108 protein-coding genes (2 of these 108 cut by a window edge) are annotated in these 111711 nt (G+C 64.8%); 47 read left to right on the forward strand and 61 right to left on the reverse strand.

Annotation, left to right across the window (positions count from 1 at the left end; all coding sequences use genetic code 11):
* The 4 genes from tadA to scpC all read left to right on the forward strand — a co-directional run.
* On the forward strand, window positions 1–233 hold the 3' end of the coding sequence (gene tadA, locus ABIC76_RS20865) for a tRNA adenosine(34) deaminase TadA (RefSeq protein WP_102067165.1). The gene continues 316 nt to the left of window position 1, outside the view; the window shows 233 of its 549 coding nt (coding positions 317–549); the start codon falls outside the window, past its left edge; the stop codon is at window positions 231–233.
* A complete protein-coding gene (gene ldcA / locus ABIC76_RS20870; RefSeq protein WP_354535116.1) occupies window positions 230–1156 on the forward strand; it encodes a muramoyltetrapeptide carboxypeptidase in 927 nt (308 codons plus the stop codon). The genes tadA and ldcA overlap by 4 nt, the downstream gene beginning before the upstream one ends.
* A 112-nt stretch (window positions 1157–1268) precedes the next feature.
* Window positions 1269–2891 carry an ABC-F family ATPase gene (locus ABIC76_RS20875; RefSeq protein WP_027681497.1) on the forward strand — a complete coding sequence of 541 codons (1623 nt, stop codon included), beginning with the start codon at window positions 1269–1271 and terminating at the stop codon, window positions 2889–2891.
* A 269-nt stretch (window positions 2892–3160) separates the two neighbouring features.
* Window positions 3161–4708, forward strand: a complete 1548-nt coding sequence (gene scpC, locus ABIC76_RS20880) for a succinyl-CoA:acetate CoA-transferase ScpC (RefSeq protein ID WP_354535117.1) — start codon at window positions 3161–3163, stop codon at window positions 4706–4708.
* A gap of 17 nt (window positions 4709–4725) precedes the next feature.
* Here the strand turns inward: scpC and ABIC76_RS20885 are convergent, their stop codons facing one another.
* On the reverse strand, window positions 4726–5619 hold the full coding sequence (locus ABIC76_RS20885; protein WP_354535282.1) for a LysR family transcriptional regulator: 894 nt from the start codon (window positions 5617–5619) through the stop codon (window positions 4726–4728).
* A 124-nt stretch (window positions 5620–5743) separates the two neighbouring features.
* On the reverse strand, window positions 5744–6274 hold the full coding sequence (locus tag ABIC76_RS20890) for a hypothetical protein (RefSeq protein WP_102067168.1): 531 nt from the start codon (window positions 6272–6274) through the stop codon (window positions 5744–5746).
* A 152-nt stretch (window positions 6275–6426) separates the two neighbouring features.
* Between ABIC76_RS20890 and ABIC76_RS20895 the strand changes: the two genes are divergently transcribed.
* Window positions 6427–7863: an aldehyde dehydrogenase family protein gene (locus ABIC76_RS20895; RefSeq protein WP_354535118.1), complete on the forward strand. Its 1437-nt coding sequence runs from the start codon at window positions 6427–6429 to the stop codon at window positions 7861–7863.
* 69 nt (window positions 7864–7932) lie between these two features.
* On the opposite strand, the gene ABIC76_RS20900 is transcribed toward ABIC76_RS20895, so the two are convergent.
* The gene (locus ABIC76_RS20900) at window positions 7933–8193 is read right to left on the reverse strand and encodes a DUF1289 domain-containing protein (RefSeq protein WP_012761945.1); all 261 of its coding nucleotides are present in this window, start codon (window positions 8191–8193) and stop codon (window positions 7933–7935) included.
* A gap of 30 nt (window positions 8194–8223) precedes the next feature.
* A complete protein-coding gene (locus tag ABIC76_RS20905) occupies window positions 8224–10095 on the reverse strand; it encodes a glycoside hydrolase family 15 protein (RefSeq protein ID WP_354535119.1) in 1872 nt (623 codons plus the stop codon).
* Window positions 10096–10132: 37 nt separating this feature from the next.
* Between ABIC76_RS20905 and ABIC76_RS20910 the strand changes: the two genes are divergently transcribed.
* The 4 genes from ABIC76_RS20910 to ABIC76_RS20925 all read left to right on the forward strand — a co-directional run bounded on the left by ABIC76_RS20910 (window position 10133) and on the right by ABIC76_RS20925 (window position 14974).
* Window positions 10133–11359, forward strand: coding sequence for a DUF2252 domain-containing protein (locus ABIC76_RS20910; RefSeq protein WP_354535120.1), 1227 nt, complete (start codon window positions 10133–10135; stop codon window positions 11357–11359).
* Window positions 11360–11437: 78 nt separating this feature from the next.
* Window positions 11438–12568 carry a 3-deoxy-7-phosphoheptulonate synthase gene (locus ABIC76_RS20915; RefSeq protein WP_354535121.1) on the forward strand — a complete coding sequence of 377 codons (1131 nt, stop codon included), beginning with the start codon at window positions 11438–11440 and terminating at the stop codon, window positions 12566–12568.
* 297 nt (window positions 12569–12865) lie between these two features.
* A complete protein-coding gene (locus ABIC76_RS20920; RefSeq protein ID WP_354535123.1) occupies window positions 12866–14407 on the forward strand; it encodes a methyl-accepting chemotaxis protein in 1542 nt (513 codons plus the stop codon).
* Window positions 14408–14506: 99 nt separating this feature from the next.
* Window positions 14507–14974: a hypothetical protein gene (locus tag ABIC76_RS20925; protein ID WP_354535124.1), complete on the forward strand. Its 468-nt coding sequence runs from the start codon at window positions 14507–14509 to the stop codon at window positions 14972–14974.
* Between the two features lie 18 nt (window positions 14975–14992).
* Here the strand turns inward: ABIC76_RS20925 and ABIC76_RS20930 are convergent, their stop codons facing one another.
* From ABIC76_RS20930 to ABIC76_RS20985, 12 genes are all read right to left on the reverse strand, one after another.
* Entirely contained in the window at window positions 14993–15715 is a 723-nt protein-coding gene (locus ABIC76_RS20930; RefSeq protein WP_081785425.1) for an MgtC/SapB family protein, read from the reverse strand.
* Between the two features lie 99 nt (window positions 15716–15814).
* A complete protein-coding gene (locus tag ABIC76_RS20935) occupies window positions 15815–16918 on the reverse strand; it encodes an SDR family oxidoreductase (RefSeq protein ID WP_354535125.1) in 1104 nt (367 codons plus the stop codon).
* 251 nt (window positions 16919–17169) lie between these two features.
* Window positions 17170–18201 carry an XdhC family protein gene (locus ABIC76_RS20940; RefSeq protein ID WP_316876104.1) on the reverse strand — a complete coding sequence of 344 codons (1032 nt, stop codon included), beginning with the start codon at window positions 18199–18201 and terminating at the stop codon, window positions 17170–17172.
* Between the two features lie 56 nt (window positions 18202–18257).
* On the reverse strand, window positions 18258–18911 hold the full coding sequence (locus tag ABIC76_RS20945) for an SRPBCC family protein (protein ID WP_354535126.1): 654 nt from the start codon (window positions 18909–18911) through the stop codon (window positions 18258–18260).
* A complete protein-coding gene (locus ABIC76_RS20950) occupies window positions 18902–20134 on the reverse strand; it encodes a vWA domain-containing protein (RefSeq protein ID WP_354535127.1) in 1233 nt (410 codons plus the stop codon). Before ABIC76_RS20950 ends, ABIC76_RS20945 begins: the two co-directional genes overlap by 10 nt.
* 3 nt (window positions 20135–20137) lie before the next feature.
* Entirely contained in the window at window positions 20138–21034 is an 897-nt protein-coding gene (locus ABIC76_RS20955; protein ID WP_354535128.1) for an AAA family ATPase, read from the reverse strand.
* A gap of 20 nt (window positions 21035–21054) precedes the next feature.
* Window positions 21055–21861: an FAD binding domain-containing protein gene (locus ABIC76_RS20960; protein ID WP_316901822.1), complete on the reverse strand. Its 807-nt coding sequence runs from the start codon at window positions 21859–21861 to the stop codon at window positions 21055–21057.
* Window positions 21862–21876: 15 nt separating this feature from the next.
* Complete coding sequence (locus tag ABIC76_RS20965; protein ID WP_102067180.1) at window positions 21877–24255, reverse strand: xanthine dehydrogenase family protein molybdopterin-binding subunit; 2379 nt, start codon at window positions 24253–24255, stop codon at window positions 21877–21879.
* Between the two features lie 19 nt (window positions 24256–24274).
* Window positions 24275–24802, reverse strand: coding sequence for a (2Fe-2S)-binding protein (locus ABIC76_RS20970; protein WP_012761956.1), 528 nt, complete (start codon window positions 24800–24802; stop codon window positions 24275–24277).
* 369 nt (window positions 24803–25171) lie between these two features.
* On the reverse strand, window positions 25172–25348 hold the full coding sequence (locus ABIC76_RS20975; protein WP_180815273.1) for a hypothetical protein: 177 nt from the start codon (window positions 25346–25348) through the stop codon (window positions 25172–25174).
* 161 nt (window positions 25349–25509) lie between these two features.
* On the reverse strand, window positions 25510–25989 hold the full coding sequence (locus ABIC76_RS20980) for a CreA family protein (protein WP_102067181.1): 480 nt from the start codon (window positions 25987–25989) through the stop codon (window positions 25510–25512).
* Between the two features lie 31 nt (window positions 25990–26020).
* Window positions 26021–26986, reverse strand: coding sequence for a LysR family transcriptional regulator (locus ABIC76_RS20985; protein ID WP_027681477.1), 966 nt, complete (start codon window positions 26984–26986; stop codon window positions 26021–26023).
* Window positions 26987–27050: 64 nt separating this feature from the next.
* On the opposite strand from ABIC76_RS20985, the gene ABIC76_RS20990 reads away from it, so the two are divergent.
* Window positions 27051–28604 (forward strand): MFS transporter, encoded by a 1554-nt coding sequence (locus ABIC76_RS20990; protein ID WP_354535129.1) that lies wholly within the window; start codon window positions 27051–27053, stop codon window positions 28602–28604.
* Window positions 28605–28874: 270 nt separating this feature from the next.
* Here the strand turns inward: ABIC76_RS20990 and ABIC76_RS20995 are convergent, their stop codons facing one another.
* Both ABIC76_RS20995 and ABIC76_RS21000 read right to left on the reverse strand, forming a co-directional pair.
* Window positions 28875–31910, reverse strand: a complete 3036-nt coding sequence (locus ABIC76_RS20995) for a transglycosylase domain-containing protein (RefSeq protein ID WP_354535130.1) — start codon at window positions 31908–31910, stop codon at window positions 28875–28877.
* A 103-nt stretch (window positions 31911–32013) separates the two neighbouring features.
* The gene (locus ABIC76_RS21000) at window positions 32014–32925 is read right to left on the reverse strand and encodes a LysR family transcriptional regulator (RefSeq protein WP_354535131.1); all 912 of its coding nucleotides are present in this window, start codon (window positions 32923–32925) and stop codon (window positions 32014–32016) included.
* 111 nt (window positions 32926–33036) lie between these two features.
* Here ABIC76_RS21000 and ABIC76_RS21005 point away from each other — a divergent pair, with 111 nt between their 5' ends.
* The 7 genes from ABIC76_RS21005 to ABIC76_RS21035 are packed head-to-tail and all read left to right on the forward strand — an operon-like array spanning window position 33037 to window position 39177.
* Window positions 33037–34146: a muconate/chloromuconate family cycloisomerase gene (locus ABIC76_RS21005; RefSeq protein ID WP_354535132.1), complete on the forward strand. Its 1110-nt coding sequence runs from the start codon at window positions 33037–33039 to the stop codon at window positions 34144–34146.
* A gap of 34 nt (window positions 34147–34180) precedes the next feature.
* On the forward strand, window positions 34181–34471 hold the full coding sequence (gene catC / locus ABIC76_RS21010; RefSeq protein ID WP_102067185.1) for a muconolactone Delta-isomerase: 291 nt from the start codon (window positions 34181–34183) through the stop codon (window positions 34469–34471).
* Between the two features lie 44 nt (window positions 34472–34515).
* Entirely contained in the window at window positions 34516–35451 is a 936-nt protein-coding gene (gene catA, locus ABIC76_RS21015) for a catechol 1,2-dioxygenase (RefSeq protein ID WP_354535133.1), read from the forward strand.
* Window positions 35452–35479: 28 nt separating this feature from the next.
* Window positions 35480–36838 carry an SRPBCC family protein gene (locus ABIC76_RS21020; protein WP_316901829.1) on the forward strand — a complete coding sequence of 453 codons (1359 nt, stop codon included), beginning with the start codon at window positions 35480–35482 and terminating at the stop codon, window positions 36836–36838.
* Entirely contained in the window at window positions 36835–37323 is a 489-nt protein-coding gene (gene benB / locus ABIC76_RS21025; RefSeq protein WP_316901830.1) for a benzoate 1,2-dioxygenase small subunit, read from the forward strand. The genes ABIC76_RS21020 and benB overlap by 4 nt, the downstream gene beginning before the upstream one ends.
* 46 nt (window positions 37324–37369) lie before the next feature.
* Window positions 37370–38398, forward strand: a complete 1029-nt coding sequence (gene benC, locus ABIC76_RS21030; RefSeq protein WP_354535134.1) for a benzoate 1,2-dioxygenase electron transfer component BenC — start codon at window positions 37370–37372, stop codon at window positions 38396–38398.
* Complete coding sequence (locus tag ABIC76_RS21035) at window positions 38395–39177, forward strand: 1,6-dihydroxycyclohexa-2,4-diene-1-carboxylate dehydrogenase (protein WP_354535135.1); 783 nt, start codon at window positions 38395–38397, stop codon at window positions 39175–39177. Before benC ends, ABIC76_RS21035 begins: the two co-directional genes overlap by 4 nt.
* Before the next feature lie 88 nt (window positions 39178–39265).
* Here the strand turns inward: ABIC76_RS21035 and ABIC76_RS21040 are convergent, their stop codons facing one another.
* Both ABIC76_RS21040 and ABIC76_RS21045 read right to left on the reverse strand, forming a co-directional pair.
* On the reverse strand, window positions 39266–39433 hold the full coding sequence (locus tag ABIC76_RS21040) for a hypothetical protein (protein ID WP_009238159.1): 168 nt from the start codon (window positions 39431–39433) through the stop codon (window positions 39266–39268).
* Window positions 39434–39537: 104 nt separating this feature from the next.
* The gene (locus ABIC76_RS21045) at window positions 39538–39711 is read right to left on the reverse strand and encodes a hypothetical protein (RefSeq protein ID WP_354535136.1); all 174 of its coding nucleotides are present in this window, start codon (window positions 39709–39711) and stop codon (window positions 39538–39540) included.
* Between the two features lie 117 nt (window positions 39712–39828).
* Here ABIC76_RS21045 and bioA point away from each other — a divergent pair, with 117 nt between their 5' ends.
* The 5 genes from bioA (at window position 39829) to ABIC76_RS21070 (ending at window position 44424) form a co-directional block, all read left to right on the forward strand.
* Window positions 39829–41235, forward strand: coding sequence for an adenosylmethionine--8-amino-7-oxononanoate transaminase (gene bioA, locus ABIC76_RS21050; protein WP_354535137.1), 1407 nt, complete (start codon window positions 39829–39831; stop codon window positions 41233–41235).
* Window positions 41222–42469, forward strand: coding sequence for an 8-amino-7-oxononanoate synthase (gene bioF / locus ABIC76_RS21055; protein ID WP_354535138.1), 1248 nt, complete (start codon window positions 41222–41224; stop codon window positions 42467–42469). The genes bioA and bioF overlap by 14 nt, the downstream gene beginning before the upstream one ends.
* A gap of 1 nt (window position 42470) precedes the next feature.
* On the forward strand, window positions 42471–43178 hold the full coding sequence (gene bioD / locus ABIC76_RS21060; RefSeq protein WP_354535139.1) for a dethiobiotin synthase: 708 nt from the start codon (window positions 42471–42473) through the stop codon (window positions 43176–43178).
* A gap of 37 nt (window positions 43179–43215) precedes the next feature.
* Window positions 43216–43734, forward strand: a complete 519-nt coding sequence (locus ABIC76_RS21065; protein ID WP_354535140.1) for a hypothetical protein — start codon at window positions 43216–43218, stop codon at window positions 43732–43734.
* 165 nt (window positions 43735–43899) lie between these two features.
* A complete protein-coding gene (locus ABIC76_RS21070; protein ID WP_027681463.1) occupies window positions 43900–44424 on the forward strand; it encodes a hypothetical protein in 525 nt (174 codons plus the stop codon).
* Here the strand turns inward: ABIC76_RS21070 and ABIC76_RS21075 are convergent.
* From ABIC76_RS21075 to ABIC76_RS21085, 3 genes are read right to left on the reverse strand one after another with little or no spacing between them, the layout of a single operon-like run.
* The gene (locus ABIC76_RS21075; RefSeq protein ID WP_354535141.1) at window positions 44393–45265 is read right to left on the reverse strand and encodes a DUF817 domain-containing protein; all 873 of its coding nucleotides are present in this window, start codon (window positions 45263–45265) and stop codon (window positions 44393–44395) included. The genes ABIC76_RS21070 and ABIC76_RS21075 overlap by 32 nt on opposite strands.
* Window positions 45266–45475, reverse strand: coding sequence for a DUF1653 domain-containing protein (locus ABIC76_RS21080; RefSeq protein WP_027681461.1), 210 nt, complete (start codon window positions 45473–45475; stop codon window positions 45266–45268).
* Between the two features lie 7 nt (window positions 45476–45482).
* Window positions 45483–45830, reverse strand: a complete 348-nt coding sequence (locus ABIC76_RS21085) for a hypothetical protein (protein WP_027681460.1) — start codon at window positions 45828–45830, stop codon at window positions 45483–45485.
* Window positions 45831–46171: 341 nt separating this feature from the next.
* Between ABIC76_RS21085 and ABIC76_RS21090 the strand changes: the two genes are divergently transcribed.
* Window positions 46172–46510 (forward strand): zinc ribbon domain-containing protein YjdM, encoded by a 339-nt coding sequence (locus ABIC76_RS21090; RefSeq protein ID WP_354535142.1) that lies wholly within the window; start codon window positions 46172–46174, stop codon window positions 46508–46510.
* A gap of 139 nt (window positions 46511–46649) precedes the next feature.
* Here the strand turns inward: ABIC76_RS21090 and ABIC76_RS21095 are convergent, their stop codons facing one another.
* Window positions 46650–47861 (reverse strand): MFS transporter, encoded by a 1212-nt coding sequence (locus tag ABIC76_RS21095; protein ID WP_354535143.1) that lies wholly within the window; start codon window positions 47859–47861, stop codon window positions 46650–46652.
* Window positions 47862–47980: 119 nt separating this feature from the next.
* Between ABIC76_RS21095 and ABIC76_RS21100 the strand changes: the two genes are divergently transcribed.
* Complete coding sequence (locus tag ABIC76_RS21100; protein WP_102067215.1) at window positions 47981–48943, forward strand: AraC family transcriptional regulator; 963 nt, start codon at window positions 47981–47983, stop codon at window positions 48941–48943.
* A 3-nt stretch (window positions 48944–48946) separates the two neighbouring features.
* On the opposite strand, the gene ABIC76_RS21105 is transcribed toward ABIC76_RS21100, so the two are convergent.
* A complete protein-coding gene (locus tag ABIC76_RS21105) occupies window positions 48947–49864 on the reverse strand; it encodes a LysR family transcriptional regulator (RefSeq protein WP_180815285.1) in 918 nt (305 codons plus the stop codon).
* Between the two features lie 233 nt (window positions 49865–50097).
* Here ABIC76_RS21105 and ABIC76_RS21110 point away from each other — a divergent pair, with 233 nt between their 5' ends.
* The 3 genes from ABIC76_RS21110 to ABIC76_RS21120 are packed head-to-tail and all read left to right on the forward strand — an operon-like array spanning window position 50098 to window position 54141.
* Window positions 50098–51399, forward strand: a complete 1302-nt coding sequence (locus tag ABIC76_RS21110; protein WP_354535144.1) for an MFS transporter — start codon at window positions 50098–50100, stop codon at window positions 51397–51399.
* Between the two features lie 34 nt (window positions 51400–51433).
* Entirely contained in the window at window positions 51434–52645 is a 1212-nt protein-coding gene (locus ABIC76_RS21115; protein ID WP_112184854.1) for a M20 aminoacylase family protein, read from the forward strand.
* Between the two features lie 20 nt (window positions 52646–52665).
* Window positions 52666–54141 carry an amidase gene (locus tag ABIC76_RS21120; RefSeq protein ID WP_354535145.1) on the forward strand — a complete coding sequence of 492 codons (1476 nt, stop codon included), beginning with the start codon at window positions 52666–52668 and terminating at the stop codon, window positions 54139–54141.
* On the opposite strand, the gene ABIC76_RS21125 is transcribed toward ABIC76_RS21120, so the two are convergent.
* Window positions 54130–55059 (reverse strand): LysR substrate-binding domain-containing protein, encoded by a 930-nt coding sequence (locus ABIC76_RS21125; protein ID WP_102067219.1) that lies wholly within the window; start codon window positions 55057–55059, stop codon window positions 54130–54132. The two genes, ABIC76_RS21120 and ABIC76_RS21125, sit on opposite strands and share 12 nt — an antisense overlap.
* A gap of 143 nt (window positions 55060–55202) precedes the next feature.
* Here ABIC76_RS21125 and ABIC76_RS21130 point away from each other — a divergent pair, with 143 nt between their 5' ends.
* Entirely contained in the window at window positions 55203–55895 is a 693-nt protein-coding gene (locus ABIC76_RS21130; protein WP_102067220.1) for an FMN-dependent NADH-azoreductase, read from the forward strand.
* Here ABIC76_RS21130 and ABIC76_RS21135 read toward each other — a convergent pair.
* From ABIC76_RS21135 to ABIC76_RS21160, 6 genes are read right to left on the reverse strand one after another with little or no spacing between them, the layout of a single operon-like run.
* Complete coding sequence (locus tag ABIC76_RS21135; protein WP_354535283.1) at window positions 55892–56740, reverse strand: phosphodiesterase; 849 nt, start codon at window positions 56738–56740, stop codon at window positions 55892–55894. The genes ABIC76_RS21130 and ABIC76_RS21135 overlap by 4 nt on opposite strands.
* A gap of 5 nt (window positions 56741–56745) precedes the next feature.
* On the reverse strand, window positions 56746–57807 hold the full coding sequence (locus ABIC76_RS21140; RefSeq protein ID WP_354535146.1) for an ABC transporter ATP-binding protein: 1062 nt from the start codon (window positions 57805–57807) through the stop codon (window positions 56746–56748).
* On the reverse strand, window positions 57804–58601 hold the full coding sequence (locus tag ABIC76_RS21145; protein WP_232042826.1) for an ABC transporter permease: 798 nt from the start codon (window positions 58599–58601) through the stop codon (window positions 57804–57806). The genes ABIC76_RS21140 and ABIC76_RS21145 overlap by 4 nt, the downstream gene beginning before the upstream one ends.
* Window positions 58598–59449 (reverse strand): ABC transporter permease, encoded by an 852-nt coding sequence (locus tag ABIC76_RS21150; protein WP_322016700.1) that lies wholly within the window; start codon window positions 59447–59449, stop codon window positions 58598–58600. The genes ABIC76_RS21145 and ABIC76_RS21150 overlap by 4 nt, the downstream gene beginning before the upstream one ends.
* A 2-nt stretch (window positions 59450–59451) precedes the next feature.
* A complete protein-coding gene (locus ABIC76_RS21155) occupies window positions 59452–60483 on the reverse strand; it encodes an ABC transporter substrate-binding protein (protein ID WP_354535147.1) in 1032 nt (343 codons plus the stop codon).
* Window positions 60480–61550: a LacI family DNA-binding transcriptional regulator gene (locus tag ABIC76_RS21160; protein ID WP_354535148.1), complete on the reverse strand. Its 1071-nt coding sequence runs from the start codon at window positions 61548–61550 to the stop codon at window positions 60480–60482. The genes ABIC76_RS21155 and ABIC76_RS21160 overlap by 4 nt, the downstream gene beginning before the upstream one ends.
* A gap of 240 nt (window positions 61551–61790) precedes the next feature.
* Between ABIC76_RS21160 and egtB the strand changes: the two genes are divergently transcribed.
* The gene (gene egtB / locus ABIC76_RS21165; RefSeq protein WP_354535149.1) at window positions 61791–63095 is read left to right on the forward strand and encodes an ergothioneine biosynthesis protein EgtB; all 1305 of its coding nucleotides are present in this window, start codon (window positions 61791–61793) and stop codon (window positions 63093–63095) included.
* Between the two features lie 52 nt (window positions 63096–63147).
* Here the strand turns inward: egtB and ABIC76_RS21170 are convergent, their stop codons facing one another.
* The 6 genes from ABIC76_RS21170 to mltG form a co-directional block, all read right to left on the reverse strand.
* Window positions 63148–64002 (reverse strand): ankyrin repeat domain-containing protein, encoded by an 855-nt coding sequence (locus ABIC76_RS21170; protein WP_354535150.1) that lies wholly within the window; start codon window positions 64000–64002, stop codon window positions 63148–63150.
* The gene (locus tag ABIC76_RS21175) at window positions 63986–64789 is read right to left on the reverse strand and encodes a TatD family hydrolase (protein ID WP_354535151.1); all 804 of its coding nucleotides are present in this window, start codon (window positions 64787–64789) and stop codon (window positions 63986–63988) included. The genes ABIC76_RS21170 and ABIC76_RS21175 overlap by 17 nt, the downstream gene beginning before the upstream one ends.
* Window positions 64790–64841: 52 nt before the next feature.
* Window positions 64842–65261, reverse strand: coding sequence for a PilZ domain-containing protein (locus ABIC76_RS21180; RefSeq protein ID WP_027681441.1), 420 nt, complete (start codon window positions 65259–65261; stop codon window positions 64842–64844).
* A gap of 42 nt (window positions 65262–65303) precedes the next feature.
* Entirely contained in the window at window positions 65304–66314 is a 1011-nt protein-coding gene (locus tag ABIC76_RS21185) for a DNA polymerase III subunit delta' (protein ID WP_206272099.1), read from the reverse strand.
* Window positions 66315–66395: 81 nt separating this feature from the next.
* Window positions 66396–67013 (reverse strand): dTMP kinase, encoded by a 618-nt coding sequence (gene tmk / locus ABIC76_RS21190; protein ID WP_354535152.1) that lies wholly within the window; start codon window positions 67011–67013, stop codon window positions 66396–66398.
* Window positions 67010–68008 carry an endolytic transglycosylase MltG gene (gene mltG / locus ABIC76_RS21195; RefSeq protein ID WP_354535153.1) on the reverse strand — a complete coding sequence of 333 codons (999 nt, stop codon included), beginning with the start codon at window positions 68006–68008 and terminating at the stop codon, window positions 67010–67012. Before mltG ends, tmk begins: the two co-directional genes overlap by 4 nt.
* Before the next feature lie 132 nt (window positions 68009–68140).
* Here mltG and ygfZ point away from each other — a divergent pair, with 132 nt between their 5' ends.
* The 3 genes from ygfZ to ABIC76_RS21210 all read left to right on the forward strand — a co-directional run bounded on the left by ygfZ (window position 68141) and on the right by ABIC76_RS21210 (window position 70429).
* Window positions 68141–69181, forward strand: a complete 1041-nt coding sequence (gene ygfZ, locus ABIC76_RS21200) for a CAF17-like 4Fe-4S cluster assembly/insertion protein YgfZ (protein WP_316887853.1) — start codon at window positions 68141–68143, stop codon at window positions 69179–69181.
* Between the two features lie 13 nt (window positions 69182–69194).
* Window positions 69195–69485, forward strand: a complete 291-nt coding sequence (locus tag ABIC76_RS21205; RefSeq protein ID WP_027681436.1) for a DUF4936 family protein — start codon at window positions 69195–69197, stop codon at window positions 69483–69485.
* Between the two features lie 128 nt (window positions 69486–69613).
* Complete coding sequence (locus tag ABIC76_RS21210; protein WP_027681435.1) at window positions 69614–70429, forward strand: NRDE family protein; 816 nt, start codon at window positions 69614–69616, stop codon at window positions 70427–70429.
* Between the two features lie 12 nt (window positions 70430–70441).
* Here the strand turns inward: ABIC76_RS21210 and ABIC76_RS21215 are convergent, their stop codons facing one another.
* Entirely contained in the window at window positions 70442–71344 is a 903-nt protein-coding gene (locus ABIC76_RS21215) for a sterol desaturase family protein (RefSeq protein WP_354535154.1), read from the reverse strand.
* 100 nt (window positions 71345–71444) lie between these two features.
* Between ABIC76_RS21215 and ABIC76_RS21220 the strand changes: the two genes are divergently transcribed.
* Entirely contained in the window at window positions 71445–72350 is a 906-nt protein-coding gene (locus tag ABIC76_RS21220; RefSeq protein ID WP_354535155.1) for a LysR family transcriptional regulator, read from the forward strand.
* Here the strand turns inward: ABIC76_RS21220 and ABIC76_RS21225 are convergent.
* From ABIC76_RS21225 to ABIC76_RS21235, 3 genes are read right to left on the reverse strand one after another with little or no spacing between them, the layout of a single operon-like run.
* Window positions 72340–72792 carry a GNAT family N-acetyltransferase gene (locus tag ABIC76_RS21225; protein ID WP_102067237.1) on the reverse strand — a complete coding sequence of 151 codons (453 nt, stop codon included), beginning with the start codon at window positions 72790–72792 and terminating at the stop codon, window positions 72340–72342. The two genes, ABIC76_RS21220 and ABIC76_RS21225, sit on opposite strands and share 11 nt — an antisense overlap.
* 9 nt (window positions 72793–72801) lie before the next feature.
* The gene (locus ABIC76_RS21230; RefSeq protein WP_102067238.1) at window positions 72802–73239 is read right to left on the reverse strand and encodes an acyl-CoA thioesterase; all 438 of its coding nucleotides are present in this window, start codon (window positions 73237–73239) and stop codon (window positions 72802–72804) included.
* 23 nt (window positions 73240–73262) lie between these two features.
* Window positions 73263–74243 (reverse strand): alpha/beta hydrolase, encoded by a 981-nt coding sequence (locus tag ABIC76_RS21235; protein ID WP_316876045.1) that lies wholly within the window; start codon window positions 74241–74243, stop codon window positions 73263–73265.
* Between the two features lie 110 nt (window positions 74244–74353).
* Here ABIC76_RS21235 and gbd point away from each other — a divergent pair, with 110 nt between their 5' ends.
* Window positions 74354–75502, forward strand: coding sequence for a 4-hydroxybutyrate dehydrogenase (gene gbd / locus ABIC76_RS21240; protein WP_024975654.1), 1149 nt, complete (start codon window positions 74354–74356; stop codon window positions 75500–75502).
* Between the two features lie 9 nt (window positions 75503–75511).
* On the opposite strand, the gene ABIC76_RS21245 is transcribed toward gbd, so the two are convergent.
* The 12 genes from ABIC76_RS21245 to ABIC76_RS21300 all read right to left on the reverse strand — a co-directional run bounded on the left by ABIC76_RS21245 (window position 75512) and on the right by ABIC76_RS21300 (window position 89416).
* Window positions 75512–76438 carry an alpha/beta fold hydrolase gene (locus ABIC76_RS21245; protein WP_354535156.1) on the reverse strand — a complete coding sequence of 309 codons (927 nt, stop codon included), beginning with the start codon at window positions 76436–76438 and terminating at the stop codon, window positions 75512–75514.
* Window positions 76439–76474: 36 nt separating this feature from the next.
* Window positions 76475–77377, reverse strand: a complete 903-nt coding sequence (locus ABIC76_RS21250; RefSeq protein ID WP_354535157.1) for an SDR family oxidoreductase — start codon at window positions 77375–77377, stop codon at window positions 76475–76477.
* Window positions 77378–77431: 54 nt separating this feature from the next.
* Entirely contained in the window at window positions 77432–78394 is a 963-nt protein-coding gene (locus ABIC76_RS21255; protein ID WP_354535158.1) for a glutathione S-transferase family protein, read from the reverse strand.
* A gap of 27 nt (window positions 78395–78421) precedes the next feature.
* The gene (locus ABIC76_RS21260) at window positions 78422–79270 is read right to left on the reverse strand and encodes a class II aldolase/adducin family protein (RefSeq protein WP_354535159.1); all 849 of its coding nucleotides are present in this window, start codon (window positions 79268–79270) and stop codon (window positions 78422–78424) included.
* A gap of 97 nt (window positions 79271–79367) precedes the next feature.
* Window positions 79368–80378 carry an NADP-dependent oxidoreductase gene (locus ABIC76_RS21265; RefSeq protein ID WP_354535160.1) on the reverse strand — a complete coding sequence of 337 codons (1011 nt, stop codon included), beginning with the start codon at window positions 80376–80378 and terminating at the stop codon, window positions 79368–79370.
* A 44-nt stretch (window positions 80379–80422) separates the two neighbouring features.
* Window positions 80423–81826 carry a serine hydrolase domain-containing protein gene (locus tag ABIC76_RS21270; RefSeq protein ID WP_354535161.1) on the reverse strand — a complete coding sequence of 468 codons (1404 nt, stop codon included), beginning with the start codon at window positions 81824–81826 and terminating at the stop codon, window positions 80423–80425.
* Between the two features lie 93 nt (window positions 81827–81919).
* Window positions 81920–82354 carry a PaaI family thioesterase gene (locus ABIC76_RS21275; protein WP_027681422.1) on the reverse strand — a complete coding sequence of 145 codons (435 nt, stop codon included), beginning with the start codon at window positions 82352–82354 and terminating at the stop codon, window positions 81920–81922.
* 32 nt (window positions 82355–82386) lie between these two features.
* Window positions 82387–83169 carry an SDR family oxidoreductase gene (locus tag ABIC76_RS21280; RefSeq protein ID WP_012762008.1) on the reverse strand — a complete coding sequence of 261 codons (783 nt, stop codon included), beginning with the start codon at window positions 83167–83169 and terminating at the stop codon, window positions 82387–82389.
* 23 nt (window positions 83170–83192) lie between these two features.
* Window positions 83193–85061 carry an acyl-CoA dehydrogenase gene (locus tag ABIC76_RS21285; RefSeq protein ID WP_354535162.1) on the reverse strand — a complete coding sequence of 623 codons (1869 nt, stop codon included), beginning with the start codon at window positions 85059–85061 and terminating at the stop codon, window positions 83193–83195.
* 355 nt (window positions 85062–85416) lie between these two features.
* Window positions 85417–86595, reverse strand: a complete 1179-nt coding sequence (locus ABIC76_RS21290; RefSeq protein WP_027681420.1) for an acetyl-CoA C-acyltransferase — start codon at window positions 86593–86595, stop codon at window positions 85417–85419.
* Window positions 86596–86653: 58 nt separating this feature from the next.
* Window positions 86654–87295 (reverse strand): bifunctional nicotinamidase/pyrazinamidase, encoded by a 642-nt coding sequence (pncA, locus tag ABIC76_RS21295; RefSeq protein WP_354535163.1) that lies wholly within the window; start codon window positions 87293–87295, stop codon window positions 86654–86656.
* 39 nt (window positions 87296–87334) lie between these two features.
* Window positions 87335–89416: a 3-hydroxyacyl-CoA dehydrogenase NAD-binding domain-containing protein gene (locus ABIC76_RS21300; RefSeq protein WP_354535164.1), complete on the reverse strand. Its 2082-nt coding sequence runs from the start codon at window positions 89414–89416 to the stop codon at window positions 87335–87337.
* 359 nt (window positions 89417–89775) lie between these two features.
* On the opposite strand from ABIC76_RS21300, the gene ABIC76_RS21305 reads away from it, so the two are divergent.
* Together ABIC76_RS21305 and ABIC76_RS21310 are read left to right on the forward strand one after the other, a co-directional pair.
* On the forward strand, window positions 89776–91311 hold the full coding sequence (locus tag ABIC76_RS21305) for an amino acid permease (protein WP_354535165.1): 1536 nt from the start codon (window positions 89776–89778) through the stop codon (window positions 91309–91311).
* A 78-nt stretch (window positions 91312–91389) separates the two neighbouring features.
* Window positions 91390–92916: an amino acid permease gene (locus tag ABIC76_RS21310; protein ID WP_343549555.1), complete on the forward strand. Its 1527-nt coding sequence runs from the start codon at window positions 91390–91392 to the stop codon at window positions 92914–92916.
* Window positions 92917–92984: 68 nt separating this feature from the next.
* Here ABIC76_RS21310 and ABIC76_RS21315 read toward each other — a convergent pair whose 3' ends face one another.
* From ABIC76_RS21315 to ABIC76_RS21340, 6 genes are all read right to left on the reverse strand, one after another.
* Window positions 92985–93704, reverse strand: a complete 720-nt coding sequence (locus ABIC76_RS21315; protein WP_012435575.1) for an ABC transporter ATP-binding protein — start codon at window positions 93702–93704, stop codon at window positions 92985–92987.
* The gene (locus ABIC76_RS21320) at window positions 93704–94492 is read right to left on the reverse strand and encodes an ABC transporter ATP-binding protein (protein ID WP_027681415.1); all 789 of its coding nucleotides are present in this window, start codon (window positions 94490–94492) and stop codon (window positions 93704–93706) included. Before ABIC76_RS21320 ends, ABIC76_RS21315 begins: the two co-directional genes overlap by 1 nt.
* The gene (locus ABIC76_RS21325) at window positions 94489–95823 is read right to left on the reverse strand and encodes a branched-chain amino acid ABC transporter permease (protein ID WP_354535166.1); all 1335 of its coding nucleotides are present in this window, start codon (window positions 95821–95823) and stop codon (window positions 94489–94491) included. Before ABIC76_RS21325 ends, ABIC76_RS21320 begins: the two co-directional genes overlap by 4 nt.
* Window positions 95824–96771: a branched-chain amino acid ABC transporter permease gene (locus ABIC76_RS21330; protein ID WP_102067403.1), complete on the reverse strand. Its 948-nt coding sequence runs from the start codon at window positions 96769–96771 to the stop codon at window positions 95824–95826. It lies immediately after the preceding gene.
* 127 nt (window positions 96772–96898) lie between these two features.
* Complete coding sequence (locus tag ABIC76_RS21335) at window positions 96899–98155, reverse strand: branched-chain amino acid ABC transporter substrate-binding protein (RefSeq protein ID WP_354535167.1); 1257 nt, start codon at window positions 98153–98155, stop codon at window positions 96899–96901.
* Window positions 98156–98373: 218 nt separating this feature from the next.
* The gene (locus tag ABIC76_RS21340) at window positions 98374–100002 is read right to left on the reverse strand and encodes a 3-(methylthio)propionyl-CoA ligase (RefSeq protein ID WP_354535168.1); all 1629 of its coding nucleotides are present in this window, start codon (window positions 100000–100002) and stop codon (window positions 98374–98376) included.
* A 343-nt stretch (window positions 100003–100345) separates the two neighbouring features.
* Here ABIC76_RS21340 and ABIC76_RS21345 point away from each other — a divergent pair, with 343 nt between their 5' ends.
* From ABIC76_RS21345 to ABIC76_RS21385, 9 genes are all read left to right on the forward strand, one after another.
* On the forward strand, window positions 100346–101935 hold the full coding sequence (locus ABIC76_RS21345) for a protein adenylyltransferase SelO (RefSeq protein ID WP_354535169.1): 1590 nt from the start codon (window positions 100346–100348) through the stop codon (window positions 101933–101935).
* A 128-nt stretch (window positions 101936–102063) separates the two neighbouring features.
* Window positions 102064–102450: a peptide-methionine (R)-S-oxide reductase MsrB gene (gene msrB / locus ABIC76_RS21350; RefSeq protein WP_027681409.1), complete on the forward strand. Its 387-nt coding sequence runs from the start codon at window positions 102064–102066 to the stop codon at window positions 102448–102450.
* Between the two features lie 43 nt (window positions 102451–102493).
* Window positions 102494–103066, forward strand: coding sequence for a septation protein A (locus tag ABIC76_RS21355; RefSeq protein WP_027681408.1), 573 nt, complete (start codon window positions 102494–102496; stop codon window positions 103064–103066).
* Window positions 103066–103338: a BolA family protein gene (locus ABIC76_RS21360; protein WP_354535170.1), complete on the forward strand. Its 273-nt coding sequence runs from the start codon at window positions 103066–103068 to the stop codon at window positions 103336–103338. Before ABIC76_RS21355 ends, ABIC76_RS21360 begins: the two co-directional genes overlap by 1 nt.
* A 42-nt stretch (window positions 103339–103380) precedes the next feature.
* On the forward strand, window positions 103381–104178 hold the full coding sequence (locus ABIC76_RS21365) for a peptidylprolyl isomerase (RefSeq protein WP_027681407.1): 798 nt from the start codon (window positions 103381–103383) through the stop codon (window positions 104176–104178).
* A 290-nt stretch (window positions 104179–104468) separates the two neighbouring features.
* Window positions 104469–105449, forward strand: coding sequence for an ABC transporter substrate-binding protein (locus ABIC76_RS21370; RefSeq protein ID WP_354535171.1), 981 nt, complete (start codon window positions 104469–104471; stop codon window positions 105447–105449).
* Window positions 105450–105624: 175 nt separating this feature from the next.
* Window positions 105625–106533 (forward strand): ABC transporter permease, encoded by a 909-nt coding sequence (locus ABIC76_RS21375; protein WP_004626972.1) that lies wholly within the window; start codon window positions 105625–105627, stop codon window positions 106531–106533.
* 1 nt (window position 106534) lies between these two features.
* Window positions 106535–107329 carry an ABC transporter ATP-binding protein gene (locus ABIC76_RS21380; RefSeq protein WP_102067261.1) on the forward strand — a complete coding sequence of 265 codons (795 nt, stop codon included), beginning with the start codon at window positions 106535–106537 and terminating at the stop codon, window positions 107327–107329.
* A 288-nt stretch (window positions 107330–107617) separates the two neighbouring features.
* Window positions 107618–108490, forward strand: a complete 873-nt coding sequence (locus ABIC76_RS21385) for a J domain-containing protein (protein ID WP_354535284.1) — start codon at window positions 107618–107620, stop codon at window positions 108488–108490.
* An 80-nt stretch (window positions 108491–108570) separates the two neighbouring features.
* On the opposite strand, the gene ABIC76_RS21390 is transcribed toward ABIC76_RS21385, so the two are convergent.
* On the reverse strand, window positions 108571–109644 hold the full coding sequence (locus ABIC76_RS21390; protein ID WP_102067263.1) for a porin: 1074 nt from the start codon (window positions 109642–109644) through the stop codon (window positions 108571–108573).
* A gap of 207 nt (window positions 109645–109851) precedes the next feature.
* Here ABIC76_RS21390 and ABIC76_RS21395 point away from each other — a divergent pair, with 207 nt between their 5' ends.
* Both ABIC76_RS21395 and ABIC76_RS21400 read left to right on the forward strand, forming a co-directional pair.
* Window positions 109852–110532, forward strand: a complete 681-nt coding sequence (locus tag ABIC76_RS21395) for a response regulator (RefSeq protein WP_027681402.1) — start codon at window positions 109852–109854, stop codon at window positions 110530–110532.
* Window positions 110529–111711, forward strand: the 5' portion of a protein-coding gene (locus ABIC76_RS21400; RefSeq protein WP_354535172.1) for a sensor histidine kinase. Its footprint extends 236 nt past the window's final position; the window shows 1183 of its 1419 coding nt (coding positions 1–1183); it begins with the start codon at window positions 110529–110531; its stop codon lies off the right edge, out of view. The genes ABIC76_RS21395 and ABIC76_RS21400 overlap by 4 nt, the downstream gene beginning before the upstream one ends.

The following is a 111711-nucleotide window of genomic DNA, read 5'->3' on the forward strand; positions in this document are numbered from 1 at the left end:
TGCATGCCCGCGTGGCGCGCGTCGTCTACGGCGCGCCGGACCCCAAGACGGGTGCCGCGGGCAGCATCCTTGACCTGTTTGCAGAAACGCGGCTCAACCACCAGACCGCCATCACCGGCAGCGTGCTCGCGCAGGAATGCGGCGACATGCTGCGCGCCTTTTTCGCCGAGCGCCGCGCGAGCCAGAAGGCCGCACGCCTGATGTCCACCGAACCCGACGAAACCGCCACATGACCACTGTCCGCCTGATTGCGCCTTCCGGTTACCCGAACGATGCGGCCATCGCCCAGCGCGGCGTGGCGGCGTTGGAAGCGCAGGGCTGCGTGGTCGTCAACCGCGAGTGCCTGAGCCGGCAGCATCAGCGCTTTGCCGGCGGCGAACTGGCGCGTCTGGCCGACCTCAATCAGATCGGCACGCGCAGCGGCCAGGAAATCGCCATGGCCATTCGCGGCGGGTATGGCCTGACGCGCTTGCTGGACCGCATCGATTTCATCGACATCGGCCGCCGCGCGCAAGCGACCGACGCCATCATCGTCGGCCACAGCGATTTCACCGTGTTTTCGCTGGCGTACCTGGCGGCCACGGGCGGCGTGACGTTTGCCGGTCCGCACGTGTGTTCGGACTTCGGGCTGGAGACGGTCGACCCGTTCATGGTCGAGCACTTCTGGGGCATCTTGCGCAGCCCGGCCTATGCGCTGCGCGTGGAGGGGCCGCAACCCAAAGGCTGCGCGCGGCCCGGGCGCTATGCCGGCACGCTGTGGGGCGGCAATCTGGCCATGCTGTGCAGTTTGGTCGGCACGCCGTATCTGCCCGACATTCGCGACGGCATCCTGTTCGTTGAGGACATCAACGAACATCCGTACCGCGTTGAGCGCATGCTGCTGCAATTGCAGCAGGCTGGCGTGCTCGATGCGCAGCAGGCGCTGGTACTGGGCGATTTTTCCGGCTACCGCACCACGCCGTACGACGCCGGTTACGATTTCGACGCCATGCGCGATTATCTGGCCGAGCATCTGTCGATTCCGGTCGTCACGGGATTGCCGTTCGGCCATTGCCCGACCAAGGCGACGCTGCCGATTGGCGCACATGCCGAGCTGGATGTCGATGCCGCGGGCTTTACGCTGCACTTGTCGGGGTATCCGACACTGAAGGCATAAGTCTTCCGGCCATCCGGGTCACGTCCGGGTGGTAAAATCTCAGGTTCTCCAAATGGCGGACGGCCGAGTGCTTGCGTCGCCAGATCACCGCTTTCCAAATCAAGGTTTCCACGTGCTTTCCACCGCCAACATCACCATGCAGTTCGGGCCCAAGCCCTTGTTCGAGAACATCTCGGTCAAGTTTGGCGAGGGCAATCGCTATGGCCTGATCGGCGCCAACGGTTGCGGCAAGTCGACCTTCATGAAGATCCTGGGCGGCGATCTGGAGCCCAGCTCCGGCAACGTGATCCTAGAACCGGGCGTGCGCCTGGGCAAACTGCGCCAGGACCAGTTCGCCTACGAAGACATGCGCGTGCTGGACGTCGTGATGATGGGCCACACCGAAATGTGGGCCGCCGCGCAGGAGCGCGATGCCATCTACGCCAACCCGGAAGCCACCGACGACGACTACATGAAGGCCGCCGACCTGGAGGCCAAGTACGCCGAATACGACGGCTACACCGCCGAAGCGCGCGCCGGTGAACTGCTGATGGGCGTGGGCATTCCGACCGACCAGCACAACGGCACGATGAGCAACGTCGCCCCCGGCTGGAAGCTGCGTGTGCTGCTGGCGCAGGCGCTGTTCTCGAACCCGGACGTGCTGCTGCTGGACGAGCCGACCAACAACCTCGACATCAACACGATCCGCTGGCTGGAATCGGTGCTCAACGAGCGCAATTCCACCATGATCATCATCTCCCACGATCGCCACTTCCTGAACTCGGTCTGCACGCACATGGCCGACATGGATTACGGCACCCTGAAGGTCTACCCGGGCAACTACGACGACTACATGGAAGCCTCCATGCAGGCGCGCGAACGTCTGCAGGCTGCCAACGCGCGGGCCAAGGAGCGCATCTCCGACCTGCAGGACTTCGTGCGCCGCTTCTCGGCCAACAAGTCCAAGGCACGCCAGGCCACGTCGCGCCTGAAGATGATCGACAAGATCAAGGTCGAAGACATCAAGCCGTCGTCGCGCCAGAACCCGTTCGTGCGTTTCGAGATGGAGAAGAAGCTGCACAACCTGGCGGTGGAAACCGAGAACGCGCGCAAGACGTACGACCGCAAGATTTTCGATGGCCTGACAATGGCCGTGCGCGCGGGCGAGCGCATTGCCATCATCGGTGAGAACGGCGCGGGCAAGACCACGCTGCTGCGTTGCCTGCTGAACGGCGCAGTCAAGACCGGTGTGCAGCGCGGTATCGAGATCGACGGTGGCACCGTCAAGTGGGCCGAGAATGCCAATGTCGGCTACATGCCGCAGGACACCTACGAAGAATTCCCCGAAGACCGCGACCTGATGGACTGGATGAGCCAGTGGATGCAGCCCGGCGATGACGACCAATCGCTGCGCGGCACCATGGGCCGCCTGCTGTTCTCTGCCGACGACATCAAGAAGAGTGTGAAGGTGCTCTCCGGTGGCGAAAAGGGCCGCATGATCTGGGGCAAGCTGATGCTCGGCCGCCACAACGTGCTGGCGCTGGACGAGCCGACCAACCACATGGACATGGAGTCGATCGAGTCGCTGCAGATCGCGCTCGACAAGTTCGAAGGCACGCTGATCTTCGTGTCGCATGACCGCGAGTTGATCAGCGCCCTGGCCACGCGTGTGATCGAAGTGCGCCCGGACGGCACGCTGACCGACTACCTCGGCACCTACGACGAATACCTGCAAAGCCAGGGCGTCGAAGTCTGAGCGCAAATCCTCTGCCGTAGCCAAGGGCCGCCGATGTGCGGCCCTTTGTTTTTGGTACTCGCCGAATGCGGCTGCCGCGCGCCGCCAAGGTGGTCGCTCTATGAAAAAACCGACTGGCTTCCATGATTTTTTGTCGCCATCGGAATGCATTGCCCTCGCTACACTGGGATCGCATATCACAGTGAACAGGCCGAGAGCTGCAGGCAAGGCGTCGCGCGTCGCACCAAGAAGCGCCAAACGCAGGCTCGGCGAAGTACCCAGGAGACGAGATGACCTCTGATATTGGCGGCCGCATTCGCCTGCAATCCCTGCTGGACAAAGTGGTGTCTGCGGACGAAGCCGCGACGCTGATCCGCGATGGCATGACGGTCGGCATGAGCGGCTTCACCCGCGCCGGCGACTGCAAGGCCGTGCCGTTTGCCCTGGCCCGGCGTGCCGCGCACGAGCCGCTTCGCATCACCCTGATGACCGGCGCCTCGTTGGGCAACGACATCGACAAGGTGTTGGCCGAAGCCGATGTGATCGCCCGTCGCCTGCCGTTCCAGGCCGATGCCACGTTGCGGCGCAAGATCAACGCAGGCGAGGTCATGTTCATCGACCAGCATTTGTCGGAAACCGTCGAGCAACTGCGTTCGGGGCAGATCGCGCCGTTGGATGTGGCGGTGGTCGAAGCCACGGCCATCACCGAGAACGGCGGCATCGTGCCGACGACGTCGGTGGGCAATTCCGCAAGTTTCGCGGTGCTGGCGAAGCAGGTGATCGTCGAGATCAACCTGAACATGCCCGCCAATCTGGAAGGGCTGCACGATATCTTCTTCCCGGTGCAGCGGCCCTACCGCCAGCCGATTCCGCTCATTGCAGCGGAGCAGCGCATCGGCTTGCCGTATATCCCGATTGATCCGCGCAAGATCGCCGCCATCGTCATCACGGGACAGGACGACAGCCCGTCCAACGTGCTGCCGCCTGATATGGAGACCAATGCCATCGCCGGGCATCTGAACGCGTTTCTGGCGCGGGAGGTGCGCACGGGGCGTCTTTCTCCCACGCTGCAACCGCTGCAGGCGGGTATCGGGACGATCTCCAACGCGGTTCTGCATGGCTTCATCGACTCGCCGTTCCATGACCTCAAGATGTACTCCGAGGTTCTGCAGGACAGCTCCATCGAGCTGCTCGACTCGGGCAAGCTGGCGTTTGCCTCGGCTTCGTCGATCACGCTGTCACGCCCGGTCTACAAGCGGTTCCTGACCGAACTGGAACGCTACAAGGCGCGGGTGGTTCTGCGGCCGCAAGAGATCAGCAACCACCCGGAGGTGATTCGCCGGCTGGGCCTGATCACCATCAATACCGCGCTGGAATGCGACATTTACGGCAACGTGAATTCAACGCATGTGGGCGGAACGCACATGATGAACGGCATCGGCGGCTCGGGCGACTTCGCGCGCAACGCGCATCTGTCGGTCTTCGTGACAAAGTCGCTGGCCAAGGACGGCGACATTTCGAGCATCGTCCCGATGGTCTCGCATGTGGACCACACCGAGCACGACGTCGACATCATCGTCACCGAGCATGGCTTGGCCGACTTGCGCGGATTGGCGCCGCGCGAGCGTGCCGTCCAGATCATCGGCAACTGCGCGGACCCGGGCTACCGCGAGCTGCTGCGCGACTACGTTGTGCGTGCGCAGCGGCGCGGCGGGCATACGCCCCACCTCCTGGAGGAGGCGCTGGCCTGGCATGTCCGGTTCCGCGATCATGGATCGATGCGCCCGGCGGGGTTCAGTGAAGAGGGTGCGCTCGCGGAACCCGCATTGAGCGCGTGAGGCGCGGGCGCCGCTGCTCAGGCGCCCAGCACTTCCTCGCATGTCGCCAGCCATGCGCGCGCGGCATGCGACAGGTACCGACCTGGCGACCACAGGTGCGCGAGCGCCCAATCCATCTCCGGCGCGGTCAGCCGTGCCACGGCCAGCTTGTCACGGTCCGGAAGGTTGGTCACCAGCGGCTGCGGCAAAAATGTCGTGCCCAGCCCCGCTGCCGCCATCGAGGCGAGGAATTCCCAGTGCCCGCTCTGCGCAACGATATGCGGTTCGATGCGGGCTTCGAGAAAGGCGTGTCGCAGCTTGCGCGTCAGCGAAAAATCCTCGGCCAGCAACAGCAGCGGTTCGTCGCGCAGCGCAGAAAGGCTGACGGTCTTGCCCTTGGCCCACTTCGCCTTGCGCGGGCCCACCACCCAAATCGGGTACTTTGCAAACTGCCGCGTGGCGAGTTCGAGGCCGCTGTCGCCGGGCAGCACGGTGGCGCCCACCTCCAGTTCGCCGCTGGCCACTTGCTGCTCCACCGTCTTGCCGCCGGACTCGGCCAGGTTCAGCACCACATTGGGATAACGCTGCCGAAACGCGCTCACGACCGGCGAAAAGAACAGGTTCACCATCGGTGGAATGCCGACCGTGAGTTCACCCCGTCCGAGCGAAGACAGGTCCGCCACTTCAAGCGTCAGCCTGTGCACCACGCCCAGCGTTTCCTGGCCGCGTGCGTACACGACCCGGCCCACGTCGGTGAGCCGCACCTGCCTCCCTTCGCGAATCAACAACGGCTGCCCGACCTCGCTTTCCAACTGACGCACCATCTTGCTGATGGTGGACTGTGTTACCGAGAGCGAACTCGCTGCCTGCGTGAAGCTCTGCAGCCGCGCGGTTTCGACGAAGTAACGAAGGGCTCGGATATCGATGGGCACGGGCAAACCTTTGCCATGAAGCATGCGAATGGGATGCGCCATGGTAATGAAGTTTTTCCATTCCACGGTGGTCAACAAAAAAAGGCGGCACAGGTGGCCGCCTTTTTTGCCCGAGCGCGTTGACTTAGCCGGTGGCCTCGTCGATCAGCAAATCAAGCTGGGCGATGACGTTGCTGGTGTCCGGCTCGCCGCGCGTCTTGGTCAGCGCCGCCTTGAGCGTGTCGCGCAGGGCGACGAGTTCCGCCACATTGCCGGCTTTCTCCACCTTCATTTCCAGCAGATAACCGCGCAGGCCGAGATACCGGCTGATGGTTTCGGTGTAAAAACGATAGAGGCGTTGATAGCCTTCGGCGGCGGGCTCTTTTGACGTGGTTGCCTGTGCAGGAGCCGTCTCCGCAGCGGTGGGTGCAGATGCCGGTTCTGCCTTCGCCGCGGTCGCCCCGGCCGCGTGCGGGCGGATATAGCCGCCGTCCTCCAGCTCGTCGAATACCGCTTGCGTCATGCCGAGCGGCTGAAGCTGCACGAGGATGTCGTCGCAGGTTTTTTCGCCGTTGATCATCAGAAGCACCGCGCGGTGACGCTGGTCGAGGTGGTTCGCGCGCGTGCGGATCTCGTCCTGACCTTTTTCGGTCTTCTGATAGATGCTGGTGGTCATGCTGGTCTCCCTCGGCCGGCGCGTCTGCAGTGTGCGCTCTGGTGGCTCTACAATAGACCGATCATAACCGCCCGGGGGCGATGTCGGCCTCAGTCGCAACCCGGATAGCACAACGCGCAAACCGCGCATCCACCAGAGCGAGACAACCAACGATGCAGCAACGCGACAAGCTTTTCATCAATGGCAAATGGGTGGCGCCGCAGGGCAAGGGCGTCATTGAAGTGATTCATTCGGCCACCGAAGAGGTGATGGGCACCATTCCCGAAGGCAGCGCGGCCGACGCCGAGGCCGCCGTGGCGGCTGCGCGCGCCGCATTTGACGACTGGGCCGCCACGCCGGTGGCCAAGCGCGCCGAGTACATCCAGAAAATTGCCGACGGCCTGCAGGCCCGCAGCGAAGAACTGGCGCAGTTGATCGCGGGCGAAGTCGGCATGCCGATCAAGCTTGCGCGTGCCATCCAGGTGAGCGGCCCCGTCTATAACTGGGGCAATTTCGCCAAGCTGCTCAGCACGTTTGAATTTGAAGAGCACGTCGGCAACTCGCTGGTGGTGCGCGAGCCCGTGGGCGTGGTGGGTGCCATCACGCCGTGGAACTACCCGCTGAACCAGATCACGCTGAAGGTTGCGCCCGCGCTGGCGGCGGGCTGCACGGTGGTGCTCAAACCGTCGGAAGTAGCGCCGCTCAACGCCTTCGTGCTGGCGGAAGTGATTGAAGAAGCCGGCCTGCCGCCGGGCGTGTTCAACCTTGTCACCGGTTATGGCCCGGTGGTGGGCGAGGTACTGGCAAGCGACCCCGAGGTCGACATGGTGTCGTTTACCGGTTCCACGCGTGCGGGCAAGCGCGTGGCCGAGCTGGCATCGCAGTCCGTCAAGCGCGTGGCGCTGGAGCTGGGCGGCAAGTCGGCATCGGTGATCCTGGATGACGCGGATCTGTCTGCGGCGGTCAAGGGCACGCTGTCGGCGTGTTTCCTGAACTCCGGTCAGACGTGTTCGGCGCACACGCGCATGCTGGTGCCGCGTGCGAAGTATGAAGAAGTGAAGGCGCTGGCCGCGCAGTTTGCCGCCGCCTACGTGCCGGGCGATCCGGCGCAGGAATCCACGCGCCTGGGGCCGCTGATTTCCGCCGTACAGCGTGACCGCGTGCTGGGCTACATCCGCAAGGGGCTGGAGGAGGGCGCAGAACTCATTACCGGCGGTGCCGACACGCCCGAAGGCCTGTCGACCGGCTTCTTCGTCAAGCCGACGGTGCTCGGCAACGTCAAGACGACCGACACGGTGGCGCGCGAAGAAATCTTCGGCCCCGTGCTGACCGTGATCTGCTACGACGACGAGGACGAGGCCGTCCGCATCGCCAACGACAGCATCTACGGCTTGGGCGGCGGTGTGTGGTCGGGCGACGAGAGCCGCGCGATTCGCGTGGCGCGGCGCATCCGCACGGGCCAGGTGAACATCAACGGCGGGCCGTTCAACATGCAGGCGCCGTTTGGCGGCTACAAGCAATCCGGCAACGGGCGCGAGAACGGCAAGTACGGTCTGGAAGAGTTCCTGGAGTACAAGGCGATGCAGCTCAATCCGGCCAAGACGGCCTGATCTGCCCGACATGCAGCACCCATGAAAAACCCGGCTTTGGCCGGGTTTTTTTCGTTTGATGCGCTGCGCTTACTTGCGGCTGCCGTCAGCGTTGTAGCCCTGGGCCGTGCCTTCGGCCAGGATGCGCGTCCAGACTGCATTGCGCTCTTCGTCCGTCATGAAGACCCAGTTGCTGACTTCCAGCTGGGTGCGCCCGCAGCCTTGGCAGACCTCGTCGAAGAGTGTCGAGCAGATGCCGATGCAGGGGCTGTCGGGGCGGCCCAGCAGGGTGCTGTCGGAAGCACTGGTTGCGTCGTCGGGCATGGGGCTGAGGGCGGTCGATTCGGTCATGGGCGGTATTTTACCGGCTTCGACGCAGCGTCAGCTGCCGGCGCCGTCCCCCGTGCGCTGGCTGACATGATCGGCGGCGGCCGAGAGCGCCAGCGCTGAATTCACCAGGGCAATGTGCGAAAACGCCTGCGGGAAGTTGCCGACCAGCCGTTGCACGCGCGGGTCGTATTCTTCGGCCAAGAGGCCCACGTCATTGCGCAGCGCCAGCAGCTTGGTGAACAGCGCGCGCGCTTCGTCATGGCGGCCTTGCATGACGAGGTTGTCGACATACCAGAAGCTGCAGGCCAGGAATACGCCTTCGCCCTCGGGCAAGCCGTCGGTCACGGCTTCGGTGCGGTAGCGGCGCACGAGGCCATCGACGAGCAGGTCTTCTTCGATAGCCTTGACCGTGCCCTGGATGCGCGGGTCGGATGCCGGCAGAAAGCCGACGAGCGGCAGCATCAGCAGCGCGGCGTCCAGTTCTTCGCTGCCGTAGCTCTGCACGAAGCAACCACGTTTGGCGTTGTAGCCGTGCGCGCAGACCTCCGCGTGGATGCGGTCGCGCACGGCGCGCCAGCGCTCTACGGGGCCGTCGACATTGAATTGCTCGATGGTTTTGACGGCGCGATCGAACGCCACCCACGCCATCACCTTGGAATGCGTGAAATGGCGCGAGGGGCCGCGGACTTCCCAGATGCCTTCGTCGGGCGTCTGCCAGATGCTTTCCAGATGCGTCATCAGCGCGACCTGCAGCCGCCACGAGGCATCGTCGCCATCCAGGCCGCCTTTGCGGGCGATGAACAGGGCATCCATCAGCTCGCCGTATACGTCGAGCTGCAGTTGCAGCGCAGCCGCATTGCCCACGCGCACGGGCTGCGAGCCTTCGTAACCCGGCAGCCACGGGACGGTCCATTCGCCCAGGCGGCGTTCGCCGGCAATGCCGTACATGATCTGCACCTGTGCGGGGCTGCCGGCGATGGCGCGTTCGAGCCATTCGCGCCAGCTGCGCGCCTCGTCGAAGAAGCCTGCGTTCATGAGCGCAAGCAGCGTGAGGGTGGCATCGCGCAGCCAGCAATAGCGGTAATCCCAGTTGCGTACGCCGCCAAGCTGTTCGGGCAGTGACGTGGTGGGCGCGGCCACGACGCCACCGGTGCGGTGATACGTCAGCGCCTTGAGCGTGATGAGCGAGCGTTCCACGGCGTCGCTCCATTCGCCCGCGCCGTGACAGCGGCCCGCCCACGCGCGCCAGCGTGCCTCGATATCGACCTGCGCTTCGAGCGCATCGATCGATGCCGGTAACGGCAAGTGCGACGGCGAATACGTGAGCACGAAGGGCACCGCCTCGCCTTCGCTCACCGTGAAATCCGCCACGGTGGAGAGGTTCTCGCCGCGGATGGGGGCAGGCGTGCGAAGTGTCGTCATGTTGGGCCCGGCCACGGCCCGCAGCACGCAATCGGGCATGTCGCACGGGCCGTCGGCCGGGGCGCCTGTGATTTCCGACACCCGGCTGACCCATGGGACCGACGCGCCGTAATCGAACCGCAGCGTCAGATCCATGCGCATGTCGACCGTGCCGGAGAGACCGCGCACGATGCGGATGAGGTCGGAGGTGTCGTCCCGGGCGCCGAGCGTGCCGGGCAGCCGGGCGGTCATCAGGTCGGTCACGCTGGCCGTGCCGGTGTCGGTTTCGAAGACGGTTTCAAGCACCAGCGTGCCGGGCAGGTAGCGGCGCCGCACAGCGCGCGCGTTCGCCTGCGGTGCGATGCGCCATCGGCCATGGTCTGGCGTGCCGAGCAGCGCGGCAAAACAGGCGCCTGAATCGAACCGCGGCCAGCACAGCCAATCGATGGAACCGTCGCGCGAAACCAGTGCCGCGGTTTCGCAATCGCCAATCAACGCGTAATCTTCGATTTTCGAGGGCATTGCACTCCACTCCAAGCACTTCAACGAGGCCGAGACCATGCACGAAAGCACCCGCATCCTGCTTGAATACAACGCCGGGCGTGATCCGGAAAGGCTCACCCGAAAGCTGGATGCCATCGCTGCCGACCCGTTTTCGTTCTTTCGCGGCACCAACAACCTGTATGCGGCTTCGCTGGCCGATGCGCCGCTGCTGCACGACGCCCCGCGCACGCTGGTCTGCGGCGACCTCCACCTTGAAAACTTCGGCAGCTTCAAGGGCGACAACGGCCTGGTCTACTTCGACATGAACGACTTTGACGAAGCCCTCGCGGCGCCGTTCACCGTCGATCTCGTGCGCGTGCTGTCGAGCCTGCAGGTTGCCTCATACAGCTGGAAGCTGGCCGACGAAGATGCCAATAACCTCTGCCGCCGCTTTCTCGATACGTATGCCGCAGCGTTGGTTGACGGCAAGCCGCGCTGGGTTGAACGGTCTACCGCAACCGGCATCGTGCGCGACCTGCTGCGTGGGCTGCGCAAGCGCAATCGCGCCGCCTACCTCGCGCAACGCACCGAGCGCGATGGCAACCACATTCACCTGCGCATCGACGGCCGACGCACGTTGCGGGCTAGCAAGGAAGAGGCCCGCCGCGCGCGCCGCATCCTGCAGGCCTATGGCGAGCAGGGCAATGGCCAGCGTTTCATTGCCATCGACGTCGCGCGGCGCATTGCCGGCACAGGCAGTCTGGGCCTTGAGCGCTATTCAGTGCTCGCTCGCCCGGAAAACGACCCCACCACGCTGCGCCTGATCGACATCAAGCTCTCCATCCCAAGTGTCTGGGACGATGTGCTGGGCGACGCCTGTAGCGTTGCGCCTTGGCGCAGCGAGGCCGGGCGCGTGGTCGACATCCAGCGCCTGTCGCAGGCCATTTCGCCCGCACTGCTGCGCGGCGTCGTCTACGGAGCCAAGGGCGAGAAGCCGAAGTCGTACGTCGTCAAAAGCCTGCAACCGACCGCGGACCGTGTTGCGCTGGGCGCCGGCAAGAACGTCGTCGCCAATCTGGACGACGCGCTGCAGACCATGGCCCGCGTGGCGGCGTGGTGCCACCTGCGCGGCTGCGGCCGGCACGGGACCGATCTGGTGGATAAGGTGCAGGACTATGCAGCGGGCACCGCGTGGCGCAAATCAGCGCTGAAGCTGGCAGCGCGGGGCCGCAAGGTGTCGCTGCAGCAATGGCGCGAGTTTGCTGAAGATTATCGTCAGGCGCGCGGTGGCAAGTCCGCTTAAGTGCGCGGTGTAAGTCCGCAATGGTGCGCCGTTGACGTCAGCTCCGTGCGTACTATTTGAAATCCCTCTGAGATCGCAATGAAAAAACTCGACAACCCCTCACATGATCGCGAGGTGGGCGTCGCCGACGCGACGCAAGACACGACGCGCATCGACGACACCCGCATCGGCGCGGTGCGTCCGCTCATTTCGCCGGCGCTGCTGCTGGACGAGCTGCCCGTGCCTACCGATACGCAGACGCTTGTCGAAGACACTCGCCGGGCCATCAGCAACATCCTGCACGGCCGCGACGATCGGCTGTTGCTCATCGTCGGCCCGTGCTCGATCCACGATCACGACCAGGCGCTCGAGTACGCACGCCGCCTCAAGGCCGCGGCCGATGCACTGAAGGACGACCTGTTGATCGTGATGCGCGTCTACTTCGAGAAGCCGCGCACGACGGTCGGTTGGAAGGGTTACATCAACGATCCGCGTCTGGACGGCAGCTTCCGCATCAATGAAGGGCTGCGCGCTGCGCGGCAGCTGCTGCTCGACGTGAACGCGCTTGGTTTGCCCGCCGCGACGGAATTCCTCGATCTGCTGAGCCCGCAATACATTGCCGACCTCATCGCGTGGGGCGCCATTGGCGCGCGCACGACAGAAAGCCAGAGCCATCGACAGCTTGCGTCGGGCCTGAGCTGCCCGATTGGCTTCAAGAACGGCACCGACGGCGGCGTGCAGGTTGCGTCAGACGCGATCATCGCGGCGCGTGCGAGCCATGCGTTCATGGGGATGACCAAGATGGGCATGGCCGCGATCTTCGAGACGCGCGGCAACGACGACGCGCACGTCATCCTGCGCGGCGGCAAGAACGGGCCGAACTACGACAGCGAGCACATCGAGGCGGCCTGCGCTGCGCTGCGCGCGGCAAAGTTGCGCGAACAGGTGATGGTCGACTGCTCGCACGCGAATTCCAACAAGTCGCATGAACGGCAGATCGACGTCGCGCAGGATCTCGCGCGGCAGTTGGCGCAGGGGGAACACCGGATCGTCGGCGTGATGGTCGAAAGCAATCTCGAAGCCGGCCGCCAAGATCTGAAACCCGGTGTGCCGCTCCGCTACGGCGTGTCGATCACCGATGCGTGCCTGAGCTGGACGCAGACCGAGCCGGTGCTCGACATACTCGCCGAGGCGGTGCGGCATCGGCGCGCCTATTCGTACGACGGGTGACGTGACGGCGGCAGGCTCAGGCTTGTCGCCTTGTGCCTATTGCGGGAGTAGCTGGGCGCTGCCCATTCGCATGCGGATCGGCCCGGTATTGTGTTTTGGCGCCGAACCGGGTGATCTGCACGTCCTCCAGCGGGCATTTGACCAGCAATCGGCCCAGTGAAGGCGGGCGCAGCGATGTATTCGCCTCTTCGCCCTTAAGTTGATCGACTCCGCGGCCGATAGTGCGTGGGTAGCCGGCCGCCCGGCGCGATGGTCGCGCCCGCGTGAAGAGCCGTGCACGCCACTCTCGCCGCGCCCATGTCCCTCCGCCTGAACATCCGCACCCGCCTGGTGCTTTCGGTCTCTGTTCTCTTCCTGCTCGCCTTGCTGATCGGCGTGGCGGGCTTGCTTGGGCTGCGCGACGCCAACCGCGCGCACGAACAGACCTTCACCAACCAGTTTCCGTCTGCCCTTGCGCTGGGCGAGTCCGATCTGAGCCTGACGCGCGCCCGCACCGCACTCGACAAGGCGATGCTGTATCCCGAAGACAAGGGCGCGATGAAGCTGCTCGACCGCACCGAAGAGCTGATTGGCGAGGCGGATGGCGCGTGGAAGAAATACCTGGCCTTGCCGCGCGACGACGAAGAAGAGCGTCTGGCCAAGGACGTCGCCACCAAGCGTGAAGCGGCTTGCGCCACCCTGCGCGACATCATCAAGGCGCTGCGTGCGGGCGATCGTGCAACGGCGGACAAGATCATGGATAAGGACGTGTCCAAGGCCTTCCGTGATTCCAACGATTCCAGCCTCGCGCTGAGCAAGAAGCAACTCGCATTCTCCCAGGCGAACTACGACGCGTCGCGCGACGCCTATGCGCGCTTCCGCCTGATCGTGGTGGCCGCCATCATCCTTGCGCTGGTGGTGGCGCTGTGGTGCGCTTGGTCGCTGCTGCGCGCGATTGTCGGGCCGCTGAACGCTGCGCTGGCGCAGTTCGACCGCATTGCCGCGGGTGACCTGACCGAGCGCGTGCGCATCGACCGCCACGACGAAATGGGCCGCCTGCTCGAAGGCCTGGCGCGCATGCAGACTGCACTGACCGATACCGTGCGCCGGGTGCGCACCGGCTCCGAGTCGATCGGCGCGGCCACCAAGCAGATTGCCGCCGGCAATGCCGACCTGTCGCAACGCACGGAGGAACAGGCCAGCTCGCTGGAAGAAACGGCGTCCAGCATGGAAGAAATGACGTCCATCGTGCGCCAGAACGCCGACAACGCGCGCCAGGCCAGCCAGCTGGCCGATAGCGCCTCGGAAGTTGCCAGCCAGGGCGGTGCCGTGGTGACGGACGTGGTGGCGACCATGCGCGAGATCAGCGCGTCGTCGCGCACCGTATCGGAAATCATCGGCGTGATTGACGGCATTGCGTTCCAGACCAACATCCTTGCACTCAACGCCGCGGTGGAAGCCGCGCGCGCCGGCGAACAAGGCCGCGGCTTTGCCGTGGTGGCCGGCGAGGTGCGCAACCTCGCACAGCGCAGCGCCGCAGCGGCCAAGGAAATCAAGGAAATGATCGAGGCGTCGCTGTCGAAGGTCGAGACCGGCAGCGCGCTGGCCGAACGCGCCGGCAGCACGATGGAAGACATCGTGTCGTCCATCCGCCGCGTGACCGACATCATGGGCGAAATCGCAGCAGCCTCGAACGAGCAAAGCTCGGGCATCGAGCAGGTCAACAAGGCCGTGACGCTCATGGACGAAGCCACGCAGCAGAACGCTGCGCTGGTCGAGCAGGCCGCAGCGGCGGCTGAATCGCTGGAAGAACAGGCCGAAGCGCTGAACGCCGCCATCGCAGCATTCCGCCTCGCCTGAGATTAGTTTCGCCACCGTTGTCGTACGGGCATGGCAATGGCTTGCCTTGAATGCCGTTTTGGTTGATATAACCGACGGGTGTATTCAAGGAGTCGCCTCATGCCGTTCATCATTGCCGCGTTCGCGCTGGTGGGTCTGCTGATCTACGGCGCAGTCCGGCTGTATGCGCTGGTTGCGGCCGCTTACGGCGCCGTGGCGGGTGGCGCGGCGGTGCTGCTGGCCGTGGCGCTGCTGGCCGGCGCGGTCGTCACCCTCGTCCGGCGTTACCGCGCGGTGCATGGCGTGAACGTGAAAGGCGAGCGGATTGTGTCGCTCAGCGGAAGCTGGGGACAGGTCGCGGTCGATGCCGAACAAAAGCGCGGGACGCTGCAGTTGCACGGGCAGGGCGCCCGTTTTCTCTTTGCCGATATTGCCGGCGCCGATGCGGTCGAACGCGAAGGCGCCTGGACGCTGGCGCTGCGCCTGAAGCATCAATCGCAAGCAGAGTGGCCGATCCCGATGCGCAATCGCCAGGAAGCGAAGCGCTGGGCGAAGATCTTCGCGCTGGCCGCCAGCCAGGAGCTTTGACCCGCCCGTCGATGGCGCTTATTCCGTCGTACTCGGGTTCCAGAACGCCTGCGCCACGTGCGGCTGCGATTGCAGCGACGTGACGATGCGGTCCAGCTCGGCCGCGTTCACCGCCGTCGACATCAGCATGGCTTCAATTTCCACGTGGTCGTCGCCAAACGGTTCGACCGAGAGATCGCTGATCGGGTAGCTGGCTTCTTCCAGCAGGCGTTCCAGGTCGGCCAGTGCTTCTTTCTGGCGCTCGCTGGTGGAGATGACGCACATCGTGTACGTGACTTCGCTGGCCTGGTTGTCGAGTGGCGTGCGGTTGATGCGATCGACCACCGGTCGCAGCAGGATGTTCGATGCCAGCACAAATAGCGTAATGAGAATGGCCTGGCCCACCAGGTCGGAGCCTGCCGCCGCGCCCACCGCCGCAGAGCCCCACAGCGTGGCGGCGGTGTTCAGCCCGCGCACGTTCAGCCCTTCCTTCATGATCGTGCCGGCACCCAGAAAGCCGACGCCCGACACCACATAGGCGATCACGCGTGTGGTGTCCGATGCGGTGCCGATCTGCGCGGCCATGTCGACGAATGCCGATGCCGCGACCGCCACCAACGCGTTGGTACGCAGCCCCGCAGTCCGCTGTCTGACCTGCCGCTCGAAGCCGATCAGCGACCCGAGCGCAAAGGCCGAGGCAAGGCTGATGAACGAATCCACCAGCGTGGCGACATTGAGATGGACGAGGGCTTGCAGCGTCATCGGCGGCTCCTTGTTGTGGTGACCGGAGTCTTGGTAAAGGGCGCCGAGGGTTATAGCACGGCGCCATGACACGCCGTGCAGGCCGGGGAGGCCGGACGGCTACTTATAGTCCCACTGCATCTGCTCGGGAATCGGCACGGTGTCCGACGTCTCGAGGCAGCGGTCGAGGTACGCGAGCAGGGAGCGCGGCTGGAAGCCGGTCTCCTGCACCAGCCGCGTGTTGTCGAACACGTAGCTCATGCTGGCGAACTTGGCATACAGGTGGATGCAGCGCGCGACCAGTCGCACGTTGCCATCGCCCGTCAGGCTCAGGAATTTACGCGCCAATGCTTTCTCGGCGATTTTTTCCTGATACACGTAGCCCGCCAGCGCCTGGGCATCTTCTTCCGGGGTCTTGCAACGCTTGAAGCGCGGGTACAGCGTTTCGATGCGCTCGGAGTTCGCATCGCCGGCGCTGATGTGATACAGGTCGTGCGCGAGCGTCGGCTTGGTCGACAGTTGCACGATGGCTTCGGCGCAGTCGTCCACGGGCAGGATGTCGACGCGGTCGGACAGGCGGCAACTGAACGTTTCGAGCATTGCCACCATGCGGAGCATCCAGAAAATGCTGCCCGAGGGCTCGCACCCGAGCGTGCTGTGGCCCACGACGATGGACGGCCGCACCACCACCAGCGGCAGCTCCGGCACGGCTTCACGCAGCTTCAGTTCGGCCATGCCCTTGGAATACGTGTACGGCACGGCGTGCTGCTCCAGCGGCGGGACATCCCAACTTTCACTGACGTGGCGATCCGCCAGCTGGCCGCACGACATGGCCGTGCCGATCTGCAGGAAGCGCTTCAGGCGTTTGCCCTGCGCTGCCAGCCGGCCCAGCGCCAGCACGCCTTCCACATTGGTTTCCCACAGCGACGGGTGGTTCGAGAACGTTGCCAGCGCCGCGCAGTTGATGATGATTTCCGGATCGCCCAGCTTGGCCGCGCCGGCCTCGCGCAGGTCGAACGGCACGATTTGCGATTCCGTAATGCCGTCCAGCGTGCCCTGTGCAAATTCAAAACGTCGCAGGTTGCTGCGCAGGCGCGCCAACCCTTCAGCAGGCGTGTCGCCGCGCACGGCAAAGCGCGTGTCGGCCAGCAAACCTTTGGCTGCCAGATTGGCGGCAATGGCGCCGCCCACGAAACCGGTGGCACCGGTCAGCAAAATACTCATGCGAGAAAACTTGAATTTCCTAGGTGGCAAAACGGGCGACCGTCCCGCTTGCAAACAACACGACCGCCGCCGCACCGCTCAGGTGCAAGGGGCAGGCAGGTCATGCAAATGAAGCCGCGCACACGAAACAAGGTTCGCGGGCCGCAGGGTTCGCGCGATGCGATGCGGCCAAAACCCGCGCACAATCAGCGATTTATAAGAATGTAACCTTTCAGCCGCCTTTCGGCATCCCATTCGATCAGAGGGTTGACTCAGGTTTGCGGCACCGCGCAGCTCGAAGCGGCGTTCGCGGCAATCTCGCGCGCCGCCTTGGCGCCTTCCACCTGCAGGATGGTCGGCAGCGACACGCCGTTCTTGGCGGCCGTCACCTCGGCCAGGATCGAGATGGCGATTTCCGGCGGCGTCCGGCTGCCGATGTAGATGCCGACCGGCCCATGCAGGCGCGCCAACTCGGCGTCGCTCAGGTCGAATTCCTTCAGGCGCTCGCGGCGGTTGGCGTTGTTGCGGCGGCTGCCGAGCGCGCCGACGTAGAACGCGGGCGTCTTGAGCGCCTCCATGAGCGCGAGGTCGTCGAGCTTCGGGTCGTGCGTCAGGGCGATGACGGCGCAGCGCTCGTCGAGCTTCATGGCCATCACCGTATCGTCGGGCATGGTGCGGACCATGGCCACGCCCGGGATCGACCATTCCTCGCTGTATTCCTCGCGCGGGTCGCAGACGGTGACCTGGTAGTCGAGCCCCACGGCGATCTGGCACAGGTAGCGCGAAAGCTGCCCCGCACCGATGACGAGCATCCGGTAGCGCGGCCCGTGAATCGTCACGAGGCGCGTTTCGTCAAACTGCAGGCCGTCGGTGACGGTGGCGTGCTGCAGCGTTGAGGCGCCGGTCGCCATGTCGAGCGTGCGCGCGACGAGCTGGCCGGCCTCCACGGCGCGCAGCAGCGCGTCGATGCCGCTGGACGCGTTCAGCGGTTCGAGCACGAGCTGCAGCGTGCCGCCGCAGGGCAGCCCAAAGCGGTGCGCTTCTTCAGCGCTGATGCCGTATTTGACGGCTTCGGGCTTGGTGTAATGCAGGCCTTCGCGGCGCACGCGGTCGATGAGGTCGTCTTCAATGCAGCCGCCCGACACCGAGCCAATGACGACGCCGTCATCGCGCAGCGCGAGCATCGCGCCTTCGGGCCGCGGCGACGAGCCCCACGTTTTGACCACCGTGACGAGCAGCACGCGGCGCCCTTGTTCCAGCCAGCGCACGCTGGTTTTCAAGACTTCAAGATCGACGCTGTCCATGATGCGTTGGCTGCGCTTTCGCGCGCTTGAGTGATGTGTTGCGGGGATTGGACCGATTATGCCCCGTGGTGCAAAAACAGGTAGGCGGCCGCCACGGCCACCACCGCCACGATGATCCACGGCCATGGATTGCGCGGCTGCAGCGCGGGGCTGACGTTGGGTGCGTGGCCGGGCGGCGCACCGTGGGCCTGCAGCTGGGCGGCGGCCAAATCGGGAATCGCCTGTGTGGCCGGCATGCCGTCGATGCCCGCCGTATCAGCGGGGCCGAATTCTGCGGCAAAGCGCTGGAAGAACTCGTCGGCCAGTTTGCGGGCGGCGCCGTCGACAAGCCGCGAGCCGATTTGTGCAAGCTTGCCGCCCACCTGCGCCGTTGCGGTGTAAGAGAGCCGCGTCACCGTGGGGCCTTCGGGCGTGAGCTGCACCTGCGCGCTGCCCTTGCCGAAGCCGGCCGCGCCGCCCTGGCCGTCGAAATGCAGCGTATAGCTGCGCGGCGGCGCCACGTCGGCCAGCTCCATGCGTCCTTTGAAGCGTGCCTTGACGGGCCCGACAGCGGCGGTCATGGCGATGTCGTAGGCGGGGTTGGCGCCGGCCTCGGCGGCGGTGACGCTCTCGCAGCCGGGAATGCAGCGTTGCAGCACGGCCGGGTCGTTCAGCGCATCCCAGGCGGTCTGCAGGGGCACGGGCAGGAGATGGGTCTGGGTCAGTTCCATGGGGCGGTCGATTGGGCGGAGGTGGGGGGACGCGGCGGACGCGTGCGGCGGGCATGCGCCAGTTCGTGCTCCAGCGCAGCCAGGCTGTCGAAATGGTGCGCCGGCACCATCACGTCGACATGCGGCAGGATGGCCCGCACGCCACGTGCCCGCGGCTCAAAGCCGGCAAAGCGCAGCAGCGGGTTGAGCCAGACGATGCGGTGGGCGAAGCGCGCCAGGCGGGCCATCTCGGCGTCGAGTACGTCGATGTGCTCGTGGTCTAGGCCGTCGGTCACCAGCAGGACGGTGGCACGGCCGGACAGCGTGCGGCGCGCCCATTGGCGATTGAACTCCGCCAGCGCCGCACCGATGCGCGTGCCGCCCGACCAGTCGGGCACCAGCTCGGCGATGGCCTGCACGGCGACATCCGGATCGCGCTCGCGCAGTTGCCGAGAGACGTTCGTCAGTCGCGTGCCGAACAGGAAGGCCTGGATGCGCTCGCGCGACTGCACCAGCGCGTGGCAGTAATACAGCACGGCGCGCGAATAGCGACTCATCGATCCGGAAATGTCGAGCAACAGCACCAGCGGCGGCGTGCGGTCGACGGGCTGGCGGTATTTCCAGCCGGTCCACTCGCCGCCGGCACGCACGGCCTGGCGGGCGGTGGCGCGCAGGTCCGGATGGCGCCCGCGCGAGGCGGCCTTCAGCCGGCGCGTCCGCTCCTGCGCCAGATGCACGCGCCGGCGGCGGATCATGTGTTGCAACGTGCGCCATTCGGCCGCGTCGAGCGTGTCGAAATCACGCGTGCGCAAGGCCTCGTTGGCAGAAAACGCCAGCGGCGCCACGATGTCATGGCGCTCCCCGTCGGGCTTGGGGCCCGGGGGCAGATTCGTCGATGGCTGCGCGCGCAAGGCATCGGCCAGTCGGTTGCTGCGCGGCGCCGGAATACCGCCACGCACCTTGGGCAGCAGCAGGGCGCGCAGCTTGCCTTCCCAATCCGGATCCCGCCAGAACACGTTGAAGGCGGCATCGAACAGCGTGCGCTCGTCGGGGTGCGAGACGAGCAGGGCAGACAGCGCGGCCTTGACGTCGTCGCGGCGGCTGATGTCGATATGGCTCAGGGCGTCGATGGCGTCCACCGCGCGCGAGGGCGCCAGCGGCACGCCGGCATTGCGCAGCAGCCGCACGAAATGCGTGACGTTGCGCGCGAGCATGGGCAACTGCGTCGGCACGATCGCTTGCATGCGTTACTCCGGCAGCGCGGGGGCGGCCAGCAGTTGTTCGATGGTCGGCCTATCCACGCGGGCCAGGTCGTCCTGGTATTTGAGCAGCACGCCCAGCGTGTCCTGCACGGACTGCGGATCCAGCTCCGTCACGTTCAGCGCCGCCAATGCGCGGCACCAGTCGATGGCCTCGGCAATGCCCGGCGCCTTGAACAGGTCGATGCCGCGCAGGCGGTGCACAACATCGACGGCGCGCTGCTGCAGGCGGGCGGCGGTTTCGGGGGCGCGCTGCGCCACGATCTGCAGCTCCCGCGCCTTGTCGGGATAGCCGATCCATTGATACAGGCAGCGCCGCTTGAGCGCGTCGTGCACCTCGCGCGTGCGATTGGACGTCATGATGACCAGCGGAATCACCTGCGCGCGCACCGTGCCGAATTCGGGAATCGACACCTGGAAGTCGGACAGCAGTTCCAGCAGAAACGCCTCGAACGGTTCGTCAGCGCGGTCGATCTCGTCGATCAGAAGAACGCGCGGCGTGTCGGGATGGAGCGGGTCGGGCAGCAGCGCCTGCAGCAGCGGCCGCTTGAGGAGGAATTCGTCGCGGTAGAGGGTGTCGGCGCGGGGCTTCTCGCCGGCGGCCTCGGCCAGGCGCAGCGCCATGATCTGGCGCGGGTAGTCCCATTCGTAGAGCGCGCTGGCGGTGTCGAGCCCCTCGTAGCACTGCAGCCGCAGCAGCGACGTGCCGAGCAGCCCCGCCGCCGCCTTCGCCAGCTCGGTCTTGCCGACGCCGGGCTCGCCCTCCAGAAACAGCGGCCGCTGCATGCGCAGCGCGAGGAACAAGGCCGTGGCCAGCTCACGGCTGGCGAAATAGCCCTGACCTTGCAGTTGCGCGATGCAGTCGTCGATGGAATCGACCGGCATGCCGTTCCTTGGGCGTGCGCTCAATGATGGTGCGCCAACGCCTGCTCGACCGCGCGCGCCGTCAATACCGGAATGAGGTGCGCCCGATATTCCGGCGAGGCATGCAGATCGCCCACCAGATCGTCGGCCGGCACCACCACCTTGCGCGCCGCTTCGGAAGTAAAGCTGGCGGCCAGCGCCTGCTCCAGCGGCGTGCAACGGAACACGCACGGCGCCGCGCCCGTCACCGCCACGCGCACGTTGTTGCCCTTGCGGCTGATGAACACGCCCACCAGCGCAAAGCGCGACGCGGGGTTGCGGAATTTCACGTAGGCCGCCTGGTCCGGCACGGGAAACTGCACCTCGGTGATGAGTTCATCTGCAGCCAGCGCGGTCTCATACATGCCAAGGAAGAAATCGTCCGCCGCGATGTTGCGCCGCTCGGTGACGACGGTGGCGTTCAGCCCGAGCACGGCGGCCGGGTAGCACGCGGCTGGGTCGTTGTTGGCGAGGGACCCGCCGAGCGTGCCCATGGCGCGCACCTGCTTGTCGCCGATGCCGCCGGCCAGTTCGCCCAGCGCGGGCAGCATGCGGGCGATCTCGGCGCTGTCGGCCACATCGGCATGGCGCGTGGCCGCGCCCACCGTAATCACGCCCGGCTGTGTGCGAATGCCCGACATGCCCGGAATGCGCGTGACATCCACCAGCGTTGACGGCTGCGCCAACCGCAGCTTCATCGCCGCCAGCAGGCTCTGGCCGCCGCCGAGGTATTTGGCGTCGGTGTGCGTCTTGAGCGCGGTGACGGCGGTCTGGGCGTCGGTGGCTTTCTGGTACTCGAAGTCGTACATGGTTCGCTCCTCTGCCTAGGCCTTGGCCGCTTGAATGGTCTGCCAGACGCGGTGCGGCGTCGCAGGCATCTGGATGTCCTTCACGCCCAGCGGCGCAAGCGCGTCGACGATGGCGTTGATCAGCGCCGGCGGCGAGCCGATCGCGCCCGCCTCACCGCAGCCTTTGACGCCGAGCGGGTTGTGCGTGCACGGCGTGCCTTTGGCGGTTTCCACCGTGAAGCTGGGCAGATCGTTGGCGCGCGGCATGGCGTAGTCCATGTACGAGCCGGTCAGCAGCTGGCCGTTTTCGTCGTACACGCAGGCTTCGAGCAGCGCCTGGCCGATGCCTTGACCAAGCCCGCCGTGCACCTGGCCCTCGACGATCATCGGGTTGATGATGTTGCCGAAGTCGTCCACCGCAACGAAACGGTCGATGTGCACCTCGCCGGTGTCGGGGTCGACTTCCACCTCGCAGATGTACGCGCCGGCCGGGTAGGTGAAGTTGGTCGGATCGTAGAAAGCGTTCTCGTCCAGCCCGGGTTCGAGTTTGTCGAGCGGATAGTTGTGCGGCACGTAGGCCGTGAGCGCGACTTCGCCAAAGGTCTTGGTGCGGTCGGTGCCGGCCACGCGGAAGACGCCATCCTTGAACTCGATGTCTTCCGCCGATGCCTCCAGCAGATGCGCGGCGATCTTCTTGGCCTTGGCCTCGATCTTGTCGAGCGCCTTCATGATGGCCGAGCCGCCCACGGCAATCGAGCGCGAGCCGTACGTGCCCATGCCGAACGGGATGCGGCCGGTATCGCCGTGCACGATCTCGATGTTGTCGATGGGCACGCCCAGGCGATCGGCCACCACTTGCGCGAACGTCGTCTCGTGGCCCTGGCCATGGCTGTGCGAGCCGGTGAAGACGGTGACGGAGCCCGTCGGATGCACGCGAATTTCACCAGCTTCGAACAAGCCGGCCCGCGCGCCCAATGCCCCCGCGATGTTCGATGGCGCGAGTCCGCACGCCTCGATGTAGCAGGAATAGCCCATGCCGCGCAGCCGGCCCTTGGCGCGGGAGGCATCGCGTCGGGCGGCAAAGCCTTTTACGTCGGCCAGCTCGATGGCGCGGTCCAGGCACGGCTCGTAGTCGCCCGTGTCATACGTCAGGCCCACCGGCGTGGCATACGGGAACGTGCGGATGAAGTTGCGGCGGCGCAGTTCAGCCGGGTCGATCTGCAATTCGCGCGCGGCGGTTTCCACGAGGCGTTCGACCACATACGTTGCTTCCGGCCGACCGGCACCGCGATACGCATCGACGGGCGCGGTGTTCGTGAAGACCGCTTTCACTTCGGCATAGATGGCTGGCGTCTTGTACTGGCCGGCAAGCAACGTCGCATACAGGATGGTCGGCACGCTGCTGGCGAACGTCGACAGATACGCGCCCATGTTGGCCGTCGTATGCACGCGCATGGCGAGGAAGTTGCCCTGCGCATCGAGTGCCAGTTCCGCATGCGTGACGTGGTCGCGGCCATGCGCATCGGTCAGGAAGGATTCGGAGCGCTCGGCCGTCCACTTGATCGGCCGGCCGACCTTTTTCGACGCCCAGGTCAGCGCCACGTCTTCCGGGTACAGGAAGATCTTCGAGCCGAACCCGCCGCCCACATCCGGTGCAATCACGCGCACCTTGGCTTCCGTCAGCCCCAGCACGAATGCCGACATCAGCAGGCGTTCGACGTGCGGGTTCTGGTTGGCGACGTAGAGCGTGTAGCTGTCGTCCTGACGCGAATAGCTGGCGTTGACGGCGCGCGGCTCGATGGCGTTCGGGATCAGCCGGTTGTTGACGATGTCGAGCTGCGTCACGTGCGCGGCCTTGGCAAATGCCGCGTCGGTGGCCGCCTTGTCGCCGTGGCCCCAGGTGTAGCAGGTGTTGTTCGGCACGTCGTCGTGGACGGCGGTGCCGGCGGTATCCGCGGTGGCGGTGTCCACCACGGCGGGCAGTTCGTCGTATTCGACGTCGATCATCTCGACGGCGTCCTTGGCGATCTTCACCGATTCAGCCACGACCAGCGCGACCTGGTCGCCCACGTGGCGCACCTTGCCTTGCGCGAGCACAGGGTGGGGCGGCTCCTTCATCGGCGTGCCGTCAATGCTGTGGATGAGCCAGCCGCACGGCAGGCCGTTCACCTTGTCGGCGGCCAGATCGTCGCCCGTGAGCACGGCCAGCACGCCCGGATGATTGCGTGCCGCCTCCGCATTGATGTGCTTGATGCGGGCGTGCGCATACGGCGAGCGCAGGAACACCGCGTAGGACTGGTGCGCCTGGACAACGTCGTCGGTGTACTGCCCAGCGCCCGTCAGGAAGCGGAAGTCTTCCTTGCGCTTGACGGCCGCGCCGATCAGGTGGTTGTTGGGTTCTGCGGGAGCGTTCATGGTGGTCTCCTCGCGTGGGTCAGGCGGCGTGGGCCCGCGCCGCGGCCAGGCTCTGCAGCGAGGCATCGTCGCCTTCGGCTGCGGCCATGGCTTCGGCACCATGCATGACGGCGCGCACGATGTTGTGATAACCCGTGCAGCGGCAGAGGTTGCCGTCGAGCTGCTCGCGCACCGTGTGTTCATCGGGATGCGGATGCTGCGCAACCAGCGCCGTCGCCGCCATCACCATGCCGGGTGTGCAGAAGCCGCATTGCAGGCCGTGGCATTGGCGAAAGGCTTCCTGCATCGGGTGCAGCGCACCATCTTTCGACAGGCCTTCGATGGTCGTCACCTCGGCGCCGTCGGCCTGCACGGCCAGGATGTTGCAGGACTTTACTGCGCGCCCGTTCATGTGGACCGTGCACGCACCGCATTGCGCGGTATCGCAGCCGACGTGCGTGCCGGTGAGGCGAAGGTGCTCGCGCAGCAATTGGACCAGCAGGGTATGGGGTTCGACACTGACGGTGACAGGCGCACCGTTGACCGACAGCTTGAGGCTGATCGCCATGGGAGTCTCCTTGGGGGATGGGCGCCGGGTGCCATGCTGTGCGTCTTCCTGGCTGTGAAGACGTGCGCGTGGTCTGGATATCGGTGGTCGCGGCTTTACTCAGTAAAGCACAGGCTAAACAGAAGACAACCGCTGGGCGGCCAGAGCGTCGGAGGCGTCAGGGCGATGCTGCGGCATGCAACAACCCATACAAATGCCGCAGAAATGACAAAGGGCCGGAATCCGGCCCTCGATTGGCACCAGGCGGTCATGACCTGGCGGGTGTGGCGGCGGGTGTGATGACACACGGCCGGCGCACGGTGCTACTGAAACTGCGATTGCTACATACAGCTAGCTTGGGCACACGCCCATCGACAATAGCGCGGCGGGTTAGGCCTTGGCGGTGCGTTGCGTGCCGAACAGGTTCGCGATTGCCGAGAAGAACTGGGCGAACGAGAACGATTGGCCGCTCGGACGGCGATAGTAGTAGATACCTTCGGACATTTCGCGCTCGATCAGTTCGCGTTCGAGTTGATCGGTCAGCTTCAGGTCGTTCGTGTTTTGCATGATTGGCCTCTTAGGGAAATCCCGGTTAGGGAATACCCTGACTATACACCACATGATGCAATGCACCATACGTAGGCTTACGTATGCACCCCTTTTGCGCCGTCTCCCGTTGCTCCGCCACCACGCTTGCGATGCCTGCACCAATGTGGTGCGGCCATCGCTTATTTGACTGGAATGGGCTGGCTGGCCGGGATCGGCACCGCCGTCACGCTGTTCTTCGGGCTGCCGGAAATGACCTTGTCCGAATACGTCAGATAGACCAGCACATTGCGCTTGCGGTCGACCGTGCGCACCACGTGCAACGTCTTGAAGACGAGCGACAAGCGCTGCGTGAACATGTCGTCCTGCTGGGGCAGCGGCTTGGCGAAGCTGATCTCGCCGACCTGTCGGCAGGCCACCGCGGCTTCGCTCACGTCTTCGGCCACGCCCAGCGTCCCTTTGATGCCGCCGGTGCGCGCCCGCGACACATAGCAGGTCACGCCCTGCACGAGCGGGTCGTCAAAGGCTTCGATGACGATCTTGTCGGAGCCGGTGATGCGGAAATTGGTGCTGACGCTGCCGATGTCCTCGGCGCGGGAGCATCCGACAGTGCTCAGAGCGAGCGCAGCAATCAGGAGGGGAAGTTTGGTGAACGGGCGCATGGTTTTGCGTAGGTAAAAGAGGGTTTGTCAGTCAGAGCAGCGATTCGGGCGGCCAGGATGCCGCGGCCTCGTCTACGAAGGTGGGCCGCATGTCGGTGTGCTGGCGGGAATGCTCTATGCGGCGGTGCAGGGCATCCATGAAAACCTTGACCTTGGCGGGCATCAGGCGGCGGCCCGGGAAGACGGCATACACACGCATCGGCGGAGATTGGAAATCGGTCAGCACCTCCTGCAGCGTGCCCGAAGCGATCAGCTCGGTTGCGAACACGGACGTGATGCGCGCCACACCCAGGCCAGCAATGGCGGCCTGCATGCGCAATTCGCTATTGGAGGTGCGCATGCGGAAGTCCAGCGGCAGGTTGATCGTTTCGCCGCCGGGCGTGCGGAACTGCCATTCGGCTTCGTTGGAGGTGCCGAGGCAGGGCCAGTCGGCGAGCTGGTCCGGGTGTGTCAGCGGCCCAAGGCGTTCCAGCAGTTGTGGGGCGACGACGACCGCGCGGCGCAGATCGAAGACGCGCTGGGCGACGAGGCCGGAATCAGGCAGCGGCCCGCGCGGCACGGTCAGCATGATGTCGTAGCCCTGGGCGAGCGGATCGATCTGACGCGGCGCAACGTCCACTTCGATGCGCAGGCTGGTGTGCTCGCGCATGACTTCCAGCACCACCTCGGCGAGCTGCCGGGCGGCAAATTCGTAGGGCATGGCGATGCGCAATGTGCCGGCGGGCGACTGGAACGTTGCTGCGGCGTCTTCCGAAACTTCGCGCAGCCGCTGGAACAATGGGCCGGCGTCGCGCAGCAGGGCTTCGCCGGCGTCGGTCAGGCGCAGGCGGCGCGTACTGCGCTCGAACAGGCGTACGCCCATCTTGCCTTCCAGCCGCGACACCGCCGTGCTGACCGACGACTTGGGCAACCCCAGCCGATCCGCCGCGCGCGTGAAGCTGCCGAGCGTGGCCACGGTGCAAAAAGTGTCCCAGTCGTTCCAGTCCGTCGTTCGCATAATTGAACAATGAATTTGTTGGCAGGCGATTTCCGCCGGTTTCGCGGCAAATTACCATCCCTGCATGAACACGCCAAGCACAGACCACACGGTTTCTCCCCCGCCTGCACCACGCAAACCCGCTGCCGAGTCGACCATCGGCAGCCGGATGGAACTGCGCATGGTGGGCATGGTGATCGGCTTGGCGACGGGCGTGGACTACATGTCCAACCTGATGTTTTCGATTGCCGGACCGCATATCGAAGGTGGGGTGCTGGCGTCGCAGGATGTGTATCTCTGGGCCGTGACGGCGTATGCGGCCGCGGCCAGCCTGGCCATTCTGGTGATGGGCCGGCTGGCCGATCACATGACGTATCGCAGGCACACGCTGCTGTCGTTGGTGGTGTTCATTGCCGGCACGCTGATGTGCGCCGCGGCCGAGGGCGGCACGATGCTGATTGTCGGGCGGGCCGTGCAGGGGTTTGGCGGCGGCCCGATGCTGTCGACTTCGCGCATCTTCGTGCAGCACAGCCCCGCGCACGAACGCCGCACGATGATGAAGGGCATGATCTACGGCATCTTCGGGCTGAGTTGCGTGTCGCCGATGCTGTCGGCAGCGCTCACCGAACAATTCGGCTGGCGCGCCATCTTCGTCGCGCAGTTGCTGGTGGCCGTGGTGGTGTGCGGGCTGGTGGCGGCGTTCTATCCGCATCCGAAAATGCACGAGCGCAAGGGCGATTTCGCCTCGCTCGACTGGCCCTCGGCCATCGCATTCGGGCTGGCGGCGCTGATTGCGCTGCACGGCTTTCAGCAAGCGCGGTTCATCCACCCCGACGGTTCTCCCGCGCAGGTGGTGCCGATCATTGCGGTGGTGGCGCTCATCCTCTGGGTCGGCATTCGGCAGACGGGTCATCCGCTGCCGTGGGTGGACTTGCGGGCCACGCTGCAGCGGCGCTTCCTGATGGGCATGGTGTTCTACGCCATCTATTACATGTTTGCGAGTGCCTGGGGCTTTCTGTCGTCGAGCCTGCTGCAGAACGGTCTGGGCTTTCGCTACGAAACCACCGCGCAGCTGATGAGCCTGGGCGGCTTGGTCACGGTGGCGCTGGGCATCCTGAACTTTCAGTTGTCCAATGTGCTGCCAACCAAGCGCGTGCTGATCTCCATCGGTTTTGTGCTGATGGCGACGGCGCTGCTGTGGATGTCGCATGTGGCCATGCCGGGCGCGTCGGTGGCGGCGGTGGCGCCGGGGTTCATGATCGAAGGCATGGTGGGGATGTTCGTGGTGATCCAGGTGGCGGGGCTGACTTACGTGGATCTGCCGGCCAAGGATTTCGGCCATGCCTATCAGTTCAAGGGAATCATGCGGGCCTGGGCGCAGGCGTCTGGGACGATGGGGGCGACGTTGTTGCTGCAGCGCGGGCAGGCGCAGCACCGGACCGACCTCGTCGGGCATGTGAGTGCGCTCACGCCGGCCTGGCAGTGGCCGCATGCGTTGCAGGGTTCTGAGTTGATTCGGATCTCGGCGGAGATTGATCGGCAGGCGACGTTATTGGCGGTGGGGGATTTGTTTGCCTGGGGCGCGGTGGTGGCGTTGGGGTGTGCGGGGGGGATTTGGTTGCAGCGGTCGTTGCGGTGAGGGTGCTGCGGGCCGGGTGTTTCGTCCCCTGGCGGGGCCGACTTACTTTCTTTGTCTTGCCAAAGAAAGGTAAGCAAAGAAAGGCGCGCCCGATGCGGCGACTTCCTCCTTGGATTTCTGTCGCGGGGAGGGAAGGGAGGCAAACTCGCTGCGCTCAGACAGCCTCCCTTCTTTTTCCTCCCCGCAACAAAAATCCAAGGCGCCGCATAGGGCAAGGTACGGCCACACCATCGTGCGGCACATGCCTCCGCGATGGTCTCGTGGTTTGGCTCAATCCAGCTTCTGTTCCGGCGCCGTGGCCTGGGGCATCTTGCAGTTGAAGGCAGGCGCCTCGTCTTGCAAATCCAGGTGGTTCATCAGCGTGGGAGCCAGGACCTTGAGCACTTGCACCGTCAGTGCGCTGGTGAATTTGTACTTGGCGGCGTCGGTGCCGGCTACGTAGGCGACGACGGTGCCGAAGTAGCGGTCTCCCAGGTAGAAGACGAAGGCGCCGGAGCGGCTGACGACCCGTTCTGAGATGAGGCCGCCGCCGCGGCTGAAGGTTTTGAAGCGGTTGTCGCCGGTGCCGGTTTTGCCGCCGATGGCGATGGGTTTGCCGCCCTTGTCGATGAACGTGCCGGAGATGCGCTTGGCGGTGCCGCCTTCGACGACGCCGGCCAGCGCGGATTTGACCAGGGGCGGAATCTCCAGCGGCAGCACGCGTTCTCCGGCGTTGGGGTCGCGGCAGAGCATGACTTCGTAAGGGGTGTTGGCGGCAAAGCGAAGGCGGTCGATGCGTACGCTGGGCAGGCGGATGCCGTCGTTTTCGATGATGCCCATCAGCTCCGCCAGCGATGCCGGCCGGTCTGCCGACGCGCCGATGGCGGTTCCGTATGACGGCACCAGCGATTCGAACGGATACCCCAGCCGCTTCCACATGGCGTGAATCTGCTGGAACGCTTCGATCTCCAGCATCTGCTTGATGCGCTTGTCTTGCGCGCCCTTGCGGTGCGATTGCAGCAGCCATTTGTAGACAGACAAGCGCTCATCGGCGCTGGCCTCGTTCACCTGCGCGAGCGTGGCTTGCGGATGGGTGCGCAGATACGCCACCAGCCACAGCTCGAGCGGATGCAGCTTGGCGATGTAGCCGCGATCGGCGAGGTCGAAGCGCTGGACGGAATACTTTTCATACAGGTTGGTGAGTTCCGCCTCATCCAGCTTTGCGCCGGGCAGGTAGCTGCGGATGAATGCGGCGAGTTTGCCGGGGCCGGCCTCGGGGTCGATGCTGCGATAGATGGTGGCCAGCCGCACCGGCGTCGCGCGCGTGCTTTGCACCAGGATGGCTTCGCGCTCCTGGTCGGTCTTGCCTTTGTATTTGGCGTAGAAGCGGCCCATGAACAGCTTGCCTTCGCGGTCGGCAAAGCGCCGCAGGTAGATCTGTCGCTGCGGAGACTCCGGATTGGTCAACGCTTCGGCGCCGGCATTGGGCAACTGGTGCTGAAAGTAGCGCGAGATGTCGCGCATGATCCGGACGAAGACGAGGTTGACGGAATGCTTGAGCCCCTCGCGCACCGTGAAGTTCTGCGTGCCTTCCCATTTCTCGAAGTTTTCGAAACTCTGCATGCCGCCGCCGGTGGCAAACCACTCGCCGGCGTTGCCGGAGTATTTGCGCTCCATCGATGCATCGAGCATCGCCGCGAGCGAGCGGTCTTGCATGTGGGCGAGGTAATCGACGGCCCAGCGCTCGATCGGGTTCTGCACGGGAATATTGACCTTGCGCAGCGCCGCGGCGGGCTGGTCGGCGTAGCGCTTGTGCAGCTCGGCCACGATCTGCAGATACGTCACCAGCGTGCGCAGCTTGGCCGTAGAGCCCAGATCGAGCTTGACGCCTTCGTTGATGTCGAACGGCTTGTCGAACGTATCGGCTTGCACCAGCACGCGGTTGCCACCCGGCGCGCGTTCGTACAGCGTGAAGCTGTAGGTCACGCCGCGCGGGTCGCCGCGCTCGAGCATCATGTCGCCGACGAGGCCGGCGGCCTTGGCGTTGGCCGGGTCGCGCAGCTTGCGCAGTTCGGCAGAAACATCGCGCTGCAACGGCGCATCGAGCGTGCTGCTGGCGGTCAGGTCGAGCCGGTCGAGCGCATACATGCGCGAGATGCCGAGCATGCCCGCCAGATTCACGCGTACGGCGTTTGTGCCTTTGTGCTCCAGCGGCGGAGGCGGCACGCGCGTGTTCAGCGCCTGCTGCTTGAGCGATTGCGCAATGGCCGCATCGCGCAGCGCGGGCGGAATCACGCCGGAGGCCGCCAGCACGCGCAGATAGGCGTTGGTCAACGTTTCCAGTTCATCGAGATTCTCGAGGTAGTACGAAGGCCGCCGCTGCGAGACGAGCAGGCTCAACGCCTCCTTGTAGGCCAGCGCACGTTCTGGGAGGGGCGCCGTCGATTGGGCCGCGAGCAGCGCATTCACCTGCGCGAAGTCGCGCCCGTACCAGACCCACAGCGCATCGCCAATACCCTGGATCTCGCCAAAGCCGGCGCGTGCGCCCAGCGGCACGGTGTTCAGGTAATCGACGGCGAGTTGATGGCGGGCGGCAGTGGTGTCTTCGCCGTTCAGGTAGGCGCGGGCGGATGCCGAGAACATCTGGCGCAGCTTTTCGCTGGGCGATTCGGTGCGGCCTTCGGGCGAGTGCCGATACTTTTCGATCTGCGTGGCGAGGGTGCTGCCGCCGGGCGATTCATGCGCCGGATTGACGACATGCAGGGCGCGGTCCCACACCGCACGCGCGAGGCGCGACCACTCCACGGCCGGATTGCGCTTCGGGTATTCAGTCTGCAGCAGCGTGCGGTTTTCAATCGCCAGCAGCGAGTTCACCAGCAGCGGCGGCACCGACGCAAAACTGTCATATACGCGTTCAGGGTGTCGCACGCGGTAGATCGGGCGGCCGTCGTCGTCGAGCAGCTCCAGGCCGGCCTGGTCCTTCTCGCGATAGGGCGGGTTCATGCCGCTGTCCATTCGCGCGACCATCTCTTTGGATGGCACGGCCTGCTGCGCGACGATGTAGCCGCGCGAGCGCAGGCGGTCCAGAAACGTGGGGAGGTCGTGATAGCCGAGCCGCTCGTCGTAAGGGCCGGAGTTCGGATAGCGGGCCGACGTGTTCGGCCCCGGCTTGACGGGAAAGGTTTGCGATTGCGCCAGGTGCGCGAAGTAGCGGGCCTGCCAGGCGGAGGTGCGGAATTCGTGAGCGACAAGCAAGGCGGCCACCGCAAGCACCAGCGCCACGACGAGGGCCAACTTGATGATGATGGGGCGGCGTATTCTTTTCACTCGCTTGCGCTCCAATCGCAGGCGAACGGGCGCCTTGCTTCAATCTAGCCCATGCGGCCGTCGTGTCCAGCGGCTTGTAACTTTTGGGCCGCCGTTGCAAGCCTTACGAGGGTGCGTAATACGGAATCTTCTGCTCGTCGTACAACCGATACGTCAGCGCCAGCATGGCGCGGATGTCTTCAGACTCGTCGAGCAGGCGCGTGCTGAAGATAATGGGCGAGACCAATTGCGGATCGTCGAGTTCCATGTAGCAGACATCTTCGCGCCGCAGGCCCGCCACACTGCGCGGCACCACCGATACGCCTTCGCCTGCAGCCACCAGCCCCAAGGCGATTTGCAATTCCCGTGCCTCGTAAATCTTGCTGGGTTCCAGCGCGCGATCGTGGAAGAGGGCGAGCACCTGGTCCGCATAACTCGGACGCGGTGTGCGCGGGTAAATGATGAGCGTGTCGCCGACAAGGTCACGCAGCGAGGCGGTCGTCCTGCCGTCCAGCAGCGCATGGCCTGAGGGCAGCGCGACGATCAGTCGTTCATCACGCAGGAGGATGCGCCGCACGTTCGGGTCTTCGTAACGGATGCGGCCGAAGCCGACGTCGATGCGACCGTCCTTGAGCGCCTGGATCTGGTCCATCGTCGTCATCTCGTGCATGGTCAGATCGACCATAGGGTACTCCGCCCGAAAGCGCCGGATGACCTTCGGCAGCATCCCGTACAGCGTTGAAGCCACGAAGCCGACCGACATGCGCCGCTCGATCTGGCCGACGCGTTGCGTCATCAACGCAAGCTCTGCCGTCTGCGCGAGCAATTGCCGCGCATGCGCGTGAAAAAAGCGGCCGGCTTCGGTCAGTTTGAGCGGGCGGCTGCCGCGCTCGAACAGCAGCACACCGACTTCCTCTTCCAGCTGCTGAATCTGCCGCGAGAGCGGCGGCTGCGCGATATGCAGCCGTTCTGCGGCGCGCGTGAAGTTCAGCTCTTCAGCAACGGCAACGAAATAGCGCAGGTGACGCAGCTCCATTTTTATACCTTTCAGGTATGAAACTGATACTAAATCGGTGTTGGACGCAGTAAATCGCGCTGCGTAATCTGATTTCCACGTTGATAGTTGTTCTTCTGATACCTGGAAAACATGATTCGCTCGATCGAGGCCATTCTAGTGGATGTGCCCACCATCCGTCCGCACAAGCTGTCCGTCGCCACCATGCATACGCAGACGCTCGTCCTCGTGCATGTGCGCTGCGAAGACGGTATCGAAGGCTGGGGCGAGGCCACCACCATCGGCGGCCTCAACTACGGCGAAGAGAGCCCCGAAAGCATCAAGGTCAACATCGACACGCACATTGCGCCGCTGCTGATCGGCATGGAGGCGCGCAATGTGGCGGCTGCCATGGCACGCGTGCGCAAGACCATCCAGGGCAACCGCTTTGCCAAGTGCGCGCTGGAAACGGCGCTGCTCGATGCGCAGGCCCGCCGGCTCGGCGTGCCGCTGTCGGAGCTGCTGGGCGGCCGCCTGCGCGATGCGCTGCCGGTGGCCTGGACGCTCGCCAGCGGCGACACCCGCAAGGACATTGCCGAGGCAGAAGCGATGCTCGCCGAGCGCCGCCACCGCATCTTCAAGCTGAAGATCGGCCTGCGCCCGGTGGCCGACGATGTAGCGCACGTATTGGCCATCAAGCGCGCACTAGGCGACGCCGTGAGCGTGCGTGTCGACGTCAACCAGGCCTGGAGCGAACTGGACGCCGCCAACGGCATCGCCGCGTTGCAAGCCGGCGGCGTCGACCTGATCGAACAGCCGGTGCGCGCAGAAAACCGCGCCGCGCTGGAGCGCCTGGCCCGGCAGTTCACCGTGCCGATGATGGCCGACGAAGCCCTGCACGGTCCGCGCGATGCATTTGAGCTGGCGGGCTCTGCCAGCGCGGACGTCTTCGCCGTGAAGATCGCGCAGTCCGGCGGCCTCGTGCCGGCGATGCAGGTGGCCGCCATCGCTCAGCTGGCGGGTATCGGCCTGTATGGCGGAACGATGCTCGAAGGCGCGGTCGGCACGGCGGCGTCAGCCCACGTGTTTTCCACCTTTGGCGAGCTGCAGTTCGGCACCGAGCTGTTCGGCCCCTTGTTGCTTACGCAAGAGTTGCTGACTGAACCGCTGCAGTACCGCGACTTCATGTTGCAGGTGCCGACCGCCCCGGGCCTGGGCATCGACATCGATCAAGACAAGCTGGCACGCCTGCGCCGGCAATAAATCCAAAACGAACGAGACCACCAAGGAGACCACGATGCTGTTCCACGTCCGCATGGATGTTCGCCTGCCGGCCGACATGCCCGCCGATGTCGCCAACGAGATCAAGGCGCGCGAGAAGGCCTATTCGCAGGATCTGCAGCGCAGCGGCAAGTGGCGCCACATCTGGCGCCTGGTTGGCGAGTACGCGAACGTCAGCATCTTCGACGTGCAGAGCAATGCAGAACTGCACGACATCCTGACGGCGCTGCCGCTGTTTCCGTACATGCAGATCGCTGTGACGCCGCTGTGCCGTCACCCGTCGTCAGTGCATAGCGACGATGCCTGAGACATTCCACATCCCCCCCAGAACACCACGAGGAGACACCCATCATGAACGCGCGCGTATTCGAAACGAAAGAAGTGCAGGACCTGCTGAAGGCCGCCACCAACCTGGAGGGCAAAGAGGGCAATGCCCGCCTGAAGCAGATCACCCACCGGCTGCTGGCCGATCTGTTCAAGGCCATCGACGACCTCGACATCACGCCGGACGAGGTCTGGGCCGGCATCAACTACCTGAACAAGCTCGGGCAGGACGGAGAAGCGGCATTGCTGGCGGCCGGCGTGGGCCTGGAGAAATACCTCGACATCCGCATGGATGCTGCGGATGCGGCGCTGGGCATCAACGGCGGTACGCCGCGCACGATTGAAGGGCCGCTGTACGTTGCCGGCACAACGGTGCGCGATGGCGTGTCCAGGATCGACATCGATCCGGACCCGGCCGCAGGCCCGCTGGTCATTCATGGCACGGTGACGGGCCCGGACGGCAAGCCGGTGGCCGGCGCCGTGGTCGAGTGCTGGCACGCGAATTCGAACGGCTTCTACTCGCATTTCGATCCGGCCGGTGCGCAGAGCCCGTTCAACCTGCGGGGCGCGGTCAGGACTGGCGCCGATGGTCAATATGAATTCCGCACGCTCATGCCGGTGGGCTACGGCTGCCCGCCGCACGGCGCCACGCAGCAACTGCTGAACGGCCTTGCGCGCCACGGCAACCGGCCGGCGCACGTGCACTTCTTCGTCACGAGCGACGGCCACCGCAAGTTGACGACGCAATTCAACATCGAAGGCGATCCGCTGATCTGGGACGACTTCGCCTATGCCACCCGCGAAGAGCTGATTCCGCATGTGGTGGAAAAAACCGGCGGCACCGCGCTCGGCCTGAAAGCCGATGCGTACAAGGACATCGAATTCAACTTCGTGCTCACGCCGCTGGTTCAGGGCAAGGACAACCAGCGCGTGAATCGCTTGCGCGCTTCGGCCGAGGCCTGAGGCCGGGTGCCTCAACGTGGAGACGACCATGTCCGCCTTGATCGACAAAGCCAGCGAACTGGACCAGCTGCTGTCAACCGCCGTGGTGGATGACAAAGAGGCCGGCATTTTCCGCTGCCGCCGCGACATCTTCACCCACCCCGATCTGTTCGCGCTGGAGATGAAGCACATCTTCGAGAACAACTGGGTGTATCTGGCGCACGAGAGCCAGATTCCAAACAACAACGATTACTACACCACGTGGATTGGCCGCCAGCCGATCGTCATCACGCGCGACAAGACCGGCGAGCTGCACGCGGTCATCAACGCGTGCGCGCACAAGGGTGCGATGCTGTGCCGCCGCAAGCACGGCAACAAGGGCAGCTTCACGTGTCCGTTCCACGGCTGGACGTTCTCCAACACCGGCAAGCTGCTGAAAGTGAAGGACGAAAAGACGACCGAGTACCCGGTGCAATTCAACACGCATGGCTCGCACGATCTGAAGAAGGTTGCGCGGTTCGAGAGCTATCGCGGCTTCCTGTTCGGCAGCCTCAACGCCGATGTGCAGCCGCTCGAGGCGTACCTTGGCGAAGCGCGTGTGATCATCGACCAGATCGTCGATCAGGCACCCGAAGGCCTGGAAGTGCTGCGCGGCAATTCTTCCTACGTCTATGACGGCAACTGGAAGATGCAGATGGAAAACGGCTGCGACGGCTACCACGTCAGCACCGTGCACTGGAACTACGCCGCAACGATGGGGCGACGCAAGGAAGGCGGCACGCAGGCCGTGGATGCAAACAGCTGGAGCAAGTCGGTGGCGGGCGTCTATGGGTTCGAGCACGGCCACATCCTGCTGTGGACGCAGACGATGAACCCGGAAGTGCGACCCGTCTATGCGCACCGTGACGAAATCAAGGCGCGCGTGGGTGAAACCCAGACCGATTTCATCGTCAACCAGACCCGCAACCTGTGCCTGTATCCAAACGTCTTCCTGATGGATCAGTTCAGCACGCAGATTCGCGTGGTACGGCCCATCAGCGTCGACAAGACCGAGGTCTCGATCTTCTGTTTCGCGCCGAAGGGCGAAAGCGCAACGGACCGCGCAACGCGCATCCGCCAGTACGAGGATTTCTTCAACGTCACCGGCATGGGCACCGCCGATGACCTGGAGGAATTCCGCGCCTGTCAGAACGGCTACGCCGGAACGACCGCGCTGTGGAACGACCTGTCACGCGGGGCGCCGCTGTGGGTGCACGGCCCCGACGAGAACGCCACGAAGATGGGATTGAAGCCGCTCATCTCGGGCGAGCGCAGCGAAGACGAAGGCCTGTTCGTCTGCCAGCACGAATACTGGGTGCGCATCATGCGTGAGGCGCTCAAGCAGGAATGCGAAGGAGTGCCGGCATGAGCGCGGATTACCAGAACATCTGCGCCGCCCTGTACCGCGAAGCGCGACTGCTTGACGACCGCCAGTGGGACGCGTGGCTCGACTGCTACGCAGAAGACGTCACCTACTGGATGCCCGCGTGGGATGACGACGACCAACTGACCGACGATCCGCAGAGCCAGATCTCGTTGATGTACTACGCCAATCGCTGCGGGCTGGAGGATCGCGTCTTCCGCATCAAGACCGAGCGCAGCGGGGCCTCCACACCCGAGCCGCGAACGAGCCACACCGTCGCCAATGTCGAAGTGCTGGCCGAACGCGGCGATGAAGTCGACGTGCGCTACAACTTTCACACGCTCAGCCACCGGTACAAAACCACCGACCACTTCTTCGGCACGATCTTCGTCACCCTGCGCCGCGCGGGCGACGGCTTCCTGATTGCATCCAAGAAGATCGTCCTGAAGAACGACTACATCCGGCAGGTGCTCGACGTCTATCACGTCTGATGTGCACCCCGCATAGGACACGCAAAAGAGGCAGCGGAGGTATTCCATGTCCAGTTTCACAGTCGCACTGAATTTCGAGGACGGGGTGACCCGTTTCATCGATTGCAAAGCGGGCGAGAAGGTGCTCGATGCCGCCTTCCGCGCCAAGATCAACCTGCCGATGGATTGCTCCGATGGCGTTTGCGGGACCTGCAAGTGCCGCGCCGAAAGCGGAAGCTACGACCTCGGTGACGATTACATTGACGACGCCCTGAGCGAGGACGAGAAAAACACCGGCCTTGTCCTGACGTGCCAGATGGTGCCGCACAGCGATTGCGTGATCGCGGTGCCGACCTCGTCGACGGCCTGCAAAACGGGGCAGAGTGCTTTCGCCGCAACGGTGTCGAACGTCGAGCTGCACAACGATGCAGCGGTCGTGCTCGAACTGGACGTGGATGCCACGGCGCCGGTGTTTCTTCCTGGCCAGTACGTCAACATCGGCGTACCGGGCACCGGCCAGCACCGCTCGTATTCGTTCTCCTCCGCGCCAGGTGAATCGAAGATCAGCTTCCTCATCAAGAAGATCCCCGGCGGCGTGATGAGCCGCTGGCTCGAAACCGCGCAGCCCGGCGACAAGCTCGATCTGCAAGGCCCGCTGGGCAGCTTCTATCTGCGCGATGTGCAGCGGCCGCTGTTGTTCCTTGCCGGCGGTACGGGCCTCGCGCCGTTCCTGTCGATGCTTGAAGTGCTGGCGCGCACCCATTCGCAGCAGAAGGTGCACCTGATTTATGGCGTGACGCGTGACCTCGACCTGGTGCAGGTCGATGCGATCGACGCCTATGCAGCGCGGCTGCCGAACTTCAGCTACACCACGGTCGTCGCCGACGCCGCGTCGAATCATCCGCGCAAGGGCTGGGTAACGCAGCACGTGCCGGCCGATGCGCTGAACGATGGCGACGTCGACGTCTATCTGTGCGGGCCGCCGCCGATGGTCGATGCAGTGCGCAAGTACTTTGACGACGAAGGCGTGAAGCCCAGCAGCTTTTACTACGAGAAGTTCACGCCCAATGCAGTACCGGAGGCGAAGGCGGCATGAGCATGCAACGATTCTCAGGCAAGGCCGTCGTCGTGACGGGGGCGGCGCAAGGTATCGGGCGCGGCGTGGCAATGGCTGCGGCGGCAGAGGGCGCCCCGGTGCTGCTGGTGGACCGGGCGGAGTTGGTTTTCGAGGTGCAGGCCGAAATTGCAGCAGCAGGCGGCCAGGCCCACGCCACCACGGCGGATCTTGAAACCTACGCCGGCGCTCAACATGCCGTACAAACCGCGCTGGATGCCTTCGGTCGCATCGACGTGCTCATCAACAACGTCGGCGGCACAATCTGGGCGAAACCTTATCAGCACTATGAAGAAGCGCAAATCGAAGCGGAGATCCGCCGCTCGTTGTTTCCCACGCTGTGGTGTTGCCGCGCCGTGCTGCCGCACATGGTGGAGCGCCGGCAGGGCGTGATCGTCAATGTGTCGTCGATTGCCACGCGCGGTATCTATCGGATTCCGTATTCGGCGGCCAAGGGCGGCGTGAACGCACTGACGGCCAGCCTCGCCATGGAGCACGCGCAGGACAACATCCGCGTCAACGCCGTCGCCACGGGCGGCACCGAAGCGCCGCCGCGGAAAATCCCGCGCAACACGGCGCCCATGTCGGAGCAGGAGGCGGTCTGGTATCAGGGCATCGTCGACCAGACCATCGCCAGCAGCCTGATGCACCGCTACGGCACGATCGACGAGCAGGTAAAGGCGATTCTGTTTCTGGCGTCGGACGACGCTTCGTACATCACCGGGACGGTGTTGCCGGTGGGCGGCGGGGATCTGGGTTAGGCGCGCCACCCGGCTCTCCAAACAAAAACGGCGCCGATGCGCCGTTTTTTATGCCTTCGCGGGATAGCCGAACATTCGGCCGCCCCATTCAGCCCAGGTAAGAACCGGACTTGCCAACCACCTCTGCGTACGCGAGGTTGTCGTCCCAACCGTTGCGGAAGAAATTGATGACTGCGCGCAGCAGCGAGGTGCGGTTGGCGGCTTGAACTTGGATTTCGCCGGCGAACTTGGGGGTGAAATAGGCTTGCTGGACCATGATGTTTTCTCTCAGTGCGTGATCTAGGGTTTTCCCGAGTATAGGGTTATCCCTAGGACTGAGCAATGAGGCAAAGCAAACCTGCGGTCCATTCTCAATATCACTCAATGTAAATAATCGGTGCGCTTGACGCGCGCTCCGCGCCCAGACCAGGTGAAATCGAACGACTCGGGATGTGACTTTTCCAGCATATTTTTCTGCGCTGGAAAAGATTTTTTAACGGCACGTTCCGCGCAGGAGGTGGAAAATCCCACGAAGAAGTGCGCTTCTTCGCTCATTATTCGCCTATATTGCGCCATTTTCTTTCAACGTGCGGGCTTGTTGTTTGATCCACATGCCCTCTACCATACGCCGCCGAATCCCCCGCTTCTGCTTCTGTTTCGAGGAGGCCTCGTATGGCGTATCCCCCAATCCCGGTGCCGGCCGACGGCGCGCCCAGCGCCAACACGGCGTGGCAGGCGCGCAGCCGCGCGGCCGTCTGGCATCCGTGCACGCAAAATGCGCGGCTCGATGCCATGCCGCCGCTGCCGATCGCGCGCGGTCAGGGGCCGTGGCTGATCGATTTTGACGGCAAGCGCTACCTGGACGGCACCAGCTCCTGGTGGGTCAACCTGTTCGGCCATGCGAATCCGCACATCAACGCGGCGCTGAAGACGCAGCTCGATTCGCTGGAGCACGTCATGCTGGCGGGCGCGACGCACCGCCCGGCCGTGGAACTGGCCGAGCGCCTGATCGACCTGACGAGCGGCGTGCTGGGCCACAGCTTCTTCGGCTCCGACGGCGCTTCTGCCGTGGAAATCGCGCTCAAGATGAGCTTTCACGCCCATCGCAATGCAGGGCAGGACGCACGCAGCCGATTCGTCTGCCTGGAACACGGCTACCACGGTGAAACGCTCGGTGCGCTGGGTGTGACCGACGTGGCGATCTTCCGCGATGCGTACGACCCGCTGATTCTGCAATCGCATCGCGTGCCGTCCCCAGACGCGCGTCTGGCCGGCCCGGGCGAGACCGCCGCCGACGTAGCCGAACGCGCACTGGCCGCATTGCGCGATTGCCTGAGCACCCACGCCGGCACCATCGCCGCCGTCATCATCGAACCGCTGGTGCAATGCGCGGCCGGCATGGCCATGCACGACGTGAGCTATCTGCGCGGCGTGCGTGCGCTGTGCGACGAATTTGGCGTGCATTGGATTGCAGATGAAATTGCCGTCGGCTGCGGTCGCACCGGTACGTTCTTCGCATGCGAGCAGGCTGGCGTGTGGCCGGACCTGCTGTGCCTCTCGAAGGGCATCAGCGGCGGTTATCTGCCGCTGTCGATCGTGCTGTCGCGCGATGCCATCTACGACGCCTTCAACGACGATGCGCCGGTGCGCAGCTTCCTCCATTCGCATTCGTACACGGGCAATCCGTTGGCGTGCCGCGCGGCCCTCGCCACACTCGATCTGTTTGCTGAAGAAGATGTCTTTGCGCGTAATCGCGTGACCGCGGCACGCATCGCCCAGGGCCTTGCGCCGCTGTCGCACGATGCGCGCTTTGCCCATTTGCGGCAGACGGGGATGATCACCGCGTTCGACGTGCACCCTGAGGTGGCCGGGGCACGCTTTGCCGAACGCTTTGCGCTGACGGCGCGCACGCATGGACTGCTGCTGCGCCCCATCGGCAACACCGTTTATCTGCTGCCGCCGTATGTGCTGAACGACGAAGAGACCGACACGCTGGTCGAACGCACGCTGCAGACGCTTGAAGACACGCTCGCCCAAGCCACGGGCGAAACTGAAGGACACACCTATGCGATTGCTTGACGACCTGCAGGCCGGCCTCGACGCCATTGACGCCGCGCACCTGCGCCGCGTGCGCCGCACCGCGTACAGCCCGACCGACCGCAGCCAGCGCATCAGCGTGCCCGGTGAAGAGCCGCGCGACATTCTCGGCTTTTGCGGCAACGACTATCTCGGGCTGGCAGCGCACCCCGCCTTGGCCGAGGCGATGACGCACGGTACGCAGCAATATGGCTTTGGCAGCGGCGCATCGCATCTGGTGAGCGGCCATTCGATTGCGCACGCGCGGCTGGAGGCTCGCATGGCGGCGCTGCAAGCCGCGCACATTCCCGACGCGGATGCGCTGTTCTTCTGCACGGGCTACATGGCCAATCTGGCCGTGGTGAGCGCCATGGCGCAGGCCGGCGGCATCCGCCCGGCCGACGAATGCACGATCTTTTCCGATGCGCTGAATCACGCCTCGCTCATCGATGGTGCGCGGTTGTCGCGGGCGCCCATCAAGGTCTATCCGCACGTCGACCTCGCTGCGCTGGAAGCGCTGCTGGCGGCGAGCACCAGTCGCAACAAGCTGATCGTCACGGACGGCGTGTTCAGCATGGATGGCGACATCGCGCCGCTGCCCGAACTGCTTGCGCTGGCCGAACGCTACGACGCCTGGCTGATCGTGGACGACGCACACGGCCTGGGCGTGCTGGGCGAAAACGGCGCGGGTGTGCTGTCGCACTTCGGGCTGCGCTCGCAGCGCATCATCTATGTCGGCACGTTCGGCAAGGCTGCCGGCGGCTCGGGCGCAGCCATTGTCGGACATCGGCTGGTGATTGACTGGCTGGTGCAGCGCGCGCGCACGTACATCTTCACAACAGCTACGCCGCCGGGCATTGCATGTGCGGTGGAGGCAGCGCTGAACCTGATTGCAAGCGAGGAGGGCGCGGAACGTCGTGCCCGCCTTGACCGCCACATCGCCGTGTGGACTTCGCACGCGCAGCGGTTGGCTGCACGCTTCGGCTGGCGGTGGATGCCGTCGCCGACGGCCATCCAGCCGATCGTGATTGGAGAGAACGCACCCGCGCTTGAACTGGCCGCTGCGCTCGAACGCGAAGGCATCCGCATCGCCGCGATCCGCCCGCCGACGGTGCCGGCCGGAACGGCGCGCTTGCGCATCACGCTGTCTGCGGCACATACCGATGCCGACATCGAGCGCCTGGCGCAGGCGCTGGAAGCGGCCGGCCAATCCCTCCAGCCCGCCAAGGCAGCCTGACATGCCCGCACGCTTCGATTGCTTTGTCACCGGCACCGATACGGAGATCGGCAAGACGCTCGTCAGCGCGGCGTTGCTGACCAAGCTCTCCGACGCCGGCTACCGTGCCGCGGGCCTCAAGCCGATTGCAGCAGGCACGCTGGCGGGCGCACCCACGCGCACCAACGAAGACGTCGAGCAACTGCGCGCCGCGGCGTCGGTCAATCTGCCGCTCGACACCATTTGCCCATGGCTGCTCGACGCGCCGATGTCTCCGCATCTGGCTGCTGCGCGCGAAGGCGTGACGATCACGCTGCCGCCGATTCTCGATGCGTTTGCGCAGGCCAGATCGTTGGCGGATGCCGTCGTGGTGGAGGGCGTCGGTGGTTTCCGCGTGCCGCTGTCGGACAACTTTGATACCGCCGAAATGGCCGTGGCATTGGGCTTGCCCGTGGTGCTGGTTGTGGGCTTGCGCCTGGGCTGCTTGAATCACGCCGCACTCACGGCCGAGGCGATTGCCGCGCGCGGGCTGCATCTGGCCGGCTGGGTCGGCAACGTGGTCGACGCGTCCATGGCCGGGCTTGAGGACAATGTCGCCACGCTGCGCCGGTGGATCAACGCACCGCATCTGGGCACGATTCCGCGATTGCCGCACGCCGATGCGCGGCTTGCCGCGACTCACCTCGACATTGCACCGCTCCTAGCGCGCCCGGCCGAAACGCGGCGGTAAACTAGCCGCTTCACTCAGTGCAACAGGGACGATTGTGATGCGGGCGATGCGTTGGCTGACGGTAGCGATTGTGGTGGCAGCGACGGCGGGATGTGCGGCACTGGAGTCCCCTGTCACCAAGGGGCAGCGACTGGTCGGCGCCGACGAGCCCGCCGTGCAGGCGCAGTTCGGGCCGCCGCGCGAAACGTATCCCCTCAACGGCGGCACCCGCTGGCTCTATCCGACCAAACCGTACGGCCAGTTCACCTACGCGGCCGATTTTGATGCCGGCGGCAAGCTCGTCGCCTTCAAGCAAGTCCTGAGCAGTCTCGAATTTGCCCAGGCCAAGATCGGCGTCTGGACCCGAGACGACGTGCTCCGGCATTTCGGTCAACCGGTCGAGACCGCGTATTTCCCGCGCATGGAACGGCTGGTCTGGTCCTACCGCTTCAAGGCGGACGACGTCTGGCCGTCGCTGATGCATTTCTACTTCGACCCGGCTGGCGTTCTGCAACTGACGCAGATCACACCCGACCCGCTTTACGATCCGGACCGCCCCCGGCTGTTTCGCCGCTAACTGGGCGGCAGTTGAGGTAGCGCAATCCGATTGTGCGCTCAGGGTTCCTCCTGCATTGCGCGCCTTGCGCGGCGACCTAAGCTAGAGAGCAGGGGAGGCAGACGCCGCCGGCGCTTGCTGAGAGCAACCGTCATCAGAACGGACGCGCATTGTTGGGGGTGCATCATGCTGACGCATCGCTGGGTCGACATCGACCCGATCGCAGCGGGTCAACATCCGCTGTACGGCATTGCCGGATGGCTGCCGTGGGTGCTGGCCATTGCCATCGCGGGGCCAACGTGGGTGTTCTGGCAGGGGCTGTCGATGGACGCGCTGCAGCTGGCCGGCGCCGATCTGTTCGATGCCAACGCGCCGGGCAGCGGCGCTATCAACCTCACCACGCTGCTGTATCTGATTTCCAGCGTGACGGTGCTGGTGCTGGCCACCACGCACGACAGCGCGTTCCGCCCGGCCATGCTCGTCCACATGGCGCTGCTGCCGCCGCTGATTGGCCTGATGCTGATGGCAGGCGGCATCCCGGGGGCACGCTCCACCTTCATCGATGGCGTGGCCGTTGCCGTGGCACTGACGCTGACGTGCGGCGTCTACCTGCAGGCCTCGCGCCGCGTGCACATCACCTTCGAACTACGCGACCGGGCGCCGGGCGAGCATGCCTGGTTCAAGCGTCAGAAACGGGCCGCGGCGGGTTGACGAGCGTGACCATCACGTAGCTCATGATGGTCAGGAGGAACCAGGCGCCAAGCTTGGCGATCGACACCATCTCCCAGCCCTGCAGCTGGTTCGGATAGAGCCATGTGCGCGTGAACGTGCCGATGTTTTCGGCAAGCCAGATGAAGAGGGCGACCAGCGTAAAGCCCAGCAGGAAGGGCATGCGCCGGTGGACGCGATCGATGCGGAAGTGAATCCAGCAGCGTCGGAATGCCATCGCAATGAGCGCCATCAGCACGTAGCGCAAGTCCCACCAATAGTGGTGCAGGAAGAAATTCACGTAGATCCCGAGCGAGAGCAGGGCCGTCACCGCCAACGGCGGATGATGCGTGAAGCGCAGGTCAAATTCGCGCCACGCCCGCGCGATATAGCTGCCCACCGAGGCATACATGAAGCCGGTGAACAGCGGCACGCCGCCAATGCGCAGCACCGACGCCTCGGGGTAAATCCATGAGCCGACCGCCGTCTTGAATACCTCCATGCCTGTACCGGCCACATGGAACATCAAGATCACCTTGGCCTCGTCCCACGTCTCCAGCTTCAGCCACAGCAAGGCAATCTGGATGATGACCGCGGCAATCGTCAGGGCGTCGTAGCGGGCAATCGGTGCGGCTGCCGGATACCAGAAATGCGTGCCGATCAGCAGGGCGACCATCAGCCCGCCGAACAGGCATGCCCACGCCTGCTTGATCCCGAAGACGACAAACTCATGCAGCCCCGCAGCCAACTGCCCGTGGCGAGCAGCCCAAGCGCCGCTGCGGTCACGCCAGTACGTAAAACGGGCCCGCAGGCCCGCTCGCAAGGAGAGAGTTTCCGCCGGCATTCAGTCGATCAGCGCAAAGCGCGGCACCTGCCGGCCGTCGACTTCGACCATCTCGTGGAACATCGTCGATGGGCGTGTCCAGATCGTGCCGTTGGCGGCGCGATAGACCGTCATCTTGATGGCGGGATCGGGTTCGTACGTGGCCTCGCACAGCCATTCGTACTCGCCGCCCTTGTAGTGCCGGTAGCGGCGCGTTGACGTGTCTTGCATGGCGGGTTCAGTGTTGCGTGGGCTTGTCTTCTTCGTCGACGTAGGGGACGTGCTTGCCTTCCTGCGTCTGCGCGCCGAGCTTGGCGTCTTCCATGGCGTCCTGGTAAGCCAGCATGGCCGCGGCCACGGCTTCGGGCTCGCCGTTGAAGGAAATCACGCTCTCGCCGCAGTTCGGGCATTCGCCGCCGAAGATGGCGTGGATGCCGGGCATGTCGCGCGGCTCCATCCCTTCGAATTCGGTAAAGGCGGTCTGACAGGCGCCGCAGACCAGTTTTTCAGGACGCAGCGCCTCCAGCCGGGCGTGTGCCTGAGAAATGCGGTCGGCCTGTGAGCCGCGTCGTTTGGCTTCGCCCATGATGTTCTTCCTGATTCAGATGATTGGAGGGTGGATCATACCGAACGGCGCGGCACGCCTGCCAGTTCGCGCGGGCCGCTCGGCGTTCGGCCAATCGCTTCAGCGCGGCCAGAACGTCGGGAAAATCCGATGTGACCATCGGCCCGAATCCACATGAGCGGCTCCGGATGTTCTCTGATGTGTCGGCTCGAAACCGTCCATGGCGGCGCTGCCACGGTAAAGATTGCCGCGGATCGGCTGCAAGGCACAGACAAGCGGTAACAGTCGGCAACCATCGCGCACATCTCGGCTGATCGCGGCTGATATAGTGCGGCCCCTTTGACCAGATTCACGGCTTTCACATGTCTACGATTCCTGCCTGCCCAGAATGCGCCTCTGAGAACACCTATCAAGACGGCGAGCTTTATATCTGCCCGGATTGCGCGCACGAATGGAATCCGTCGGCACAGGAAGACGAAGAAGAGACGGCGCTGGTCATCAAGGACGCCAACGGCAATCCGCTGAAGGCGGGCGACTCGGCAACACTGGTGAAGGACCTGAAGCTCAAGGGTGGCTCGGGCACGCTCAAGGCGGGCACGAAGATCAAGAACATCCGGCTGGTGCCGGGCGACCATCCGATCGACTGCAAGATCGACGGCGTCAGCTATCTGCTCAAGCCGGAGTTTTTGAAGAAGGCTTAGTGGAGGGCGTTGGATCGAGACCGGCTGAGGCTGGTCGATCTTTTATTTAACATAATGCAAATTATGAGAAATACAGATGCGCGCGCTAAGGTGGCGGTGCCACATCATCCGGCCAACCCAGCGGCGCGCATCCGCCATATCACTCGGCCATCGCCGGCACCACTTCGACGCGTTTCGGCACGCCCGTCACGATGGTCGCGACGGCAATCGCCAGCACCACGGCGGCGCCGATGAACACACCTGCCGCACCGTTCGCGTCGAACACCACGCCACCGGCAGCCGCGCCCGTTGCAATCGCGAGCTGCACGGCGGCGACGATCAGGCCGCCAGCGCTTTCGGCTTCGTCTGGCACGGTGCGCGTCACCCATGTCGACCACGCGACTGGCACGCCGCCAAACGCCATGCCCCACAGTGCGATCAGCACGGCGTCGATGACGGGCGCGCGGCCCAGCGCCACGAGTGCGATGCCCAGCACGACCATCAGCGCCGGCATTGCGATCAGCATTGGGCGCAGCCGGTGTTCCAGCACGCGGCCGGCCAACGACGTGCCGACGAAGTTGGCAATGCCATAGCCCAGCAGGATTGCCGACAGCCCGTTCACGCCAACGCCCGCCACCTGCTCCAGGAACGGCCGCAGGTACGTGAAGAACGCAAAGTGCCCGGTGAACACGAGGATCGTCGCGAACATTCCGATGCCGACGCTCGGGCGGCGCAGCACGTCGATCAGCGTGCGCAGCCGCGTCGTACCGCTTGGCGCCATCGATGGCAGCGTCGCGACTTGCGATGCGAACGCCAGCACCCCGAGCGCAGCCGCAGCAAGGAACACATTGCGCCAGCCGATCAGGTGGCCGAAGTAGCTCCCGAGCGGCGCGGCGGCAATCGTGGCGACGGCGACGCCGCTGAAGATGATCGACAGCGCCCGCGGCACGAGCGCAGCAGGCACAAGGCGCATCGCAGTGGCGGTGGCCATGGTCCAGAAGCCGCCGAGCGCAATACCAAGCACCACGCGGCCGATCAGGATCGTTGTCAGGTTGGTCGCAAACGCCACGGCAAGATTGGATGCCACGAGCAGCACCGAAAACGCCAGCAGCACGCGCCGCCGGTCGATGGTGCGCGTGACGGCGGCGGTCAGCAAGCTGGTGACGAGGGCGACCGTTGCGGTGGCCGTGACGGCCTGCCCTGCCACGCCCTCGGTCACGCCGAGGCTTTCCGCCATGGGCGTCAGCAGGCTTGCAGGCAGGAATTCGGCTGTGACGAGCCCGAACACGCCCAGCGCCATCGCGAAGACGGCGCCCCAGGCGGGTTCACGCGGGGCCGCGACTGAGGCGGCCGTAGAGGTTCCGGGATTCATGCGTCGTTTCGTAGAAAGAGTCAGGGAAAGTACCAATAAGACCGCATGGTAGGGCCCGTCAATCGGACGGTCTATGACATACAATCCGATCTTGTTGATCATTCGTCCGAATACTTCAGATGCTTACCCCCCTCCCCGACGTGCACGACCTTGTCAGCGAGCTGCTGCTGGGCATGCGGCTGAGCGGTGTCCAGTACCGCCGTATTCACGTGGCGCGGCCCTTCGGGCTGAGCTTTGGCGAGGCGCCGGGGCGTGCGCAATTTCACTTCGTTGGCCGCGGGCCCGTGCTGCTGCGCGATGCGTCGGGGGCAACGATGCGACTCGAAGCCGGCGATGCGGTGTTGCTGCCGCAGGGCACCCCGCATGCGCTGTTGTCCGATCCGGATGCGCCGTGCCGCGAGATCGCCGGCTTTGAAGCCGCGAAGATCTGCGACACGGTGGCGTCGGTGGGTGCCGGTACGGAAGCGGCCCCGGGCGACGCGCTCATCTTCAGCGCGTGCATGGAGCTGGACCTGGGCGGCATGCAGCCCCTGGTGGGCACGATGCCGGAGTTCATGCACGTCGGCACGCTGCTCGCGCGCTATCCGGAAATCCGCCCGATGCTCGACGCGATGGAGCGTGAATCGTGCTCCGAGCGCGCAGGCTTTGCCGGCATCCTCGCCCGGCTGGCCGACGTGGTGGCCGCCTTTATCGTGCGCGGCTGGGTGGAATGCGGCTGCGGCGACGCGACGGGCTGGGTGCAGGCCCTGCGCGAGCCAAAACTGGGCCGCGCGATCGTCGCCCTGCATCGTGACCCGGGCCGCAACTGGAGCGTCGCGGAGCTGGCGGCGCAAGCCGGCGTCTCGCGCTCGGTGTTTGCCGAGCGCTTCCTGGCGGCGACCGGAATGACGCCCGTACGCTATCTGACCGAGCTGCGGATGCGGCTCGCCGCGCAATGGATCACGCGTGACCGCGAGGCGATCGAAGCCGTTGCATACCGGCTTGGCTACGGGTCGCTCGCTGCGTTCAGCCGTGCATTCAAGCGGGTGGTTGGGCGGCCGCCGGGTGCCATGCGCGCAGAAGGCGCCGAACTTGACGCGTGATGCTCAGCGCTGGCGATAGTGCTGTGCCGCGTGCCGGATCTCCTTGCTGAATTCCGCGCACACATGCGTCATCAGGTCGGCCGAACGGTAGACCATGTAGACGTTGAAATCCGGCAGCTCATCTTCCATCGGCAAGGTTTCGAGCGAGCCCGGCACCATGCGCAGCGGCCCGCCGGTGCCGCTGAAGACAAATTCCGACCACATGCTGACGACGTCTGTCTTCGTGGCGAGCTGCAGCCCCAGCAGATTCGACGCGCTTTGCACGATCCGGCGCGGGATGTCGAGACGATGCAGACGCATCAGGCTGACCATCGGGCTGCCCGGATCCTCCAGCGGGTCGAGCACCAGCCAGTCGGCATCCAGCAGCGGACGCAGCCGGCGCACGCGGCGCAGCGGATGGCCGGGGCGCACCGCCAGGCGCATCGGCACCGAAAACAGCGGCTCCCACTGGAAACTGCCCGTGCCGGGGCCGCTGTTGCTGGAGATCAAACCGATATCGAGCCGCCCCTCTCGCAGCCCTTCCAGGATCTGCTGCGGACGCTGTTCGAAGCCGCGTAGCGCGACGTTGGGAAACCGCTTGCGCAGCGCCGCCATGGCATCCGGAAGCGGGCCGCTCGACGCCACGGCGGTAAAGCCGACGTTGAGCTCCGCCTCCGCATGGCCGCGAATGGCTTCGATGTCTTCCAGCGCGTGACGCAGTTCCTGTTCGACGACACTCGCGCGCTTGACCAGCGCCATGCCATATGCGGTCAGGCTCACGCCGCGCACCGAACGCGACAGCAGCGTGACGCCAAGCTCCCTTTCCAGCTCCGCAATCGCCTTCGACAACGCCGGCTGCGAGATATGCAGCCCGCGAGACGCTTCGTGGATGCTGCCGTGCTGTGCCACGGCCAGCAGGATGCGCAATTGGTGCAGCTTCACGTCGCTCTCCCCATTGTTGGGCGCCATGCCCGGCACTCGGCGTGTCACGCGACGTCGCCCAGAGGATTCGCGGGCTTTCCCCGATAGCGGATGCAGGCCGGTTATGACGGCGATTCTATTTGGTTATCGGGATGAATATTTACGATTTTTTCCGGACGGCGGCTTGGCGGAATACTGCAAGCGCCCAAGGGTTCGCAGAAGCCCTCTCGCCAATCCCCCGGATGGAGATCCACATGAATGACGCCACCCTGCAGACGCCGTTGCCCGCCTCGGTTGCTGCTGCGCCCAAGCCTGTCGGCCAGGCACGGCTGATCGCCGCATGCTCGATCGGCAATGCGCTGGAGATGTACGACTTCACGGTCTACAGCTTCTTCGCGCTGATGATCGGCAAGCTGTTCTTTCCGTCCGACAGCGCGTATGGCTCGCTGCTGCTGGCGGTGGCGACGTTCGGCATCGGCTTTGTGATGCGCCCGCTCGGCGGCTTCGTGATCGGCAACTATGCAGACCGCCACGGACGCAAGGCCGCGATGACGCTGACGATCGGGCTGATGGTCATCGGCACGCTGTGCCTGGCGGTTGCGCCCACATACGCCTCCGCCGGCCTGCTCGGCCCACTGGTTATTCTGGCCGGGCGCTTGCTGCAGGGCTTTTCGCTGGGCGGCGAAATCGGCGCTTCGACCGCGATGCTGATGGAGTCCGGCGGTATCCGTGGGCGCGGGTTTCGCGTGAGCTGGCAACTGGGCAGCCAGGGCATTGCGGCGCTGTGCGGCGCGCTGACTGCAGCCATTCTGTACGGCAGCCTGTCGCCGGAAGCGCTGCAGAGCTGGGGTTGGCGCGTGCCGTTCTTCCTCGGTCTGCTGATTGCGCCGGTGGGCCTCTATATCCGCTCGCACCTGGATGAAACGCACACCGCAGAAGCGCATGCGCCGAGCCCGCTCGGCACCTTGTTCCGCGACCATGGCGGGCTCGTCGTCAAAGGCGTGCTCACCATCATCGGCGGGACGGTCGGCACGTATCTGGTGATCTATTTCATGCCGACCTACATGATCCGCGAGCTGCATCTGCCGCCTTCGCTGTCGCTGCTGGCCGGTTGCGTGACAGGGCTGACGAGCTTTGGCGCGTCGCTCCTTTCCGGTTGGCTGGCCGACCGCCTGCCGCGCCGCAAGCCGCTGGTGGTGGGCGCAACGCTGGTCACCGTGGCGGCGCTGTATCCGGCCTTCTGGCTGATGACGCATTACCCAAGCGTGCCGCTGGTGCTGGTGCTGTCGGCGCTGCTGACCGGCACGCTGTACCTGGGCACCACGCCCATGCTGCTCATGATGATGGAGCTGCTGCCCATCAAGGTGCGCGCCAGCGGCCTGTCGGTCATCTACGCGATCGGCGTCACGGTGTTTGGCGGTTCGTGCCAGTTTGTCGTGACGTGGCTGCTGGCCTGCACCGGCAATCCGCTCTCCCCTGCCTTTTACATGATGGCGTGCAGCGCCATCACGCTGCTGACCGTGCTGAGCCTGCGCGAAGCGCGCGAAACGCACTGAACCCGATTCCTACCGCCCACCCCGGAGCCCCGATATGACCAAAGCCCCCACGCTCACGCCGTTCCAACTGTTGCCGCATCTGCTGCCGCCCGTCCACATCGATGCGGAAACGTTCGTCAACATCCGCCGCCAGATTCACGCGCAGCCTGAACTCGGTTTCGAGGTCGGCGCCACCAGCACGTTGGTGGCCGATCTGCTCAAAAGCTGGGGCTACGAGGTCCACACCGGCATCGGCAAGAGCGGCGTGGTGGGCCAGTTGAAGCTCGGCAGCGGCACGCGCCGTCTCGGCATTCGTGCAGACATGGACGCCCTGCCCATCGTTGAAGCAACCGGTCTGCCTTACGCCAGCCGCAACCACGGCAAGATGCACGCGTGCGGCCACGACGGGCACACCGCCATCCTGCTCGCCGCGGCCAAGGCATTGGCCGAGAGCCGCGATTTTGACGGCACGCTGAACCTCATCTTCCAGCCCGATGAGGAAAACCTGTGCGGTGCGCGCGCCATGATCGAAGACGGCCTCTTCGAGCGCTTCCCGTGCGATGCCGTCTATGCCTTGCACAACATGCCGGGTGTGCCGGCCGGTAGTTTCCGCGTGCTGCCGGGGCCGGTGAGCCTGTCTTCCGACGTGGCCGACGTCACCATCAAGGGTATGGGCGGACACGGCGCGATGCCGCATCGCGCGCGTGACCCGATTGCCGCATCGGCCGCCATCATCACCGCCTTGCAGACCGTGGTCGCACGCAACGTCGCGCCCGATGACACGGCGGTGGTGTCGGTCGGTTTCATTCGCGGCGGGGCAACGCACAACGTGATTCCGGAATCGGTGACGATCGGCCTGAATGTGCGTGCGGCGCGGCCCGAGACGCGTGCACTGGTGGAAATGCGCATTCGCGAGATCGTCAGCCTGACCGCTCAAGCCCATGGCGTCGAGGCGCAGATCGACTATCGTCAATTGACGCCACCCATGGTCAACACCGAGGCAGAGACGCAACTGGCGCAGCAGGTCTGCACCGAACTGGTGGGCGCGGCCAACGTCGTCACGCAGGCGCCCAAGGGGCTCAACGGCAGCGAAGACTTTGCCTGGATGCTGAACGAAGTGCCGGGCTGCTACCTGATCCTCGGCAACGGCGAAGGTGAATTCGGCGGCTGCATGGTGCATAACCCTGGGTACGACTTCAACGACCAGGTGCTGCCGTTGGGCGCGGCCGCCTGGGTGCGACTGGCACAGACCTACCTGACCGCGTGAAGTGAACTTCGAGTCGAGCAATGCAAGCGAATCTGAGCCATGCAGCCACACCGGCGGCCACCAACGAAGAGATCGTGCAATGGAGCGCGATCGAGCTATCGCGGCGCATCCACGCGCGCGATGTGTCGTGCGTCGAAGTCATGGAGGCGTTCCTTGCGCAGATCGATCGCCATAACCCGACGGTGAACGCCGTCGTCGCCCGCATCGATGCCGAATCCGCCATCGACCAGGCACGCGAGCGCGATGTGCTGCTGTCGCAAGGCTTGTCCGGCGGGTGGATGCATGGCTTTCCGCAGGCACCCAAGGATCTTGCCGCCACGGCGGGCATGGTGACGGCGATGGGCAGTCTCGCCATGGCGCGCAATGTGCCGACACACGACAGCATCGTCGTCGAGCGCATTCGCCGCCAAGGCACCGTACTGATCGGCAAGACGAACACGCCGGAGTTCGGCCTCGGTTCGCACACCTACAACCGCGTGTACGGCATCACACGCAACGCCTGGAACCCCGAGCGCTCGGCCGGCGGCAGCAGCGGTGGCACGGCCGCCGCGCTGGCGCTGAACATGCTGCCCGTGGCCGACGGCAGCGACATGATGGGCTCGCTGCGCAACCCCGCCGCCTGGAACAACATCTACGGCCTGCGCCCGAGCCTCGGTCGCGTACCTTACGGACCGACCGGCGACGTGTTCTTCCAGCAACTCGGCACCGAAGGCCCGATGGCGCGCAATCCGCAAGACCTCGCGTGGTTGCTGGCCACGCAGGCCGGCTACGACCCGCGTGCGCCGCTGTCGCTGAGCGACGACCCGGCATGCTTCATGCAGCCGCTGCACCGTGACTTCCGGCAGGCCCGCATTGGCTGGTTGGGGGATTTCGGGGGCTACCTGGCCATCGACGCCGAAGTGCTGGCCGTCAACGAGCATGCGCTCGACACGTTCGACACGCTGGGCTGCCATGTCGAGACAGTGCGGCCTTTCTTCGCCATGGACGCGCTATGGGAATGCTGGTGCACGCTGCGCGCGCTGAGCGTGTCCGGCAACCTCGGCCTGCTGTACGCCAACGCCGCCACGCGCGATTTGCTCAAGCCCGAAGCGATCTGGGAAATCGAGCACGGACGCAGCCGCACTGCCATCGACATCAACCGTGCCATCGCCACGCGTGCGAGCTGGTACCAGGCGCTGCTGCGGCAGTTTGCGCACTACGATTTCCTCGTCCTGCCGTGCACGCAGGTTGCGCCCTTCCCTGCCGAAGAACATTGGCCCAAGACCGTCGCGGGCCGCGCGATGGACACGTATCACCGCTGGATGGAAGTCGTGATCGGCGCCACGCTGGCGGGCGTACCGGCCGCCAGCGTGCCATCGGGCCTCACTGCGGATGGCCTGCCGCTGGGCCTGCAGGTGATTGCGCCGCCACGGTCGGAGTTCGCCCTGTTGCAACTTGCGGACGCGTGGCACGAGGCGTTTGCGCCGGCGCGTGCTACGTCGCCGCTATTGCACTGACGAAGGCGCGTGTGCCGTGTTTTCGCGGCAGGCGCATAGCCAGTCCCACGCAGCACGCACGGCGGCGTCTTCAAGCCGCGCAGCCGGCACCAGGGCCCAGAAGGCATAGCGCTGGATGACCGGCGCCGCGAACGGCTGGACCAACGTGCCCGCGTCCAGCGCATCGCGCACCAGCGGCAGGTTCGCCAGGATCACGCCCTGCCCGGCGAGGGCCGCCGACATGGCGTGCCCGTCGTCGGACAGCATGATGCCCGCGTCGGTCTTGAGCGTGTGCTCGATACCGGCGGCGCGCGCCCACATCGGCCAGCCGATCGGCTGAGGCAAGGTGCGCTGCCACTCGGAGTGGATCAGCGGCACGCACGCCAGATCCGCGTGGGTGCGCACGTTCAGGGCCGGATGGCACACCGGCGCATAGGCATCGCCAAAAAGATGTTCGGCGATGAGGCCGGTGCCTTTGGCGGGCGTATCGCCATAGCGCACGGCGAGATCGGCGCTGCCGCCATGCAGGTCCACCACGGTGTCAGACGCATGAATGTGCAGGTCGACCTCCGGATGCTGCATGGCGAATTCGCCCAGCCGCGGCACCAGCCAGCGCGCAGCGAGCCCCATCGGCGCCGTGAGCGTGACGCACTGGCGCGCCGGTTGCGCCGGTGCACCGCGCATGGCATCAATCGCCTGCGCAAAGGCGTCAAAGCCGGTACAGAGCACGGGATACAGCTGCTCGCCGGCGGCGGACAGGCGCAGCGCACGCACGTGGCGCTCGAACAGCGATACGCCGAGCGTCTCTTCCAGGCGGCGAATCTGATGGCTGACGGCGGTGGGCGTGACCGACAGCTCGTCGGCCGCGCGCTTCATGCTGAGGTGGCGCGCGGCGGCTTCAAAAGCGCGCAGTGCGCTCAGGGGAGGCAGTTTTCGCATGCACGGGATTGTGTCATGAGCGCTTTTGCCGCATGGGGCGCATGGATGAATCCATGTCATCCATGGGGCAAAAAACATGTCGTTTGTCGCGGTGCAGCGCGGTTCGTAGAGTGGTCGCATCTCCACTCCAGACCGATACGCAAATGACCCACCCCAACCGTCTGCTGCACCTCGATTCCAGCGCCCGGCCAGGCAGCTCCGATACGTCGCGCCATGGCTCGCACACACGCCGGCTCTCGTCGCGCTTCGTGCAGCGCTGGCTTGAGCATGAGCCCGGCGCGCAGGTTGTCTATCGCGACATCGCCGCCGAACCGCCATCGCCGGTCGATGGCCGCTGGGTCCATGCCGCGTTCACGCCGCCCGCGCAGCGCGAACCGTGGATGCATGAACGGCTGGCGCAGAGCGATGCGCTGGTCGACGAGCTGCTTGCCGCCGACGTGATCGTGGCGGGGGTACCGATGTACAACTTCGGCATGCCCGCGCAATTCAAGGCGTACATCGACAACATCGTGCGCGTGGGCCGCACGTTCGGTTTCGACCGCAGCCGCACAGGCGACCCCTACTGGCCGCTGCTGGCCGGCATGAACAAGCGCCTCGTCATCCTCAGCGCGCGCGGGGATTTCGGCTACGGCCCCGGCCAGCGCATTGCGCACCTGAACCACGTCGAGGCCGGCGTCGCCACGGCATTCGGCTACATCGGCATCACCGATGTGGCATCCGTCGCCATCGAATACGACGAGTTTGCCGACGAGCGGTTACGCGCGTCCATCGCATCGGCGGAAAACGACGTCGATGCACTGGTCGCGCGGATGGCCGCCGCCGTGGAAGCGGCTTAGTCGATCAGCCGCCCGTCCGGCTCGAAGAACGGATGCGGGCCATCGAATTGCCCCACGTAGGCGAGGTGGCTCACCAGGCCCTGCCCCGGCACCCACGCGTGCACCTTGTAGGCGGGCGGCTCCATGACGAAGCCGGGCTCGCCGTCCGGGTCGAGATCCAGCGCCACCTGGTGCGCCGGCGACGGGCAAGTCGACGCCACCGTCCCGGCAAACCGCACGTCAATGGAGCGATGCAGATGGCCGCAGAGGATGCGCTCGACGTTGCCGGCGGCACGCACGATCTGCGCGAAAGCCGGGATGTCTTCGGCGGCGAGCGATTGCACGTCCATGTGGCCGATGCCCGTGGCAAACGGCGGGTGGTGCATCGCGATGACGGTCGGGCGTTGCGTTTCATGCGCCAGCGCCTCGGCCAGCCAATCCAGACGCCGCACGCCCAGGCGGCCGCCCGGATGGCCGGTGTCCAGCGTATCGATCACGATCAGGCGAACGTCGCCAATGTCGGTCCAGTACTGGAAGGCGCGCGTGTCTTGCGCATCAGCCGGAATGGGCGCGAGCCAATCGGCAAAGGCTTCGCGCGCGGCGTCACGGCCATCGTGGTTGCCGAGCACCGGCAGCATGCGGATACCAGCTGCATCGAGCGGCGCCAGCAGCGCGCGCAAGTGCGCATATTCCTCGGGCGCGCCGGCGTCGGCCAGGTCGCCGGTCAGGACGATGGCGTCCGGTTTCTCCGGCTGCGCGAGGATATGCGCCACGCAGCGCGCCAAATACGCCGCCGAATCCACGCGCCGATAAGCCAGTCGCCCCGGGCGCTTGATATGAAGGTCGGTCAGTTGCAGGAAGTGCATCGGCATCAGGCTTGCAAGGTCAGGAGGCGGTCTGCCGGGATATCGAAGCCGACCGCATGGCCCGGCGCAAAGTGCTGGCGGCCGGGCACGTCGATAAACAGCGGCGTGGCGGAGACACCCGCCACGCGCACGCGGGTGCGAAAACCCAGAAACACCGCCGACTCGACCGTGCCCCTCAGCGCCGCCTGTGCCGGGTCGGCCAGCACGGCATCTTCGGGGCGGAAGAAGATGGCATTGCCGTCGCCGGCCGGCACGGGTACGCGACCGCCCGCGCAGACGAATGCGCCGTCCTCGCGCGCGCCGTCGAGCCGGTTCATGATGCCGATGAAATCCGCTACGTGCCGGTTGGCCGGCTGAAAGTAAATCTCGCGCGGGGTGCCGATCTGCGCAATGCGGCCGGCTTCCATGACGACGATGCGATCGGCCAGCGCCATCGCTTCTTCCTGGTCGTGCGTTACATAAATCGTCGTGATGCCGAGACCGCGCAGCAGGCGGTCCATCTCGGCGCGCACGGATTCGCGCAGCTTGGCGTCGAGCGCCGTGAGCGGTTCGTCGAGCAGCAGCACGCGCGGTTCGGGTGCCAGCGCGCGCGCCAGGGCCACGCGTTGGCGCTGGCCGCCGGAAAGCTGCGCCACACCGCGATCCGCATAGGGCGTGAGGTGCATCATCTCCAGCAGCGTGTTTGCCCGGGCGCTGATCTGCGTGTCGGACAAACCGTTCTGCCGGCGCTGGATGCGCAGGCCGTATTCCACATTGCCCCGCACACTCAGGTTGGGAAATAGCGCGTAGCTCTGGAACACCATGCCGACGCGGCGGCGCTCGATCGGGCGCGCGGTGACGTCTTCGTCGCCGAAGTGCACGGTGCCGCCGGCGTCCGGCGCTTCCAGGCCTGCGACGATGCGCAGCGTGGTGGTCTTGCCGCAGCCCGAGGGGCCGAGCAGCACGACGGTTTCGCCCGCCGCGATGTCGAGGTCCATCGACTCCAGCACGCGCTGGCCGCCGAAGTGTTTTCCGCAGCCACGCAGCCGGATCGGCACGGGCGCGAGATGTAGGGGTTCGGTACTCATCGGGAAGCCTTTCCGTTGTTCACCCGCAGGCCGCCAAAGCGCTGCATCAGCACCAACAGCGGCACGATCATGACGAAGAAGATCAGCGTGTAGGCGCTGGCGATTTCCAGGCGCATCGACGCATAGGTGTCAGCCAGGCCGACCGGCAGGGTTTTGGTTTCCGGTGTGTGCAGCATCCAGGTGAGGTTGAACTCCCCCACCGAGAGCGTCACGACTGTCAATGCCCCGGCCAGGATGCCGGGCTGCACGTTGGGCAGAACGATGGTGCGAAAGCGCTGCCAGAACGACGCGCCCAGGCTGGCGGCGCCCTCCTCCAGCGTCTTCAGGTTCTGGCCTGCCGCCACGGCTGCAACCGAGCGCACCATGAACGGCAGCGTGAACACCACATGCCCGACGACGATGAACCACAGGCTCTCGCGAAAACCGCCAAAGCCGCCATAGGCCACGATCAACCCCAGCGCCGTCGCCAAGCCGGGCAGCGCCACGGGCAGCGTCAGGAATTCTTCGATCAGGCGGCTCGCACGGCTCTGGCGGCGGGCCAGCACATAGCCCGCCGGCACGCCCGCCGCCAGCACAATTACCAGCGTGCACAGCGCCACCAGCAGCGACATCCAGATCGACGCCTGATACATATCCCAGACCTGGGCGACCCAATCGAGCGTCCAACCGCTCTTGAATCCGCGGATGTAGTTACGTGTCAGGCCCACGGCCATCGACAGCACGACCGGGACGATCAGGAACAGGCACAGCAGCAGCGTGATACCCCACTGGGCAATGGACAAAGCGCGCTTCATGCTGCCGCCCCCGTCGGGCTACCGCTCGCAGTACGCGCAATCGCCAGCACCAGCCACGTCACCACGCCCAGCACCACCGACAGCGCCGCCGCCATCGCAATACCCGCGTTGAGCGTGAACTCGGTATAGATCGTCATCGGCAACACGTCGATATCGGTGGCGAGCGTAAAGGCGGTGCCGAATGCGCCCATCGACGTGGCAAAGCAGATGGCCCCCGAGGCGATCAGGGCGGGCGCGAGCCCGGGCACCAGTACATCGCGCGTCACCTGCCACGACGATGCACCCAGCGAGCGTGCCGCCTCTTCCAAAGAACGATCGAGCTTTTCCGCCGCTGCCATGACCGTCAGCACCACGCGCGGAATCGAGAAATACAGGTAGCCGAGAAACAGCCCGCCGATGGAATAGGCGAAGACCCATTTCTCGCCGACGAGCTTGTGCGTGAGGTCACCCAGCAGGCCCTGGCGCCCGGCCAGCAGGATCACCATGAAGCCGACCACCACGCCGGGAAACGCCAGCGGAAACGTCAGCATGGCGGTAATCATTCGTTTGCCCGGCACGTTGTGGCGCACCAGAAACAACCCGGCGATGGTCGAGAGAATGAGCGTCGCCAGCGTGACCGCCGCGGACAGCACCACCGTCGAGAACAGACTGCCCAGGTAGCGTGGTGTGGTGAGCGCCGCCGTGTAGGTGGCGACCAGCCCTTCGCTGCCGCTCACACGCAGCAGCGCGGCCATCGGCAGCAGCCAGAACGCGCAGAACAGCGCGACGGCCGGTGCCAGCAACGCCACCCGCCACCGTGCGGGCAACACCGCATCGTCGGGCAAGGTGGTTCGGGTGACGGTGCTCATGCTCAGCGGACCTCGTTCAGGTAGCGCGTGCCAAACGCCTGCTGGCCGGCTGCCATCTTGTTGAAGTCGACCGTCTTTGCGCGGGCGTATTCGCTGGCCGGCAGGAAGCGCGAGGCGGCCTCCTTGCTCATGGCGTTGGCGCGCACGGGGCGCAGGTAGGCGTTGGCCCACAGCGTCTGGCCTTCGTCGGACAGCACGAAATCCAGCACCTTCTTGGCGTTGTCGGCGTGCGGCGCACCGGCGGTCAGGCTCATCACGTACGGCACGGCAATGGTGCCTTCCTGCGGAATCACGAATTCCACGTTCGCGTGGTCCTTGTACTTGGCGCGGTAGGCGTTGAAGTCGTAGTCGAGCAGGATGGGGATCTCACCGGCCACGACGCGCGCGTAGGCGGTCTGCTTCGGCACGATCGGCGCGTTCTTCTTCAACTGCTTGAACCATTCGACGGCGGGGCTGAAGTCGTCAAGCGTGCCGCCCAGGGCCTGGTTGACCGCCACGGCGCCCACGTAGCCGACGAAGGCGCTGCTCGGGTCCAGGTAGCCGACCATGCCCTTGTATTCGGGCTTGAGCAGGTCTTTCCAGGAGCGCGGCACGGGCTTGCCTTCCAGCGCGTCCTTGTTGACGAAGAAGCCCAGCGTGCCGGAGTGGATCGAGAAGAACGCACCATCCGGGTCCTTCATGCCGGCCGGAATGTCTTGCCAATGCTTGGGCTTGTAGTTGGCGACCAGGCCCTTTTCCTTGGCCTGATACGCAGACGTGATGCCCAGGTAGGCCACGTCAGCCACGGGGTGCGACTTCTCGGCCAGCATCTGCGCGATGGCCTGGCCGGAGTTCTTGTTGTCGAACGGCACGGTAATGCCGGTCTTGTCCTTGATGGCCTTGATCTGGCTGGCCCAGTCAGCCCATTCGGGCGGGCAGTTGTAGCAGATGGCGACTTGCTGGCCGGCCGGCTGTGCCTGCACCGGCGCAGCCACGGCGAATGCGCCGGCAGCCACGAGGCCGCACACGCGCAGCCATTGAACGAGACGTTTCATCGAGACGCTCCTTGCGTATCAGACGTGAGGGAGGAAACAACGGAGAGAGACGCTTCCGCCGGCGCACGGGCCAGCGTGCCGCCCGCCAGCAGGCGGTGCGGCAACGTAATCGACGGCACCACCTCGCCGGCGATGCGGCGGGCCAGGGCCGTGGCCGCGTCGGCGCCGATCCGGCGGTGCGGCTGCGCCACGGTGGCCAGCGTCGGCGAAAGCCACTGCCCCATCGCAAGGCCATCGAAGCCGACCACGCTGACGTCTTCGGGCACGCGCAGGCCCATCTCGCGCAGCGAGCGGATGGTGAGCAAGGCAAGGCGGTCGTTGCTGCAGAAAATGGCGGTCGGGCGTGGCGGCGCCAGCAGGCGGGCCAGCTCGGCCGGCAGCATGGCGTCGGCATTGAAATCAATTTCGACGGGCGGCTGCGGTGCAATGCCGGCCGCTTCCAGCGCTTCTCGGTAGCCTTCGTGGCGCAGCGCCGCACGGTCCGACGCCGCCAGCGTGCCCGTCAGCATGCGGATCTGGCGGTGACCCTGCGCGAGCAACGTGCGGATGGCGTCGCGTGCGGCGGCGCGGTTGTCGACGGTCACGCAGCAGCGGGCGGGAATGCGCGCCTGGCCGACCGTATCGTTGTAGACCAGCACATAAGGCACGTGCTCGGCGTCCAGGCGATCGAGGTGCGGGTTGGCAGCGGCATCGGCCACGGTCAGGATCAGGCCATCGACACGTTGCTCGAGCATGGTCTCGATGGCGCGGGCTTCACGCTCGCGATCGTAGGCGGTGGTCATGAGCATCACGCGCTGGCCTGTGATGGACGCGGCTTCCTCGATGCCCTGCATGCATTCGGCAAACACCGGGTTGGCCAGCGACGGCAGCACCACGCCCAGCAAGCCCGTGCGCTCGGCGCGCAGCTGTCGGCCCAGCGCATTCGGGCGATAGTGCAGCGCATCCATGGCGGCCTGCACCCGGGCCAGCGTCGAGGCACTCACCCGCTCCGGCGTATTGACGGCCCGCGACACGGTGGCAATCGAAATGCCGGCATGTGTCGCGACATCCTTGATGCTGCTGCCCACTGCGCGCCCCCAGGAATTTGTAAACGTTTACATCCTAGGTGGCCGCAGTGACTGTTTCATGACAATCGATGCTGCGGTGCAGCCATCGTCGCAACGCAGCATCGCCGGTGTGCGCATGGCAAAGTTACAAAGCTCGCATATGCTTCTTACGAACATGGGCAAGCGGCGTGCGTCATTGCGTGCGCCGCGGCATGGCCCAGTTGCTGCTGTGCTGTCCTCGCTGCCTGCTCTGGAGACTCCATGCGCCTATCGCCCGTTCTTGATGTGCCGACCACCGCCCTGCCCGCGCTGATGCAGCACTACGGCGTGGTGCGAGCCCAATCGCTGGCCCTGGCCGCGCCGCTGTCCGATGCCGATGCCACCGTCCAGTCCATGGACGACGCCAGCCCCGCGAAATGGCATCTGGCCCATACGACGTGGTTCTTTGAAGAATTCATCCTCGGCCCCAACGTGCCGGGCTATCGCTCGCCCGATGCGCGCTACCGGTACCTGTTCAATTCGTACTACGAAACGGTGGGTGCGCGGCATCCGCGCCCGCGTCGCGGCATGCTCACACGCCCCACCCTCGATGAGGTGCGCGCCTATCGCGGCCATGTCGATGCGGCCATGCAGCGCTTGCTGTCCGGCGGCGTATCGGACGATCTTGCCCGCTTGGTGACCCTGGGCCTGCACCACGAGCAGCAGCACCAGGAGTTGCTACTGACCGATCTTCTCCACCTGTTTGCGCAGAACCCGCTGTGCCCGGCCTATGCCGAAGCGCCCGCAGCACGCGTGCATGCGGCCCCGGCGCAACCGGGTTGGGTCAGTTTCCAGGGCGGTGCCGTGCAGATCGGCAAAACCGAGACAGGAGCCGACACCGACTTCATGTTCGACTGCGAAGGCCCGCGCCACACCGTCTGGCTGGAGCCCTATGCGTTGGCCACGCACCCTGTCACGAACCGTGAATGGCTCGCCTTCATGCAGGACGGCGGCTATCGGCAGCCAACGTTGTGGCTGTCCGACGGCTGGGCGTGGGTCCAGCGCGAAGGCATTGATGCCCCGCTCTACTGGCGCGCCGGCATGGACGAGGCCGAGGGATGGCAGCAGATGTCGCTGCAGGGCCTGCAGCCGGTGGATCTGGACGCGCCGGTCACGCACGTCAGCTTTTACGAGGCCGACGCCTACGCCCGCTGGGCCGGCGCCCGCCTGCCGACGGAAGCCGAATGGGAGCACGCCGCCGAGGGCCTGCCCGTGCAAGGCAACTTCGCCGGCCGGGGCGCGCTACGTCCGCTGCCTGACCACGGCATCGCCGAGGCCGGCAGCCTGCGTCAATTGTTCGGTGATGTGTGGGAATGGACTGCCAGCCCTTACGGCCCCTATCCGGGCTTCGAGCCGGCCGAAGGCGCCGTGGGCGAATACAACGGCAAGTTCATGTGCAGCCAGATGGTGCTGCGCGGCGGATCGTGCGTGTCGCCCGAGGGGCATCTGCGGGCGACATATCGCAACTTCTTCTATCCGCACCAACGGTGGCAGTTCACCGGCTTGCGGCTAGCGCGGCGGGCGTGAGGCGCATCACGCCCGGCACCGGCGCTGACGTGCCGGGCCGTTCGGGCTGCGTCTAGCGGTTGCTGTCAAACAGCATGTTGGTCGGCGTGCCGATCGTATCCTGCCCGGCCGGGCTAGGCGCCGCCGCGTCGCGTTTGGCGGGCGGCATCGGCGTCGGCACATCCGGCGCTGCAGGCTTGGCAGGCTGCGACACTGCGGCCGCAGGCGCCGGTGCTGCAGCAGGCTTGCCGGATTGCGCCGCCAGCTTGCGCCGGCGCGATTCCAGCCCCGCAGCAATTTCATCCTGGTGATATCGCTTGGCGAAGTCGATCACGTCCATCTTCTGCTGGTTGCGCAGGTTCATGTCCGCGCCCTCGTCCAGCAGCAGCTTGACGGTCGTGATGTGCCCGCCCATGGCCGCCATCATCAGCGGCGTGGTCGCGTTGGGGCTTTCGGCATCGATATAGGCCGCGTGGTCGAGCAGGTATTTGACGATGTCGTCATAGCCGTTGGTGGCGGCGTAATGCAGCGCGGTCCAGCCGGTCTTGTTGACCTCCACGTCGTACGTTTCCACCATCAGCTTCACCATGGGCAGCAGGCCCTGGTAGGCAGCCATCATCAGCGCGTTTTCGCCTGCGGCATTGGTGCGCTCGAAATCGATGTTCTTGGCGCGGATGAGCGCCTCGGCCACCTCGATGTTCTTCTCCTTGAGCGCATCCACCAGCAGCGGCGTGCCATCGCGGGTCTTCAGGTTCGGGTCGACGCCCTGCGCGACATATTTCTGCACCAGCGCCGGACGGTTGTATTCGACGGCGTTGCGCAGATCGTCCTGCGGCGTGGCGAGTGCGACACCCGACAGCGCCATCGTCAACGCACCAGCGAGGCCGATTTTGTTCATTGCTTGCTTCAAGTTATTGCGGTATCGCATTGAATAGATTGAAGAAATTCTCGGTGGTAACGCCGGCAATCCGGTCCAGCGGTTCGCCGCGCAGCGTTGCCAGGAATTCGCCCACGTGGCGCACGTACGCCGGCTCGTTCGTCTTGCCGCGGAACGGCACCGGCGCCAGGTACGGCGAGTCGGTCTCGATCAGCATGCGGTCCAGCGGCACCTTCTTGGCGGTTTCCTGCAGATCGACGGCATTCTTGAACGTCACGATGCCCGAGAACGAGATATAGAAACCCAGGTCCAGCGCGGCCTTGGCCACGTCCCACGTCTCTGTAAAGCAGTGCATGACACCGCGCGCGGCCTCGGCGCCTTCCTCGCGCATGATCGCCAGCGTGTCGTCGGCCGACGAGCGCGTGTGGATCACCAGCGGCTTGCCGGTCTGCTTCGACGCGCGAATGTGCGTACGAAAGCGATCGCGCTGCCACTCCATGTCGGCCACGGTGCGGTCGCCCAGGCGGTAGTAGTCGAGCCCGGTTTCACCGATGCCGACCACGCGCGGATGATCGGCCAGCGTCAGCAGACGCTCGAGCGTGGGCTCTTCAATGGACCGGCCTTCTTCAACGTCCGCCGCGGCATCGGGATGCACGCCCACGGTGGCGTACACGTTCGGCTCCTGCTCGGCGATCTCGAGCACGCTCGGGAAGTCTTCGAGCGTGACGGAAATGCACAGCGCGTGGGTGACGCGGTTCTCGCGCATGCGCGTCAGCAGTTCAGGCAGGCGCGCGCGCAAGTCGGGGAAATTGATGTGGCAGTGGGAATCGACAAACATCGAATAATCAGAAAGTTACGGCGCAAACTTCGTGCGCCGTATCAGGTAGAAATCAGAGGGTTTGGGTGGGCCGCTGCGAGTTGATCTGCTTGCCCAGCACTTCTTCGATCACACGGCGCAGCACGCGGCACTGCTCATCTTCGCCAAGATGTACGCCAATGCCCGGCGTCTTGGCCGGCGTGCCTACGGGCGTGATCCAGGCCACCTTGCCGGCCACCTGATACTTCTGCGGGCGGTCCAGCAGCGAGAGCACGAGGAAGACTTCCTCGCCGATCCGGTAAGGGCGCTGCGTCGGCACAAAGATGCCGCCGTTCTTGAGGAACGGCATATACGCGGCATGCAGGCCGGCTTCATCCTTAATGGCCAGCGAGACGATGCCCGGACGGGTCGGTGCGCCCGGGGCCGTGCCGGCTGCAGCGGGTGTGCCAGGGGTGACGGGAGTGCCGGGCGTACGAAGAGGTGCAGTGCTCACAGGGTGTCCACAAAGTGCAAACGTTCAGGTGCAGGTTCGGATTCAGGCAGCGGGAAACAGCTGCCGGTAATCCATCAACAGGCTTTCGATGACAAGCCGCGCAGCAAGCGGATGCTGCTCGGTGCGGCGCCGCTCCGGCAAGGCACGCGCGAAACGTTCCAGGCGATCCAGCGGGATGGTATTCGCGCAACGTTGCAGCGCATCGCGTTGCCCCGGGAAATAACGCGGACGCCCCGCCAGCCGTGCCGCCATCAGGTCAAAGACCCACCGGTGCATGGTACTGAGAACGGCAGGCACCGACAATTTCTGTAAATGATCTGCCGTGGCGAGTGCGTCCAGCTTTGCGCCCTGGCCCAATTGTTCGAGCAGGAATTGCAGCAGCGGGCGGTCTTCGGATTCGGCGGCGGCCAGCGCGGCCAGCGGCGCATTGCCGAACTCGGCCAGCAGGTTTTGCGCATGCGGCACGCCTTGCTGCTCCAGCCACTGGCGCGCAGCCTCGGGCTGCGGCGGCTGCAGCGGAAACTGCCTGCAGCGCGACAGGATGGTCGGCAGGATGCGGTCGATACGATCCGTCACCAGCAGGAAGACGGTGTTCTGCGGCGGCTCTTCCAGCGTTTTGAGCAGCGCGTTGGCGCCTTCAGTCTGCAACGCGTCGAGCGGATACAGCACGACCACCCGCAACCCGGCGCGGTGCGTGCCGACCCCCACCCCTTCGATGAGGTTGCGGACCTGCTCCATGCGGATGATCTTGCTGGGCGCCTTCTTCTTGCCGTCGGCGTCCTTCTCTGTCTCGGGCGCGTCTTCCATTGCTTCAGGACGCACGAGATGGAAATCCGGATGGTTGCCCTGCGCAAACCAGTTGCACGCCGCGCACGTGCCGCACGGCTGGCCATCGGCCGCCGGCGTATCGCACAGCAGGCTTTGCGCAAAATGCATGGCGAAATCGCGCTTGCCGGTACCAGCCTGGCCGTTGAGCAGAATCGCATGCGGCAACTTGGCCCGCATTGCTTGCAGACGAGACCAGTCAGCGGATTGCCAAGGATAAAGCATCATGAATCAATGGGTTACGTTAGATTGTTGATGCAGAAACTCGTCGTGAAACCATTATTTCCGTATCCGAAATTGCCTGCAGAATCAGAGTGTTGCAAGCACATTCTCTAAGTCTTTCTGGATATCGGTGCGCTCGCGGTTGGCGTTGATCACGACAAAGCGATCCGGCTCCGCCGCTGCGCGGCGCAGGTATTCGGCACGCGTGCGCAGGAAAAACTGCGCGGACTCGGCTTCGAACTTGTCCGGCGTACGGGCATCGGCCAGGCGTGCAGCGGCAATTTCGGGCGCGAGGTCGAAGAGGAGGGTCTTGGTCGGCTGCAGGCCCCGCTGCACCCAGTGCTCCAGCACCTCCAGCCGGTCGATCGCCAGGCCCCTGCCCCCGCCCTGATAGGCGAACGTGGCATCGGTGAAGCGGTCGGAGATGACCCAATCGCCGGCGTCCAGGGCCGGCTGAATCACTTCGGCAATGTGCTCGCGGCGGCCGGCAAACATCAGCAGCGCTTCGGTTTCCAGGTGCATGCGCTCGTGCAGCAGCACTTCGCGCAGCCGCTCGCCCAGCGGCGTGCCGCCCGGCTCGCGGGTGACGACCACCTTTTTGCCCAGGGGCGCGAGCTTCGCCTGCAGTTGCTGCGCAAACCACGCCAGGTGCGTGCTCTTGCCTGCCCCGTCGATCCCTTCGAATGTGATGAACTTGCCGGTCATGGTTGGCCGCGCTGATATTTGTTGACGGCCCGGTTGTGGTCCGTCAGGTTGGTCGAAAACTGGCTGCTGCCGTCGCCGCGCGCCACGAAATACAGCGCGTCTGACGACGCCGGGTTCAGCGCCGCCTGCAGCGACGCCATGCCCGGCAGCGCGATCGGCGTGGGTGGCAGGCCGGTCCGCGTGTAGGTGTTGTACGGCGTGTCCGTCTGGAGGTCGCGCTTGCGCAAATTGCCGTCAAAGCTGGCACCGAGGCCGTAGATGACCGTCGGGTCGGTCTGCAGCAGCATGTTCTTGCGCAGTCGGTTGACGAACACGGCGGCGATCATCGGGCGCTCCAGCTTCTGGCCGGTCTCCTTTTCGATGATCGAAGCCATGGTCAGCGCCTCGTACGGCGTCTTGTATGGCAGATCCTGCGAGCGCTTGGCCCAGGCATCGTTCAGGCGCTTCTGCATGGCCTGGTAGGCGTGGCGATACAGCTCCACATCGCTGCTGCCGCGCGCAAAGAGGTAGGTGTCGGGAAAGAACAGGCCTTCGGGGTTGGCCTCCGGCGCGCCGATCTTGCGCATCAGGTCTGCATCCGACATGCCCGCCGTGTCGTGCTTGAGCGCAGGCTCGGCGTCGACCACCGCCCTCATTTGCCGCATCGACCAGCCCTCGATGACGGTGACCACGTAATGCGTGACGTCGCCGCGCGCCATCTTGTCCAGGATGGACAGGGGCGTCGCGCCCGTTTCCAGCGCATAGCCGCCGGCTTTCAGGCTCTTGGCGTTGCCGGTGGCGCGCGCCAGCAGTGAAAACAGCTGCGGCTGCACGCCCACGCCGGCATTGGCCAGTTGCTTGCCGACCGAGATCACGCTCGAGTTCGGTTTGATCACCACCTCCAGCGGCGACGCCGCCAGGCTCACCGGTTGCTGGGCCCACCACACCACGCCGCCTGCCGCTGCCAGCACAATCAGGATGGCCAGCAGGACCAGGCGCTTGAGAAAAGAGAGCATTCTGTTGCGAATCTGTGTGAGGAACCGGCCGACACCGGCGATTTCCGCACTCTTGAAATGGATAGACAGGGCACAAGCTGCCCTTTAGACAGCCCAATATAATACCGGGTCAATCTCAGGCCGCCCCGCACCATGAACGATGTCTTCCACGATTTTGTCGATACGCTGAGCTTTCCCCCGCTCGACGTGCAATTTGACGCCGCTACGCGCGGCAGTGTGCTGTGTGCGCCGACCGATCTGGCGCGCATCGCCGTCGAAGGCGCCGATGCCGCCGAGTTTCTCCATAACCAGCTGACCAACGCCGTCACGGGCCTGGGCCTGAACCAGGCGCGCCTGGCGGGCTACTGCTCGCCCAAGGGTCGGCTGCTGGCCACGCTGCTGGTGTGGCGTCAGGCCGATACGTTCGTGCTGCAGACCGACAAGGCCATCGCGCCGGCACTGACCAAGCGCCTGTCGATGTTCGTGCTGCGCGCCAAGGCCAAGCTGCGCCCGATGGACGAGTTCATCGCCATCGGCGTCGCCGGGCCGGACGCGGCGGACGCGCTGCGTGAGGCCGGTGCCGTGTTGCCGGAGCCGGATACCGTCAACGCGGTGGCGCAGCAGCCTGCCACGGTCGGCCAGCAATTCGGCGCGGTCGTCCGCCTGCCGGATGCCGGCGGCCGCCCCCGCTATCAATGGATGGTGCATGCCGAGCATTTTCAGGACGCCTGGAAGACGCTGTCGTCGCGCCTGTCGCTGGTCGGCACCGAGGTGTGGGATTGGCTGAGCCTGCAAGCGGGTGTGCCGCACATCACCCTGCCGACCCAGGAGCAGTTCGTCCCGCAGATGGTGAACCTGGAGCTGCTCGGCGGCGTCGATTTCCGCAAGGGGTGCTACCCCGGGCAGGAAGTTGTGGCGCGCAGCCAGTATCGCGGCACACTCAAGCGGCGCATGCAGCGCGCGCACGTCAATGCCCCCACGTCGGCCGGCGCCGAGGTCTACAGCGCAGCCGATCCGAACCAACCGTGCGGCATGGTGGTCAATGCAGCCATGGCGCCTGATGGCGGGACCGACCTGCTCGTCGAGTTGAAGCTGGACGCGCTCGACACCGCGATCCATCTCGCCACGCCGGACGGCCCGGCGCTGACGTTGCAAGCGCTGCCGTACGTCATTCCCGTTTCAGAAAACGCCTGATACCGCCCCCATCATGGCCGACCACCTGTTCGTCTACTTCCGCATCGCCGAGCGTGACGCTGCCGCTGCCCTGCCGCGCTGGCAGCGTTGGCTCGAGACCGTGGAAGAAGCGACCGGCGTGGCGGGCGCGTTGATGCGCCGCCCCGAAACACGCGACGGCCAGGCCACCTGGATGGAGTCTTACGACGACGTCCCGCCCGCATTTGCTGCCACGCTGGCGGCGCTGTGGGAAACCGGCGGCCCGCGCGAATTCGTTGCGGGTGAACGCCACGCAGAGCTGTTTGTCGATCTAGAAAACAGCTGACGGCGCCCTGCCGCAATCCTCATCGCAAAAATCCGGCAGGCTGCTATGCTTGGCCGAAGCCCGCGCGACACAGGTCGTCACATTGACCATGGGTCGTTCGTTGCGCGGCATGTTCAAAGGAAGTGCTCATGTGTTTGATTCTCACGGCCTGGCACGCCCACCCCGCCTACGCGCTGGTGGTGGCCGCCAACCGGGACGAATTCTATGACCGTCCCGCCGCGCCCTTGGCGTGGTGGAGCGACGCGCCCAATGTGCTGGCCGGGCGTGACATGGCCCAGGTGGTCGGTCACGCAGGCACGTGGATGGGCATGACGCGCGACGGCCGCTTTGCCGCGCTGACGAATTACCGCGCGCCGTCCGAGCGCCGGCCCGATGCACGCTCGCGCGGGGAACTCGTCTCCAATTTCCTGATGGCGGACGACATGTCGGTGCCCGCGTATCTCGACAGCCTCGCCGCCCGCGACCGCGCCTATAACGGCTACAACCTGCTGACCGCCACGCGCGACGAACTCTGGTGGACAAGCAACCGCGCCGAAGCGCCGCGCAAGCTCGCGCCCGGCCTCTACGGGCTGTCCAACGCACTGCTCGATACGCCGTGGTTCAAGGTGCGGCATCGCATGGCCGCCTTTGCCGAAGCGCTGGCCGCAGATACGGGCCGGCACGGCAACGCGCTGGATGTGGCGCGCTATCTCGATCTGCTGTCGGAAACGCGTGAAGCACCGACCGGCGCCCTGCCCGCCACCGGCGTGGCCCCTGAGTGGGAGAAGCTGCTTTCCGCCGCGTTCATCCGCTCGCCGCGCTACGGCACGCGTGCCAGCACCATCCTGCGCATCCGGCACGACGGCTGCTTCGACGTGACCGAACGCCGCTTCGACGCCCAGGGCCAGATCGGCGAGACGCGCTATCTCGGCGTGCTCGACACCGTCACGCACGCCGATACGTAAGCGCTGGGCCGCTCAGGCCGCTTCCCGCCCAGCGCTGGTGGCCTGATCCCCTTCCATTTCGGTGATGGCCGCGCCGCCCGGGCGCAACGCAGAATGTTCGCGCTTGGACTGCACCAGCGGATAGAACATCTGCGCCGTCCACGGCTCGGCGCCGAACAGCACGTCGTCCTGCAGGCCAATCTTGGCGGGATATTTGCGCGTGATATGCGCGGTGCCGAACAGCACATCCCAGAAGAACAGCAGGTTGCCGAAGTTGCCTTTGTAGTGGCCAATGCCGTCGGCGTTGGTGAGTGCGTGATGCGCCCAGTGCGTGGCGGGCGTGGAAATCGTCCGCTCGATCACCCACATCAGCGGGCGCAGTATGCGGATGCGGTATAGCGGCGCGTCCCAAGGCCAGGCGCAATGCGCGCCCACAATGACGGTCAGCTTGACGACCAGGTACGCCGCATAGACCGGCCCAAAACCGAGGTACACGGCCACGCCGCCAATCCACAGCCCGGGCATCATCAGGTAGTAGAAGAAGTTGTTGCGGTACGTCACGCGCACGCTCATGTACGACGCGCTGTGGTGCGCACGGTGCAGCGGCCACAGCAGCGGTGTGTGCGAGGCGCGGTGCCAGAGGTATTGCGTGAGGTCATCGCCAATCAGCAGCAACCCGGTCATCGCCCACCAGGGCAGATCGGCCCAGGCGTTGTGCTGCGCGGGAATGAGCCACTTGCACAATGCGTTGCTGCCCAGCAGCGCGATCGGCTGGGTGATGGCGACAAGGCTGATGAACATCAGCGCTTCCAGCCAGGCATCGTTGGCCGTGGCGCGGCCGCGCACGTTGGCTTGATAGCGCCGCGTCACGAATTCCATGGCGGCAAATCCAAGGATGCAGGCGACGATCAGCGCGTGCTCCATGTGCGAACTCATTGGTGTCTCCTGGCTTTTGTTGTGCAGACAAGCCTAGGAGTGCCACATCAATGCGTCCAATGCATAATGAACATCCGTTCAATGCGCAGGACGCAACACCATGGATTTGCGACGCCTCAGCCATGTGGTAGCCCTCGCCGACACGCTGCACTTCGCGCGGGCCGCGCAGACGGTGCATCTGAGCCAGCCCGCATTCAGCCGCAGCATCCAGGCGATCGAAGACGATCTCGGCATCCGCCTGTTCGATCGCGAAACCGGCGACGTGCGCCCCACCCCGGCCGGCGAATTTGTCATCGAACGTGCGCGGCGCCTGTTGTTCGAAGCGCGCTGCCTGCAACGCGATGTCGATCTGTATCGCGACAGCCAGCTCGGCGACACGGCATTCGGCGTCGGGCCGCTGTTGACGGCCACGCTGATGCCGCAAGCACTGCAGGAACTGCGGCAGCAGCATCCCCGGGTCGCACTGCGCATGGAAGTCGGCAATTGGGTGCAACTGCTGGAGAGCCTGCGCAGCGAGAGCATCGAGTTCTTCGCCGCCGATGTGCGCGATATGCCGAAAGACGCCGCGCTGGATATCCAACCGATCGGCGGCCAGCCCCCTCACCTGTACGTGCGGGCCGGCCATCCGCTTGCAGGGCGCACACACACGCTGCGCGAAGTCTGGGAATACGGCATTGCCGTACCGAAGCTTCTCACCCCGTCAAAGGTGGAGCTGGCGATGCTGCTTGGGTTACCGGCAGGTCAGGAAGCCAGCATTGCGCTGGAATGCGACAACTACGGCGTATTGAAGACGGTGGCACTCACAACGGACACGGTGCTGGGCGCCACGGATGCAGCGGTGCGGGAAGAGCTGGAAACCGGCGCGCTGGTGCGGCTGGCGGTGAAGGGTTGGCTGTCGCCGCCGTCGACCACGGGGATTGTGCGCCTGCACGGCAGAACCGCGTCGCCGGCAGCGCAGGCGGCCATCGCAGCGATTGTGCGGGCCGCCACCGGCATCAACGTGTAAGCACGCGGCGCATGGTCCGGTGCGGAATGCCGGCCTCCTCGAACTCCTCGCCCTCGGCTGTAAAGCCCGCGCGCACGTAGAACGGCATGGCGTGCGTTTGTGCGTTCAGGATCAGCTCGGGGTAACCCAGCGACTGCGCCTTGTCGATCAAGGCGTCCAGCACGCGCGCCCCGACGCCCGTGCCCCGTGCTTCCTTGCGCACCGCCATGCGGCCGATATGGCCGTCGGGCAGCAGGCGGCCGGTGGCGACGGCCCGCCCGGCCGTGTCGTGTGCCAGCGCATGCCAGCACTGGTCATCCCACTCGTCCCATTCCAGTTCAACAGGCACGCCTTGTTCGGTGACGAACACGTCGTAGCGGATGGCGCGGGCTTCTTCGCGCACGGCGTCCCAGCGGGCAACTTCAACACCGGCAAGCGGGCGGACAGATTCAGGGGCAGTCATGCTCGGTTCTCACACTTCAGGCTTCAGGACTTCGAAATTGAGGATGCGCTCGCGCAGCGTGTCGGGAATCGGCGCGGAGGTCTGCGTGGCAGGGTCGGCGCACACGTAAATCACTTCGCCGGTGACGAGGTGCTCGTCTGCGCGATACATCTCGATGATAAAGCGGATGCTGGAGCGGCCCAGACGCGCCACGCGGCAGCGCAAGTCCAGCTCGTCGTCAAAGCGCGCGGATGCGTGATATTCGAGCGTGGATTTGACCACGTAGAAATCCACGCCGAAGGTGTCGACCACATCGACCGGATACCGCACGCCGATGCTGCGCCAGTATTCGGTGATGCACACATCGGCGTACAGCAGGTAGTGGCCGTTGAAGACGATGCTCTGCGCATCGACTTCGGCCCAGCGTACGCGCAGGGGTGTGCTGTGGCGGAAATCCTCGATCGCCATGTGGTCTCCTTTTTTTGCTCTGGTTATGGGGATTCGGTCTCGGTGCCGAAGGCGCGGCGTAGCGCGTTGGCGGCGTCGCGATGCGCGTCTTCCACGGCCGGCACGAAGCGCCCGATCTTGAAGAAGTCGTGGATCATGCCTTCGTACAGTTTCAGCTCGACCGGCACCTCGGCTGCGCGCAGCTTGTTGGCGTAGCCGATGCCGGCATCGCGGATCGGGTCGAAGCCCGCCACCGCAATCCATGCGGGGCATACGCCGGTCACGTCCGCGCCGTGGCCGCCTGCATCGAGCGGGGCGAAACGCCAGTCGTCGCGGTCGGCATCGCTGCGCAGGTATTGCGAGAAGAACCAGCGGATCATCTCGTGCGTCAGCAGGTAGCCCTCGGCAAACTCCCGGTGCGACGGCGTGGATTCGCGCGCCGTGGTGCCCGGATAGATCAGCAGTTGCAGCACCGGCGCCAGGCCGCGGTTGCGTGCCTCGATGGCCGTCACTGCGGCCAGCGTTCCGCCCGCGCTGTCGCCGCCGAAAGCGATGCGAGCCGGGTCTGCGCCGATGGTGGCGGCTTCGTCAAACACCCACTGCAGCACGTCGAATGCGTCGTTCGCTGCGGTCGGGAATTTCCACTCGGGGCCAAGTCGATAATCCACCGACAACACCATCGCACCCGATTTGGCCGCCAGCGACCGGCAAAGCTGGTCATGCGTCTTGATGCTGCCCACGGTAAAACCGCCGCCGTGGAAATACACCAGCAGCGGCAGCGGATCGGCCCAACTGGCCTCACGCGCCGCGTACGTGCGGATGGGAATGGCATGGCCGTCGCGCGCCGGCACCGTCAGGTCGTGCACGGCCTCCAGCGGGATGGCCGGGATATCGACGATGGGGCTGCTTTTTTCGTAGGCGATCTTGGCGTCGGCTGGGTCAAGGGCGTTCAGCGGCGGACGCTTGGCACGCGCCACCAGATCGAGCAACTGGGCAACGTGCGGGTCGAGAGATGGGTGCTGCATGCGGGGCGGGAACTGAACGATCGTTCTAATTTGGCTATCATCGGAGTATCCATTGAACCACGCCCGCGCGACAAGACGGGCGACGCAGACAAACACCCTCCGGAGACAGCATGGCCCTCATCTTTTACCTCACCCACGTTCACCTCGGTTTCGGCACCGTCAACGAACTGAAAAGCGAGTGCGCACGCGTCGGCATCCGCCGGCCGATGATCGTGACCGACAAGGGCGTCGCGGCGGCAGGCTTGGCGCAGCGCGCCATTGATGCCACGGGCGGCCTGCCCGTCACCGTGTTCGACGAAACGCCTTCCAACCCGACCGAGGCGATGGTGCTGAAGGCCACGGCGCAGTACAAGGACGCCGGCTGCGACGGGCTGATCGCCATTGGCGGCGGTTCGTCGATTGACCTGGCCAAGGGCATCGCCATTGCGGCCACGCACCCGGAACCGCTCACCACCTACGCGACCATCGAGGGCGGCAGCACGAAGATCACGGAAGCGGCGGCGCCGCTGATTGCGATCCCCACCACGGCCGGCACCGGCAGCGAGGTGGCGCGCGGCGCGATCATCATCCTGGAAGACGGCCGCAAGCTCGGTTTCCACTCGTGGCACCTGCTGCCCAAGTCGGCCATCTGCGATGCGGAATTGACGCTGGGCCTGCCGCCCGCGCTGACGGCCGCCACCGGCATGGATGCGATCGCGCATTGCATCGAGACCTTCCTGGCGCCGGCGTTCAACCCGCCTGCGGACGGCATCGCGCTGGACGGCCTGGAGCGTGCATGGGCCAACATCGAACGTGCCACACGCGATGGCGCTGACCGCGATGCGCGCCTGAACATGATGAGCGCGTCGATGCAGGGCGCGATGGCGTTTCAGAAGGGCTTGGGGTGCGTGCATTCGTTGTCGCACCCGCTGGGCGGCGTGAAGGTCGACGGCAAGACCGGGCTGCATCACGGCACGCTGAATGCGGTGGTGTTGCCGGCCGTGCTGCGCTTCAACGAAACGGCCGAGACGGTGGTGCGCGACAACCGCTATGCCCGCATGCGCCGCGTGATGAACCTGCCGGCGGGCGCTGACCTCGCCCAGGCCGTGCATGACCTGACGGCGCGTCTGGGCCTGCCGACCGGCCTGCGCCAGATGGGCGTGCCCGAAGACGCGCTGGAACATGTGGTGGAAGGCGCGCTGCTCGACCATTGCCACAAGACCAACCCGCGCATCGCCACGGCAGACGACTACCGCCGCATGCTGGCGGAATCGATGTAGCGCAGGCGGTCAGGAAACGAACGACCGGATCAGCGCGGCAATGCGCTCCGGTTGTTCGTGCACGACCCAGTGCGTGCCCTCGGGAATGCGCTCCAGGCGCATGTCGGGGATGAAACGCTCCAGGCCGTTGAGCAGGCTTTTCGGCAGCGCCATGTCCATCTCGCCCCAGATCACCAGCGTGGGCACTTTGACGACAAACGCCTCGGGCGGCATCTGGTCGATGCGCAGCGGCGCCGTGCCTTCGCTGGGCGGATGCAGCGGCGAGGCGCGGTAATAGTTCACGCCGCCTGTCAGGCCATGCGAGCCGCCTTCCCCTGGCTGGCTCCAGGCCGCGTGATAGCGCGCCCGCACCTGGGGCGTAAACCATTCAGCCACGGGCTGGCCCATGCCGCTGAAGAAGCCTTCGAGCTTTTCGAAGTCGTTGGCGGCCAGCGCCTCCTCCGAGCCCGGCTTGCGCAGCCAGTTCATATACGCCGACGAGGCCTGCTGCGCCGGATCGCTCAGCAGCGCATTCGCAAACACCCAAGGGTGCGGCGAATTGACGATCACCAGCCGCTCGACCAACTCCGGATGCTGAATGGCGAGGTTCCAGCAGATCGCCCCGCCCCAGTCATGCGCGACCACAATCGCACGTTCATAGCCCAGCGCCGTGATGAACTGGGTCAGATCCTGCACCAGCAATTTCGGGCGATACGCATCCACCGCAGCTGGCTTGCTCGACAGGTTGTAGCCGCGCATGTCGGGCGCCACGGCGAAGTGCGTGTCGCCAAACGCTGCCAGCTGCGCCTCCCACTCGTACCAGAACTCCGGAAAGCCGTGCACGAACAGCATCAGCGGCGCGCCACGCTTGCCGGCGCTGGCGTAATGCAGCCGCGTGCCGTTGGGCAGATCGGCGAATTGCGATTCCGTGATGGCGGCAGCCGTTGCAGTGTTCATGGCGATCTCGGCGTTGTGGCAGTCGTGGAGGTGGAGTTACCCGCGCAGCGCATCGACCAGACGCGCGCGCACGTCCGGCTTGCCTTCAAACGGATCGGACGGATTGCGCTGCGAGATGATGTCTTCAAAGCGATGCTGCACAGGCGCCAGCGCGTGCGGATGCGAATAGATGTAGAAGCCCGCGTTGCGGATCGCATCGAAGGTCATCTGGCCGACCTGCTCGGCGGTGACCTTGCCGGAGCTGACCGCCTTTTCCGACATGGCGCGCGAAACGAGCTGCGACTTGGTGGGCGGCGCCGTGTTCGCCAGATCCTGCGGACGATTGCGGTCAGACTGCGTGATGCCCGTCGGCACGAAGTACGGGCACAGCACCGAGCAATGGATCTGTTCGGTGACCAGGCTCAAGTCCTGGTACAGCGATTCGGACAGCGCCACCACCGCGTGCTTTGACACGTTATAGATGCCCATGGCCGGCGCATTCAGCAGCCCCGCCATCGACGCCGTATTGACGATATGGCCCTCGTACGACGGATCTTTCTTGGCGGCTTCGAGCATCAGCGGGGTGAAGATGCGGACGCCGTGGATCACGCCGTGCAGGTTCACGCCGAGCACCCAGTCCCAGTCGCGCTCGGTGTTCTCCCAGATCAGGCCGCCCGCACCCACGCCGGCGTTGTTGAACAGCAGGTTGACCTTGCCGAATGTCTTGATGGCGAGGTCCGCCAGCGCCTGCACGTCTTCCACCTTCGACACGTCGACGCGCAAGCCGATCACTTCCACGCCCTGCGCCGAGAACTCCGCCACGGCGGCATCCAGCGCATCCTGCTGGATATCGGCCAGCACCAGCTTCATGCCCAACCCGGCACCGATCTTGGCGAATTCCTTGCCGAAACCCGACGCACCGCCCGTGATGGCGGCCACACCGCCTGCGAATTGCTTCATACGTGTCTCACTGATGTCGTTGTAGTAGGAAAGGCGATCGAGATGGGAGGCGTATCAGCCTGCCGCTTCGACCTTGCGCACGGCATAACCCACGCGCGGAAAATGCACCACCACCTGGCCGACGCGCGGGTCCTCCCGCAGCACGCCGACGCTGTCGCGCGTGGAGACGACGAGGTCTCCTTCGACCGGGTCGACGCCGTAGTCGACTGCCGCCACCGTCACGCGCGTGCCTTTGGGCAGGCCGTGGCTGTCGTCGAAGGTGGCCTTCGCTTCAGGTTCCGTCAGCGCATGCGGCGTGGCGGCCTTAGCAATGTCCAGCGCCTCGGCCGACGTCATCGGTTGCGCTTGCGAGTGACCGAATGCCGCAACGCGATGCATCCACGCCACCACTTCGGGGTGCGCATCGAGAATGCCCGCCACCGCCGTCGCGCGGCGGATGAACCACAGGCAGTGGTAGACGGAAAAGTCGGCCACGGTCGGCTGTTCGCCAAACAAGAAGATGCGTTCACCCGTGGCCAGCTGACGCTGCAGTTGTGCCAGAAAGACATTCAGCGTGGCGGTGGCTTCCGGCAGTGGCGTGCGCAAGCCGGTGCCGCCCACACGCATCGCCTTGCGGTCTTCCACGAAGGCTTTGACGAAGGCTTCGGGCGCATCGCCGAACAGGCTTTGAAAGCCCGCCGGCTGCGTCACGAATGTCGCCGTGGCCCAGAACAGCGTCGTATCGGCCCACTGCGCCATGGCAAACACCGCGGCTGCATGTTCGGACGGCACGAGTCTCGGCAGCGGATGAATCGATTCAAGCACCTGCGCGATCAGCGCCGTGTCGCAGTAGATGTCGGCGCCGATCTGCAGGAACGGCGTGCGCCGATAGCCGCCGGTGAGCGGCATCACATCGGGCTTGGGCAAGATCGGCGGCACCGTGACGGACTTCCACGGCTGGTCCTTGTAGCCGAGGATCAAACGCACCTTTTCAGAAAACGGCGAGGTGGCGTAGTGATGCAGGATCAGGTCCGTCATGCGGGCTCCGGAAATGTGCGTTGCCGATCAGTCGAGCAGATCGGGTTGTTCTTTGACGATGCGCGCATACAGCGGCTGGAACTGGAACCACCCCGCCTGCGCCGATCCGACGATCGAATACGCCTGGCGGGCAGCGGCATCGGAAATCGTGCGCGGTGCGTCGCCCTTGCGGGCGGCAGCGGCTTCGGCCAGCAACTGCACCTGGCAGGAGCGCTCCATCGTGATGAACCACCACGCGGCCTCGTCGACCGTCTTGCCGACCGTCAGCAGGCCGTGGTTCTGCAGGATGGCGGCCTTGTTGTCGCCCAGCGCCTCTGCAATGCGCTGGCCTTCGTCCAGCTCGACCACCACGCCGCCGAAATCGTCATACACGGCATGGTCGCCATAAAAGGCGCACACGTCTTGCGTAAGCGGATCGAGCTTGCGGCCGAGTGTCGACCACGCACGGCCGTATGTGCTGTGCGAGTGCGCAGCGGCCACCGCATCGGGCCGTGCCTGATGCACGCGCGAGTGGATCGCAAACGCGGCGGCGTTGACCGGATAATCGCCTTCCACCACGTTGCCGTGGTGATCGCAGCGAATCAGGTTCGACACCGTCACCTGGCTGAAATGCACGCCGAACGGGTTGACCCAGAAGCTGTCCTGATGCTCCGGATCGCGCGCCGTGATGTGCCCGGCCACACCTTCGTCGAAACCGAATTTGGAGAACAGCCGGAACGCTGCCGCCAGGCGCTGTTTGCGATGCAGACGCTCTTCGGCCACGGTGGCAAATTGCGGCGGACGCGGCAGGTTGCGATAGCGCGCAGCTGCCTCGGGGCTGAGGCTGGCGGCCATGCTGTCGGGCCGCTTCGCTTGCGTGGTTTCAGGTGCGTTCATGGTGTCTCCTTCACGCGTTTGTTGTGGGTGGGGCCATTCTGTGGCGGCCCTCGCCCAGCGGACTGTCAAGCGATTGACAGTCCGCGTGCGGCTCAGCTCAAACCAGCTTGACGAGTTGCTTGCCGAAATTCTTGCCCTTGAGCAGGCCCATGAACGCTTCCGGTGCGCTCGCCAAGCCCTGTGCCACGCTCTCGCGGAACTTCAGCTTGCCCTGCGCCACGAACCCGCCCAGCTCGCGCAGTGCTTCCGGCCACACGTCCATATGCTCGGAGACGATGAAGCCTTCGATGGTCAGGCGCGACACCAGGATCAACTGCGGGTTCTGCAGCGGCAGCGGCTGACCGTCGTAGCCCGCGATCATGCCGCACATGGCGATGCGGCCGAACGCGTTCATGCGCGACAGCACCGCATCGAGGATCGCGCCGCCGACGTTCTCGAAGTACGAATCGATGCCGTCGGGTGTCGCTTCCTTGAGCATCTTGTACAGCTCCTTCGGGTCCTTGGCGGCCTTGTAGTCGATGCAGGCATCAAAGCCGAGTTCGTTGACCACGTAATCGCACTTGTCCTTGCCGCCGGCAAAGCCCACCACGCGGCAGCCTTTGAGCTTGGCAAGCTGGCCGACCACGCTGCCCACGGCGCCCGAAGCGGCGCTGACCGCCACGGTCTGGCCGGGCTTCGGATGCATGATCTTGTTCAGGCCGTACCACGCCGTCACGCCCGGCATACCGACCGAACCCAGATACGCCGACAGCGGAATGTGGCGCGTATCGACCTTCTGAATGCCGCGCCCGTCGGACACGCCCACTTCCTGCCAGCCGAACATGCCGACCACGGCGTCGCCCACGGCAAACGACGGGTTCTTGGATGCTTCCACCAAGCCCACCGTGCCACCGATCATCACTTCATCCAGCGGCTGCGGTTGCGCATACGACTTGCTGTCGTTCATGCGGCCGCGCATGTACGGATCGAGCGACAGGAAATGGTTGCGCACCAGCACCTGGCCGTCCTGCAGCTCGGGGAGGTCCACCGTCTCCAGGCGGAAATTGTCGGGCGTCACGGCCCCTTGCGGGCGCGAAGCCAGAACGATGCGCTGATAGGTCTTCGACATGAAAAACGCTCCTGAATATCGGATATCGGTGTTGGGTCAGGTTGTTACTTGTGTTGCATGAAGTAATCGGCCAGCGCCGCATAGGCGCGATGCGTGACCGGATCATTGGCCGCATTGGCAGCGACCGGGTGCGAGGCATAGCGCACGATCGTCATCTGGGCCACCGGATCAATATAGATGCGCTGGCCATGGATGCCGCGCGCTTCGAACGTGTGGTGGTCATTGCTCGAAACCCACCACATGTTGCGATACGAATAGCCGGGCAGCGTCGCGTAGCCTGCCTTGGCAAACTTGGCCGGGTCGCCGCCGCGTCGAATGTCGTCGATCACGCTCTTGGGCAGAATCTGCTTGCCGTTGAAGCGGCCGTCGTTGCGGATCATCTCCCCAAAGCGCGCCAGGTCGCGCAGCGTGGTGTTCAGGCCACCGCCGCCCGATTCGGTACCGATGCTGTCCACCGAGAAGTACGCATCGTCCTGCGCGCCCATCGGTTGCCAGATGCGCTCCGACAGCAGCGCTGCGAGCGATTTGTTTGACGCACGGCGCACGATCCACGCCAGCGTTTCCGCGTTGACGGTTTTGTACGAGAACTCCGAGTCGTGCTCGCCTTCCTTGCGCAGCGTCGTCAGGTAGTCGTAGAAATTGTCCGGGCCCTTGTAGCCGGCCGGGCGCGGCAGCATGCCGCCGGCGCGGGCGTAGGCCCAGACATCGGCGTTCGGATCGGCATAGTTTTCGGAGTAACGCACGCCCACGGTCATGTCCATGACCTGGCGGACGGTGGCGTCGCCGTAGGCGGTGTCCTTCAGCTCCGGCACGTATTGCGTCACGGGCGCGGCCGGATCGAGCTTGCCGTCCGCCACCAACATGGCGGCCAGCGTGCCGACAAACGATTTCGTGACCGACATGGCGATGTGCTGCGTATGCGCGTCGAGCGCGCCAAAGTAGCGCTCGTAGATCACCTTGCCCTTGTGCATGACGAGAATGCCGTCGGTGTAGGTCAGCTTGAGCGCCTCGGCAAACGTACGGCGCGTGCCGTTCGGATCCGTAAACAGCACGCCGCTGATATCGCGCTCCGCACGCGGCAGCTTGCTGACCGGGCCGTCGCCGTGCCAGACCACGCGCGTCGGCACGAACTCGCGCACGTGGCTGTAGCCGTAGCGCGTGCGCGGGAACATGTTGCCCGCCAGGTCAAAACGGATCGTGCGATCGGGCGGCGGTGGGAAGCCCTGCATCCAGCCCATCTTGTTCGGGTCGGATTCGTCGGCCGTCAACGGCTTCTGCATCGGCGGTGTCGGTGCGGGCGGCGCCTGCACCGTGGTTTTCGTGTCAGCGGCCGGCGCGGCAGCAGGCGCGGAGCTGGAGGCGCATCCTTCCAAGGTCATGATCAGTCCGGTGCAGCAAAGCAGAGTGACGGCAAGGGCGGACGCCGTCCGCCGCGCAGGTTGTTGCATGGTTGTCTCCGTGGTTGCTCTTCTTGTGTGCCGGACGCTGTCCGGTGTGCCACTGGGTACTTGGTCGGGTACTGCAACTGCGGTGTTGACGTGTCAGCCGTCCGCGCCGGGTTCGGGCGTGCGCGGAGGCGGCATACGCTTGACGAACTTGAACGTGCCCGAGCTGCGCGCGACGAGCTTGTCATCTGCATCGCGCACCTCGCCTTCGCAGAACGCCATGGTCGTGGACTGATGCACGCAACGCGCGCTCGCCTTGAGGGTGCCGCGGCCGGGCTGCATGAACGCCGTCTTCATCTCGATCGTCACCACGCCGCGGCCATGCACGTCGGCCGAGCGGCCGGCCATGGCCATGGCGACGTCGAGCATCGTCATGGTCACGCCGCCGTGGGCCATTTCCCAGCTGTTCATGTGCTGTGCTTCGAGTGCGAGTTCGACCACGCCCTCGCCGTCGGCCACCTTCAGGCAGCGCATGCCGAGAAGCTTCAGGAAAGGAATGTCGATCGGAAAACCGTTGTTGTCTGCGTTCATGCTGCGTCAGAAAGAGTGAGAAGCAGCCGAAATTAGACCACGCTCACGCCGCCGTCGACGGCAAGGATCTGGCCGGTGATGTGCTTGGACGCATCCGATGCAAACAGCGCGGCCACGCCTTTCAGGTCTTCATCGTCGCCAATGCGGTGCAGCGGGGATTTTTCCGTCAGCTTGTCCACGCCGAGCTTTTCCAGCGAGCCGCGGGTCATCTTCGAGGGGAAGAAGCCCGGCGCAATCGCGTTGACGGTGATGTTGTGCTCGCCCCACTCGCCCGCCAGCGCGCGCGTGAAGTTGACCACCGCGCCCTTGCTGGTGTTGTAGGCGATCGTATCGAGCGAGCCCGGCGGATTGCCCTTCAGGCCCGCAATCGATGCCACGTTGACGATCTTTCCGTACTTGCGCGGGATCATCGAGCGCTTGCCGATCTGCTGCGTGAGCAGGAACAGGCCGCGGATGTTCAGGTTCATCACCTTGTCCCAGGCTTCGACTGGGTGGTCTTCTGCCGGTGCGCCCCACGTCGCGCCCGCGTTGTTGACGAGGATGTCGACGTGGCCGAGCTTGGCCAGCGCCTCATCGGCCAGGCGCTGGATGTCGGCTTCGACGGCGCCGTCGGCGGCAATCCAGTCCGCCTCGATGCCAAGCGACTTCAGGTGTGCCTGCGCCTCCTTCAGCTCATCGGCCTTGCGGGCAGACAAGACGATGCGCGCGCCCTGCTCGCCCAGCGCCTCGGCAATCTGCAGGCCGAGCCCGCGCGAGCCGCCGGTGATCAGCGCCGTCTTGCCGGAAAGATCGAAGAGGTGTTTCAGCGTACCCATGGTGTCTCCAGTCGTTGTCGTAGTTAGAACCAGGCGTCCTGCATGTCCAGCGTGGTCGTGTCGAGCGAGCCCAGCAGCACGATCTGCGGGTCGATCTTCGGCAGTTCCCACTGGAAGAAATAGCGTGCGGCCTGCAGCTTGCCGCGGTAGAAATCGGCGTCTTCGCCTTGTGCGTTGGGCAGGGCTTTGGCCGCGGCCAGCGCCTGTTCCAGCCAGATCCACGCGACGACCACGTGGCCGAACGCTTCCAGATAGACGGAGGCATTCGCCAGCGTCACGCGCGGGTCGCCAGCGGCCCACAGCGTCTGCGTGACCTTGGCCAGTTTCTGCGTCGCCATGCCAAGCGCACGGCCGTAGCCGACCAGTGTTTCGTCGTCGGTTTCCAACGCGCGGCCGACGGTGGCCTGCACACGCTCACCCAGCGCGGCGAAGGCAGCGCCGTCCTGCATCACGACCTTGCGGCCGAGCAGGTCCAGGCCCTGGATGCCATGCGTGCCTTCGTGAATCGGATTCAGGCGGTTGTCGCGGTAAAACTGTTCGACGTTGTATTCGCGCGTGTAGCCGTAGCCGCCGTGCACCTGGATCGCCAGGCTGTTGGCCTCCAGGCACCACTGCGACGGCCAGCTCTTGGCAATCGGCGTCAGGATGTCGAGCAGCAGACCGAGTTTGGCGCGTTTGGCCGCGTCGGGTTCACCGCGCTCTTCATCGACGAGCTTGGCGCAATACAGGTTCAGGCCGAGCGCGCCTTCCACGTAGGCCTTTTGTGCCAGCAGCATGCGACGCACGTCGGCGTGATCGACGATGCGGACCTGCGCAGACGCGGCATCCTTGCCCGACGGCCCGACCGGACGCCCCTGCGGGCGATTGCGCGCGTAGTCCACCGCGTGCAGATATCCCGTGTAGCCGAGCATCGTCGCGCCCATGCCGACGCCGATGCGCGCCTCGTTCATCATGTGGAACATGCACGCGAGGCCCTTGTGCGGCTCGCCAACGAGGTAGCCGATGGCGCCGGCGCGCGGCTGGCCGTCTGCACCTTTGGGGCGGAACTGCGTGCCCTCGCCAAAGTTCAGCAGGCAGTTGGTCGTGCCGCGATAGCCCATCTTGTGGTTCAGGCCGGCGAGGACCACGTCGTTGCGTTCGCCGAGCGAGCCATCCGCATTGACGAGGAACTTCGGCACGATGAACAGCGAAATGCCCTTCACGCCGGGAATCAGCTTGCCGTCCGGCCCGGGAATCTTCGCCAGCACGAGGTGGACGATGTTCTCCGACAATTCATGCTCGCCGGCGGAGATCCACATCTTGTTGCCGGTCAAACGGTATTGCGCGCCGAGCGGCGATTCGCCTTCGTATTCCGCGCGCGTGACGATGTCCGACAACGACGAACCGGCCTGCGGCTCCGACAGGCACATCGTGCCGTAGAAGCGGCCTTCCATCTCAGGCTGTACAAACGTTTCGATCTGCGCGGGCGTGCCATGCGCGAGCAGCAGATTCGCGTTGCCGATGGTGAGGAACGGGTAGGAGCTGGTACCGACGTTGGCGGCCTTGAAGAAACCGAAACCGGCTTTCTCGACCACCGTCGGCAGCTGCATGCCGCCGCGTTCGAAGTCCTGCCCCGCTGCCATCAAGCCCGCCTTGTTGAAGGCGTCCAGCGCGACCTTCACCTCCGGGATGATGTGGACCTTGTTGCCGTCGAAGTGCGGTTCTTCTTGGTCGTTTTTCTTGTTATGCGGAGCAAACAGATCCGTTGCGATGCGCTCGCAGGTGTCGAGTGCGGCGTCGAACGTTTCGCGGGAGTGGTCTGCGTAACGCGGAATGCGCGTGAGCGATTCGACGTTGAGCCATTCGTAGAGCAGGAAGCTGAGGTCGCGGCGGGATAGCAGTTTCGAGGACATGATGTTGGTGCATCCTGGGTTTCGTCCCCTGCCGGGGCGGGGGCTTTGGGTCCATCCCTTGTTTCGTGCCCTGCCGGGCCCGACTCACTTTCTTTGTCTTGCCAAAGAAAGTAAGCAAAGAAAGGCGCGCCCGAGATGGCGACCCACCCCTTGAATTTTCGTCACCGGGCGGAGACGGGAAAAACTCGCTTCGCTCAGACAGTTTCCCGTCTTGCTTCCGCCCGTCGACGAAAATTCAAGGCGCCATCTAGGGCAGGAACGTCAACGGCCAAACCGTCTGGGTGCGTGCGCTAGCGATCAAGCCAGCTTTGGCACAAAAAAGCAGGCTCCCGTTTTGAGCGGGAGCCTCGCCTCTTTAGAGCACCTCGAACAGGCCGGCTGCGCCTTGGCCGCCGCCAATGCACATGGTCACGACCACGTACTTGACGCCGCGACGCTTGCCTTCGATCAGCGCGTGGCCGACCAGGCGTGCACCCGACACGCCGTACGGGTGGCCCACGGCGATGGCGCCGCCGTTGACGTTCAGGCGGTCCATCGGGATACCGAGCTTGTCAGCGCAATACAGCACTTGCACGGCAAACGCTTCGTTCAGTTCCCACAGGCCGATGTCTTCCACCTTCAGGCCAGCCTTCTTCAGCAGCTTGGGCACGGCAAAGACGGGGCCGATGCCCATTTCGTCCGGCTCGCAGCCGGCCACGGCAAAACCGCGGAACACGCCCAGCGGCTGCAGGCCCTTGGCGGCTGCCACCTTGCCATTCATGACCACGGCAGCGGATGCGCCGTCCGAGAACTGGCTGGCGTTGCCGGCAGTGATCACGCCGCCGGGCATGGCCGTGCGGATCTTCGACACGCCTTCGAGCGTGGTGTCAGCGCGGATGCCTTCGTCTGCCGAGATCGTGACTTCGCGCGTCATGAGCTGGCCGGTCTTGGCATCGGCCACGCCCATCACCGTGGTCATCGGGACGATTTCGTCGTTGAACTTGCCGGCCGCAGCAGCAGCGGCTGCACGCTGCTGGCTTTGCACGCCGTATTCGTCCATGCGCTCCTTGGCGATGTTGTAGCGCTTGGCGACGTTCTCGGCGGTCTGCAGCATGCTCCAGTAGATTTCCGGCTTGTGCTTGTTGAGCCAGCCTTCGGTCATCATGTGGCGGTTCATCTCCTGCTGCACGCACGAGATGGATTCCACGCCGCCAGCCACGAAGATGTCGCCTTCATCGGCAATCACGCGCTGCGCGGCCATGGCGATGGTCTGCAGGCCCGACGAGCAGAAGCGGTTGACGGTCGCGCCCGGCACCGTCACGGGGCAGCCGGCACGCAGGGCGATCTGGCGGGCGATGTTGGCGCCCGTCGCGCCTTCCGGGTTCGCACAGCCCATCAGGATGTCTTCCACTTCGCCCGGCTCGATCTTGGCGCGCTCGATCGCGTGCTGAACCGCATGGCCGCCCAGCGTGGCGCCGTGCGTCATGTTGAAGGCGCCCTTCCAGCTCTTGGCCAGGCCGGTACGTGCGGTGGAAACGATGACTGCTTCGGTCATGGTGTTGCTCCTCGTATCTGGTGGCGGGCGCGGCTTCGGCAGCGCCCGATGTATTCCGTTATCCGTTCAAGACTGTGTGCGACTGCAACCGCGCGATGCCCGCATCCGTCATGCGCTGCCACGCCTGCGCCAGCGAACCGTTGAGGTCGATCGCGCGACAGGCATCCTCGATGACAGCGACGTCCAGCCCCGCAGCACGCGCATCCAGCGCCGACCATGCCACGCAAAAATCCGTAGCAAGGCCAACGCAGAACACGCGCTTGACCCCAAGCTCGCGCAGGTAGCCCAGCAGGCCGGTCGGCGTCTTGCGATCCGCTTCAAAGAATGCGGAGTAGCTGTCGATGTGCGGGTGATAGCCCTTGCGGACGATCAACTGCGCGTGCGGCACGTCCAGCCCATCGGCCAGCGCGGCGCCCGCGCTGTGCTGCACACAATGCACCGGCCACAGCACCTGCTGCCCATACGGCAGGTCGATCATGCCGAACGGCTGCGTGCCAGGGTGGCTGGCCGCGAACGACACGTGCTCGGCCGGGTGCCAGTCCTGCGTCAGCACAGTACGACCAACGGGCCCGAATGCCTTGGCGAGCCGGTTGACGACCGGGATGACTTGGTCGCCGTCCGGCACGGCCAGCGCACCGCCGGGCAGAAAGTCGTTCTGCACGTCGATGATCAGCAGGCAATCGGTGGACGTCAGTTGCATGGTGGCTCAGTCGCGTGATTCGGTTGATTCGCCGTTCATTCAGCCGTTAAAGCCCTTGCCTTCATCGGCCAGCTTCTGCAGCAGCGGGGCAACCTTCCACGCTTCACCGTGGTAGCCCTTGCTGTAGCGGTGCATGGCTTGTGCGACGTTGTACAGGCCGACGGTGTCTGCGTAGAGCATCGGGCCACCGCGGAACAGCGGGAAGCCGTAGCCGGTCAGGTAGACCATGTCGATGTCGGAAGCCTTGGAGGCAATGCCCTCTTCCAGGATCTTCGCGCCTTCGTTGACCAGCGCGAACACTAGGCGCTCCACGATTTCCTCGTCCGAAATCTTGCGGCGCGTGATGCCCAGATCCTTCGAGTGCTGGACGATCATGTCGTTGACCTGCTGGTTCGGATACGGCTTGCGGTCACCCGCCTTGTAGTCGTACCAGCCGCCGCCCGTCTTCTGGCCGAAGCGGCCCATCTCGCACAGCAGATCGGCCGTCTTCGAATAGACGATGTCCGGCTTGTCCACGGCGCGGCGCTTGCGGATGGCCCAGCCGATGTCGTTGCCGGCCAGGTCGCCCATGCGGAATGGGCCCATGGCAAAGCCGAACTTTTCGATGGCCTTGTCGACCTGCTCGGGCAGCGCGCCTTCGTCTAGCAGGTAGCCCGCCTGGCGGCTGTATTGCTCGATCATGCGGTTGCCGATGAAGCCGTCGCACACGCCGGAAACGACCGCCGTCTTCTTGATGGCCTTGGCCAGCTTCATGACGGTGGCCAGCACGTCCTTGGCGGTGTCCTTGCCGCGCACGACTTCCAGCAGCTTCATCACGTTGGCCGGACTGAAGAAGTGCATGCCGACCACGTCTTGCGGGCGCTTGGTGAAGCTGGCGATCTTGTCGACGTCCAGCGTGGAGGTGTTCGACGCCAGGATCGCGCCCTGCTTGACGACTTCGTCCAGCTTCTTGAACACGACTTCCTTGACGCCCATTTCTTCAAAGACGGCCTCGATGACGAGGTCGGCGTCCTTGATGTCGTCGTAGGACAGCGTCGGGGTCAGCAGGGCCATGCGCTGCTCGACCTTCTCTTGCGTAAGCTTGCCCTTCTTGGCGCTGTTCTCGTAGTTCTTGCGGATGGTGGCGACCCCGCGGTCCAGCGCTTCCTGCTTGGTTTCCAGGATCGTCACCGGAATGCCGGCGTTCAGGAAGTTCATCGAGATGCCGCCGCCCATCGTGCCGGCGCCGATCACGGCAACCTTCTCCACCTTGCGCACCGGCGTGTCTTCCGGCACGTCCGGAATCTTGCTCGCAGCGCGTTCACCAAAGAAGGCGTGGCGCAGTGCACGCGATTCGGACGTATTCACCAGTTCAATGAACAGGTCGCGCTCAAACTTGATGCCGTCGTCAAAGCGCTTTTCCACGGCGGCCTGCACGGCGTCAACGCACTTGCCCGGCGCCGGGAAATTCTTGGCGACGGCCGCGACGGTGTTCCGCGCGAATTGCAGGAAACCTTGCGGGTTGTCGTGCTCGACCTTGCGATCGCGCAGCTTGGGCAGCTTGCCCTCGGCCGCGGCCTTCAGTGCGAAATCGATGGCGCCGGCCATCAGGTCGCCTTCGATCATCTGGTCGAACAGGCCGCTCTTGGCCAGCTTTTCCGACGGGATGGCGTTGCCGGAAACGATCATGTTCAGCGCCGGTTCCAGGCCGATGGCGCGCGGCAGACGTTGCGTGCCGCCAGCGCCCGGCAGGATGCCCAGCTTCACTTCGGGCAGCGCGATCTGCGCGCCCGGTGCGGCCACGCGGTAGTGACAGCCCATCGCCAGTTCCAGCCCACCGCCCATCGCCACCGAATGGATGGCCGCCACGACCGGCTTGCTGCTCGACTCGACTGCCTTGATGACAGCGTGCAGCGTCGGCTCTTGCGTGGCCTTGGGGGTGTTGAACTCGCGGATATCGGCGCCGCCCGAGAAGGCCTTGCCCGCACCGGTGATCACGATGGCCTTGACGTTGGCGTCGTCGCTCGCTTTCACCATGCCTTCAACGATGCCCAGGCGCGTGGAGTGGCCAAGGCCGTTGACGGGCGGGTTGCTGAGCGTGATGACGGCAACGCCGTCCTGGACCTTGTACTCCGCAGTCATGCTGGTTCCTTTGGTGATGCGAGGGCCGGCAGATCAGGCGCACCGTGCCTCGCGGTTGAACTGTCTCTCAAGTATCGTTTTTTTAACGCGCGGTAAGGCCGCGACTCGACACAGAATACACAAAATAGCACGGTCGTTCAATTTTTATTTTTGCGCTGCACGGCGCCGTCTGGCGGGCGATGCGGCACGGCCCAGCGGGTTCAAACGCGTGTGCTGCAGCACGGATTTTTTGCCCGCTACGTGACGGTTTTGATAGAGTCGCGCATTTCGTTCGCCGGGTGCCCATCAGGCGCGGGAACGTCTCGTCACATTTCGTCGATTTGATTCGCGATCCGAGCAAAATCGACCACTCTGTATCCATGTCAGAACACGCTACCCCGTCCTCAGAGACGCCGGGCTTGCGCCGCACCTTGCGCGCGCGCCATCTCACCATGATCGCCATCGGCGGGTCGATCGGCACCGGGCTCTTCGTGGCCTCGGGCGCGTCGGTCTCGCAGGCCGGCCCCGGGGGCGCCCTCGCCGCCTACATCCTGATCGGGGCAATGGTCTATTTCCTGATGACCAGCCTGGGCGAGCTTGCCGCCTATATGCCGGTTTCCGGGTCGTTTGCCACCTACGGCGCGCTGTACGTGGACGAAGGCTTCGGCTTCGCGCTCGGCTGGAACTATTGGTACAACTGGGCCGTGACGATTGCCGTGGAGCTGGCGGCCGCGCAGCTCGTCATGCATTACTGGTTTCCCGATGTGCCGGGCGTGCTGTGGAGCGCCGTGTTCCTCGCCATCATGTTCCTGCTCAACGCCATCTCGGTACGCGGCTTTGGCGAAGCGGAATACTGGTTCGCGCTCATCAAGGTCGTCACGGTCGTCTTCTTTATCGGCATTGGCCTGGCGATGATCTTCGGGATCATGAAGGGCGGTCCGCAATCGGGCCTGCAGAATCTGACGATCGGTGATGCGCCGTTCGTGGGCGGGCTGCCGGCGATGATCGGCGTGGCGATGATCGCGGGGTTCTCGTTTCAGGGGACGGAGCTGATCGGCGTGGCGGCTGGCGAATCGGCCGACCCTGCCCGCACCATTCCGCGCGCGGTCAAGCAGGTGTTCTGGCGCATCCTGTTGTTCTATGTGCTGGCGATCTTCATCATCGGCGTGCTGGTCCCGTACACCGATCCGAATCTGCTGTCGACGGAAGTCACCAACATTGGCGTGAGCCCGTTCACGCTGGTGTTCAAGCATGCCGGCTTGGCGTTTGCGGCGGGGTTGATGAATGCGGTGATCCTGACGGCCGTGCTGTCGGCGGGCAACTCGGGCATGTATGCATCCACGCGGATGCTCTACAACCTGGCCACCGAGGGCCGCGCACCGCGCATCTTTGCGCGACTGACCCGGAACGGTGTGCCGCGCAATGCCTTGCTGGCCACGACCGCCGTCGGTGCACTGTGTTTCCTGAGTTCGCTGTATGGCGACAAGACGGTCTACCTGTGGCTGCTGAATACGTCCGGCATGACGGGCTTCGTCGCATGGCTTGGCATTGCCATCAGTCACTATCGCTTCCGCAAGGGGCTGGTGGCGCAGGGGCATGATCCGGCGCAGTTGCCGTACCGCTCCAAGTTCTTCCCGTATGGTCCGCTGTTCGCGTTCGGGCTGTGCCTGGTCATCACGCTCGGCCAGAACTACCAGGCGTTCACGAGCGGCACCGTCGATTGGCCGGCGGTCATCGCAACCTACATCGGTATCCCGGTCTTCTTCCTGATCTGGATCGGCTATCGGCTGGTGCGTGGCGGCGGCATCGTCCGTTACCAGGACATGCACTTCCCGCGCCCGCCCGTGCTGCGCGATTCGCTGGCCGGCCAAGACCCCGGTCCCGAACTGCCGACCGTCCCGAACCGCACGCAGTAACTACACCCGCTCCGCCAGCCGCTTGCACAGCATCCGGCCGGCGTTTTTATTGGGGCGCCCGCTCCGGCGCCACCGGCTATGCATACACCCATCACCCCCACCGGCCTCGAAGCCCAATCCGAACTGCGCCGACGCCTGCGCTCGCGCCACCTGATGATGATCGCCCTGGGCGGCGCCATCGGCACGGGGCTGTTCGTTGCATCCGGCGCCTCCATTGCCCAGGCTGGCCCCGGCGGCGCACTGCTGACCTACACGCTGATCGGCGTGATGGTCTATTGCCTGATGACGAGTCTTGGCGAGCTGGCGGTGCATCTGCCGGTCTCGGGCTCGTTCGTGACATACAGCCGTTTGTATGTCGAAGAAGGCTTCGGCTTTGCGCTCGGATGGAATTACTGGTTCGCACTGGCCGTGTCCGTTGCCGTGGAACTGGCCGCCGCGCAACTCGTGATGAAGTACTGGTTCCCGGGCGTATCGGGCATGGTGTGGAGCGCTGCATTCCTACTGCTGATGTTTGGCCTCAATGCTTTCTCCGTGCGCGGCTTTGGCGAGGCGGAATACTGGTTTTCGATGATCAAGGTGGTGACCATCGTCGTGTTCCTGCTGATCGGCCTGGCGATGATCTTCGGCATCATGCACGGCGGGCCGCAGTCAGGTTGGCAGAATTTCACGGTGGGCGATGCGCCCTTCGTGGGCGGTGTGCCCGCCATGGTCGGTGTGGCGATGATTGCCGGGTTCTCGTTCCAGGGTGTCGAGACCATCGGCGTGGCCGCCGGCGAGGCAGAGAACCCCTCCCGCACGATCCCACGCGCCATCCGCCAGACGTTCTGGCGCATTCTGCTGTTCTACGTGCTGGCAATCCTGATCATCGGCGTGTTGCTGCCGTACACCGACCCGAACCTGCTGCGCAATGAAGCGACGGACGTCGGCGTCAGCCCGTTCGCGCTGGTGTTCCAGCATGCGGGCCTCGCATTTGCGGCCGGGATGATGAATGCGGTGGTGCTGACCGCGCTGCTGTCGTCCGGCACGTCGAGCCTCTATGTGTCGACGCGGATTCTGTACGACCTGTCGCTAGAAGGTCAGGCGCCGCGCTGGTTTGCCAAGGTGTCGGGCAACGGCGTGCCGCATCGCGCGCTCGTCGCCACGTCGGCCGTTGGCGCGCTGTGCTTCTTCAGCTCGTTGTTTGGCGATCAGGTCGTCTACCTGTGGCTGCTGAATACGTCTGCGGTGACGTGCTTCATTGCCTGGTTCGGCATTGCGCTGGCGCACTACCGCTTCCGCAAGGGGTTTACCAGCCAGGGGCATTCCGTGGCCCAACTGGCGTATCGGTCGCCGTTCTTCCCATTCGGGCCGATCATGGTCGCGATCCTTTGCGTGGTGATCATTCTTGGGCAGAACACCAAGGCGCTGTTTGCGCCGATCGACAACTTCGGCGCCTTCATCGCAACCTATTGCGGCGTGATCCTGTTCGTGGCGATCTGGCTGGCTTACCGCTGGAAGTTCAAGACGCGGTTTGTGAAGTATTCGGAAATGCAGTTCAGCGCCGCGCATCTCCAACAAGCCGAGGCGACCACGGAAGCCGCTGCGGCGCGCACTGTCGTCAACTGAGCGCCATAAAAAAGCCCGCACGGTTGTCCATGCGGGCCATCTGTACGCCGTGAATCGACAAGCGGCGTTTAAACCTCCAGCCACTCCTGCCGGACCTTGGCGTCCGCCTTCAACTGCTGGGGCGTTCCTTCAAACACGATCTGCCCGTGGCCCATCACATACACCCGCTGTGAAATGTCGAGGGCAATGGCGAGTTTCTGCTCGACCAGCAGCACGGAGATCCCCCGCTCCTTGAGCGTCTTCAGATATTCGCCCACGAGCGTCACGACCAGCGGCGCAAGACCTTCGGTGGGCTCGTCGATGATGATGAAATCGGGATCGCCCATCAGCGTGCGGCACAGCGTCAGCATCTGCTGCTCGCCACCCGACAGCACACCGGCGGCCGTATTCTCGCGCTCCTTCAGTCGCGGGAACATCTGGTACATGTCTTCGACCTGCCAACGCGGCTTGGGCTGACTGGGGTTGCGCTTCTCGCCAAGCAGCAGGTTCTGCCGCACCGTCAGCGTGGGGAAAATATCCCGGTTCTCGGGCACATAGCCGATGCCCTTGTGCGCCACTTCGAAGGTTCGCAGACCGCTCACGTTCTTGCCGCGCAGCAGGATTTCGCCTTCGTGCCGCACCATGCCCATGATGGACTTGGCCAGGGTCGAACGCCCGACGCCGTTGCGCCCGAGCAGCGCAACGATCTCGCCCTCGCCCACATGCATGTCGACGCCGTGCAGGATGTGGCTCTTGCCGTAGTACGCGTGCAGGTCGCGCACCTCCAACATCGGAGTATTCGTTGCCATCAATGCGCTCCTGCAGGTTCGTCCAGCGTGGTGCCGAGGTAGGCCTCTTTCACGCGACGGTTATTGCGAATGGCTTCGGGTGTGTCAGTGGCGATCACTTCGCCGTAGACGAGCACCGAGATGCGATCGGCCAAGCCAAACACGACGCTCATGTCGTGCTCAACCATCACCAGCGTCTTGCCGACGGTGACCTTGCGGATGAGATCCACCGCGTGGTCCGATTCGGAGCGGCTCATGCCGGCGGTCGGTTCGTCCAGCAGGATCACGTCCGCGCCGCCCGCAATGGTGATGCCGATTTCCAGCGCGCGTTGCTCGGCATACGTCAGCAGGCCCGCGGCGGCATCGCGCCGGTGCGTCATGCCGATCTGCTCGAGCACTTCTTCCGCACGTTCGCGTGCATCGCGCAATTCGGCCAGCTTGTGCCAGAACGAATACTTGTAGCCGAGGGACCAGAGCACCGCGCAGCGCAGGTTCTCGAACACCGACAGGCGATGGAAGATGTTCGTGATCTGGAAACTGCGCGACAGGCCCTTGCGGTTGATCTCGAACGGCGCCAGGCCGCTGATCTCTTCCCCGTTCAGTCGAACGCTGCCCGAGCTGGCCGGGAAGCGGCCCGAGATCAGGTTGAACGTGGTCGATTTGCCGGCACCGTTCGGGCCGATGAGCGCATGGCGCTCGCCCTTGCCGATGGTGAGATTGACGCCCCGAATGATTTCAGTCGCGCCAAAGCGCTTGCGAACGTCGCGCAACTCGAGCGCTGCGGTGGGTCCGGATGTCGGTTGGCTCATGGTTGCGGCTCCTGCAATGCGTTGTCCCAAGCGGCGCGCAGCTTGCCCGCCGCAGCGCGCAGGCCGAAGGCGCCCACGAGCCACAACACGGCGGCGACGATCCACGGTTTCCAGGTATTCGGTTCAACCGACAGGCCGAACAGCGTCGCCACGCCACCCGAAGCCTCGTCCTGCACGGCGTAGATCATTTCCACGGTGGAAATCAACGCGATCAGCAGGACGATCGCCGGCACGATCGCCACGCCATAAGCCGGCAGCAGCGTCTTGAGCTTGCCGCGCCGCAGGATAGGCAGATGCATGACCAGAAGACTGGCAATGCCGCCCGGCGCGTACATGACCATCAGCACAAAGAACAAGCCCAGATAAAGCAGCCATGCCTTCGTGATGCCCGACAGCGCGACGGTGAAGAACACCGTGAGCACCGCGCCGATGATCGGCCCGAAGAAGCTGCCCATGCCGCCAATGAATGCCGCCAGCAGCACCGAGCCTGATCGCACGGCCGACACGTTCTCGGCGGTGACGATCTCGAAGTTGATGCACGACAGCGCACCCGCAATGCCCGCGAAGAACGCCGACAGAATCACCACCAGGAAGCGGACGCGCTGCGTGTTGTAACCAATGAATTCCACGCGCTCGGGGTTGTCGCGCACCGCGTTGGCGATGCGGCCCAGCGGCGTCTGCGTCCATGCGTACATCAGCGCCATCGAAATCAGGCACCACGCGGCGATCAGGTAATACACCTGCCGCGCCGGGCCAAACGTCACGCCAAGCAGCCCTTCGCCGATGCTGCGGTTGGTCGACACGCCGCCCTCGCCCCCAAAGAAGTCCGGGAACATCAAGGCGCTGGCGAACACCATCTCGCCGATACCCATGGTGATCATGGCGAACGTCGTGCCGGCCTTCTTGGTGGTGACGTAGCCGAAGATGACGCCGAACAGCGCGCCGCCCAGGCCGCCGGCAATCGGCAGCAGGGCTACGGCCAGCGGGCCGCCAATGCCCAGCGCCTGCATGGCGCCGATCTTGTTGAGCAGGTGCACGGCCATGAAGGCGCCCAGACCGGAATACACCGCGTGCCCGAACGACAGCATGCCGGACTGCCCGAGCAGCATGTTGTACGACAGCGCGAAGATGATCATGATGCCCATCTGCGAGAGCAGCGTGATCGCAAAACCCTGTGGCCAGATGAGCGGCAGCACGATCATCACCAGTGCCGTCGTGCCCCAGAGCAGCCAGCGGGCGAGATTGACCGGCTTGAATTTCATCGTCCGCGCACGATCGTTGGCCGGCAGCGCGGCTTGTTGTTGCGCTTGTTGGTGCATGGTGCGTTCCATTTAGCTCTCCCGCGTTCCCATCAGCCCGCGCGGGCGGAAGATCAGCATCAGCACCAGCAGCAGATACGGCAGCACCGGTGCGACTTGCGCAATGGTCAGGTTCCAGACCGAGATGAGCGGCACGTCGGGGTTGAGCGTGACGCCGATCTTCCCGAGCAGGCTGGTCACCGAAATATCGAGCGTCACGGCAAAGGTCTGGATGCAGCCGATCAGCAGCGACGCAATGAATGCGCCCACCAGCGACCCCATGCCGCCCACGACCGCCACCACGAACACGATGGAGCCGACCGCAGCCGCCATCGAGGGCTCGGTCACAAAGGCATTGCCGCCGATCACGCCCGCCAGGCCGGCCAGCGCGCAACCGCCACCGAACACCAGCATGAAGACGCGCGGCACGTTGTGGCCCAGCGCTTCCACCATGTCCGGGTGCGTCAGCGCGGCCTGAATGACAAGCCCGATCCGCGTGCGTGTGAGCAGCAGGAAGATGCCCAGCAGCATCAGCAGCGACACCAGCATCATGAAGGCGCGGTACTTCGGAAACGACGACGTGAACAGCGTGAACAGCGGGCCATCGAGTGCGTCCGGCACGCGATACGGCACGGCGGGCAGGCCCCACACCAGCTTCACGCCCTCTTCAATCAGGTAGGCCAGCCCGAAGGTGAACAGCAGTTCGGCAACGTGGCCATAGCGGTGCACCGTGCGCAGGCCGAAGCGCTCGACCACTGCGCCCAGCGCACCCACCAGCAGCGGCGCCACGATCAACGCGGGCCAGAAACCCAGATAGCCGCTGACGACATAGGCGAAATACGCGCCCAGCATGTAGAAGCTGGCATGCGCAAAATTGAGCACGCCCATCATGCTGAAGATCAGCGTCAGGCCTGAGGACAGCATGAACAGCAGCAGCCCATAGCTGATGCCGTTCAAGAGATTGATGACTAGAAATTCCACGCTGCAGCCCTTCCAGCAGATTCGGCGAAGCATGGGCCGCACGCATCAAAGCGCTGGCCCATGGACTCCGTTTAAAACATCGCCGCACGATAGCATCGGGCGGCCCTTCGGCACACCATCCGCCGCGTTATTGAGGACGCTTCATCTGGCAGGAAGTCGGCTGCGACGCGACGTACTGATCGAGCACCGCGTCGGTCTTCCAGCCGTAGCCGGTGTTTTCCTGGTCGAACTTGACGCTCTTGCCGTCGGTCTTTTGCCAGGTGGCGATGAAGAGCGGCTGCTGGCCCTGGTGGTCAGACGCGCGCATCTCGAAGGTGCCATTCAGGCTGTCGACCTTCATGCCTTCGAAGGCCTTGGCCACCTTGGCAGGTTCTGCCGACTTGGTCTGCTTGATGGCCTTGGCCAGCATGGCGATGCCGGTGTACGACGCCATGAGGTAGAAGTCGTCGTTGTACTTCTTCTTGTAGCCCTCGACGATATCGGCGCCCTTGTAGCCGTCGTTGTTGACGTTCCAGTAGGCGACGAACTTCACGTGGTCGGCACCGGCCGAACCCATGGCTGTCGGCACGCCTGTCGTGGCGGCATAGTAGGTATAGAAGTTGGCGTTGAGGCCCGCATCCTTGCCGGCCTTGATGAGCAGTGCCAGGTCGCTGCCCCAGTTGCCGGTGATGACGGTATCGGCGCCGGACGATTTGATCTTCGACACATACGGCGAGAAATCCTTCACCTGCGCCAGCGGGTGCAGATCTTCACCCACGATCTCGATGTCCGGACGCTTGCGTTTCAGGTATTCCTTGGCCGCACGCGCAACCTGATGCCCGAACGAATAGTTCTGGTTGATCAGGTAGACCTTCTTGACCTTCGGATCCTTCGCCAGGAAGCTCGTCAGCGCTTCCATCTTCATGTCGGAGTTGGCGTCCAGGCGGAAGTGCCAATAGTTGCACTTGCTGTTGGTCATGTCCGGATCCACCGCGGCGTAATTCAGGTAAATGATTTCCTTGCCCGGATTACGCTCGTTGTACTTGGCCACGGCGTCTTCCAGCGCCATGCCGACGCTCGAGCCGTTGCCCTGCACGATGTAATGGATGCCCTGATCGGCGACCTGCTTGAGCACGGTCAGGCTCTCCTGCGGCGAGAGCTTGTTGTCGAAGCCGACCACTTCGAACTTGGTGCCGTCGCCGGCCCAGTTCTTCTGCGTGGCGAGATCGGCGATGTACTGCCAGCTGCGCAACTGGTTCTGGCCCAGCGCGCCCATCAGGCCGGACAACGGATCGATCCAGGCGATCTTCACGGTTTCGGCGGCGGACGCTGCAGTGGGCAACACTGCCCCACCGACCGCCGCAACACATGCAACAGCCACAACCAACGGACGGAACTTCGTCATGCGTGTCTCCTTCATGTGGTGGAGCCGCCGGCGAGTCACTCTCCGCGTGCCTCTGGTGGGCTTGCGGCTGCTTGCGTCTCCAGGTTGCAACGCGCCCGGGCTTCATTCCGCCGCATCAGTCATCGATACACAGCGGCCGGCCCTGATCCGGTTGTCTTACGTCCGCCGTCCTCGTGCCGGAGTGGCTCCCCAGCACGGGCGGCGGTTTCTATATCTAGCTAAGCCTGTACAGCGGGAAACTGATAATCCTTGAACTGCTCGCGCAGCTTGAGCTTCTGCATCTTGCCCGTGGCCGTGAGCGGAATTTCGGTGACGAACACCACGTCGTCCGGAATCCACCACTTGGCAACCTTGCCCTCGAAGAACTTGAGCATCTCCTCACGCGTGAGTTCCACGCCGGGCTTCTTCATCACCACCAGCAACGGGCGCTCATCCCACTTCGGGTGATAGCACGCGATGCATGCGGCCATGTGCACGCCGGGGTGCGCTGCCGCCACGTTTTCCACGTCGATGGACGAAATCCACTCACCGCCCGACTTGATCACGTCCTTGCTGCGATCGGTGATCTGCATGTAGCCGTCGGCATCGATGTTGGCCACGTCGCCGGTCGGGAACCAGCCATCCACCAGCGGCGATACGTCGTTGCGGTAATAGCTCTGGATGGTCCAGGGCCCGCGCACGTAGAGGTCGCCGAAAGCCTTGCCGTCCCACGGCAACTCGTGGCCCTCGGCATCGACGATCTTCATCTCGACACCGTAGATGGCGCGGCCTTGGCGCTCCAGCACATGCTGCTTGGCCTCGTCCGGCAGATCGGCATGCTTGCCCATCAGCTTGCACGTGGTGCCCAGCGGCGACATCTCCGTCATGCCCCACGCGTGGATGACCTCCACGTCCAGCTCGTTGAGCGTGCGGATCATGGCCGGAGGCGCTGCAGAACCCCCGATGACCGTGCGGCGGAACGTCGAAAATTTCAGCTTGTTGGCCTGTACGTGTTGCAGCAGGCCGAGCCACACCGTTGGCACGCCAGCCGAGAACGTCACCTTTTCCTGCTCGAACAATTCGAACAGCGAAGCACCGTCCAGTTTCGGCCCCGGGAAGACCAGCTTGGCGCCTACCAGCGGCACCGAATACGGCAGCCCCCACGCGTTGACGTGGAACATCGGCACCACCGGCAGGATCACGTCCTGCGCCGAGCACCCCAGCGCATCCGGCATGGCCGACGCATACGAGTGCAACACCGTGGATCGATGCGAATACAGCGCGCCCTTGGGGTTGCCCGTGGTGCCCGACGTGTAGCAGAGGCTGGACGCGGTGTTCTCGTCGAACTGCGGCCAGGTGTAATCGGTGCTCTGCGCGTCGAGCAGCTCTTCGTAGCAGAGCATCGGCACGCTGGAGGCGGGCATGTGCGCGCGATCGGTCATCGCCACCCAGCCCTTCACGTTCGGGCAATGCGGTGCGATGCCCTCGACGAGCGGCACGAACGTCAGGTCGAAGAAGACGTACTGATCGTCTGCGTGATTGACGATGTAGGCGATCTGGTCTGGGAACAGGCGCGGGTTGATGGTGTGACACACCGAGCCCGAGCCGGAGACGCCGTAATAGATTTCGAGGTGGCGATAGCCGTTCCAGGCCAGCGTACCGACGCGCTCGCCGGGCTGCACGCCCAGTGCGGCCAGCGCATTCGCCAGTTGCTTGGAACGGTCTCGCACTTGCCGGTACGTGGTGCGATGGATATCGCCCTCGACACGGCGCGACACGACTTCAGTCGAACCGGAATTGCGCGCTGCATGTTCGATGATGGTCGAGATGAGCAAAGGGGTGCTCATCATTTGTCCCATCAGGGCCATGGTGTCTCCTAGAAAAAACTGAACAACCGTTCTATTTTTTGGCCGATTGTTCCCGTGATCGCCAAGCACGTCAACGGGATATTGTTGTGCGCTGCCACATCGGCCCCCATGTTTACCCGGCCATCTGTAAAACCCTGCGAATCGTTGTGGTGCAAGGGTTCGCAGGCTGCAGCTTTCTTTACTCGCAAGTACAATACGCGATAGCGTTGCTGCGTCTCAACATGGCGTTTTCCCCTACGCAGCGTGCGTTTTGCTGCGCTGCAAAGCGCACAACATTTGAGGATTCGGCACTGTTTCTGCGCCCTTTCCTGTGCTATCGGCCACTGGCCTGCCGCCCCATCTCATGACTGCCTCCCCCGCCGCCTTGCCTGACGATTCCCTTGCGAGCCATTTCGACTGGCCCGGCCGCCCCGCCACTGCCCCCGGTTTCTCGGCGCTGGGCGAACGCTTTCTGACACGCCTGCCCCCGATGCCCATGCCTTCGGGAGCGATTGGCGAACCGTATCTGGTCGGTTTCTCGCCAGATGCCGCGGTGCCGCTGGGCATCACGCGCGCCGAACTCGACACTGCCGCGGGGCGGGCCGTATTCAGCGGTAACGCCGTCGCCGCCTGGAGCGACCCGCTCGCCACCGTCTATTCAGGCCACCAGTTCGGCGTGTGGGCGGGCCAGCTGGGCGACGGCCGTGCGCTGCTGCTGGCGGAATTCCAGACCGCCGATGGCCCGTGCGAAGTCCAGCTCAAAGGCGCCGGCCGTACGCCGTATTCGCGCATGGGCGACGGGCGCGCCGTGCTGCGATCATCCATCCGTGAATTCCTCTGCTCGGAAGCCATGGCAGGCCTGGGCATTCCAACCACGCGCGCCTTGTGCGTGACTGGCGCCGATGCCCCCGTGCGCCGCGAAGAGATCGAAACCGCCGCCGTCGTCACACGCCTTGCCCCGTCGTTCGTGCGCTTCGGCCACTTCGAGCACTTTGCGGCCAGCGAACAACTGCCACAACTGCGCGCCCTTGCCGATTACGTCATCGACCGCTTTTACCCCGCCTGCCGTAGCGAGCCGCAACCGTATCTCGCCTTGCTGCGCGAGCTGGCACGCCGCACCGCTGAACTGATGGCCGACTGGCAGGCCGTCGGCTTCTGCCACGGCGTGATGAACACCGACAACATGTCGATCCTCGGCCTCACGCTCGACTACGGCCCGTTCGGCTTCCTGGACGGTTTTGACGCCAACCACATCTGCAACCACTCCGACACCGGCGGCCGCTACGCCTACGCGCAGCAGCCACAGATCGGCTACTGGAACCTGTTCTGCCTCGCGCAGGCATTGCTGCCGCTGTTTGGCGAAGATCCCGACGTTTTCGTCAATTTGAGCGACGAAGCTCAGGCCCAACCCGCCATCGACGCCGCGCAAAACGTATTGCTGACCTACCGCGACGTCTACGGCGCAGCCTTCTACGCACGTTATCGCGCCAAGCTTGGCCTCTCGACCGCACAGGACACAGACGAGGCGCTCTTCGGCGACTTGTTCAAGCTGCTGCACAACCAGCGCGCCGACTACACATTGTTCTTCCGCCACCTTGCCGAGGTGCGCCGCGACGACACGCCCGCCGCGGCAGAAGCGCGCACCGTCCGCGATTTCTTCTTCGACCGCGCCGCCGCAGACGTGTGGCTTGCCGCGTATCGCCAGCGCCTGCAGGCTGAACCGCAATCCGACGACGAGCGCGCGGCCGCCATGTACCGCGTCAACCCGAAATACGTACTGCGCAACCACCTGGCCGAAATCGCCATCCGCCGCGCCAAGGAAAAGGATTTTTCCGAAGTCGAAAACCTGCGCGCTGTGCTGGCCCGCCCGTTTGACGACCACCCCGGCTTCGAGCACTACGCGCAGCCGGCGCCGGACTGGGCATCGTCATTGGAAGTGAGCTGCTCGTCGTGATGCGCCGGAACTGACACCGTGCTCTAATCCGCGCCTGTCAGGATTGCCGCAGCAGCACGACAAACAACATCAGCCGCCGAGTCGTTCTCACCTCGCGGTGGCCGAACCCAACAAGGAGTCTCATCACCATGACCGTCAAGAAATCCGACGCCGAATGGCGCGACCAACTCTCCGACATCGAATACCGCGTCACCCGCGAAGCGGCCACCGAACGCCCCTTCACCGGCAAGTACTGGGACCACTGGGAGCGCGGCGTCTACAACTGCGTCTGCTGCGGCACGCCGCTGTTTGAATCGTCGACCAAGTTTGACGCCGGTTGCGGCTGGCCGAGCTATTTCCAGCCCATCAACGGCGAGGTGATCGCCGAGAAGACCGACCGCTCGCACGGCATGCTGCGTATTGAAGTGCAGTGCAAGAACTGCGGCGCGCACCTTGGCCACGTGTTCGAAGATGGCCCTGCACCTACCGGGCTGCGGTATTGCATCAACTCGGCTGCGCTAAAATTCGGCGATTGATCTCCCTAATGGCCCGCAAAGGCCCGCACAAGCGCGTTCCCGCATGAAATTCCTGTTCGATCTGTTCCCGGTCATCCTGTTCTTTGCTGCCTTCAAGGTGGCCGGTATTTATGTGGCGACCACCGTCGCGATGGTCGCCACCGTGCTGCAGATCGCCTGGGTGTGGTTCAAGCACCGCAAGGTCGACGCCATGCAGTGGCTGTCGCTGCTCATCATCGGTGTGTTTGGCGGCGCCACGCTCATCTTCCACAACGAGACCTTCATCAAGTGGAAGCCGACGGTGCTGTACTGGCTGTTTGGCGTGGTGCTGTTGGGCAGCGTGGCGTTCGTTCGCAAGAACCTCATCCGCGCCATGATGGAACAGCAGGTATCGCTGCCCGAGCCGATGTGGGGCCGCCTGAACCTGGTGTGGGCGCTGTTCTTCCTGGTCATGGGCTGCCTGAACCTCTACGTGGCCTACAACTTCGACACCGACGTGTGGGTCAACTTCAAGCTGTTCGGCTCCATGGGCCTGATGGTGGTGTTCATCCTTGCGCAAAGTGTCTGGCTGGCGCGCCACATGCAGGAGCGCCCCGCCAATGCGGCGAACGACGCCAACATCGGAGACGACCGCTGATGGCTGCAGATCCGCGAGATATCGAGCGCCTCCTGCGCGAGGCCTTCCAGCCTGTCCAACTGGTCGTTGAAGACGACAGTGCCAAGCACGCCGGACACGCCGGCGCGACCTCCGGCGGTGGGCATTACAACGTCGAAATCGTCAGCGCGGCCTTTGCCGGCAAGAACCGTTTGGCGCGTCATCGCATGGTGTATGATGCGCTGCACACGCTGTGGCCGGCGGCAATCCATGCGCTGGCGATCCGCGCGGTCACTCCCGAAGAAAACACGTAAGCGCATTCCACGCTCACTCGTCCTTCCCTCGAACGCAATCCCATGAAGATTTCCAGCCTCACTGCCAGCCTGCTGGCTGTTGCCCTTGCCGCGACCGTTGCTCCCGCCATGGCGCAGAATGCCGCAGTGGTCAACGGCAAAGCCATTCCGAGCGCCAAGGTGGACGCGCTGATCAAGAAGTCGGGCCAGCCCGAATCGCCCGAGCTGCGCGCCAAGGCCCGCGACATGCTGGTCGACCGTGAACTGATCGAGCAGGACGCCGCCAAGCGCGGTCTGCTGGAGCGCGACGACGTTCAGGAGCAACTGGCTTCCGCACGCCTGAACGTGCTGGTGGCCGCCGAGTTCGAGGACTACGTCAAGAACAGCCCCGCCACCGAAGACGAACTGCACAAGCAGTACGACAAGATCAAGGCGCAGTTCGGCAACGGCAAGGAATACCACGCCCACCACATCCTGGTGGACAAGGAAGCCGACGCCAAGGCGATCATCGCCAAGCTGAAGGCCGGCGCAAAGTTTGAAGACATCGCCAAGGCGCAATCGAAGGACAAGGGATCGGGCGCCAACGGCGGCGATCTGGACTGGGCCAACCCGGGCACCTACGTGCCGGAATTCTCGGCCGCGCTCACGGGCCTGAAGAAGGGCCAGATCACGCAGACGCCGGTCAAGACGCAATTCGGCTGGCACGTGATCCGCCTGGACGACACGCGCGACGCCAAGATCCCGTCGTACGAAGACGTCAAGCCGCAATTGCTTGAGATGATGATGGGCGACCAGAACTGGCAACGCAGCAAGTTCCAGGCAATGCTGAAAGAGCTGCGCGAAAAAGCGAAGATCCAGTAAGCAGCCGCCCGTTGGGGCAGTGAAAAAAGGGGCCACGTGCCCCTTTTTGATTTGATGGCCGGGTTGCATCGCACGCAACCGGAATACCCCACCGGCACCCCTCAAGTTCTTTTGAAGTGTTTGCTGAAAAGCATTGCGATTTGTCCCATAATGTGCGCCCACGTGCGCCGACATTGCACTGCTTCGGTGCATTCAAGAACCAAGAGAGTCTGAAAAACCAACCACGCCGGCGTAGGCCTATCCCGCCCGCTGCCAGAGCGAAACCACCCAAAAGGAAACAGGAGATCCTTATGTCCACGTTCAAGCACGCCTTCCGCATTGCCGCGCTTGCCGCCATTCCGATGGCACTGCTGCAAGCTGCACCGGCGCTGGCCCAGGCCACCAAGTCGGTCGAAGTGCTGGCCATCGTCGAGCACCCGGCGCTGGACGCCATCCGCGACGGCGCCAAGGAGCAGCTCAAGGCCGAAGGCTTCGACGCAGGCAAGAACCTGAAGTGGGAATACCAGAGCGCGCAGGGAAGCACGGCCACCGCCGCGCAGATCGCCCGCAAGTTCATCGGCGACAAGCCGGACGCCATCATCGCCATCGCCACGCCGTCGGCGCAGGCCGTTGTGGCTGCCACCAAGTCGATCCCCGTCGTGTATTCGGGCGTGACGGATCCTGTGGCCGCACAGCTGGTCAAGAGCTGGGAGCCGACCGGCACCAACGTGACCGGCGTGTCCGACAAGCTGCCGCTGGACAAGCAGATCGCCCTGATCAAGCGCGTGGTGCCCAATGCCAAGCGCGTGGGCATGGTCTACAACCCGGGCGAAGCCAACTCGGTCGTGGTGGTCACCGAGCTGAAGAAGCTGCTGTCGGCGCAAAACATGACGCTGGTCGAATCGGCGGCGCCGCGCACGGTGGATATCGGGCCGGCGGCCAAGAACCTGATCGGCAAGGTCGACGTGATCTACACAAACACCGACAACAACGTGGTGTCGGCGTACGAATCGCTGGTGAAGGTGGCCAACGAAGCGAAGATCCCGCTGGTGGCCGGCGATACCGACAGCGTCAAGCGCGGTGCCATCGCAGCGCTGGGCATCAACTACTACAAGCTGGGCCAGCAGACCGGCAAGGTCGTCGCCCGCATCCTGAAGGGTGAGAAGCCCGGCGCGATTGCTTCGGCCGGCAGCACCGACCTGGAGCTGTTCGTGAACGAAGGCGCCGCCAAGAAGCAAGGTGCGGCCCTGTCGGCGGACCTGCTGAAGGACGCCAAGGAAGTCATCAAGTAACTCGCAAGGCGCCGGGCCGGCCTCCGCCCGACGGAGCCGTCCCGGCGCGGGTCTGCCTGCCCGAGCCCCGACGCGGCTATCCGCCGCATCATGGCCGGGCGCTTACGCTCCTACCCGAAAGCGTCCCCGTTCATTGCACACCGGCCGGTGCCCAATCGCCGCGCCCTACTCCGTCATGTCACTGTTTTCATTGCTCGGCGCCCTGGAGATCGGTCTGATCTTCAGTCTCGTGGCGCTCGGGGTGCTGATCTCCTTCCGCATCCTCAACTTCCCTGACCTCACAGTCGACGGCAGCTTCCCGATGGGTGGCGCCGTGGCGGCCACGCTCATCGCCGGCGGACACGATCCGTTCATGTCGACGCTGGGCGGCACGCTGGCCGGTGCCGTTGCCGGTTTCATCACGGGCTGGCTCAACGTGCGCCTGAAAATCATGGATCTGCTCGCCAGTATCCTGATGATGATCGCGCTGTACTCGGTCAACCTGCGCATCATGGGCAAGCCGAACGTGCCGCTCATCTCCGAGCCGACGATCTTCTCGCTGCTGCAGCCGGAGTGGATGCCCGACTACGTGTTCCGCCCGGTGCTGCTGGGCGTGGTCGTGGTGGTCGTCAAGCTGCTGGTGGACTGGTTCTTCTCGACGCAGATCGGCCTGTCGCTGCGCGCGACCGGCGCCAACCCGCGCATGGCCCGCGCGCAGGGCGTCGCCACGGGCGCGGCCACGCTGGCCGGCATGGCGCTGTCCAACGCGCTGGTGGCGCTTGCTGGTGCGCTGTACGCGCAAACGCAGGGCGGCGCCGACGTGTCGATGGGCATTGGCACCATCGTCATCGGCTTGGCCGCCGTCATCATCGGCGAGACCGTGCTGCCGGCACGCCGCCTGGTGCTGACCACGCTGGCCGTGGTGGTGGGCGCGATCCTGTATCGCTTCTTCATCGCCCTCGCCCTCAACAGCGATTTCATCGGCCTGCAGGCGCAGGACCTGAACATGGTGACCGCCGCGCTGGTGGTGATCGCGCTCGTGCTTCCCGGTGTGCGCCGCAAGGTGTTCGGCAAGCTGGCCAAGAACGGTACCAAGGGGAACTGACATGCTGAGCGCACAAGGACTCACCCTCACCTTCAACCCCGGCACGCCCATCGAGACGCGCGCGCTGCGCGGCCTGTCGCTGGACATTCCGGCGGGCCAGTTCGTCGCCGTGATCGGTTCGAACGGGGCCGGCAAGTCGACGTTCCTGAACTCCATCAGCGGCGACCAGCTGGTCGACTCCGGCCGCATCACCATCGACGGTGAAGACGTCACGCGCAAGACGGCGTGGCAACGCGCCGACAAGGTCGCCCGCGTGTTCCAGGACCCGATGGCCGGCACCTGCGAAAACCTGACCATCGAAGAGAACATGTCGCTGGCCATGTGCCGCGGGCAGCGTCGCGGTTTCTCGTTCGCCACCAACCGCAAGTGGCGCGAGATCTTCCGCGAGCAACTGCGCCGGCTGGACCTCGGCCTGGAAAACCGCCTGACCGATCGCATCGGCCTGCTCTCGGGTGGCCAGCGCCAGGCTGTGAGCCTGCTGATGGCCTCGCTGCAGCCGTCGCGCATTCTGCTGCTGGATGAGCACACTGCCGCGCTCGACCCGAAAACGGCCGCCTTCGTGCTGGAGCTGACTGCCAAGATCGTCTCGGAGAGCAAGCTGACGACGATGATGGTGACGCACTCCATGCGCCAGGCGCTCGACTACGGCGATCGCACGGTGATGCTGCACCAGGGCAACGTGATCCTCGACGTGCAAGGCGAGGAACGCCGTGGCCTGGACGTGCCGCACCTGCTGCAGAAGTTCGAGGAAACGCGCGGCGCCAAGGTGGACGACGACGCGCTGTTGCTGGGCTGATCCATCGCATCAACATCACATCGACGGGCTCCCTAGCGGAGCCCGCGACATTTCCGCTCCATGACCAAGGCCCACCGCCCTGCCATCAGCATCGCGCCCGATCGGCACGCAGACGAAGCGCCAACGCTGTCAAAAGGTCAGCGAGCATTCAACGCACTGATCAAGCAGATCGAGAATCGGCGCAAGCGGCTGGCGGACTGGGAGACGGCCACCGTACAGTTCCAGGGCCGATATGCCGGCGACTTCTTGCCGCTGACGCGTAGCCGCATCGCACTGCAGATCCGCTTGGTGCGCAGCCTGGACCAGGTCTACGAGCACGACGCCTTCACCAAGGCCGAGCGCCGCAAGATTGCCGCGCTCATCATCGACCTTGCACGTGACCTGATCGATGAAGACGCGAGCCTGAAGGCGCTCTACAACAAATACAGCGGTACGGACTTCGACCGGGAAGCCGCGATGCAAGCCGCGGAGATGAAGGCAAGGCTGGAGGCCGCACTCGGCGTCGGCCTGGGCGACGACGCGGATGTGCATTCGGAAGAGACGCTGCTGCAACGCGCCCGTGAGCATCTCGCGCATCAGGCTCAGAAGAAAGCGGCCGCCGCCACGAAGCGTGAAGCCCGCCGAGCGGCGCGGAAGAAATCTCCGAAGCAACTTGCGGCAGAAGCGCGGGAAGAAGACGAGCAGGCGCAGGTCACCCTGTCCATTCGCGAGGTCTATCGCAAGCTGGCCAGCGCCCTGCACCCCGACCGCGAAAGCGATCCACAGGAGCGCGACCGGAAGACCCGGCTCATGCAGCGCGTCAACGAGGCCTACGACAAGAACAACCTGCTGCAACTGCTGGAATTGCAGCTTGAGCTGGAGCACATCGACCAGCACTCGATCAACCGGATCAGTGAAGCGCGGCTGACGCACTACAACCAGATCCTGAAAGACCAGGTGCGGGAGCTTGACCGGCAGATCCATCGCGTCGAGACCACGTTCCGATACACGTACGGCTATCAGCGGTTCGAAGCGCTGCCGCCCGACGCCGTCTTGCAAAAGCTGGATCTCGACATCGCAGCGCTGCGCCAACAGGTGCGCAACATCGAGCAGGACCTTGCCGCCTTCGACGATTTCCGCGACGTGCGGCGCATGCTGAAATCCCGCACGACGCTCGACTGACACGCTGCTGAGCCGCGCGCCGATCCAAGAAAACGGGCACCCGAAGGTGCCCGTGTTTGCGACAGCGATCGACTAGCCGATCAGAAGCGGTGTTGCAGGCCCGCCGTCACACCGACCTGGTTGTTGCCATAACCCACCACGTCGCGCGACAGGCTCACGTTCTGGCCGTTCTTGGCCTTGGCATAACCGGCAGACAGATACGCCGTCGTGCGTTTGGACAGCGCGTACTGGCCGCGCAAGGAGAACAGGATCGGATCGGCATCCGTGCCGTCCTTGATGTTCTGCTTGTACACCGCGCCATACAGCGTGAAGGCCGGCGTCACGTCGTAGCTGGCACCCGCCCAGTACATATCGCTGCGCTGGCTGGCGGCGGCCGTGGTGAACGCGCGCTTGTAGTTGCGGTAGCCCGCGAACAGCTTCAGTGCGCCGAAGTCGTAGCTGGCGCCGGCGTGAATGCCCTGGATGTAATCGGTCGTGTCTGCCGGCGTGGTGCTGGTGCCTGCGCCGTTCTGGCGATCCCACGTGACGGCTGCCGAGAAGCCGCCCACGCTGTAGCCGACGCCCAGGTCGTACTTGGAGCTGCTCTTGAAGTTGCCCGCTGCTTCGCCAAAGCCCACGGTGGCGCCGAGCTTCAAGCCGCCAAACGTGCCGTCATAACGCACAGCGTTGGAAGCGCGCGAGAACAGGCCGTCCTTGCGGTCGCCCGTTGCGGTGGACGACGTCGCCCACGAATAGTTCGGCGCGTAGCCCATCGGGTCGAACGGCAGCATGAAGTCGTACGTCGTGGTGAAGGTGCGACCGGCGACCACCTGGCCGAAGCCGCCTGCCAGCCCCACCACCGCGCGGCGGTCGAACAGCGTGTTGTCGGTGTCCAGCTTGCCGGTGTCGATGGCGATGCCACTTTCCAGGTTGAACACGGCCTTCAAGCCGCCGCCCAGGTCTTCGGTGCCGCGCATGCCCCAGCGCGATGTGTTCTTGCCGCCCGAGACGAGGCGGGTGGCGCTGCCGCCGTTCGGACCGGCGTGGTTCACGTACTCGATGCCCGAATCCATGATCCCGTACAGGGTCACGTTGGAGGATTGTGCGGCGGCCGTGCCAGCCGTCGTCGCGGTGGCGAGTGCCACCACGGCCAGCGCCATCGAAGTCTTGTTCATCAGGTCTCCCTTATTCGTTGTCCTTGCGCAAAGGCCCAGTCACAGGGCCGTTGGGCGGGACGGATCGTATGAGGGACGCACTTTCAGTTCACTTTCGATTGACAGGAAATTGCGGGGCTGTGTCGCGGCGTTCTCGGGGGTTTCCCTAGCTTCAAAACGTGCGGCGATGTCTGTATTCCTCTGCGGCTGATTGAGAGACGTCCCGATATGCGCATCCTGTTGGTGGAAGACAACCTGAAGCTGGCCAGCACGCTGGAAGAAGCTCTGGGCCAGGCCGGCTTCACGGTCGATTGCGTACATGACGGCCACGCGGCCGACTTGCTGCTCACCACGCAGGACTACGCGCTGGCCATTCTCGACATTGGCCTGCCCCGCCTGGACGGGCTGGAAGTGCTGCGCCGCCTGCGCGCCCGCAAGAACCCGCTGCCGGTGATGATCCTGACCGCACACGGCGCCGTGGAAGAACGCGTGCGCGGCCTCAACCTCGGGGCTGACGATTACCTTGCGAAACCGTTCGACCTGACTGAAGTCGAAGCCCGCGCCCGCGCGCTCATCCGGCGCAGCCACGGCCACGAAAGCACGCAGCTGCAATGCGGCCCGCTGCACTACGACGGCATCAGCGGCGCCTTTACGCTCCATGGCGAACTGCTCGCCCTCACCGGCCGCGAACGCGCCGTGCTGGAAGTCCTGATGCTGCGCGACGGCCGCGCCGTGAACAAGGCCGCCATTTCGGAAAAGATCTTCAGCATCAACGAATCCGTCAACGCCGACGCCATCGAGATTTACGTGCACCGCCTGCGCAAGAAGCTCGACGGCAGCGGCGTGGCCATCGTCATGCTGCGCGGCCTCGGGTATCTGCTGGAAGCCACGGAAGGCGCGGCGCCATGAACCCGTCGAGCCTGCGCCGGCAGCTTTCGTTCTGGCTGCTGCTGCCGCTGCTAGGGCTGCTCGCGCTCGATGCATGGCTGACTTACACGCGCGCCATGACGGCCGCCAACGCCGCGTTCGACCGCACGCTCGAAGCCTCGCTCAAGGCCATGCGCGAAGGCGTGCGACTGCGCAACAAGCAATTCGCCATCGACCTGCCTTACCTCGCGCTGGACATTCTCGAATCGGAAACCGGCAGCAGCATCTTCTACCGGATCGTCGATGCCGGCGGCGGCACGCTCACCGGCTACGACGATCTGCCCATGCCGGGCGGGCGGCGCCCCACGCCCTATCGCACCCTGTTCTACGACACGCAGTTTCGCGGCATGCAGGTGCGCATGGCCGCGCAGCCGCTGCCCGTGCGCGATGCGCAGTCGGCCGAAACGCAGGTCATCTGGCTGCTGGTGGGTGAAACGCTGGAGCCGCGCGAGGCGCTGGCGCACGAGATCCTGGCCGGCTCGCTACAGCAGGAAGTGCTGCTGGTGGTGCTGGCCGTGGGCATCGTCTGGCTGGGCGTGCGGCGCGGCCTACGGCCGCTGCGACAGTTGAGCGAAACCGTGGCCGGCCGCGGCACCGATGAGCTGGCACCGCTACCGCAGCAGGGCTTGCCGGCAGAGGTCGCGCCGCTGGTCGAAGCCATCAATCAGTACGTGGCGCGCCTGCTGCGCATGGTGCAGGCGCGCAAGCGCTTCTTTGCCGACGCCGCACATCAGTTGAAGACGCCGCTGGCCGTGATCCAGGCGCAATCCGAACTGGCCCTGCGCGAGCCCGATGGAGAACGTATCCGCCGCCACCTTGAGCCGCTGCACGGCACCGTGCGCCAAGCCGCGCGCGGCGTGCAGCAACTGCTGTCGCTCTCGCGCCTGGAGACCGACAGCGGCTACGCGCCACAACTCCAGCCGCTGCGCCTGGACACCCTGGCCGGCGATGTCGCGCTGGAACTGGCACCTGTTGCGCGCCGATCCGGCGTCGACCTCGGCTTTGAAGGCGAGCCGGTGACGGTGGCCGGCGAACCCCAATGGCTGCAGGAACTGGTCGGCAACCTGCTCGACAACGCCATCCTGTATGCCGGCAACGGCGCGCGCGTCACGCTGCGGGTCAAGCGGCAGGCGATGGCGATGCTCGGCGAGCAGGCCGTGC

The organism is Ralstonia sp. 1138, assembly GCF_040544795.1.
GTDB classification, from domain to species: Bacteria; Pseudomonadota; Gammaproteobacteria; order Burkholderiales; family Burkholderiaceae; genus Ralstonia; species Ralstonia flatus.

What these genes read in the sequence shown, in the direction of transcription:
- ldcA (WP_354535116.1), top strand. Translation starts at nt 230, where the DNA reads ATGACCACTGTCCGCCTGATTGCGCCTTCCGGTTACCCGAACGATGCG.
- scpC (WP_354535117.1), top strand. Translation starts at nt 3,161, where the DNA reads ATGACCTCTGATATTGGCGGCCGCATTCGCCTGCAATCCCTGCTGGAC.
- ABIC76_RS20890 (WP_102067168.1), bottom strand. Translation starts at nt 6,274, where the DNA reads ATGACCACCAGCATCTATCAGAAGACCGAAAAAGGTCAGGACGAGATC.
- ABIC76_RS20895 (WP_354535118.1), top strand. Translation starts at nt 6,427, where the DNA reads ATGCAGCAACGCGACAAGCTTTTCATCAATGGCAAATGGGTGGCGCCG.
- ABIC76_RS20900 (WP_012761945.1), bottom strand. Translation starts at nt 8,193, where the DNA reads ATGACCGAATCGACCGCCCTCAGCCCCATGCCCGACGACGCAACCAGT.
- ABIC76_RS20905 (WP_354535119.1), bottom strand. Translation starts at nt 10,095, where the DNA reads ATGCCCTCGAAAATCGAAGATTACGCGTTGATTGGCGATTGCGAAACC.
- ABIC76_RS20910 (WP_354535120.1), top strand. Translation starts at nt 10,133, where the DNA reads ATGCACGAAAGCACCCGCATCCTGCTTGAATACAACGCCGGGCGTGAT.
- ABIC76_RS20915 (WP_354535121.1), top strand. Translation starts at nt 11,438, where the DNA reads ATGAAAAAACTCGACAACCCCTCACATGATCGCGAGGTGGGCGTCGCC.
- ABIC76_RS20920 (WP_354535123.1), top strand. Translation starts at nt 12,866, where the DNA reads ATGTCCCTCCGCCTGAACATCCGCACCCGCCTGGTGCTTTCGGTCTCT.
- ABIC76_RS20925 (WP_354535124.1), top strand. Translation starts at nt 14,507, where the DNA reads ATGCCGTTCATCATTGCCGCGTTCGCGCTGGTGGGTCTGCTGATCTAC.
- ABIC76_RS20930 (WP_081785425.1), bottom strand. Translation starts at nt 15,715, where the DNA reads ATGACGCTGCAAGCCCTCGTCCATCTCAATGTCGCCACGCTGGTGGAT.
- ABIC76_RS20935 (WP_354535125.1), bottom strand. Translation starts at nt 16,918, where the DNA reads ATGAGTATTTTGCTGACCGGTGCCACCGGTTTCGTGGGCGGCGCCATT.
- ABIC76_RS20940 (WP_316876104.1), bottom strand. Translation starts at nt 18,201, where the DNA reads ATGGACAGCGTCGATCTTGAAGTCTTGAAAACCAGCGTGCGCTGGCTG.
- ABIC76_RS20945 (WP_354535126.1), bottom strand. Translation starts at nt 18,911, where the DNA reads ATGGAACTGACCCAGACCCATCTCCTGCCCGTGCCCCTGCAGACCGCC.
- ABIC76_RS20950 (WP_354535127.1), bottom strand. Translation starts at nt 20,134, where the DNA reads ATGCAAGCGATCGTGCCGACGCAGTTGCCCATGCTCGCGCGCAACGTC.
- ABIC76_RS20955 (WP_354535128.1), bottom strand. Translation starts at nt 21,034, where the DNA reads ATGCCGGTCGATTCCATCGACGACTGCATCGCGCAACTGCAAGGTCAG.
- ABIC76_RS20960 (WP_316901822.1), bottom strand. Translation starts at nt 21,861, where the DNA reads ATGTACGACTTCGAGTACCAGAAAGCCACCGACGCCCAGACCGCCGTC.
- ABIC76_RS20965 (WP_102067180.1), bottom strand. Translation starts at nt 24,255, where the DNA reads ATGAACGCTCCCGCAGAACCCAACAACCACCTGATCGGCGCGGCCGTC.
- ABIC76_RS20970 (WP_012761956.1), bottom strand. Translation starts at nt 24,802, where the DNA reads ATGGCGATCAGCCTCAAGCTGTCGGTCAACGGTGCGCCTGTCACCGTC.
- ABIC76_RS20975 (WP_180815273.1), bottom strand. Translation starts at nt 25,348, where the DNA reads ATGCAAAACACGAACGACCTGAAGCTGACCGATCAACTCGAACGCGAA.
- ABIC76_RS20980 (WP_102067181.1), bottom strand. Translation starts at nt 25,989, where the DNA reads ATGCGCCCGTTCACCAAACTTCCCCTCCTGATTGCTGCGCTCGCTCTG.
- ABIC76_RS20985 (WP_027681477.1), bottom strand. Translation starts at nt 26,986, where the DNA reads ATGCGAACGACGGACTGGAACGACTGGGACACTTTTTGCACCGTGGCC.
- ABIC76_RS20990 (WP_354535129.1), top strand. Translation starts at nt 27,051, where the DNA reads ATGAACACGCCAAGCACAGACCACACGGTTTCTCCCCCGCCTGCACCA.
- ABIC76_RS21000 (WP_354535131.1), bottom strand. Translation starts at nt 32,925, where the DNA reads ATGGAGCTGCGTCACCTGCGCTATTTCGTTGCCGTTGCTGAAGAGCTG.
- ABIC76_RS21005 (WP_354535132.1), top strand. Translation starts at nt 33,037, where the DNA reads ATGATTCGCTCGATCGAGGCCATTCTAGTGGATGTGCCCACCATCCGT.
- catC (WP_102067185.1), top strand. Translation starts at nt 34,181, where the DNA reads ATGCTGTTCCACGTCCGCATGGATGTTCGCCTGCCGGCCGACATGCCC.
- catA (WP_354535133.1), top strand. Translation starts at nt 34,516, where the DNA reads ATGAACGCGCGCGTATTCGAAACGAAAGAAGTGCAGGACCTGCTGAAG.
- ABIC76_RS21020 (WP_316901829.1), top strand. Translation starts at nt 35,480, where the DNA reads ATGTCCGCCTTGATCGACAAAGCCAGCGAACTGGACCAGCTGCTGTCA.
- benB (WP_316901830.1), top strand. Translation starts at nt 36,835, where the DNA reads ATGAGCGCGGATTACCAGAACATCTGCGCCGCCCTGTACCGCGAAGCG.
- benC (WP_354535134.1), top strand. Translation starts at nt 37,370, where the DNA reads ATGTCCAGTTTCACAGTCGCACTGAATTTCGAGGACGGGGTGACCCGT.
- ABIC76_RS21035 (WP_354535135.1), top strand. Translation starts at nt 38,395, where the DNA reads ATGAGCATGCAACGATTCTCAGGCAAGGCCGTCGTCGTGACGGGGGCG.
- ABIC76_RS21040 (WP_009238159.1), bottom strand. Translation starts at nt 39,433, where the DNA reads ATGGTCCAGCAAGCCTATTTCACCCCCAAGTTCGCCGGCGAAATCCAA.
- ABIC76_RS21045 (WP_354535136.1), bottom strand. Translation starts at nt 39,711, where the DNA reads ATGAGCGAAGAAGCGCACTTCTTCGTGGGATTTTCCACCTCCTGCGCG.
- bioA (WP_354535137.1), top strand. Translation starts at nt 39,829, where the DNA reads ATGGCGTATCCCCCAATCCCGGTGCCGGCCGACGGCGCGCCCAGCGCC.
- bioF (WP_354535138.1), top strand. Translation starts at nt 41,222, where the DNA reads ATGCGATTGCTTGACGACCTGCAGGCCGGCCTCGACGCCATTGACGCC.
- bioD (WP_354535139.1), top strand. Translation starts at nt 42,471, where the DNA reads ATGCCCGCACGCTTCGATTGCTTTGTCACCGGCACCGATACGGAGATC.
- ABIC76_RS21065 (WP_354535140.1), top strand. Translation starts at nt 43,216, where the DNA reads ATGCGGGCGATGCGTTGGCTGACGGTAGCGATTGTGGTGGCAGCGACG.
- ABIC76_RS21070 (WP_027681463.1), top strand. Translation starts at nt 43,900, where the DNA reads ATGCTGACGCATCGCTGGGTCGACATCGACCCGATCGCAGCGGGTCAA.
- ABIC76_RS21075 (WP_354535141.1), bottom strand. Translation starts at nt 45,265, where the DNA reads ATGCCGGCGGAAACTCTCTCCTTGCGAGCGGGCCTGCGGGCCCGTTTT.
- ABIC76_RS21080 (WP_027681461.1), bottom strand. Translation starts at nt 45,475, where the DNA reads ATGCAAGACACGTCAACGCGCCGCTACCGGCACTACAAGGGCGGCGAG.
- ABIC76_RS21085 (WP_027681460.1), bottom strand. Translation starts at nt 45,830, where the DNA reads ATGGGCGAAGCCAAACGACGCGGCTCACAGGCCGACCGCATTTCTCAG.
- ABIC76_RS21090 (WP_354535142.1), top strand. Translation starts at nt 46,172, where the DNA reads ATGTCTACGATTCCTGCCTGCCCAGAATGCGCCTCTGAGAACACCTAT.
- ABIC76_RS21095 (WP_354535143.1), bottom strand. Translation starts at nt 47,861, where the DNA reads ATGAATCCCGGAACCTCTACGGCCGCCTCAGTCGCGGCCCCGCGTGAA.
- ABIC76_RS21100 (WP_102067215.1), top strand. Translation starts at nt 47,981, where the DNA reads ATGCTTACCCCCCTCCCCGACGTGCACGACCTTGTCAGCGAGCTGCTG.
- ABIC76_RS21110 (WP_354535144.1), top strand. Translation starts at nt 50,098, where the DNA reads ATGAATGACGCCACCCTGCAGACGCCGTTGCCCGCCTCGGTTGCTGCT.
- ABIC76_RS21115 (WP_112184854.1), top strand. Translation starts at nt 51,434, where the DNA reads ATGACCAAAGCCCCCACGCTCACGCCGTTCCAACTGTTGCCGCATCTG.
- ABIC76_RS21120 (WP_354535145.1), top strand. Translation starts at nt 52,666, where the DNA reads ATGCAAGCGAATCTGAGCCATGCAGCCACACCGGCGGCCACCAACGAA.
- ABIC76_RS21125 (WP_102067219.1), bottom strand. Translation starts at nt 55,059, where the DNA reads ATGCGAAAACTGCCTCCCCTGAGCGCACTGCGCGCTTTTGAAGCCGCC.
- ABIC76_RS21130 (WP_102067220.1), top strand. Translation starts at nt 55,203, where the DNA reads ATGACCCACCCCAACCGTCTGCTGCACCTCGATTCCAGCGCCCGGCCA.
- ABIC76_RS21135 (WP_354535283.1), bottom strand. Translation starts at nt 56,740, where the DNA reads ATGCACTTCCTGCAACTGACCGACCTTCATATCAAGCGCCCGGGGCGA.
- ABIC76_RS21140 (WP_354535146.1), bottom strand. Translation starts at nt 57,807, where the DNA reads ATGAGTACCGAACCCCTACATCTCGCGCCCGTGCCGATCCGGCTGCGT.
- ABIC76_RS21145 (WP_232042826.1), bottom strand. Translation starts at nt 58,601, where the DNA reads ATGAAGCGCGCTTTGTCCATTGCCCAGTGGGGTATCACGCTGCTGCTG.
- ABIC76_RS21150 (WP_322016700.1), bottom strand. Translation starts at nt 59,449, where the DNA reads ATGAGCACCGTCACCCGAACCACCTTGCCCGACGATGCGGTGTTGCCC.
- ABIC76_RS21155 (WP_354535147.1), bottom strand. Translation starts at nt 60,483, where the DNA reads ATGAAACGTCTCGTTCAATGGCTGCGCGTGTGCGGCCTCGTGGCTGCC.
- egtB (WP_354535149.1), top strand. Translation starts at nt 61,791, where the DNA reads ATGCGCCTATCGCCCGTTCTTGATGTGCCGACCACCGCCCTGCCCGCG.
- ABIC76_RS21170 (WP_354535150.1), bottom strand. Translation starts at nt 64,002, where the DNA reads ATGCGATACCGCAATAACTTGAAGCAAGCAATGAACAAAATCGGCCTC.
- ABIC76_RS21175 (WP_354535151.1), bottom strand. Translation starts at nt 64,789, where the DNA reads ATGTTTGTCGATTCCCACTGCCACATCAATTTCCCCGACTTGCGCGCG.
- ABIC76_RS21185 (WP_206272099.1), bottom strand. Translation starts at nt 66,314, where the DNA reads ATGATGCTTTATCCTTGGCAATCCGCTGACTGGTCTCGTCTGCAAGCA.
- tmk (WP_354535152.1), bottom strand. Translation starts at nt 67,013, where the DNA reads ATGACCGGCAAGTTCATCACATTCGAAGGGATCGACGGGGCAGGCAAG.
- mltG (WP_354535153.1), bottom strand. Translation starts at nt 68,008, where the DNA reads ATGCTCTCTTTTCTCAAGCGCCTGGTCCTGCTGGCCATCCTGATTGTG.
- ygfZ (WP_316887853.1), top strand. Translation starts at nt 68,141, where the DNA reads ATGAACGATGTCTTCCACGATTTTGTCGATACGCTGAGCTTTCCCCCG.
- ABIC76_RS21205 (WP_027681436.1), top strand. Translation starts at nt 69,195, where the DNA reads ATGGCCGACCACCTGTTCGTCTACTTCCGCATCGCCGAGCGTGACGCT.
- ABIC76_RS21210 (WP_027681435.1), top strand. Translation starts at nt 69,614, where the DNA reads ATGTGTTTGATTCTCACGGCCTGGCACGCCCACCCCGCCTACGCGCTG.
- ABIC76_RS21215 (WP_354535154.1), bottom strand. Translation starts at nt 71,344, where the DNA reads ATGAGTTCGCACATGGAGCACGCGCTGATCGTCGCCTGCATCCTTGGA.
- ABIC76_RS21220 (WP_354535155.1), top strand. Translation starts at nt 71,445, where the DNA reads ATGGATTTGCGACGCCTCAGCCATGTGGTAGCCCTCGCCGACACGCTG.
- ABIC76_RS21225 (WP_102067237.1), bottom strand. Translation starts at nt 72,792, where the DNA reads ATGACTGCCCCTGAATCTGTCCGCCCGCTTGCCGGTGTTGAAGTTGCC.
- ABIC76_RS21230 (WP_102067238.1), bottom strand. Translation starts at nt 73,239, where the DNA reads ATGGCGATCGAGGATTTCCGCCACAGCACACCCCTGCGCGTACGCTGG.
- ABIC76_RS21235 (WP_316876045.1), bottom strand. Translation starts at nt 74,243, where the DNA reads ATGCAGCACCCATCTCTCGACCCGCACGTTGCCCAGTTGCTCGATCTG.
- gbd (WP_024975654.1), top strand. Translation starts at nt 74,354, where the DNA reads ATGGCCCTCATCTTTTACCTCACCCACGTTCACCTCGGTTTCGGCACC.
- ABIC76_RS21245 (WP_354535156.1), bottom strand. Translation starts at nt 76,438, where the DNA reads ATGAACACTGCAACGGCTGCCGCCATCACGGAATCGCAATTCGCCGAT.
- ABIC76_RS21250 (WP_354535157.1), bottom strand. Translation starts at nt 77,377, where the DNA reads ATGAAGCAATTCGCAGGCGGTGTGGCCGCCATCACGGGCGGTGCGTCG.
- ABIC76_RS21255 (WP_354535158.1), bottom strand. Translation starts at nt 78,394, where the DNA reads ATGACGGACCTGATCCTGCATCACTACGCCACCTCGCCGTTTTCTGAA.
- ABIC76_RS21260 (WP_354535159.1), bottom strand. Translation starts at nt 79,270, where the DNA reads ATGAACGCACCTGAAACCACGCAAGCGAAGCGGCCCGACAGCATGGCC.
- ABIC76_RS21265 (WP_354535160.1), bottom strand. Translation starts at nt 80,378, where the DNA reads ATGTCGAAGACCTATCAGCGCATCGTTCTGGCTTCGCGCCCGCAAGGG.
- ABIC76_RS21270 (WP_354535161.1), bottom strand. Translation starts at nt 81,826, where the DNA reads ATGCAACAACCTGCGCGGCGGACGGCGTCCGCCCTTGCCGTCACTCTG.
- ABIC76_RS21275 (WP_027681422.1), bottom strand. Translation starts at nt 82,354, where the DNA reads ATGAACGCAGACAACAACGGTTTTCCGATCGACATTCCTTTCCTGAAG.
- ABIC76_RS21280 (WP_012762008.1), bottom strand. Translation starts at nt 83,169, where the DNA reads ATGGGTACGCTGAAACACCTCTTCGATCTTTCCGGCAAGACGGCGCTG.
- ABIC76_RS21285 (WP_354535162.1), bottom strand. Translation starts at nt 85,061, where the DNA reads ATGTCCTCGAAACTGCTATCCCGCCGCGACCTCAGCTTCCTGCTCTAC.
- ABIC76_RS21290 (WP_027681420.1), bottom strand. Translation starts at nt 86,595, where the DNA reads ATGACCGAAGCAGTCATCGTTTCCACCGCACGTACCGGCCTGGCCAAG.
- pncA (WP_354535163.1), bottom strand. Translation starts at nt 87,295, where the DNA reads ATGCAACTGACGTCCACCGATTGCCTGCTGATCATCGACGTGCAGAAC.
- ABIC76_RS21300 (WP_354535164.1), bottom strand. Translation starts at nt 89,416, where the DNA reads ATGACTGCGGAGTACAAGGTCCAGGACGGCGTTGCCGTCATCACGCTC.
- ABIC76_RS21305 (WP_354535165.1), top strand. Translation starts at nt 89,776, where the DNA reads ATGTCAGAACACGCTACCCCGTCCTCAGAGACGCCGGGCTTGCGCCGC.
- ABIC76_RS21310 (WP_343549555.1), top strand. Translation starts at nt 91,390, where the DNA reads ATGCATACACCCATCACCCCCACCGGCCTCGAAGCCCAATCCGAACTG.
- ABIC76_RS21315 (WP_012435575.1), bottom strand. Translation starts at nt 93,704, where the DNA reads ATGGCAACGAATACTCCGATGTTGGAGGTGCGCGACCTGCACGCGTAC.
- ABIC76_RS21320 (WP_027681415.1), bottom strand. Translation starts at nt 94,492, where the DNA reads ATGAGCCAACCGACATCCGGACCCACCGCAGCGCTCGAGTTGCGCGAC.
- ABIC76_RS21325 (WP_354535166.1), bottom strand. Translation starts at nt 95,823, where the DNA reads ATGGAACGCACCATGCACCAACAAGCGCAACAACAAGCCGCGCTGCCG.
- ABIC76_RS21335 (WP_354535167.1), bottom strand. Translation starts at nt 98,155, where the DNA reads ATGACGAAGTTCCGTCCGTTGGTTGTGGCTGTTGCATGTGTTGCGGCG.
- ABIC76_RS21340 (WP_354535168.1), bottom strand. Translation starts at nt 100,002, where the DNA reads ATGGCCCTGATGGGACAAATGATGAGCACCCCTTTGCTCATCTCGACC.
- ABIC76_RS21345 (WP_354535169.1), top strand. Translation starts at nt 100,346, where the DNA reads ATGACTGCCTCCCCCGCCGCCTTGCCTGACGATTCCCTTGCGAGCCAT.
- msrB (WP_027681409.1), top strand. Translation starts at nt 102,064, where the DNA reads ATGACCGTCAAGAAATCCGACGCCGAATGGCGCGACCAACTCTCCGAC.
- ABIC76_RS21355 (WP_027681408.1), top strand. Translation starts at nt 102,494, where the DNA reads ATGAAATTCCTGTTCGATCTGTTCCCGGTCATCCTGTTCTTTGCTGCC.
- ABIC76_RS21360 (WP_354535170.1), top strand. Translation starts at nt 103,066, where the DNA reads ATGGCTGCAGATCCGCGAGATATCGAGCGCCTCCTGCGCGAGGCCTTC.
- ABIC76_RS21365 (WP_027681407.1), top strand. Translation starts at nt 103,381, where the DNA reads ATGAAGATTTCCAGCCTCACTGCCAGCCTGCTGGCTGTTGCCCTTGCC.
- ABIC76_RS21370 (WP_354535171.1), top strand. Translation starts at nt 104,469, where the DNA reads ATGTCCACGTTCAAGCACGCCTTCCGCATTGCCGCGCTTGCCGCCATT.
- ABIC76_RS21375 (WP_004626972.1), top strand. Translation starts at nt 105,625, where the DNA reads ATGTCACTGTTTTCATTGCTCGGCGCCCTGGAGATCGGTCTGATCTTC.
- ABIC76_RS21380 (WP_102067261.1), top strand. Translation starts at nt 106,535, where the DNA reads ATGCTGAGCGCACAAGGACTCACCCTCACCTTCAACCCCGGCACGCCC.
- ABIC76_RS21390 (WP_102067263.1), bottom strand. Translation starts at nt 109,644, where the DNA reads ATGAACAAGACTTCGATGGCGCTGGCCGTGGTGGCACTCGCCACCGCG.
- ABIC76_RS21395 (WP_027681402.1), top strand. Translation starts at nt 109,852, where the DNA reads ATGCGCATCCTGTTGGTGGAAGACAACCTGAAGCTGGCCAGCACGCTG.